This is a genomic window from Acidithrix sp. C25, from assembly GCF_904848545.2.
The window spans coordinates 115343-230685 of sequence record NZ_CAJHCI020000010.1 but is presented as its reverse complement, the minus strand read 5'-3'; the positions used below and the strand labels follow the sequence as shown (position 1 = coordinate 230685).

Here is a 115343-nt window from a genome sequence, read left to right as displayed (position 1 = left end):
TCCTTGGGCATCCGGCGTGTAGGTGGCGTGAGCTTAACATCAGGCGTTTATGTGGAACATGAGAACCCAGTCCTAGACGTTCTTGGCTAAGCCCACATGGGCTAAGCCCATAGATGAGGAAAAACCTACAAGTTGCAGATCAACAAGAGGGAAAGTACCAAATGCCTATGGATTGGGGGCGGACCATCCCGTAGTAGCTACGAAGTCCTTGTAATGAGGATGGAGCCAAGGGGATGGAGTGAACAGGAAATGCAAATGAACAACTTCTCAAGGTAAAAGTTGAGGGGGAGGGATCAAATGACAAGACCACGACAAGAAAAAGCTTTTGATATCGACAAGTACGTCGTACTTAAACCTGAATCCACAGAAATGGACCAGCTTGAGCCCCTCGGTGTGACTCTGAGTCGGTTTTTCGGAACTGATTTAGGTTTGACGGAGGGTCTATGGCTTAAATCTGGTTTCAGAGTGCCAAATATGACCTATTCGCTTTGTGATTGAGCCTTTTTGGTCATTTTTGAGATTGTGAAATCTCATTTTGGGTATAGTGACCTAATCCCTTGTCTTCTAGAGCAGTTCCTTCAAGTAATATTCAGTGTGTTAGGTAACCAGATGTTCAGGTGATGGCGATCTCAAACTTTCTGATCCGATCAAGAGCCTCTAAGAACTTATCCTTATAGTGCCAGTGTTCTTCAAGATGCAGTATTACTTTTCTAGCTGAACGAGTGATATGTCCTGCGATCTGAAAGTAACACCGTCGAAGCTTTGGTGTGGTGATAACAGTTTCTGTAATAGCACCTATTCGTGCAGTGAACCGTGCCAGGTTGTGTGCAATTGCACTGCAATTGCACCAATGGCTAACCAGACCAGAGCTAACCAGACCAGAGCCAACCAAACGGCATTAGCGTTCATGTATCTGGATGGAACATGATTCCATCTAGAACCTCCTTTGAGATCCTTGATGACTAGTTCGATCTGGGCATGTACTCGGTGATCAGCCTCAAGAAAGAGCGTTTCGCCTTGTCGATCGGTAATAAATGCGTGATAGTCATAGTCTCTAAATAGTGCCAGCTGAGACCCTGGAGTAGGCTTGACCCTTCGTACGATAAGACGAACGTCTTGTCTATCTCTTGCAAATGCGCGATATTTCACTTCTGCTACATCAGCTCCACCTTCAAGCCAGTAGGGAATTGAAGTCCAGGCATCCTCTTGGATATCGGAGATGATACCTTTTAGTCTCTTGGACATCCGTGTTGTAATGCAAATGCGAACATCACCCGCACTAGCTGCGTCTCTAACGGCTCTTGAGTAGAACCCAGAGTCAAAACGCATGGTTATTTCACCAGTTGCTCCAGCGGCTCTGGCATTGTTGATTACCTGGGTTACAAACTCCCCGGCACCACGGGCGGTATTGGCATTGCCTTCACGAGTCACTATTCCAAGAATGTCACCTGTCTTGCCAACAGCTGCTAGGTGTGGGTGATACCCCCTTACTTTGGTATAACCAAATCCAGCTCCTTCTTTTTTGTTTCCATATACCTGACATATCGTGGAATCAACATCAATGGTGAGCGGCTCATCACCTGGACCTGCTCCAGCTAGCCAGGCTCGTTCTAGCAACAAAGCTGCAACTCGTTCAACATCTGCGATGTCACTGGTCTCAAAACTACGCAAGAAGACACCAAGAGTGGATGGTGCTGGCATTATCTGACCAAGGATAACTTGTGCATTTGGGCTTTCAAGGATTGCAGTGTCATCAATGCAATCACCACCGGCCAAAATGGAGGCCACGATAGCCATAGCTTTTCTGCCAACATTTGCTCGTCCAGGACGATCCTCTAGGTCAATGTGTAAATCAAAGAGATCCCTAAGGCCAAGTCTCTCAGCAAGGGTGATAGGGAGTATTAACCCACTGTTGGAAACTGCGTTCGAATCGTCAAAGGTGACTATCAAACACTCTAAAGCACTAGCAGATGCTCGCATCTAAAAGGTGCTCCTTGAACTGATGGATTTGAAGTGTCTTCAAACATCATTCTACCAGTTCAGAGCACCTTTTCTATACCAAAATCAAAGTTGAGCGGCTAAATTTTCGGTGGATCCAGGTTAAAGCATACAAAGAGGCAAAAGCCAATCGAGGAGCACCAGGGATTGATAAGCAGTCCATCTCAGTCTTTGAGATGGATCTAAAGAACAATCTCTACCAACTCTGGAATCGAATGGCTTCTGGAAGTTATTTTCCAGCGGCAACTAGATATGTCGAGATAGACAAGTCAGATGGCGGTAAAAGAATCCTAGGTATTCCAACCGTCAAAGATCGCATCGCCCAAGGGGTAGCTAAAGCCTACATAGAGCCAAGATTGGAAGAGGTCTTCCACGAAGACTCCTATGGTTACAGGCCGAATCGCTCAGCCCATGATGCCATTGAAAAAGCACGCAAGAGATGTTGGAAGTACGATTGGGTCATTGATCTAGATATCAAGGCCTTCTTGGACACAATAGATCATGAACTGCTGCTAAAAGCTGTCTCTATGCACGTATCAGAGCCATGGATAATTCTCTACATCAAACGTTGGTTGAAAGCTCCAATGCAAAACAAAGATGGACAACTAATAGATCGAGAGCAAGGATTACCCCAAGGCGGGGTGATTTCTCCGATTTTGGCGAATCTGTTCTTACATTACGCTTTTGACAAATGGATGGTAAAGAACTTACCCTATGCCCCGTTTGAACGATACGCGGATGACCTTTTGGTACATGTGGAAACAAAGAAACGAGCCGAAGAGATCCTAGAGGCTATAGGTCAGAGAATGACGCAGGTCAAGTTGGAGTTACATCCACAAAAGACCAAAATCGTCTATTGTAAGGACTCCAACCGTAAAGGAGAGTTCGAACAAATACGCTTTGACTTTCTAGGATTTACCTTTGCACCACGCTACGCCCGCAATAAGTTCAAGCAGCAGTTTAACAACTTCCTGCCAGCGGCTTCAGATAAAGCGGTAGAAGAAATGGGCAGAGAACTTAGGCGGTTTCGTATTCACCTCCAAACAGGCCAAACCATAGCCGAACTCGCCAGGCTTTACAACCCGGTGATCTTAGGCTGGATCAACTACTATGGACGCTTCTACAAATCCAGATTAGGCCAACTCCTCCGACGTATCAATATCTATTTGATTAGATGGGCACGCAAAAAGTACAGGCGACTTAGCATACGAGCAAATGCTTGGAAATACCTATCTCAAATAGCCGAACGTGAACCCAATCTTTGGGCTCACTGGTCATTTGGGGTAATACCAAAAGTCGGTTCGCTAGGAGCCGTGTGAATTGAGAGGTTCACGCACGGTTCTGTGAGAGCGGGGAGGGGAAGTTCCTCCCCGCCACTCGACAACCACCCCATGAAAGCCCAGGTCATGACCATATTGGTGTCTGGATTTGGGCACTACAGTTGAGCAATCACCTTCTTGGTTCGAGCTAGGGTATCTACTACTCCAAGAATAGAGTAGATCTCTTTTTGGGTAGAGTTTGGAGTAGAGGAGATACGAAGGTTATGTAGACGTTTGTTATCATCTAACATCGTTACGTTCAAGCGGCTATGGGTAGACACTTGAGCAAGAATGCTGTGAACACTTCTTTTGTCACCGGCTTGAGATAAGCTAAGTGCAATTGCTCCATAGAGGTGATAAGCAACTACTGAGATAAATAGATGAGCAGCGGTACGACTAGCTAGTTGGTGATAGATCGGTCTCATCCCTAGATTGCTCTTTAGGGCTTTGAATGCATCCTCTACCTTTGTTAGGGTCATATAGAGCTTCCAGATCTCTTCTGGTTCTAGATCGTTCCTATTGGTCTCAATCACATATGCACCATAGAGAGTCTCAGCTGCTTCTTTTACTTTTGGTTTCTCAGTCAAAACCAGCTCTTTGACTTTTTGATCATCGCCAGTTATGGTATCTATCTCATAGCGACGTGCAATAGAGCGATGCTCTTGCTTTAGCTTTCCTATTCTTGAAGCCACAGTTGTGGCATTGGAATATTGACCACGCTTAACTGAGTCAGCTAGTTTGTCAAATGCACTCTGGAACTTAGTTTGCATACCTCTAGCAATTGCCTCTTCTTTATCCCTGCGACGCTCTGAGATACATAGGATCTGCTTTATCTTGTTGTCCATTGAGTCACTTGCGTATGGTTGAGCTCTATTGGAATGGTTGGCTTGGGGTTCATTGCTCTGGGAGTGCTTGGCCTGTGGACCGCCAACTTGTGGAGCAGTATCCATCGAATCGATACCGAGGGACTCGCCGCCAAGTGAATGGTTAGCTTGTGGATGAGCGCTGAGTGATCCAGCATCGATGAAATCAACACGCATCGACTCGATGCCCATCGACTCGATGCCCATCGACTCGATGCCCATCGACTCGATGCCCATCGACTCGATGCCTTGTAGATGAACAACTATTTGCTCAGAATCCACCTCAGCACCCAGGTGGCCACCCGACTCAGCAACTTCTCCCTCGGCACCCGATTCGGCAACTTCTACCTCAGCAACTTCTCCCTCGGCAACTCCCACCTTGCCATCCATCTCGGCACCCGCCTCGGCAGCTTCTCCCTTGTCATCCAGCTCAACACCCAGGTCATCACCCAGTTCTTTGATGTAGATGCTCTCATTGGAGGAGTTCTTGATCTCTAAGAAGGTATCTTTTCCTTGGCGTAGTTCAGCTAGATAGTGTCTAGCTGCATTAGCGCGTGTAATTACCAGATAGCTAAGACCATAGGACTCAATCAGTGCGATGTTGTCATAAGTTGCTATCCCTCTATCCATGATAACCGTTGGGAGATCTTCGCTAAAGAGTCCCTGTCTTAGGTGACTAGAGATACTAGATAAGACATCACCAAGGGTTTCAGGCTCTGACTGATTACCGGGATATATGTGGCTATAGATCGGTAGTCCACGATCATCCACCAAAAGGGCAAGACTTACTAAAGTACAGTCGAAGCGCTTCTCTTTGGAGTGGCCATATTGGGCTAGATCATTACCAAGTGTTCGTCCCTCAAAATAGGCATTGGTAAGATCAAATAAAAAGAGACGCTTATTAGTTGGGTAAAGCTCATTCTCGGCTTTGATAAGTGCCATCTCGATTGAGTCTTTGGCTTCGTAGATAGCATCAGCTATCTCATAAATAGCATCTTTACCGATATTGCTAAGGTCTTGGTCTACCAATTCATAGAGTGCAGAGTCCTCTTTTAGGAAGCGATGTGTTTCAAGATCAGAAGAAGGAGCAACCAAACGAGCACATATTACAGCTTTAGCAATTGCTGTCTCTTTTTCACTAAGGCCACAACGTAGTAGCTGCTCTTTGATCTTCAATCTGTCATAGAAGCTACTAGCTATTAGTTCAGGACCTAAGCGCCTAATATCAGATGCCTCTAGAGATGATGTATTGACATTTAGGAACTCGGCATCTTTTGTGATTACTTCACGATCAGAGCGAAGTGTTTGAGTAACAGAAAAGCTAGATAGAACTTTATCGGCGATTGACTTTAGTTCTAGATCACCTTCAAACAAAGACTCAGAGCCAGCTAGTCTCATCGTCAATATCTGAGCTAGCTTCTTGTAGTCCTTAGGATCAATCTCAAGTCGTCCTAGATCCATAACTATCTCTTGGCGTACTTTGTCTCCTTCGCGATAAGACCTAACTAACTGATGCTTTATATATTTAGTTCCAGTTGCCTTATTCTTAGTGGTCTTCTCGCGAATGAACATATAACAAGTATACCAGATGAATTACCTTGTAGGCCAATATTCCCAGCTAACTCTCAGCTTAGGGCACTACATTCGCCACTTGAGAAAACCGAACTTCATCTACCAGCATCTCCAAATAGGGGTTACCCCTAAATAGGGGCTAAAAGGGGGCTTAAACGGGGTCTTGGGGGGAATTCAGCCGAAACTGGGGTTAGGTCGTTTTCGAGTCGATATTCCTTTTGGCGGAGTCTTTACAACAACTCGGGTGGATTCTCCTTCACCAGCCTGTTCTGTTGGGTCAATTAAATGTTGCTGGCAATATTGGCGACCTGAACAGTTACTCTCACTTTTCTATAGGAAGTGAACTGATTGATATCGTGATCGTTGATCCTTGATCGTATCTTCATCGCAGTGCGGCGATTTTACACGTTAACGACGCAGCCAGGAACCGATGGCATAGAGTGGTACGTTTACTAAATCCTCTTGTACGCGATAATTCGACAATGAAAAGCGAGCAGCTTCTGGTGGCTGAAAGCGATCAATATAACTGCGAAGGCTCTTAGATTTCAGGTTCTCAGATGCTTTTACCTCAATCGGAACTAGTCCTGAAGGTCTTTCGATGGCAAAGTCAACTTCAGCAGTTGGCTTCTCGGGGGTCCAATACATTGGAACTTCATTTCTCGTAGCGACTATCTGTTGTAGAACGTATTGTTCCGTGAGAGCACCATGGAATTCGACAAACGTCCTCGATCGGTTGACCAAGACAGTGGGGTCCAATTTAGTGAGTGCGCCAAGTATTCCAACGTCATGAAGGAAGAGCTTGAATATCTTGGGATCCTCATAGCTCCGTGCTGGGTGAGCAGGTTTTGTAAACCGGGTTACCTTGTGGACTAGCCCCGCTCCTTGTAGCCAGCTAATCGCATCCTCGAAATCTCGAGATCTAGCTCCTTCTCGTACGTGGCCAAAGACAAAGCGTCTATTTTCGCGGGCAAGTTGGGCGGGCATCGATTCCCAAACTTGGGCGATTTGGCGACTTATTGAGGGGGTCGCATATTTGGCAAAGTCATTCTCATATCCTCGGACAATCTCTAGTTGAACTTTTCGAGCAGCCGCAACCGACCTCTCTTCTCGATAAATTGATACCGCCTCCGGCATCCCGCCCACGAAGATGTATTCATTTAGTAGTTCAACCAAATGATTATGGAACGTAGACATTAGACCGTAATCTTGTTCCAGCAAGAGGTCGGCTAGATGCTCTTCTCCAAGTCCTCTAAGGAACTCATCAAAGTCCAGGGCGTGAAGGTTAAGAATGTTTACCTTGCCTACTGGAAAAGAGTTATCTTTATGAAGCGCAACCCCAAGGAGTGAGCCGGCGGTTGCTAAATGGATATCAGGGCGTAGCTCTTGAAAGTACTTGAGAGAGGTAAGCGCTCTTGGAACATCCTGGATCTCATCGATCACGAGAAGAGTTCTAGCGGGATCGATAGTAGCCTTGGCAATAATTTGAAGGCCTTGTAATAACCTGTTTGGATCGAGGTCGCCCTCGAACAGTTGATTCACGTCTGGGTTACGCTGACAGTTGACGTACACTACCTTTTCGTAATTGCGCTTACCAAATTCTTGTATAAGCCAAGTCTTTCCGACTTGTCGTGGTCCGAGGATGACAAGGGGTTTGCGAAACTTATTGTTTTTCCAGTTCTCCAGCGATTTTAAACAATGCCGTTCCATATAACCATTATACTTCGTCGCACAAAATTCCATGGAAACAATGTCAATTCATACACATAATTCCATGGAATCAAGGTGAAAGGGCGCTGCATATCACAGGCGTATCAGTTCCATCTTGATCGTCTAGAAGTTGTAATCGATCTTCTCATTCCCCGAACTAATCCCAATCAGAGTAGATTTTTGGGATAGACATTCCCGATAGGCTCCGGGGGATGACGCATCCACTTTATGTGCTAAATTAGCTCTTCGTCCCGTTTGAACCGATTTGGATCTGGTCGTTTTACCGTATTGAAGTCGTTATAACGGGAAATGTCGTTGACGACATAAAGCTTTGGGCATCGGTGCGGATAGCAACTCAAAAGCCGATATCGCGAACATTATGATACACAACTTCAAATAGATCGCCCCGACGACTCCAAAGGCAAGTTGTCTATCGTTTATCCTTCTGAGGTGATTTAGTTTTAGGGTTACGAATTCCTCGATGCCTCGAGCCTCGCCTTTGCAACCAAATAATCGAAGATTGCAAATGAAATCGCGATCAATACATCATAAGGTGCCATGGCATGGCGGTTATACCAAGAAGCATTATCTAAGTGCAGATGATTTAGCACGACCAATTGATATCCGCCTGATAAAGTGCGCAGTCACTGTGCAATTAAGCCACCGATCGGACAATTAGCAGTTAGCGCAATTCCCATCACGAACGGTGGGATCGATAAGATCGGAGAGTTACCTTCAGAATGACTCCGCTTTCATTAGTTCAAATCTCTCTTGCTTGGTGGATTCTCATGCGTTGTACGCGGCTGCTTTGCTCAGGAAGGCATTGTCCTTCTGTAATCCTGCCATCTCACGGCGAAGTCGTACGAGATCTTGGCGTTCAGCAGCGCTCAGAGGCTCTTTGCTTGTGATTTCGCTAGCTTGGATGCATCGACGTTCGTCGCGGATCCACCTTCTAAGTGAATCCTCTTTAAGGATGAGCTCTATAGCTACTCTTTTACGCTACGGCCGTAATCAATTGCTCTATGGGCTGCTTTTGAACTCCGAGGCGAAGTTCCTCCTATTGATTGCCATAGTGGCACCTAACATTGCAACATCGTATGGGTAATTGTTAGGTGTCTACTGATTCTGGGTAACCTCAGTGATTTCGGATTTAACCTTAAAGGTTGATAGGCCACTTATGTCTATGGGCGGCATGCGCAAGGTGACAGTCTCAAGGCGATAGTTGCTATTGCAAGCAAGGTATTCGGACAGGTAATGGGAGCTGATTCAGGGTATCTAAATCTCAAAGTTTTTTCGTCGCGGCAGTTTTAGATTCTGATTGGATGTGTTGCATATAGAGTCTGGCGATCTGGATAATGGTGTTTTTGCCCAAATATCTTTAAGTCCAAATATCTTTCACTAAAGATTGAGATATCGGCTCGGAAAAGGGGCATCCCATCACATCAATCCTGAAATCGCGAGCTCTAATTATTGGACAACACTGGAGTGGATCTCCAAAGTCTTCGCTTCCGATCGGAGATTTTCATTTAGCTACAGTTTGACAATTTGCTTTGCAGTAGATGCTAGTTAGCAGCCAAGGGGTGAATGAGGACAGATATTTAACGCTGACCAAAGATAGATTCGTTGGGAAGATCAATTTCACTTAGCTCTAGGGTGTTTCGAATTGTCATATGGAGCTTTACTGGGAGATTTTCAGCGTCGTTGGTGAGAGTTGCAATTTCGTTTCGGCGATAGGGCAATTTTCTCCGATTGTCGAGAGTTCGTAATCCAACCTGCGCCCTCGATGGAACTCGTTTTCAAGTTCCGAATTTGAGGCAATCTGATTTTCGTGTTGATGTGAATCATTCTTAGAGATTCTTTTTTGTTAAATTAGATATTTGGATTGATTTATAGGAGTACATTTTGGTTATGTCTAGTCCAGAATTAATCGTAGAAGTCAAAGATTCGACACTTTTTCTAATTATTAATCGTCCTTCAAAGATGAACTCCATCACTATGGAGGTCTTAGATGCGATTCATCAAGAGTTGAAGCGTTTTGAAAATGAACACTACGTGCGCTCGGTGGTTATTCGCGGGAGTGGTAATAAGGCCTTTTCGACTGGCGTTGATCTTTCGACTATGGCCGAAGGCGCAACCTTTTACGAATTGCATCGTGCCAGAGCGGCACTTGGTGGCCTCTTTCAATATATGTGGAGCTATCCAAAGGTTATAGTGGCTGCCGTAGATGGCTACGCGCTGGCCGGAGGTTTTGGCCTTATGGCTGCTTGTGATATGGTCTTAGCAACCTCACGGTCAAAGTTTGGAGCACCTGAGATCAACGTTGGAGTTTGGCCATTCGTGATTACGGTGCCATTGCTTCGATATATTGCGCCTAGGGCACTGTTTGAATTGATGATAACAGGTGAGCGTATTGACGCCAATCGCGCTTTGGAGCTTGGCGTGATCAACAAGGTAGTTTCAGAAGAAAAGTTCGATGGAGAACTCTTTAAAGTTCTTGCAACTCTTAATTCAAAGTCTGGATCTATTACGGCACTCGGTAAGAGTTCGTTTTACAAGGCTATGGATATGACTTCCGAGCAAGCCCTTTCCTACCTTCAGTCCATGCTTTCAATTGTGACCCAAACACAGGATTCCAAAGAGGGGATTATGGCCTTTGTTGAAAAGCGAGCAGCCTCTTGGAATGATAACTAGATAGACGGACTCTGGTTCTGAGAGTGGTGCTAGCGATATTACGATTAGATTCGTATCTGTTGCAATTGGAGGTCACTAAATTTCGACCTCTGTTTTCATTCATCGATGTCATAGACTTGGAGCAGTAGTTGGGCAAAGTAGCACTAGTGACTGGTATCACCGGTCAAGACGGTTCCTATTTGGCAGAGTTTCTTTTGTCGATGGGGTATCGAGTGATAGGTATGACGCGAAGATCTTCGACTCTAAACTTTGAGCGAATCGCCCATATCCAAGATTCAATAGAACTCGTATCTGGAGACTTACTGGACCAAACTTCGCTGCAGACCGTATTGAGTGAGTCCAAGCCGGATGAGATTTACAACCTGGCAGCTCAGTCTTTCGTTCAGACCTCTTTTAGTCAGGCCGTTCTAACGGGAGAAACTACCGCTCTTGGTGTTACAAGACTGCTAGATGCGGTCAGAACCGTGGTTCCATCCGCTCGGTTTTACCAAGCATCTTCTTCGGAGATGTTTGGTAAGGTTCAAGAGGTTCCACAGCGTGAATCGACACCTTTCTATCCTCGGTCACCCTACGGGGTTGCCAAATTGTATGGCCATTGGCTCACGGTGAACTACAGAGAGAGCTATGGAATGCATACTAACTCTGGTATTTTATTCAACCATGAATCTCCACGACGTGGTCTTGAATTTGTGACCCGTAAGATTACAAATTCTGTTGCATCGATCAAGTTAGGTCTCACTAACGAACTTCGCCTCGGTAATTTGGATGCACAGAGAGATTGGGGATACGCCAAAGACTACGTTCGAGCGATGTGGCTCATGCTTCAACAAGATGAGCCCGGTGACTTTGTCGTTTCGACTGGGGAGACTCATGAAGTAAGGGAGTTCGCAAAGCTCGCCTTCGAGGTAGTGGACCTTGACTATCGAGATTATGTGGTCCTGGACGAGCGTTTTGTGAGGCCCGCAGAGGTTGATCTGTTGGTCGGCGACAGTTCTCATGGAGAGGCAAAGCTTGGATGGAAGCGCGAAGTCGATTTTCCTGAGCTTATCCGAATGATGGTCGAAAGCGATTTAGAGATTCTCAAACGCCAGATCGGATAAGTAGCAAGATTTTCGACAAAGGTCGCACTTGTACCGGATGAGATTCTCTTAGTGACCGCTTGCTAGTTGCTTTGTACTTGTTTTTGTCTTGGCTTGAGTGCGGCTAGTGGGAGAAGTCGAAGATTTTAAAGTGACTAATCCGAGGCGATGGCGAACCAATCCCGGTCGTAAATACCTTGAATGCACCATGGTCTTTGGTTTTGATGGCCTGGTCGCTTTTTTGTTGACTGTGTAATTTTCAAAGGTGTAGTTGGGTCTCTATAAAGCTTAAGTGCTCGGCGTCATTGGTTAGGTATTTTATTTTCGTAGTGGATGAGCGCCCTGTCGCCTTGATTATTCCGTTTGACGATCTCCATAAGGATGATTGCAATAAAAGAGTTCGCTGCATCGTTGAAACCCTTCGACATCAGTTTTTGAATATATCTTTCCTCAAAGGAGGCGAAGCGTCACGTTTGCTAAGAAGAAGTCCAATGAAATGTCGCTCGCCTCAGAGACAGAGGCTGCATATCTAATAGAACTGGATCACATTGGTATCCAAGTCGGCGGTTTTCCTGCTGTGTACGGTCTAACTTTGAGGGTTGAACCGGGAGATTTGCTTTTGATTTCTGGTCCTAATGGTGCTGGAAAGACTACTCTTTTTCGTGCTATAGCTGGTCTAGCTAGGATCAACTCGGGTCGAGGTTCAGTTCTTGGTTTCGACTTGTATTACCCAGATAGAGGTCTGAGGTCTCGAATAGGACTTATTAGCCACACCAGCTACCTCTATGAGGATTTGAGCGTGGATCAGAACTTGAAGATTACGACTAAGAGTCTTGGTTTGTCGCCTCAAAGAGTAGATAGCGCAAAAGAGCTACTTGGTCTCGATCGACGCCTCTGTCAAACATCGGTTTCTCAACTTTCAGCAGGTCAGAAAAAAAGAGTTACCTTGGCTAACTTGGTGATAAAAAACCCCCCTATTTGGTTGCTGGATGAGCCTCATGCCTCGTTGGATTCAAATGGTCGCAGTGTTGTCGATATGTTAATTCTCGAAGCCAAAAAGCGAGGTACTGCTGTTTTGGTATCAAGTCATGAAGGCCATGGTCCGCTTCTAGGTAGTGGTCGCTCTTTGACTTTGGTGGGTGGAAGGTTTCTCCCTAGTCCAAGGGACGATAAAGCTGCTTTTGACAAAGAGGGCTCATCGATCGATTCGACTTGGGATCCCTCGGCATGAGAGCGATGACGATCTTTAAAAAAGATCTTTTGATTGAAAGTCGTTCCAAGAGCGGCCTTGGTCAGGTGTTGCCCTTTGCCTTGATTGTGCTTTTACTATTTGGCTTCGCCTTCGATACCCAAGGGCCGCTTATGGTCAGTATCTCGCCGGGTCTATTTTGGGTTTTGATTACATTCTCTTCGATCTTGTTGGTATCACGTTCAATGCGAGTGGAGTCCGAAAATGATGCTGTGGACGGTCTACTGCTGCTTGGGTTCGATGGTATCTCAATTTTTGTAGGTAAGTTTCTAGCTCTCTTTTTGATTCTGCTGATCCTGGATATCTTGGTTGGAATTGGGGTTGTAGTCCTATTTTCGGTCCCAATTCATAGCTTTTTGCTACTGTCCCTGTCGACACTATTGGCTACTGCTGGTATAGGATCTGTAGGTCTGGTTTTTGGCGCCCTAGTTCGTGGAGCTAATTCTTCGGAGAGCTTGGTTCCCATGCTTGTCTTGCCGATATTAGCACCAGTTGTAATTTCGGCGACAAAGGCGTGGAGCGATGCATTGAATGGCCATGGTTCGATTTTTGATCCATGGTTGAAACTTTTATTGGTCTTTGCTGTTGTATTTATAGTTGGCGGCGCGGTCTCCTTTGGCGCCATTTTGGAGGACTGAACTCTTGAAATTGAAGATTGCACAGAGATATTTGGCCGCGAGTGCCCTTGTTGCCATCGCGGCAACTGTGGTGTTAGGCCTGTTTATAACTCCGCCAGATGCGGTTCAGGGAAATTTAGCCAGGTTGGTTTACGTCCATCCGGCGGTGGCTTGGGTTGCATATTTAGCTTACGGAGTCACCACTTTGGCCTCGTCTCTATACCTTTGGAGGCCAACGCGCTCGCTTAGGTGGGATCGCCTCGCATCTTCCTCGGCGGAGGTGGGAGTTGTCTTTACAGCACTGACGCTCATTACGGGATCGATTTGGGGTCGTCCCGCATGGGGTGTCTGGTGGACCTGGGATGCACGGCTCACCACCACTGCGATATTGTTAGTTCTCTACCTAGGATATCTCGCGCTACGTGCTGTTCCAATGCCGGCAGATAAACGCGCTAAGCGATCCGCAATAGCGGCTTTATTTGCCTTCATTGACGTTCCAATCGTTCATGAGTCCGTTGTTTGGTGGCGAACCCTTCACCAAGGCGCAACTGTTGCATCGTTGGGGATGAATGCCAAGATTCACGGGATTATGGCCTGGACTATGTTGCTAGGGTTTGTTGCTTTTACTCTCGCGTATTGTGCATTGGTTGTCTTTAGATACAGGATTGCTCAAGGCGAAGATTCTCTGCGAGAGAGACAAATTTCTCAATGGCAAAGCGAAAGATTGGCTCAATCACAAAGTGATGCAGATCGCGTTAGCGAACTGCTAGATAACGCTAATTCTAAAAGCAACGTTAAAATGGTTTGAGCAGGATCGGATAGATTTAAAGATGAATGGTTACGTAGAAGCAGGTTATGGATTTGTCCTAGGTGGACTTGGGGCGTATTGGGCTTGGTTAGCTAGTCGAAATTCTAGAGTAAAAAAGGCTTTGATTCCAATTCCAGTTGAAAATGAAAGAAGGCGACCGAACTCCTCTAACCCAAGACAGGGAGAGAGATAGTTTGTCGGAGCAACAAGAGGTATCGGACCTCCTCAATGATCGGGCAATCTTTGAACCGCCACTCCCAAAAAGGGCTAAACGGCGCCGAGCCTTAAAGATATGGTCTCCATTTGTAGTTTTAGCCCTAGCACTGGGATTTCTTTTAGTTCGGGGCCTCGGCAACGCCTTAGTTTATTTCAGGACGGTAGATGAGACACTCTCCATGGAGGCAACCTTGGGGACTTCTACTTTTCGCCTGGAAGGAGTTGTTGTGCCTCACAGTGTTACCACTAACAATCAGGGGGGCGTTGATTTTCAAGTTTCAGGTGTGGATGGGCGAAGGATTTCTGTAATTGACAGCGCTAATCCTCCTCAGCTTTTTCAAGCGAATCTTCCAGTTGTGCTGGTGGGTTACCTTTCTCATGGAACTTTTTACTCTAATCAGATCATGGTCAAGCACTCATCGAGTTACATAGCGGCGCACCCCTCTCGAGTTGCGTCACTTGGCGGAAAGAAACTATGAACGCGATAATTGGCACCGCAGGTCTAGTCGTGTCGATCGTTGGTTCAATCTCGGGGATTATCTCGTACCTGTTTGGCATTCGTGCTAAGGATGCTAAATCTATTCGGCGCAGTGGGGGATTTGTGGTACTGGTCTTTGCTGGTGCGCTAATTAGCACCGGTGCCATGCAGCATGGCCTTTTGACTCATGACTTTTCCCTTAGCTACGTTGCCTCGAACTCTTCACGGGAGACACCGCTTCTCTATCAAATTACCGGTATGTGGTCATCTCTTGCTGGATCCATCTTGCTATGGGCGACAATCTTGGCTCTCTATCTGGTTTTAGTCCTTTTTAAATATCGAAAGCGCGAGTTAGATGTTGCCTTTGGATGGGCGATGGTAGTGGGGTTGGTTGTAGCTGGCTTCTTCTTTATAATGATGGCCACCTCTGCTAACCCATTTCTGACTCTTGCCCATCCGCCGATTGACGGAAGCGGGCCTAATCCGCTTCTTCAGAACTATCCCTTGGTGGCCTTTCATCCACCAATGCTCTATATGGGCTATGTTGGTTTTACTGTTCCATTTGCATTCGGAATAGCGTCGCTCATCTCCAATCGTTCCGATACAACATTTGCTCGAGAGACTAGGTACTGGGCGTTGGTTGCCTGGATATTTTTGACACTTGGTATCTTCCTTGGGGCTTGGTGGTCATATCAAGTTCTTGGTTGGGGTGGCTATTGGGCTTGGGATCCAGTTGAAAATTCCGCCTTTTTACCTTGGCTTTTTGGAACCGCTTATCTTCATTCTTCCATGTCCGGCTCTCGGGGCGGAAATATGAAGATCTGGAATATTGGCCTTTTGGTGGCTACATTTTCAATGACAATTTTGGGCACCTTCTTTACCCGCAGTGGCGTACTGCAGTCGGTGCATGCCTTTTCGGGATCGACGCTAGGTCCTATCCTTATAATCTTTTTTGCCTTTGTAACTGTAGTTTCGTTCGGCCTTATCGCCTGGCGCGCCTCGTCGATGCGTGCGTCGTCGTTCTCTGCGACTGGTATAAATAGAGATGGCACCTATCTTGTGAACAACCTCTTATTTAGCGCCTTTGCCGGCATCGTCCTTTTAGGAACGACGTTTCCACTTTTGGCTCAAGCTATCAACAACTCGATCGTATCGGTGGGACCACCGTTCTTCAATGCCTTTACAGCACCACTAGGGTTGGCCCTTTTGTTTTTTATGACGGTTTCACCCTTTGTCCCTTATACCAATATTTCGATCAAGTCTCTCTTCAATGAGCTCTTTGTGCCATTGATGATGGGTCTTCTAGCGATGGCGATAGCGGTATTTTTGGGTTCTAGGGATAAGGGCTTGATAGCAGCCTATGGTTTTGGTACCTTTGCCTTGACGGGTTCGCTCAAGAAGATGATTGGGGTACTTCTCTCCCGACGAGGCCTAAAGCAGTCGTTTTCGGTTCGAGCACACCTTATGGGGGGTTTGATTGCCCATATTGGTGTTGCTGTCGTGGCTATAGCTCTAGCCACGTCTACCGCCTTTGGTGTCCGGGGAGAGGTGAAGATCTCTCCATTTCAAAGCGCATATTTTCAAGGTCACAAACTCACATATGAGGGCGTATCGACCCTGGTGACGCCAGCTAAAACCTCACTTCGAGCTGCAATTATGATCGATGGTCGGGGGCCCTTTTATCCAGCCATCTCTCAGTTTGGAACGAATTCCCAAGTTGTGGGTACCCCAAGTGTGAGTGCCGGTATTTTAAGAGATGTCTCCGTCACACTTGATTCACCACCACAGAGCGCTAAGTCGCAGGTAATCATCGGTGTAGTGGTCGAGCCACTGGTGTCTTGGCTTTGGATCGGTGGGGTACTTATGGGACTTGGTGGTGGCCTTGCTCTTTTAGGCTCGCTTCGGTTCAAATCTAAGGTTCCCCAAATAAACCAGCTAAAGGGTGAAGCAGTAGGTGTCTAACGATTTGACACATGATGACGCTGAACCTCTTGTTACGGGTCAGCCTTCTGAGCAAAGGAGAGGGGGAAGAAGACTTAGATGGGTTTTGGCTTTGGTCGCCATTCTTGTGGTGGCTTTTTCGGTCTCAGTGGCATTTCTCACGCCGACTTCAACCTCGACCGTAGCTGCCTCTAATCTGATCGGTCAGAACGCACCAGAATTGGCGGGTACTACGCTCTCTCATTTGGCTATCGCGCCACATCCGTATCGTGGCGATTACTTGATCGTGAACTTCTTTGCTAGCTGGTGTATACCATGTCGTAGCGAAACTGGAGCGATCGAGTCATTTGTGAGATCTGCTAAGAGTCGACCTTATGGCTCTAGGTTGGCGATTTTGAGCGTAACCGTAAACGATCGACGGTCTTCGGCAACAGCGTTTGTTCGACAGACGGGAATGTTTTGGCCGGTCATTTACGACGGTAATGGCGTGATCTCTTTGAATTGGGGAGTGGTGAACCCGCCCCAGACCTTTATAGTTGCACCCAATGGGAAGGTGGTCACTCGGATTGTAGGACAGGTCACAACCGCTACACTCTCTTCAGTACTTAGCCTTGCCTACTCGACCTACGGTTAGAGGAATTAATGCGAAAGAGATACTTTTAGCGGTTGGAAGCTATCAAATTGGATCCCGAAATTAGTGAAAATGGGCAACCTCGACCAAAGAGGTTCGCCTACTCTAAGACAACATGGCGCCTAAGTATTCTTATGGTGATCTTTGTCGTTACCATCTTTGGCTATCTCTTTTTGTCTCCTCACAAAGTGACGATGGCAAGTCGTATTAGCCATCTTGAAGCAGTTATAAAGTGTCCTACCTGTATTTCGGTCTCGACCAAGGATGCAAATACTTCGTCAGCTTATGCACTACGTGCCTTTATCTCTCAAATGGTTCATTCTGGCGCTAGCGACTCGGAGATTATCAATCAATTGGTTGCGACATATGGCCCGTCGATTCTTCTGACCCCTCCTAATTCAAATGGCGGTCTTTATTTGGCGGTCTTTGGTGGTTTGGTCGCCATCGCAGGTCCCATAGGTGGTTTTTTGTACTATCGACGACGCCGAAGTACCAAAATGGAGAGCTCCCTAGAGAGCCATGACGGCCAAGAGGTGGACTCAGCCGTTAGGGTCGATTATCTAGGCGTCTCTGATCTGAATTTAGTAGATGATTCGACTGCGCCAATAAGTCGTCCGGTTGTTAGTCGCCGATCATTTGAGATAATCCGTCGGGCTACATGGCCCCAGAGGATTGTAGCTGTTGTAGGGGTGGTGCTGGTTCTGAGCGGGGCGGGGCTTTTGCTTTTTAGTCTTACCACTTCTAGCGCTGCCGCGGGAGGCCTTTCAGTCTCGCAAGTTGCCCTAGATATTCAAAATGGACAAGATCTGGCTAGTGTTGGCTCTGATACTGCCGCACTTTCGCTCTTTAGCGCGGTTTTGCATAGTGAACCAAGTCAGCCTGTGGCGCTTGCTTGGAACGGTTGGCTCCTACTGCAGGCAGGAAACAAGGATAAGTCGAATGCTCTTCGAGTCCAAGGCTTAGCACAACTTAGTCGATCCGTTCAGGTTGATCCTTCCTATATATACGGAAGGTTATTTTATGGAATAGCTCTCTTTACAGATCAGGGAAACCCTAATGCGGCGGTGAGGCAGTTTGACGCATTCTTCAAACTCTCTCCGTCTGCGGCGTTGTTAAAGCAGGTTCATTCTGATATTGCGAGCGCTTATAAGGCAGCCCATCTTCTCGTACCTTCGTAGGTTGTAAAAATTTATTGAATTTTTACGGTATTTGTGCCCTCATTTATATTGATTTATTTTTTTGATGATGGAAGGCTCTCTTAAAAAGATTGATTTTGTGAAGAAATTAGAAACTATTTTGTATCTCCAATGGTTATGAACTGTGAAAGCTTTTAGCTCGGGTACTTTTTGTGGCTAGCTTTATTTGATAGAAAAGGGTTAGAAGACCAAATGGGTTTTTTTGAGCGCAATCGAAAAGATTTGGCTGCTAAGGGTGTCGATCCTTCGCGGTTGCCTCCCGGACAGTATTCTACTGATCGGTTTCCGGTATTGCACGCGGGAAGCGTACCGGTATATAAGGATCTTTCATCCTGGGACTTAAGGGTTGTTGGGGCTGTAGCCAATCCGTTGGTGATCTCTTGGGCGGAGTTCATGGCTCTTGATGCCGTTGATGTCGTTACTGATATCCATTGTGTTACCAAGTGGTCAAAGTTCGATACATCTTGGCGGGGAGTGCCACTGACGACCATCATCGAGATGGCCCAAGTAAAAGATGAGGCTACGCATGTGATGCTTCACTCGGAATTTGGATTTAGTGCCAACGTCCCGTTGACTGATATTTTGAGTGATGGGGCGATTGCTCTTTTAGCGTTCCAATTTGATGGGAAGGAACTCGAACCTGAACATGGCTACCCGCTGAGATTTTTATTTCCGAAGTTATATTTTTGGAAGTCAGCTAAATGGTTACGTGGAATTGAATTCATGTCGGCAGATAAAGCTGGATTTTGGGAAGCTAATGGCTATCACATGTATGGAGATCCATTCCAGGAGCAGCGCTATTGGGGTGATTGAGCTGGAGAAAAGTTGAGTCGTTTCCTCGCTCGACTTTGCTTGGCGCAATCTTTTTTGCTCCCACATTTACTGTCACACAGATCGAGCTGATTTGTACGCCTGTGACTAAATGGATTTGAGAGCATCATGAAGCTTCCATAAGGGATCTTTTGTGAGATTGGCATTGTGTTTTGCTCAAAGGGCTCCCAGAAGGTTTAACATATCGGATTATCGGATTGCTCTATGGTTGCAAATCTTAGGATTTACAAGCCGTATGGTCAATTGCTGATAGTTCAAACTTAATTTTGCACGAAGTGGCAATCTAGATCTTTTCTTCTAAAAGGGTGCGTTAGCGTTGTCTATTGGTCGGAGAGGGGGTCTAAGATAGCTAGCCTTTTCAGGGAAGACATTTCGCACTCCTCCTTGTGGATGTTCACTGTCACCGATGTAGCGCGGGATTAGGTGAAGATGTAGATGGAAGATAGTCTGACCGGCGGCTGATCCAGCGTTTGTACCGATGTTGTATCCGGCTGGAGAATATTGCTTGTCGAGTAGTTCTTTTACTTCGGAAACCAAAGCAAAAATATCGGCTTGTTCGCTTGGAAGTGCCTCCCACCAGTCTCGTATGAAGCGACGACTGATAATAAGGCAGTGACCCTTAGCGACCGGGAAAGAGTCGAAGATTGCAAACGCAGACCGGTTAGATGCAATCCACTCCGAACTTGGTATATCTAGGAAGGGAGATTCTTCAGTCATCGATCCCTTTCGATCCGTTTCCTTGATGACCAGTTAGATGAATGAATTGGCGTAAAGGAAGTATCTTAGGATGGTCTTCATGGACTGATGGCACTTGGTCTACCTCTTTTGAAGTGGAGCCTTTGGTTTACTCGCGGCGTTGTATCTTTTGGCTACTTAGCATGATATCAGTAGAGTCGTTTCCATTGAATCATTAGAGGTTGGCACGACAGAAATAAGATCGACAAGTGCGAGTGATTTCTTCCGGTGGATCTTTTTTTGGTTCAGCCGGAATTGACCAACGTCAACCTGGATCGATGTGGCTGCCTTGCTATCCAGCTTTTTCAAGCAAGTTGGTGAAGGTGAAATTATCGTTGCATTGTTTGTCGAATTGGCCATTGAACACTCGTTTTTCAATAGGTGGACATAAGATCGCATTCATATCGAGTTACGTTGTTAAATAGGGCTAGCGCTCTGGTTTGTCGAGACCTATCATGGATGCCGCTCTGACCACTGTAGGGTTTAAGACGGAGTGGTCAAATGCCAAGTCTATGAGTATGTGGTGCTTTGGTTCTTTGGACCTTTTCGGATATTTGTAGGTGCAACACGTGCAATACTTAGGTGGCTTTACTCGGTCGTACTGAATGTTAATTTCCGACCTGCCCATCACGCCGACAGTTCGGACGCCTGACGCCATTTCGACCCATAATAGCTGCGAGTCTCTAAGGGTAGCGATCTGTTTTCTTGCTAATTTGCCTTTGATCTACTTGGCGGCGCCTGCCTTTCTTGGAGTCTATGCAGACATGTAATAGGCGCTTTGTAGAAGTAGCTAATTGTAGAAGTGGCTAATTAATGATCTTCGCCTCGCCGTAATTCCCTTTTTCAAATCTCCACCCCAAACGCTGTTGGTTGCGTGGAACCCCAAGAGCTGGAGGCTCGTTGATGGCCATTGGTAGGCGCTTGGTTCGGAGTAGGTTCGTCGAGTGCAGTCTGGTCTATTTGTATATTTTGAGGAGTGTTCTTGTTTTGGTAAAATAGACTCCTGATAGAAAAAATATTCGCCTCTGACCGACTGGGTGCTCCCGTGCTTCCTAATTGAAGTTGTGAGTGTGAGCGAATCAAATACCTCATTACGATAAAGAACTTCAGCGCCTTCCAAATGGGTGCATCTCATAGTCATCCGTGGATCTTTGCCGCCAACACGATGGTTAGACAACTTATCTACGGTGCAATCGTAACCGTCTTGTGAATCGAAACTTCTATATCGAAATTGGATGGCGTTTCGTTGTTTTAAGCATCGTTGAGGCAAATTCAATTCATCAAGTTAGGTGAGACAAAAGTGGGTATCGGTTTTTTCTTGCTTTGGCCCAAGTTGGATCTTCGAAATTCACGAAGGTAACTTTTTGTAGACTTACTGATTTATAGACTTACTGAGCAGGAGGAGTCGCCTTTGGCTCTAGAAGTTAGAGTTATGGGTACCTTTTCTTTGATTAGCGCACCTAACATTCCTCGGACTAGACCACGATCAAGAGCACAGATTACGGGATTGGTAAGCGAAGCATCGCCGAATGGACAGTTTTCATTTACAACAGATAGCGAGCCTCGAATTTGGTTGGGTTTTGCCGCAAAGCCATGGGCACTAAGTGCATCTGCGATCGTCCTGATAGCGTATTTTATAGAACGATTTTCAAGGTGAGGGTGCATCGTCTGGGCCAATTGTGAACCATAGCGTTCACCGACACTTTCAGCCATGAGTTCAGCAGTGGTCGGATCGAGTAGTTCTAAGGCTGCGCTGAGCAGCATTGAGAGAAGTTCATCACGTTTGGATGCGACCCTGTTTGATGAGGTAACACCCGGTGCGCCCTTATAACGCTTTGATGGTCGTCCTGCGCCACCGCAGATCGGACGTTCGAGAGTTACGTCGAGGTAGCCTCCTGATACCAATTTATCTAGGTGGTGGCGGGCAACGTTTGGGTGAAGTGAAAACTTATCAGCGACTTGGTTAGCTGTAACACCTTCGTTGTCGCGCGCGAAGAGGTAGATCTCGCGACGAGTTGGGTCACCAAAAGCTGCCACCACGGCGCTGACCGTTGCTTGAAACTCTGGGTCATCTACAGAATGTGGCGCTCCAAGATCAGCGACTTTTTCTATCGTGCTCATTGAACCTACTTAGCAATCTAATAATGACTATAAATTATTCTATCTAGATAGGAGAAATCTATCCTCGATATCGGACCTTGATTCAAATAAGAAAGAAAAAGTGCCAGGATGAACACACAGGAACTCTATTCACACCTTGGCAAGGTGGTGGAACCAGATATTTTGGAGTCGCTAGCCGATTTGGAGATGATCTCACAGGTGACTAAGAAGTTGGGCGGTTATAGCGTCGAACTTCTAACATATCCGGCAAATGGTGGATACTTTGACCCAATTGCCGACCAAATGGAGCAAATCGCACAAGAATATGGTGTGCCGCTTGAAATAAAAGCTCGAGCGATGACTGACGCTGAGATAAAAAAGCTCGAGTCACATCTTCTTGATAAGACTTTGATTAAAGATGGCGAGAATCGAGTGAATCGCTTGATGGCGCCAGGATCGCGCACCCGAGTCCTGGGATTTTCTTCAGGAAAGGGTGGCGTTGGGAAATCTTCCGTCACAGTGGGTGTGGCAAGTGCGCTTGCACGCCGTGGCCACAGTGTTGGCATCTTGGACGCTGATGTCTATGGCTTTTCGATACCTAGGATGCTTGGAGCAGTTCGCCCACCATCTTTGATTGGAAAGGTAATGATACCGCCTGTGCGCTTTGGGATAAAAACTATGAGCGTCGGTTACTTCGTGGCAGATGATACTCCGGTTATTTGGCGTGGACCAATGTTGCATAAGGCCTTGAGCAGTTTCTTCTGGATGTCTTTTGGGGGGAGATCGATTACCTCTGCGTGGACCTACCACCGGGGACGGGCGACGTGACGCTTTCGTTGGCTGAATATCTGCCAAAGATCGAGACCTTTGTGGTCACTACCCCTCAAGACGCCGCTGAGAGGGTTGCACAGCGATCAGCTCTAGCTGCTCGAAAGTTGAAGTTGCCTCTTCGTGGGGTCATCGAGAATATGAGCTACTTCCGCGGCGACGATAAGAAGCGATATGACATCTTTGGCAAGGGCGGCGGAGAGAGTTTGGCGCAGTCACTTGAGTTACCTTTGATTGGAACTATACCTATCGAGATCGCTCTTAGAGAAGGTGGCGATGTGGGTAATCCAATTGTCTTTGCGTCGCCGGAGTCTGAGGTTTCGGTTGAGTTTATGCGAATAGCCCAAGTGATTGAAGCGATGGGACCTGCCAGGATCTATAAAAGTGAGCTGAAGGTCCGTTAGTGCGACGACTTTGCAACGAGGATCACATTCTCTAATCTTCTAGCTAATAGATAGCGATTTAGTGAACCTGAGATTTGTATGAGAAGTTTGAAATTATGGAACATTGAATGGACGATTTGGTTTTCATAGTTTATGGATATGAAAACCAAAACTCCTAGCTCCAATGGTGCTTCGGTGCCGCGCAGGGTCTTTGTTGGATTAAGTGTCGGTGGGGTGGGATTAGTCGTTGCTGGCTCTGGGCTAAAGAATCTTCTCGGAGGTTCTGCTTTGGCTGGTATTGCCGGTATATCTGGATATCAGATCTATACGGTTACCAATGGATTCCCGACGACGAACAATTCCTCCTTTAGATTGGAAGTAAGGGGCCAGGTCGCAAATAACTTGACTCTGTCTTTGGAGAACTTAGCGATTATGCATACTCCGGACCTAGTCGCCACCTTTCACTGTGTTACCGGTTGGAGCGTCCCGAATCAACGCTTTGGCGGCGTGACACTCTCTAAGGTTATAGAGATGGCTCAGCCCGCTAGTAGTGCGAAGTACGTTAACTTTCGCTCTTTCGATGGTGTCTATACGGAGAGTCTTCCTTTGAATCAGGCGATGAGCAATGGAACGATGCTAGTCACTCATTTAGATGGTGTGCCCTTGCCGCTAGAACATGGGGGGCCGCTGAGGTTGTTTGTCAATAAAAGCTATGGATACAAATCGATCAAGTGGCTAAAGGACGTCGAGCTATCCAATTCACCAATTACGGGATACTGGGAGAACTACGGTTACCCCGCAGATGCAAGGATTCCCCAGAGTTGAAGGCGCATCTCGGAGAAACTAAGGGGGATTTGAGATGGTATCGTGATCTTGGGCGTAAACCTGCCTTTTTGCACAACTTGGCGTCGGTGCTCTTTTTTATATCCTTGCTCTCGGCGCTTACCTTTTACGTAGGTGGCTTGCAAGCCATCTTTGGAAATAGAGAATTTTTTAGGGAAGTCCACGTAATCACAGGCATAGCATGTATAGCCGTAATGGCAGTTGGCTACTTTCCTCTGCGCGATCGACCCATTGCTAAGGCATGGAATGTCTTGACTTCTTGGACGATAGCAGACTCCAGATTTGTTCGAGGGTGGATTTCAAGCGGTCGCAGGCCAACCTATAGTAGAAGAACTCCTAATGGCGGACAGAAGATTGCGACTGCCATAATTGCTGCTTCGATGGTCGTGCTGATCATTTCAGGGTTGATTCTGAGGTTCTTTAGGTATTTCCCCTACTCCTTTCGGGTGGGTTCCACTATAGCCCATACGGTTTTTTTCTATCTAATAATGGCGGTTGTCGTTGGTCACCTCTATTTTGTGGTGGTCGACAAGTTCAATAGAGGACCCAACAAGGAATGACTTTCGGGGTCCTTGGCTCTGGCGGTTCCACTTATATCTGTCAACGTCCGCTCAGACTAAGGTCTCGATTTCGTAGCTTTTCTGGAGGCGATAGCGTCTTTGACTGAGCTTTGGCTTTCAAACCCAGACGAAATATAACAGAAGTGATTGGCTATCCTCTAGTGTTGTTATAGGCAATCACTCTAGTCAAGCGTAATAGTTTGCAATTGTTTGGTGCTATTTCGGTGAAGTCTTTGCCGGCAAGGTCTTTTGCGAAGTCGAATTAAGGAGTTACAAGTGGACATAAAAATTGGATTTTTGGATTCGAGTCGTGAGCTTGCGTTTGAGGTAGGTGACGATAAGGATCAGAATGAATTCGTTGAGACGCTGAATGCGCTCACGAAGAGTCAAGACGCTCTTCATTGGATTGAGGACAAAAAAGGGCGCAAGATCGGCGTTGCTCCAGGGAAAATCGCTTATATCGTTGTCGGTTCTCAGCAAGAAGAGCGTCGGGTAGGCTTTGGCGCCTAAGTGGTGATTTGAGGGTCCAAAATTGATGAACAACCTCGAAGGACATAGCGACTTAGGCGATGCAATTCTGTCCAAGCGCTTGGTGATTGTCACCGGAAAAGGTGGAGTTGGAAAGTCCACCATAACTGCCGGACTAGCCCGCCTGTCCAGCAAAGCAGGATTGCGAACTTTAGTCTGTGAGGTTGACGCTCGGGGTGACGTGAGCGCCGCTTTTGGCATAGAGAACGTTGAGTTCAAGCCCAAGGCGGTAGCTCCGAACCTCTATGTAATGGCCATGAATACTGAGGATGCGCTAGCTGAATATTTGCGCCTAAACCTTAGAATTCCGATTATCACCAAGCTAGGTCCTCTAGCCAAGGCATTTGACTTTGTGGCCAATGCTGCTCCGGGGGTAAAAGAGATTTTAGTTATGGGTAAGATCTGCTACGAAGTAAGAGAGCGCAATTACGATATCGTCTTTGTGGATGCATCAGCAAGTGGTCACATCGTCTCACAATTAGCATCTCCAGCGGGGATATCAGAGCTCTTCCAAATTGGTTTAGTGAAAGAGCAGACCGCCTGGATGCAGGAGATTCTGAGCAATCCATCAACTACCGCGTTGATCTTGGTGGTAACTCCAGAAGAGACACCGGTAGTCGAGTCGTTGGAGCTAATAGATCGTTTGGCTAATGAGACTTCAATGAATGTAATTGGAGCCGTGATCAACAAAGTTATGGCCGAACCATTTTCAAATAGCCAGGGAGAGATCTTTCGCTCGATTATGACTGGCGATCTTCACGACGATTTCTTAGCGATCGCGGGTGACTCCAGCGATGCATTTTTGGCAACCTCGTCGTTAGCTACTGGCCTAAGGGAGTCACGAAGCAGCCATTCCAGAGAGTTCATCTCAAAACTACCCGTAGGTATTGCCACTATCTTTATCCCATATTTCATGGGTGCAGAGGATGGCATACGTCTTTCCAGAGAGATTGCCGAAGCGCTCGATGGCGAATTGAGCGGATCGTGAACCAGCTAGTAAATTCACTTGTTACACAGAAGTCGATTCTGATTACAGGCGGCGCTGGAGGCGTTGGCAAGACAACCACGGCTGCGGCTTTGGGTACAATCGCAGCTCTTGAAACCGATCGTAAAGTATTGGTTCTGACAGTGGATCCCGCCAAACGTCTAGCTGATGCTATGGGGTTGGCTAAGTTCGGAAACGTCGTAACCAAGGTAGACCTCTCAGGCTTTGGAGAAAGATCCCCCAAGGGTGAATTGTACGCCGCGATGCTTGACACTAAAGCTTCCTGGGATGACCTTGTGATTCGATACGCTCCAAATATGAGGGTTCGGGGTGAGATCTTGGCGAATCCGATCTATAGAAATATCTCATCGCGCTTTGTCCAAAGCCACGACTATATCGCCATGGAGTCACTTTATGACCTATACAATAAGGGTGACTTTGACCTTCTGATAGTTGATACTCCTCCGAGCAGAAATGCAATGGACTTCTTAGATGCCCCCGAGAGGATGGCTGACTTTTTCTCCTCTAAACTCCTGCGGTGGATCACTGCGCCATATCGTTCTCGCCTGGTGGCCACTGCATTCAAACCATTTTATCAAGTAGCTGATCGCATTATAGGTTCAGACTTTCTGGAGCAGGTGGCGGAGTTTTTCATACTTTTTCAATCGATGTACGATGGCTTTATCGAAAGAGGTAAGTCGGTAAGTGCATTGTTGAGGAGCGATGTGACGTCATTTTTGGTAGTAACGTCGCCGGAATACCTTCCGATGCGAGAGGCTGAATTTTTTCTGGGAGCTCTTCGGGAGCGCCACCTCAATCTTGGTGCTTTGATCGTGAATAGAAGTCTTCCTTATTACCTTGGTGATCAGAATGCGATCCAGATCGCCCAAAGGCTAATCGCTGATTCAGAAATCTTGGTTAAGGACAGATTTTTAGGGGTGGACCCACGTATCATGCGTGGCGTCTTGTCTGAGATAGGTTCAACTTATTTGGATTTTTCCAATCTCTATGGACAACAGCACAATCTTTTGGCAACTTTGCTTGTGGATAAGGCCAAGGTCCTTGCGACGCCGTATCTTGAGACGGATGTCGCAGACTTAACTTCTCTCGAGCGAATAGGATCTAATCTCGACTTCGTAAAATTTTAAAGCAGATTTAGGAATTGTCGTGATAGATTACCATCTCCATCTATGGCCGCACGGACAGCGCGATGTTGACCCCACCGTTGAGTATCTAGCCCAATATTTAGAAAAAGCTCAAGCTAATGGCGTCGTTGAGATCGCTGTAACTGAACATCTCTTTCGTTTTTCTCAGACGGATAAGGTTCTAGGGGATTTCTTCAAGCGCTACCCTGATACTCCGATGCGAACTTTGATGCAGGACTACTGGAAAGACCATGCACGAGCCGATCTTGATCGTTACGTCGAGGTCTGTCTAGCTGCTAAAGCTGCAGGTCTTCCTATCGTAATGGGTCTTGAGGTGGATTATTACGAAGGATCGATGGATAAGGTTACCCAATTGTTGGCGGACTATCCATTCGACGTCTTGCTTGGTTCTATACATTGGGTTGGGGATTGGCCATTTGACCACACCACCGACCCATTTGTCCAGGGGTACTGGGCAGAACTAGGGGTCGAAAATGCTTGGGAGGGATATACCCGTGCCCTTGAGGAACTGGCAGCCACCTCGGTCGTGGATGTTTTGGCTCACCCTGATTTGATAAAGGTAACAGGAATGTTTCCAAATACGCCTAATGAATTCTACGATCGAATAGCCGAAGCTGCTCGTGATTGCAAGATGGTGGCAGAGGTGTCGAGCGCTGGATGGCGTAAACCCGTGGGCGAAGCCTATCCTTCACCCTATCTTTTGTCGAAATTCGCAAGTAATGGCGTTGAGATAACCACAGCTTCTGATGCTCACTCTCTGGGAGATGTCTCATTTAGATTCAACGATGTCGCATCAATGGTCAAAGGTGCCGGTTACGACAGCGTAACAGCCTTTTCTGCAAGGCAAAAAAGGCAGATATCCATCAACGTTAATTGATTGATCGCTGTGGCATTTGACTGACGGGTATAACGATGGAATGTAGGAAATCTATGGATAAGTCAATGACCTGCGTTACTAGCGGGGAAAATAAGTAGTGACAACTCTCGCAGGCTTAGCGCACCGAGCAGGAATTGCGCCGGAAGTTGTTGCTCATCTTCAAAAGTTGACCTCAGCTTGGGGCCTTTTGGCAGACTTGTGTTTTTCGGACTTAATTCTCTATGTTCCGACCTACTTTGATCTGAGTAACCCAGCCCAGCCTTCGGGCGAGCTCAACTATATGGTGGTCGCTCAAGTTCGACCTGCCACCTCGCGAACGCTTTACCCAAAGGACCTGGTCTCAAGTGTAATTACAGCCTCATCTGCTCCGGGAATTACTCAGTGTCTTTCTTCTGGCCATATTGCTTTTAAAGAGAGCCGGGTCCCTCATAGCGATGAGCACCGGGTCTCCTTTTGTATTCCAGTAAGACATGACGGCGTCGTTGTGGCAGCAATGGTTCGTGAATACGAACTCAATGCAAAACTTGTTCGTGGTGAGCTTGAACGGATCTATGTCTCTCTGTTTGAGCGCTTTGCAAATATGATTACCCGAGGTGAGTTTCCTTTTAGCTCGGATGATCTAGCTGAGGCGCCGAGAGTTGGCGATGGTGCCATGGTTGTAGATGAGGATGATGTAATTACCTTCATGTCGCCCAATGGAGCCTCGGCCCTGCATCGACTTGGCAGTCATGTGGCGCGAGTAGGAGATACCTTTGCCTCTCTGGGGTTGGACCTTGGGGTTATCGCTAGAGCGAGGCTAAATCTTGAGCCAGTCGTTGAAGAGATTGAGAAAAAGCCAGTCACGACTGTAATGTTTCAGGCGCTTCCTCTTTTGAATCTAGGTGAATATTCTGGCTCCTTAGTTCTTCTGCGGGATGTGAGTGAACTGCGAAGACGTGATAGGTTGCTCTTATCTAAGGATGCCACGATTCGAGAGGTTCACCATCGTGTAAAGAACAACCTCCAGACTATTTCCTCCCTGCTTAGGTTGCAGATTCGCCGACTTACCTCTGAAGATGGCAAAGAGGCCCTTCGAGAGGCTGAGAGGAGAATTCGCTCCATAGCTGTCGTCCATGAGATCTTGTCCCGTGACGTCGGGGATGTTGTCGATTTCGGGGAGGTGATCTCGGCAATCGTTGATTTAGCCCATGAGTCAGTTCCACCAGATCTTCATTTGGAGATAACTATTTCAGGTAGCCCAGGCGAATTGGATGCTACGGTTGCAACGCCGCTAGCTCTTATTTTGACCGAGTTGATCCAAAATTCCATCGAACATGCCTTTTCGTCAAGGGATGAAAGCGCCGGCGAGCGTTCAGGCCATATAAAGTTGACTTTTTCAAGGCGGCTAGCATCTTTAGTTATTGAGATAAGCGATAGTGGTGTCGGTTTTAAAGAGGGTTTTAACCCCAAGGAGATAACGTCGCTTGGCCTTTCGATAGTGGATAGCTTGGTGACGTCGCAGCTTTGTGGAGAGATATCTTACGGTTCCCAACAGGGTGCCCATATTCGGGTCAGGGTTCCGGTTCCTGATCGGATTAGCCTTTGAAGTACGTCGTTTAGGAAGGAAAAAGTGACTAACCAGAAAAGACCAATGATTCTTGGTCACAGGGGAGCTTCTTTTGGAAGAGTTGACAACTCCAGGGAAGCTTTCGAGTCAATAGCTCCAGAGGGTGGAGATGGGGCAGAACTAGATGTGCGTGCCACTTCGGATGGCGTATTGGCCGTTATACATGACCCCGTTATTCGAGGCTATGGAGCGGTTGCCGAGCATAGTTTTGAAGAGATCTCCAAAGCGATGGGTGGCGGGTTGCTTCGTCTAAGCGATGCACTCGAGATTCTAAATGGACAGTTTGTGGATATTGAAATCAAAAGCGACCCCAAGGAAGTAGGTTGGGTCCCATCGGAGCTAACTTCTCGTCTTTTGGCCAAGGAGTTATCGAATTACGGCGGTTCGTCGCGTTTGATGGTCTCTAGCTTTTCGATTCGAGCCCTTGAGGTATTTTCCAATTTAGCGCCTGATTTTGCAATTGGGCTGCTGACATCCATTGGTTCAGATGCCGTCGCACTCTGTCACGCGGCTACTGAGATGGGGGCGAACTATATTTTGCCACATCATTCTTCCTTGGATGGGCAGGTTTTGAAAGACGCCCACGAACTCGGTTTGGGTGTGATAGCTTGGACTGTTGACCTAAATGAGCGTGTCTCTACGCTCGCTAAGTTAGGGATCGACGGGATTATTACAAATAAGGTTGAGGCAGCTGTCGCTGTGCTATCAGGCGCTGCCTAGCACATTTGCAATTACTAGAGGATTAAAGGGATTATAGAGATATGAAAATTGCTGTCTGTGTAAAACAGATTCCAGATCCAGCTGCGCCCGCAAAGATGGACGCTAATTACAACCTGGCACGTGATACCAAGTTGATAATGGATGAATCAGACTCCTATGGAGTGGAGATGGCCCTTCAGCTTGTCGACAAAGCCGGCGCTGGAGAGGTCGTATTATTTTCGATGGCCCCTGGAGAAGAGGTATCGGGTCTTAGAAATGCCCTAGCCATGGGGGCTCATCGTGCGGTCCTTATCAGTGACCCGCGTCTGGCCGGTTCCGATGCTCTTTCTACAGCCAAAGTACTGGCTAAGGCGATTGGTCGAGAGTCTTTCGACCTCGTTTTAGCGGCGACTGAATCGAGTGACGGCTATACCGGAACTACTCCTGTTCAAATTGCTGAGCTTCTGGATCTACCTAGCGTAACCTTTGCCAAGGGGATCGAGGTTAAAGGCGAATCCTTGATAGTAGCTCGACAGACCGAGGCTGGCTTCGATGAGATTGAGGTTCCAACACCAGCTTTAGTTACTGTAACTGCTGGGGTGGTTGAGCCACGGTATCCGAACTTTAAAGGCATAATGGCCGCCAAATCTAAGCCAGTTGAGAAGCTGTCGATCGATGATCTAGCATTTTCTCCCGATAGCGTGGGAGCAAGCGGTGCCCGTGAGACTATAACTTCGATTCGCCCGGCTGAATCTAGAGGCGCCGGTACGGTGGTAGTGGACGAGGGCGATGGCTTTGCCAAGATTATCGAGTACCTCGAGAGCCTTAAAGTCATCTAGGTTCGTGCGCCAATCGGCATTGAATTAATAAATAAACCGCCTCAAGTCGCACCTTTGTGCGCACGGAATTATATCAGTTAGCTAACTTAATTGCCTTTGGGGAGTTGCTCGAAGGTTGAATTGATACGAAAGAGTTTGAAAATGACACTAGCAAAGATCTGGGTTTTGGCTGAGCCAGCTGGATCAACCATATCGGCGGCATCGCTAGAACTAATAAGCACAGCAGCAAGGCTAGCTGGTGAAGTTGTAGCCTATACATGGTCTGTTCCTAGCAGCGAATTCGTAGACATGGCGTCAAAATATGGTGCTGATTCGGTGGTGGGAATCTCTGATACCGGAAATCGTCTTGCCGGAACTACAGTTGGTGCGGTTATGGCCTCAGAGATTCAAGGTGGAGCAGCTCCATCGGCGATCTTTTTCGCTGCTTCATATGAGGGAAGAGATGCAGCAGGTCGACTTTCTGCCAAGATCGATGCGCCAGTTCTGACTAATGTTGTGAACCTTCTTCTCGAGGGCAGTGACTTGCTCTCAGAGCATGCAATCTTTGGTGGATCAGAGATCGTTTCCGCTCGTTTCACCTCTGAGGTGCCAGGTATTTTTGTGATCAGAGCAAAGTCCTTTGTGGCTGAGCAGAATCCAAAGACTCCGACTTTGATCACTCGAGAGGCTGGTGATATCGGTGCCGCGGGTCGCGCCAAATTACTGGAAAGCCACGTTGAAGAGAGAACTGGTCCCAAGTTGGACGAGGCGGCGATCGTTGTCTCAGGCGGCCGAGGACTTGGCAAAGCAGAGAGCTATACGATGGTTGAAGAGCTCGCCTCTTTGCTCAACGGTGCCCCTGGTGCATCTAGGGCGATTGTAGATGCCGGATGGGTGCCATATTCCTATCAGGTTGGTCAGACCGGAAAGACGGTTAAGCCAACTGTCTACATAGCCTGTGGTATCTCTGGTGCAACACAGCACATGGTTGGAATGAAGGGTGCGAAGAATATAATCGCGGTCAATAAGGACCAAGAGGCTCCAATCTTTTCTATCTCCGATCTGGGAATCGTTGGCGACGTTCATAAGGTTCTTCCTGCATTGATCGAGGCCCTCCGAGCCAGATAGTCGACCAGAGAGTCTTCTTTCATCGGATGATTGCTATCAGGTCGAATTAACTCCTCATTTTTTGTATAGGAGTTTATTGCGCTTTTTTTATGCGGTTGTGCCAAGTTCTAAGCAACTGGACCTTGATCTAGAGTGCCTCTAGGTTTGCAACCCTATGAAATGTAGGCACCGCGCGAACTGCGCAACGATAGCAGTGGCCTCGGCCTTTGGGTAATTGGTGTGTTAGATCTATTTTTTTGGCTCAGGGGTTGACTCCTGAGCCAAAGTTGTTAACGTGGCTTTGCGAATTTGATTCATCATCTCAATCGCGCCGAAAGAAGATATTCACGGAGGCTCTTTCGCGTGCGCTCAATCTCCAATAATTATGCTATCTTCCACTACCCAGCTCAAGAGATGGGGGAGTGGATACGTCTTTTGAATATGGCATCGATTTTCAATTTGAATAGCATTTATCACTTTCTACCAGGATTTTTGCTTCTGAAGGTCTGCTTTTTATTTCGCTCGTTGCTTTATAGGGTTGATGGATTTTTATTCAACGAGCAAAGTATCTATGTGCGCAGTCATCTAATTGACCAGTTGAAAAGTGCGAATGGCTTTGGAGGTAGTGATTGAGTTTGATTTTTTTGGAAGATAATTTTGATGGGCAATGTTAGTTGACGATGGCAACAAGGTTTACTTTTCATGGGAACGTCGAATGTAATCCCGGAGCTTATCGCGCATTGATTTGACTCGTCTGGTTATCACTGCGAGCGCTGCTCTTTGGGCAATGGTTGACCGCTTGGGATGGTACTTGCGTAGGCAAGATCGACACTTGCTTTGGCCATCTAAATGTGATTTTGAAGAAAGCTACCAGAGTCGATCGTTTGTCGTCTTTCGCATATGCTCCTTGGCGATGCTTTTGCTAAAGAGGTAGATTAGCGAGGGCGAAGACTCTTTGATCAGTAGCGAATAACAACTGATTGTGGTTTTTGGTTGTAGGATCGAAGTTGATCCGGATCTATTCAATTTTGATGTTTTAGGAATCGATAATATTAATGCCCCCAAATGTCGATGTAACTATGAGCTTTTAATTGAGAGTTCAAGTATAAGGATGAATGTAATCCAAGAGACTAAAAGTAGGCTACTGTCAGGGTCAGCCGAGTTGAAAAGAGGGCAACATTGAACCTATCGCAGTTGCGACTGAGCAAGGGCCTTGCTCGCTGCATGCTCGATGTTGCCAGTGGCTTTGACCTTGATGAGGTAAAAAGGGTTTCAATCTACCTGGGTTCGATAGACGACCTTGCTACCAATCACCTCTATTTGATTTTGTCGCTTTCAAAGATAGATGGTGAGATCTTTGAGATTGATCCGTCAGGTGACTTCAGCCTTAGCGATCGCGACGCATTTGTTATTCGTAAATCTACCTCCATAGAGTCGATCGATAGATGTGCTTTGGACCTTTGTGACGGTGCGATTGTGGTCCAAAGTCAAGTTCAAGGTAGATCATTCGATCAGTTATTCGTCAGGTTTGATTTTTTTCAGAATTCGTTGGCTCACTCTAGCAAGGATTATGAAGAATTTGTGGCCACCACAACGTCCGTCGTCGCTGCCATCGAGGATTACCTATCGGGGGATGAACTCAGAGCACTCGAGAAAAGGTTTGAGATCTTTGAAGCTAGTGCGTTGTCAATGCAGACGGTTTCCTCAAAGGGTGACCTGTTCTACGAATTTGCAAAGGTGCTCAACAAACTTTTTGATTGCAGTCACATAGAATTTTTTATAGAGGATGACTCCGAAGACGCTGTTTCGAATTGTCGGTCATTTAGCCGGCTTGGTAATTCTTTGGCGGAGGATTCGCTCTCACATTTGCGCGAAGTAATGAAATCCGAAGAGGTTCCATCTGAGGCGGCGATCGTCTATGACTCCCAAGAAAAGGTGGCTACTCCGAGCCTCTCCTTGGAATTCGTCGATAGGCTGGGAGCCCTAGGCGACTTCCGATCGATAGCTATAGTTCCTATTTCGCTACCTGGTCAAAGGCCGATCGGGTCGGCGGTCATAGCCAGTGCGACCAGCTTTGCTTTTTCAAGACTGGATTTGATGGCTCTTGGTGCCTTTTCCTCGCAGGTAACCTTGGCCGTTTTACGACTAGATCGCGAGTGGATGGTGGCGTGGAATTGGTCATTTGCCAGCGGAGTCACTGGCAAGACCTCGCTTCGATCTTTGTTGGATGTGACGACTAGTGCACTTGGAGTGCTTTCGTCCGGCTTGCGGCTTGCGGTCCTGTTGGATGGGGCTAAATTCATCGAACGCCCAAGAGGAATAACCGGTTACCGGCTTTTATTTATCGGTAATGGTGAGCGGATCATAGATTTAGTGGACTTCGCCTCATCTGATGCCATCTCACTTCGAATAGTTCAATTGCTTGGGGAGGACCCAGTAAGTGATGAGATCGACTTTATCATTCAAGGTCGTTCTATTTTGGGAGTGATTGGATTTGCTAAGATAGATGGTTCCAAATTTAGCGAGATCGAACGAAATGGCCTGCGTCAAGCTGTGGCACAGTTGAATCCAGCCGTTGCCTCTATCTCCTCGAGTCAACTAGAGGCCAGCACGATGATTCGTCAGCGGGAAGATGACGCACTGTTTGCAACTATTGTTCAGGCAATGTCGGAGTTGGTCTGGGCTATCTCTGATGATGGAAGGATCGTTTGGGCTTCACCTAGCCACCGTGAGGTGCTTGGACTCTCCCCCTCGCTCTTAGAAGGGCGACGCATGAGCGAGGTAATCCAATACCATGGTGGGACTGAGAAGCTGGGTTATGGTGACCTTTTGGGGGCGATGGATCAACTTCTCTTTGAAATTGAAGATCACAGAGGAAATCTCCACCTTTTAGAAGCCGTCGCCAATCGACTTCCTGTTAGACACTCATCCGGTGCGACTACGGTTGTCAGCGCTCGTGACGTGACAGAGAGACGCAAGATGGAGCGTGAGGTCGAAGAGAGCGAATCTAGATATAGATCGATCGTGGAGGCCTCTGGTCAAGGTATATGGGTTGTCTCTTTAGATGGGCGCGTAACTTATGCAAATAGGGCAATGGAGGCTCTAATTGATCGAGATGCTAGTGACATCGTTGGATGCTACGTCTCGGACTTCTTGGATCCGATGTCAGCTACCGATCCGACTCTGGAATGGGGAAGCGGGGATAGCTTCCCAGAGATGCAGCACGAACTGATACTCTTAAGAGGGGACGGCAAGACTGTTCATGGCCTTGCTAAGATATCCCCAATTCGAGACAGCTTCGGAAATGTAATCTCTCGTCTCGCTGTGGTTGCTGATATCTCGCGTCATAAGCAGAATGAATCAGAACTTGAAGCGGCCCTTGAACGTGACTCCTTGACAGGCTTGTTAAATCGCCGGGGGGCCGAGAAGGGCTATTTGGAGATCGTCTCTAATTTAGATGATGGTCGCTTGGTAGCGTTATTTTTCCTAGACCTCGATCGGTTTAAATTGATAAACGATACCAGAGGACACCTCGTTGGTGATCGTCTGCTCGTGAGTGTAGCCAAACGGATGATAAGTGCCGGGCGCGATCAAGATGTGGTTGCTCGACTTGGTGGTGACGAATTCATAGTCGTTGCGGGTGGCTTTAAAGACCAAGCGGGTGCCGAAGCTTTCGGAGTTAGGATTGCCCGAAATTTCGCGAAGCCATTTGTAATAGATGGTGAAGACTATTTTTCTTCGGCAAGTATCGGTGTGGCGACAGGATTATCTGATACACCGTGGGACGAACTTTTGCGAGATGCTGACACTGCTATGTATAAGGCTAAAGAGAGTAGAAGCTCGAAGGTAGCATTCTTTGACAAGAGCTTTAGGTCTAGCGCAGAGCGTCGAATGGTTGTTGAGGCAGCCCTTCGCCAGAGCCTATCTCGAGATGAGATATACATGGCGTATCAACCCATCTTGGATATACATAGCGGCCTGGTCGTAGGATATGAGTCGTTGATGAGGTGGAACTGTAAAAAGCTTGGCACGATTGGCCCCGATGAGTTTATACCGATTGCTGAGGATTCAGGTTTGATTCATCTCCATGGTGCCTTTGCACTTTCAGCATCAGTTTCGGCGCTTAGAACCTTTCAATCTTTTGATCCGCGTCGCAGTCCATTTATTGCCGTTAATGTTTCCATGCGTCAATTGGAGACGGGGAGTCGGAGTTCGTTCATAGATTTGATAGCATCTAAAAATCTTTCGAAAGGCGAACTGGTCTTGGAGATTACAGAGAGCGAGATGATGCGCTACCCCTCTGAGATAGCTCCCTTGCTCCGTGACCTGCAAAGCATTGGCGTATTGATCTCGATTGACGATTTCGGAACGGGCTATTCTTCGCTTGCTCAGCTCTCTTCACTCGCACCAGATATCGTAAAGATTGATAAGCAATTTGTTGCAAAATTGGAGGCGGACGATTCGCGTCAGATCGCTTCTGCAATTGTGGCCATGTGTGACGCGCTTGGAGTAAGCACGGTCGCCGAAGGTGTTGAGACCAAGATGCAGCTAGAACTTTTAGCCTCGATTGGCTGCACATTCGCGCAAGGTTATTACATTGCACCTGCATTGGAAGAGATAAGCGTTCCTATCGAAACGGAAATCATTGACGCTCGTTTTTCTGACACTTTGGGCTCTCGCACCATCTACTGATTTACCCTGAAGTTGACGATGAACTTGGGTAGCGGTTAGGTAATCAGACGAGGGGCCACGGATATGGGCGATACTCTGGATCTAGCTCGGGTAGTTTTTTCTTTGAGATGACGTACCTTATTCTCCTTGAAAGTGCCTCTAGTTCGACCTCGCTGATTAATTCTGACAATGATTCCGATATCTCACTGGAATTTTTTCTTAGAAGTTCCCGGTCTTGTTCTGGGATTTGAGCGCCACCAAATTCCCAAATCACAGTTCTCAACTTGGAATCTTCGTGAAACGTTAATCCGTTATCGATGCCCCATAGGTGATCATTTTTATCGATTAAAATGTGGCCAGATTTTCGATCCGTATTGTTGGCGATCAGGTCAAAGACACAAAAGCGGATGAAGGTCGAGGCAAGCTCGGGACGATCCATAAGTGTGAAATAGTGCTCATCAAAGCGAGCATCTATAAAAAGTTGAAGGGATCCGACTCCATAGGGAGCATCATAGCGAATTATGGTGGGCGGTATTAGATCCCATCCGAGAGATTCAGAGAGTCGATATGCTGCTACTTCACGCTGGTATAGGCCATCGGGAAAGTCCCACAGGGGCCGTTCTCCTTGGTGCGGCTTATAGATAGCCGCTATTTCGTCGCCTTCTCCCTGGATCTTTACTAAGAGCGTGGCATTAGAGCTATAGGGCATTCGACCTATAACTTCAATCGATCCAGTTCCTAGGAGATTTAGGGCGTCGGTGCCCTGTATCCATTTGTTCTCGGGCAAGGATGTCCTTCTGGTTCTATGGCAAACCCACAAAGCGGACAAGTCGGGCGACCCGCTTCAATGAGTTCGGTACCTTGAATTGCAATTGTACCGGCTAGTTCTTTTGAAATTGTCAATACGACAGACGAACCCTCTTCATCCTGGGGGCTGAGCTCGGAGAGTTCGATGATTACCTCATCTTCGGCTTCGAGATGGGCCACCCCGATCTCACCTATAGCAAATTCTGGTTCGATTGGAGGTTCGATAGGGAAGGCCTTAGGGAGGTGACCGAGTCGATCAATCTCGCCCAAGATCAAAGCAATGTACTGTATGAGCCCAGCTACCTGTGTCTTTTCGAGCTTGAGAGTGAGTTGCTCGCCAGGCTCGCGAATTTGCAGAATGAAGACTCTATTGCCAGGCTCTCCGATAGCACCTAAGGCGACTTCTATTGGCATTCTAAAGTGGCGTTCGATTGGCAATTTTAGGAGACTTTCATATTGGGTTTTGCTGTTGTATTCACATACAAAGCGTAGTTGGACGTATTGGTTATGGAGATGGCGCTAACTCCAGCTGTTGAAATTATTACCTTTTGAAAGGCGTCAAGGTGCAGACCCAAGCAATGTGCGATAAGAGCTTTTACTGGATCTGCGTGGGTGAAGGCTGCGACCGTCTTCCCGTTGTATCTTTGGTGCACAAAGTCCAAGAAGTCGATCATTCTCTCTGACATCTCTCTGAAAGATTCGCCATTGGGAAATCTGAATTTACTTGGGGCAGCCTGGACCACTCTCCACTCCGGAAGCCTTGAGAGTTCATTTAACCTTCGTCCGGTCCAATCGCCGAAGTCACACTCTATGATTCGTTGATCGACTATTGCTTCAATTTGGCGATCGAGACACAGTGGTTGAGCTGTCTCTTTGGCTCGCTCAAGTGGAGAGGTTAGGACGGCGTCTATCTCAATGGAGCGGAGCGTACCTATCAATTGATTTGCTTGTTCGGCTCCTTCTTCTGAGAGATGCAACCCAGGGGCCCGTCCGGGAAGCGTCGTTCCAGTGGTTGGCGTCTTGCCGTGGCGAATGAGAAGTAACGTGGTTGAAGTTTCTTTTGGTTCTTTGTCGCCTTGATCGGAGCTATTTGAGATCTCTGTATCTTTGGGAGAATCAACGACAATGGGTTGGTTCTCGATATGTTGGTTCTCCAAGGTGCCTCGATCTTTAGTGAGAGTCTCAAAATGTTTTGAATTTACCTGGAAACATCCTACAGGGATTGGCGATCTTAATAGAACCGCCCCCGACATATTGCGAGGGCGGTAATGGTCAAACTTCCAAGGAGACGAGAGATCCCTAGAAGTTTGACCTACTATCGATGTAGACAATAGCTAACAGATTGAATCTCCTAAGCTAATATTGCCATGTGGTCGATATCTTCTAGTTGAGTCGCTCGACAATCATTGCCATTCCTTGGCCGCCGCCAATACACATGGTTTCAAGACCGAATGTCTTGTCAAGCGTAGAAAGATCATTTAGAAGGGTGGTCATAATGCGGGCGCCTGTCATTCCAAATGGATGGCCTAGGGCGATTGCACCACCGTGAGGGTTGAGTTGATCTTCGATTGAAATGCCAACCTCACGAGCGATCGGAATTACCTGTGCAGCAAAGGCTTCATTCAATTCGACTATGTCGATATCTGAGATCTTCATGTTTGCTAGAGATAGGACCTTGGCAATCGCTTCGATCGGGCCAACACCCATTATCTCTGGAGCAAGGCCACTGACGGCAGATGCGATAATTCTAGCGAGTGGCTTGATTCCAAGTGCCTGTGCGCGCGACTTGGACATCACCATTACTGCTGCAGCCCCGTCGTTTAGGGGACATGCATTGCCAGCGGTAACTCTTCCATCTGGTCTAAATACAGGTTTGAGTGTCGAAAGTGCTTCGACTGTGGTCCCAGCGCGCGGGCCGTCGTCCTTGGAGACGATGGTCCCATTGGGAAGCGTAACCGGAGATATCTCTCTTTCGAAGAATCCGTTGTTCTGTGCCTCGACTGCGCGATCTTGTGAGAGCTTGGCGAATTCGTCCATCTCGTTTCGACTTACGCCATACTGGTCGGCGACGTTTTCAGCCGTCAACCCCATTGGTATGTACATAAGGTTTATAAAGTCGGACCGGGATGTATCGGTGAATCGGGGATTCATATCCGATGCGGAAAAGCCGACTCCGAGTGTACGCGTAACGCTTTCCACTCCGCCAGCTACGAAAGCATGCCCTTCTCCTGCCCGAATTGCATGAAAGGCCATTCTGATACTTTGGAGGGACGAGGCGCAAAATCGATTGACTGTTGTTCCGGGAACACTATCGGGCAATCCAGCTAGCATTGCTACGTTTCGGCCCAGATTCATTGATTGCTCGCCAGCGTGATTGGCAGAGCCAATTATAACGTCGTCGATCTCCGATGGGCTAAGGTTCGGCACCTTCTTCATCAATTCGCCAACGATGAATCCTGCCATATCATCCGCGCGGTAGTCGATGAGCGATCCCTTGTAAGCGCGTCCTATCGGCGTCCTAGCCGTAGCTACAATTACTGCTTCTTCCATTTTCACCAATTCCAATTCTTGAAGCGCGGACCATTCCGAACATTCAAATTGACAACTCTTAGCCATCCTATGTTACCACTAGGTAGCGGAGTTTTCTTGCGATTATCGATGACGGCCATTTTGGCTGCGTCAGCTTAGGCCAATTTGTTAAGACTCAAGATAGATAGATGCATTTATAGCTGGTAATTTAGAGGTTTGCACGATATGTCTCCTTTGAAACTTCAGCTATTCTTTGTCTTTATGGATTTGAACTAACATATTTTGATTTATATGATGAATAAATATTGAGCTCCTAGGGAAGTTATTTATTTAGGTTACTTCAAAGTGGCAATGTTTAGTAGCCTAAAGATGCTGAGTTCGCCGAATTATTTCGATGGGTATCCCTCAATTGGGTTGATTATCTAATTCCGGATGGTCGATATTATTTAGGAATGATCGCGTCCGACATCTCCTGTTCTGGTGAACACGATGGTTGATTGACTACTACTATCTCGCATCCCGATTCTTCAGCTATGTGGGCGATAAGATCGAATCCAAACCTAACGAGTCTGTCTTTATGAGCGATTATTAATCGTTCAATCTCTCCGTGCTGTATACGATCCATAAGCGCTAGGAACTTCTTGCGTTTGAAGTTCATACCTCCGCCGATTTCCTAAGTCCACTCATCTACAGCTATACCAGCGTTAAGACAGTAGATCTCCATAGCTTTAACCTGTGATACCAGGTCATCTTTTTGCCCTGAACCACTCACTCGGCGCTAGACGACAGTGACTCGACTAACAGGAGCGCCGCCCAGCATAGCTCGTACATCAGACTCATCGAAGTAGCGATGCCCGCTAGGGAGCCTTTTGGGCGTGATCTTGCCCTCTTGCTCCCATCGCCGTACTGTACTTGGACTACGCCCAATCCGTCGTGCGAACTCACCAATGCTGTAAGTATTAGCCATTACAGTTAAGTATCGCAAGTGTTGGATAGAAAAGTGTCAACTGTTGTTTGCTCCCGATACCTTTCACCGTTTAATCGATGACCCGACCGCCGCCGATGCCATATGCAATCGGATAGTTACGGGAGCCAAGATCATCAACTTACAAGGCGGGTACTAAAGGGAAAGTAGGTAAAGGTTCCGGCGTATCGATTAATCCAAACGCCGGGAACTGCTTTGCATCCAAATACCAAAGCAATTCCAGTCGATCCCCAGAGTTATTGTGGATCTACGCAGAGATAAAATTCCGACTCGCCAAGGTTATCGTTCAATATCATCAGAAATATCGGATAATTTCTCCAGAAGCTTGGAGTAAGTCAAGATTTATTAAAAAGTTTTCATCAAAAAAAATAAAGGCCGAAAAACTCCTAAAATCATCTTTTAAGCAGATGCCGAGCGCAAAATAAATAGTTAGCGTTACTACCAGTGTTCTATGACTACGGAGGCTGGCTTCGAATGTGGTGGTGGCCACGGGGATGCTTTATAGCAGAATCAATAAATCAAGGTCTTATCCACGATAGGCGAACTTGTTTAACGAGCCGTATCGACGAACGCTATCAGCATGATAGCTAATAAGCAAGAGGGGGTGTTCACAGTGGGTATTAAAGAATAACAGGAAGGATCGCAGTTGGTTTGGGGGCATTGGCTGTTAGCGCGGCCGCCATTGGCGTTAGTGCAACCACTGCATCTGCACAAAGCGCGAGTTCGGGTTCTGGATCGAGTTCAATCACTTCTGGTCGCCTTTTACCCGCCGATTGGGTGGCACAGGCTTCTCCCTATGTCGTAACCCGGGGTTACTTCGCTTATCTTTCGCCTGATTTCGCGAAAGTGAGTTCTCCGCAGGAATACAGTGCGGTTAAACAGATGATTCAGATATACGATGCTGCACCGATGGCCGCCAAGACAGTAGGGTTTCAACATCAGTGCGACTCTCTGCGAAATACCCATCAAAGGGCGGAATTATTAAGCCTGATTTGTTCGTTGGGGGCGGGTGTAGTGGCTGGGAGAGCTTCCGCTTTGAGGGGTGGGATGGGTTTCAATGGTACATGAACCAATGCTTTGCAACTGGCCTGGTTGACGAATTGAATGGAGGAGCAGCACTTTATGGAGTCATTACGGCCGCACTAGTTCCTCTCGGCGTCAGTATCGCGATCGCTGGAGTATCAGGCGCGCTCTCAGCGGCCATGTTTGGAGCAGCTGGCTACATTGGGGAGACGCAGACCATGTGCGGCAGCAGAAATATATGGGTAGGCTTGCACTATTGGGTATCGCCTTCACATGGATGTGCGTAGGAGGTTAAAGGTCTGATGTTAAATGCTGCAATAGCGCTGTCAGGCAAAGCTAAGGCCATACTTCTGACGGCGATTCCCCTGCTGGACTTCTATACGGGGCTTGCTATTTGGAGCCTCCATTCCAAGTATGGGGAGGATCGTTTCCCGGTGCTCATGCGACTGCATGCAGGAAGGGAACGCAACAGAAAAGCTAAGATCAAAATCGCTAGCTACTCCAGTTCGAAGAGACGCTTGTACGTCTTTGGTGGGGCTATTTTGGCTTCTACATCAATCTTTCTTGAGGTGTGGTTTCTAGTTAGCGTAGCACCGCACCTTTGGAATTGGAGATAGGAAGCCCGGACTTTAGCGAGGCTAAAATGTAAAAGCGGCGCTGGATACAAATATGGCACAAGCGGGCCGTGCGCCGGTTTGGTCCGTCGCTCCGCTTAGCCCGGTTCAGAAACCGGTACCGATTCCGGTTCTTGACTACGACTACTTTGACTTCTACCTGTCAAATATCCCTGTAGGTCTTGGCGGTGAGTTTCAGGACAGTTGTTGCATTTGCCTACTTTTAGATCCATTGACTCTAGAGTATGGCAGTTTGTTCCAACTTGCTTTGCAAGCCAGAAAGACCATACCCTAGGTGTCTTTTGAGGGTAATCTTCCAGGAATTTAAAGCTCAAAAGACCTCGAAATCATCTTTTGGGCAGATGTCTGGCAAAAAATAAATGGTTAGCGTTACCACCAGTGTTCTATGACTACGGATGTGGTTGCCATGGAATGATTTATAGCAGAACCAATCGATCAAGGGCTTATCCACGATAGGCGAACTCGCTTTATGAGCCATATAGACGAACGCTATCAGCATGATAGCCAATAACGGAGCGGGGGATGTTCACAGTGGGTAGTAAAAGAATATCAGGAAGGATCGGAGTTGGATCGGAGTTGGATTGGGGCATTGGCGTTATCGACTGTGGCGGTCGGAATGACTGGGTCTGCCGCATGGGCGACTACAGCGAGTCAAACCGAGCACATGAGACCTCTCTATTAGATCTATCCGACTTACCAGGTCCAAAAGACCTTTCAGGGATATCACTCAGGCGACTGGGTGCAATGTGGTTTCGCGACCGCAAGACCTAACGTTGCGCAGCAACAATGCAACTACGCGGTAACGGTCTCGGCGCAAATCGGCGGTTCCATAAACATATCAGTCTCCGACATCAGCAGTGCGGTAGGCTTCAACATCAACAATAGCCAAACCGAAGGCTACTCCTACAAAGTTACTGTCCCTCCTGGCGAGTGGGGCGTCATTGCAATGGGATCCGAATACGCACAGTATTACACAATGATAAAGCGCGCCCAGTGCAATGTATCCACAGGCATCTGTAGCTGGATGTATTCGGACGACACGGTTCAGGATCACATCGCGCCCACAGCCACGTTCTTCCCAAATCAATATGTTCTTTAAGACATCTACCAAACCTGTTATCCAACAATCTGCCATAACTATATACCAAGGAGACCAAATTGTGCTCAATCGATGTCATAGCTCGGGAAGGATGAATGACGGATACCGATACCGTTGGAAATCCAAACGTTTGGATTTCCAACGGTCGACTTCTTCTTATTTTTATAGGGTACCTTCAAGCCGGCTTGTTGCCAAAGAGACCTTACCTTTTTGATATTGACATGGTATCCCTTGTCTATGACGTAGCGATATGCTCTTTTGTAACCTTGAGCTTTGTGTTCTAGGACAAACGTTCTAAGGAATTGCGTGATCTCTTCGTCTAGATCTGCACTTTTGCGTTCAGGTGCTACGGTACGCTGCGTAGAACGATTTTGACCTGCTACTTTGCAGGCTCGTCTCTTTAGAAACCCCGAATCGTATCTGTAGTTTGTGAACTACCATACGACGACGATTCGGGGTTAGAAGTTTCTTATCGTCGCCTCCTTGGCCATTGCGACATCAAGAGTTAGGTCGACAACGATGTTCTTTAGGCGACGGTTCTTTAGATTCAAGTTCCTTGAGTAAGCTTTACTTTGGTTCCCTTCAATGCAGCGTAGGTACCCTTCCATCGGTACCAGGTCGTCTCGGTAACTGCAGCGCCTTAGGGCTTTTATGGCAAAGCGGCAACTTCACTTATGGTTGCACCGTCATTTAGCATCTTGTCCCCTTCGGCGATCTTCTTACACACCTGCGCCCTGCTTACCTTGAGGAGAACGGGTATGCCTTTTGGACTTCACATTAATTTCCTCCATCTACATTATGGATACAAAGCTGATATTGGTAGCGGATCAATTAAATGGGAGCCTTCCACGGGCATGTTGGCTTTTTCCAATTTGAAGGTGTGGTGAATTTACAATCGGGTAAATCCAAAAGCGATCTCGGTGAATTGAAAGGTAACTTCTATCTTTATGGCTATGGAGCCAGGGTTTTTAGTACTGTCGTTGTCGCTTGTCTAGGAATTTGGTTGATAGGGCGGCATTGAATCGGGATAGAGTTCTCGGTCGAGGCGTTTGGCTGAACGCTCTTCAGCGCGGGACCACTGAACAAAGATTATGCCGATAGCAGCAAATGTGAAGATTTCGCCAAAGATCCAAAGGATTGATCCACCCATGTGAGTATCGGTCAGGGTATTAGCCGCCGGGTCAATGGATCTCGAACTTTGCATAATGGCGATTCCCAAGAATGAACCGAAAGGGATTCCGGTCAATAAAAAGGCGAGCTTGGCTCCGAATGAAAGGCGATGTTTGGCTGGATCTAGACCGAGAACTACGCTCCAAAAGAAGAATCCCGCTATCAAAAAGTGAAGATGGGTGTAGTAGTGAAAAAGAGGATGCCTAATTGAGAGGCTATATAGGGGGGTCAAAAAGTAGGCATACATTGTGACCCAGTTGCTCAGCCACGCAACTATCGGAAATGACCAGAAGCTGATATATCGTGAGTTGATTATCTTTAGGATTGAAGTAGTCGTGCTTCGATTAGAAGCTTGTAGCGCTAGAGTTACCGGCGCTGACAACACAAGCATTATTGGAGCAGCGTTCATCAAAAGTAGATGTTGGATGACATGCATCCAAAATACGGAGTCGTCGTAGCTAGCGAATCCAGATCCGACAGCGAAAAAGATGGTGAAGAGGGACCCCATAAATGAGAGCGTTCTCCATTTAGACCAAATTCGGTTTCGTTTTGCGAGCCTTCTTACTCCTAATATGTAGAGTATGGCTGTTGCCACCAGGGCTGCGTCGGCAAGTATCGACAACGGGTCTAATTGAAAGCCTGTAAGTAGTTGGTTGATGGTTACAGATGGGGATAGTTGGGCTAAGAATAGGACCATTGGTTTAGGAGTCTATATCCGATGGATTTCTAATGGTACCTACTAAATCGCCTACAAGGTGTTATGCGCCAGTTTTTGTAACCGGCGGTTTCGTAAAGTACAAGTAGTGCCCACCTATCGCTGAAAATGCGGCTACATCTTTGGCGAATACCTCGTCTTTGAATTGTCTAGCCTTTGAATTAGATTCCCAGTAGTTTAGCGATGCGCGCTCCATGGCCCTTAGCCTTTACGCCATAGAGGGCATCGGTTATGTAACCTGAGGGATCTATGACAAATGTGCTTCTAATTACCCCAATTACAGTCTTTCCATAGTTTTGTTTTTCTCCGTAGGCACCCCATTGAGCCATTACTGTAGTGTCGGAGTCGCTCAATAGGTCGAAGTCGAGTGAGAATTCGGTTGCGAATTTCCGGTGTTTATCTACTGAATCTGGAGAGATGCCAATGATTTTATTCGGACCATCAACGCTGAAGACGAAGTCCCTAAAGTCGCAAGCTTCTTGGGTGCAACCAGGAGTAAAGTCTTTTGGATAAAAGTATATGATCACCCTATTGCCGCGAAAGTCATTGAGAGAGACCTCTTGGTCGAACTGATTTTTGAGCGTGAAGTTTGGTGCGAGATCACCAGGGCTTAATTTTGGAGTCATTTGGGTCCTTCTTGGGATTTTGATTAAAACTAGATTAATTGAACTGTATAAAGTTCTTGATGGCCAGCAATAATGAGAAAGAAACAATTGGAGGTACCGGTAACTTTTAGTCTAAACTTCGCTGCTACGACTACAGATGGTGCATTCCTGTTTTTTACCATTTGAAGCTAGGTCGTCTCAAATGGTGGTATCTAAAGGGCTACGAGCGCATTTCATTGAGCGCCACGAATTAAAGTTCTGGCTAAATATACTATTTCTTTTCAGATTTACCGGCAGATGTTGTAGCTTCGTTCTTCTTGGGGTATAGCTGTTGGGTCAAACATAAGAGAACTGGTTATAGGCAACTTCGCTGGCCGTGGGTGTCTTTTGTTTTGGCTATTCGGGTAACAATCGAAATGTATGATTTTCTAGTCGGGTAGGCACGACTCATTGCTGAGCCGTGCCTCCTTAAGATCCTAGCGGGCAACTTTCATCGCACTGGGATCAAGCCTTATGAAGGCCCCTTTTGGGACCCGGTCATACAGTTACCAATTTGCCTTGGATGCATAGCCTTTACGACGTAGGTTTGCAGCCTCTTGACGTTACTGTTGAGCTTCGACCAGTCGATCTTATCCCAATTGGTTTCGTCAGTAGGGCCACACGTGGCGTTAGCCATGTTCATTTGCCTTCATAGCCTATGAGGTTCTATGAATCATCTCGCAACTAAGACCATCTCGCAACTAAGACCATTTCACACCTTGGCACGGCGGGGAAGTCTGCTTGGCTCCGTGTTAGGTAATGTCTCAAGGTGTATCCGTCGCATTACAAGAGCGCGTTTCGCTTTGTATCCAATCCTTATGCTCACATCCCCATCGGCCTTCCTTGGGGGGGCTTGCCCAATTGCTTGGGCGGAGATAGCGACTTAGAAATGTTCCACCGAAATAATATACGCTGGGGTTAGGGCCTGCCTTTTCACCGGAGGGAATTGTTGTCAGCGCGCATCCAATCTCCACTGATGCGACCGTCGCAGGTAGCTTTTGGTCCAAGCCCATCAGCAACTTTGGCTTGTTTGCAATAACGATCTTTAACCAGCAGTTCACATATGTTGCTCATACCCAGCTAGGCCCACCTCCATGCTGTCTGGTCCCTTATTGTCTGGCCCCTTAGGGCCTTGTTGCTGGCAGTGTCGGCTTCACCTCACGGATTTGGCCTATGAGATTCCCCGTGGGTACTTTTCCGACAGCTCCATACCAGAGAATTACTCCTCTGGCATGTGTCGGTGGGCTTTGCCAGCTGAATGACAAGTTCCTCCTTTTCGAAGCGTTAAATTCGGCAACCTCATGTCGCACGGAGACAATTGCATAAGTAGATCTTTAGCTGTTTTGGATTTAAAGCTCCGCACTTAATGCTAGATAAGGCATAGCAACTTCATTCTGAGTCAAAAGATACCACCCGAAAGAGTCGATCTATGAATTGCGCAATAGTCTCCTAGGCTACTAGGGAGTAGCTGGATGAATTGTAGTTACCTATGGTTCGATCGAAATCGATATTCGATCTTGGAATAGCTCGGTGTGGTAACTTTTTGCCTATTCACCTAGGCTATATAGCATGGAAAGTTCAAGTTTTAAAGCAGTAGAGATTCAGGCGCCCAAGGTCGTTCTTGTGGTTGCCGCTCATCCCGACGACGCAGATTTTGGGGCGGGTGGAACTATAGCGAAGTGGATCCAAAGCGGTATCGAGATTCACTATTGCCTTGCTACCTCAGGCGAAGCCGGTGGCTTTGATAGGACGATTGATAGGTCGGAGATTCCAGGGATTCGTCAGTTGGAACAGACGCGCGCTGGTGACGTCTATGGCGTCTCCTCGATAGAGTTTCTTGGATTCATCGATGGCGAAGTCGAGCCTAGCTTGGAGCTAAGGAAGGGTATATCTCGAGCTATACGGAGAGTTCGTCCCGACACGGTTATATGCCAGTCTCCTGAAAGAAACTATGAGAGGATGCCGGCGTCCCACCCTGACCATTTGGCTACCGGTGAGGCGGCTCTAAGGGCGATCTATCCTGATTCGAGAAACCCATTTGCGTTTCCTCAATTGATCGATGAAGGTTTTGAGCCTCACAGTGTGAGCCAGATTTTGATGATGGCAAGCCCAAGGTCGAATTTTGCAGTTGATATCACAGGAACGTTTGAACTCAAGTTGAAGGCTCTGCATGAGCACAAGAGCCAACTTCCAACTCCAGAGAAGCTCGCGGATATGCTCGGTCAGTGGGGGTCGAGATCTGCATTGTATGCTGGCCTAGAGGACGGTAAGCTTGCGGAACTATTCTACGTAGCTAGCTTCTAGAGCGATTTGCCTGCTGGGATGTTTGTGTCATCTTCTATTTAGTGGGTTTGTTGTTTTGGCATAGAGACCATGGGTCTCTATGCCCTTGTCCTTAAGGTCCTGTCGTTAGTCGTGGCCTCATCGGAGTTGATCGTCGCTTTCTTTTCGAGGCGCTTTTGGACGTGGCTTCTTTGATTCTGAATTCTATTGCTAGACGGGTAGTCGCTACGTGCGCAATTGCTTAATGTGCAGTTACTGGGCACCTAGCTAGTGTCCATAGTCATAAATTCATTTAAATAAGGAATTAATCCCTATTTGTAGTGTTTTACCTATACAGAGGTACATTTCACTACACTTAGGAGAGTAATGGAAAAGAAGATCGGTCGACCGGCATACAAGGTTGTTCTTTCAGACAACGACAGAAAGTTCCTAGAGGGTGTAATCCGTGCTACAACCTCGCCACAGTCTCATGTAACTCGTGCCAAGATTGCTCTTGGCGCAGCTGATGGCCTTAGCCACGAAGAGATCGTTGAATTGTCCGGTGTCTCAAGCTTTACTGTCTCTAAGTGGAGGAAGAGGTTCTCTCTCTTTGGGGTATCAGTTCTATCTGATGCTCCACGAAGTGGAACCCCAAGAATCCATGACGATGACAAGATAGCTGAGATCATTCGTCTTACTACAACCACAGAGCCAAAGAACGCTACACAGTGGTCAACAACTGAGATGGCAAGAGTTGCTGGCGTCTCTCAATCGAGAAGTCTCTCGTATATGGAGAACCTTTGGACTAAAACCCCATCTCATTGAGTACTACAACATATCTAACGACCCTAACTTTACTTCAAAGGTTCGAGATGTAGTTGGACTCTATCTCAATCCCCCGGAAGCAGCACTTGTGCTATGTGTCGATGAGAAGACACAAATACTTGTCACTTGACCGGACACAACCAGTTCTTCCAATGACTCCCTTTGTACCGGAGCGTCAAACACATGACTACATAAGACATGGAACAACCAATCTCTATGCTGCTCTTGACACAGCATCTGGAAAGGTCATAACACAGACGACAACTGCACATCGTGCAGTTGAGTTCATCTCATTTCTAGATCTCATTGACAAAGAGGTACCAAAAGATCTAGAGGTCCATCTCATTATGGATAACTACGTCACCCATAAGACCGATACAGTGCGTAAATGGAACCTTGAGCACCCACGCTTTCACTTTCACTTTACTCCCACCTATTCATCGTGGATGAATCTTGTAGAGCGATGGTTTTCTGAACTAACTACCAAGATGTTGCAGAGGTCAACACACAAGTCAGAAAAGCAACTTATTGCAGCTATTACAAAATGGACGGAAACCTGGAATGAGAATCCTCGTCCTTTTAGATGGCATAAGACGGCTGACGAGATCTTCAAATCCATGGAAAAGTACCTCGGACCATTTACTAAGTGAATTTATGACTAGGGACACTAGCAATCATCTAAAGTAAAATCTTACCAAGGGCCCGTTTGCTTTTTCTATAAGCTCCGTGCAGAGCTTAGGTCACAGAGTTTTTACCTCATCTCTTTGAGTCGGATATTGACAAATACTAGCCAAGTGGTTGTGTCCCTAACTCGGAAGCACTTTGTCAGATACCGACTTTACGGGCTCGTCTATATTGGATAGATTTTTTCTTTTCTCCATGAGCAGCGCGATTGAGACCATGATGATTGGAAGGCCAGAGTTGAAGTCTGTTCCAGTTGGCGAAAATACTCCAAAATCCATGACTGTTGCCCACATTACTAGTGAGGCGATGATAGTTAGATAGATGGTGGCGACTGAGCTTGGCGCTACTATCAAGGCCGTCGCAATAATAAGGCCCAGTGAGATTAGAATCAGGCTGATTATGGATCCTCTGCCCTCTGTAATATTTGCCGCAGCATTGAGTAGGCTCGAAAAGACCTCGGGTTGTCGATTTTTCGCCATCGACGTGATCATCGTGAAAAATCCGTTGGGTTTAAAGTATCCCTCGGATGGAAGCGCACCAAGGAGGGTACCCACAAGGAAAAAGATTCCCAATCCCCATCCCAGTCGCTGGCTTGTTGGGAATTTGTTTTTACCATTGGAAGCCATTAGCAGCTCTACCGAGACTAAGAGGTAAATCAATATTGCTGAAGGTGCTCCACTGTACCAAGCCGCTTCCTTGTAGAAGAGTCCAAAGCCATTACCTATGCAAAAGACAATGAGCTCCCATACGATCGAGAGGTAGATTGCCAGACGCCAGGTTTTACTTGGCTTGAGAGATACGAGCGCCATGCCGATAAAGAGCTGAATCCATGCGGTAGCTAAATCAACGCGAAATGGATTGATATTCCAGGCCCAGGCACCAAGGTCCCCAAGTGGTCGCAAAAAAGACGGAGCATTCACAAATGCGGGCCTGATAATATTCGACACAAAGCCGTTTGGCATTCCGTTGCGGAGCTGGAGCATTCCGTCGATGATCCAGATGGCGCCAAATGAAATGGATAGAAAGCTAAGAGTTGTGTTGGAGCTCGTCGCGGTGGCGACGATATTTTGCGCCTCTGTCTTTTGGATATCTGTCCTTGGTTTTGATTCTGCGAATAGATATACCGCTAGGTTCAATGCCATGGCGACTGTGATGATTATGCCGACTATTAGGTATAGGTGCGAACCTAAGGTGCCAAAGGGGTGGCCGGGTGTCGAGGTCATTCCTGGCATAGGTCTTCCTCCTTATCCTTTTTAGTTATTATTTCTTGCCTGTCACCGAGCACAGTTTTTATTTTTTAGGGTTCCATCCGGCCAAGATCTCGGGATTGAGTCGAAGGAATCGTCAAGGTAACAAAGAGAAGTTCCATCCGGCCAAGATCTCGGGATTACCTCTACTTTTAGGCTAAAGATTTCCCTTTAGCGTTTTGAAGTGATGCGATGCGGTTATTGATCTCGATCGTTGTTTTTACGACATCATCTACGGTTTGTGCGATCTCGTTCGTAGATGCAACCTGGGAGTCGACCGAGACGGCAATTTCGCCTTGAAGTCTCCCGATCTCGCTCACAGTATCGGTTACCTCTAAGAACGCCGCGCTCGCCGCGCTCGTATCTGAAGTCATCGATATTGCCATGGCGCCGATATCCGCAGTAGCACGCGCTGTAGCTGCGGCAAGCGCTTTGACTTCATTGGCCACTACGGCAAATCCTTTGCCGGCTTCGCCAGCGCGCGCAGCTTCAATGGCTGCATTGAGCGCAAGGAGGTTCGTCTGCTCTGCGATTTCAGTTATGGTAACTACGATCTGGCTAATGTTGGCGGAATTTTTATCCAGTCGATCAAGGGTCATCGAGGTCTTCCCGACGATTCCAGCGGCATCATGTGCAACCTCTGCGGCACGGTTGGCACCGTGCGCTATCCCTGTTATTGTAAGCTCCATCTCTCGAATTGCACCTGCGACTGCATCGATGTTTGCCCTAATCTGGTCGGATCCTGCCAAGAGGCCGCTGGCTTGACTAGCGACCTCGATTTGGTCTCTGCGGGCTCTCTCTACCTCTTGAGAGCGTCTTTCGATCGCTTCACGGTCACTTTTTTCTTTTTCTAGCTGGAGCTCATAACGTTGCTTTTCTTCAAAGGTGCTTTTTTCTAGGAGCGCGGAGCTCTGGCTGCGTAGCGCATCTGAGAAGCTCCAGAAGACAATTTGTACAGCTACTGCTCCCGAGATGAATCCAGCATGTATAAGGGCCCATCCAATTGGGTTTGCTCTTTCATAGGAGGTATAAAAGACAGAATTGGGCCAAAAAAGGCCGAGGAGAATGTGGTGCACTAAGACGAATCCAATGGAGAGAAGATATGGTGTCCACTCTTCGTAGAGAGCCACTATAGCCAGGAGAACGAAGAAGTAAAAATGGAAATCTGGCATACCGTGTGTGATGTGTACGAGAGCGGCCCCGGCCCATAAAAGGCCGAGGCTAGTTGTGATCGTTGCAAGCCTTCGCGCCTTAATTAGAGTGGCAGCGAGGCAGAATGCAAATTGTATACCGATATCGACCAGTCGTACCTTGGTGGTGGAGTGCTCTGGTAACGAGACGATTATTAGAAATGGAACCTGAAAATATAGAGTATAGACAATAAATCGATGCCGTTTTGCCCAAGCCAGATCGTCGAGATTGGCTCCTTTTGGAAGCTTAGAAAGTATTTTCCCTATCAAATTCGGTACCTTTCATAACGATGCCCAGTGTTTCCCCTAGCGTTGGGATCACCTTGATAGTGGCTATCGGCCCATTGTTGATCGTCCTTTAAGACCATGACAACTTTGTGAGCCCACTTGACTTTTGTATTTTTTCAGCTTTGCTATTGGAGGTGGTACCGCCTCTGAAGAGGTTTTTGTGGACTTCTACGACGCATTAATGGTGCTAATTTTCCATCGAATTACTAGTGTCCCCTCTCATAATTTCCCTGAAACTGAGGAATTAATCCCTTCTAAGGTTGTTCTCCTTGGTAAGGACATAACCTTGCAAGGGAGAACGATGCTAAGTCACACCGTTTCAGAGGAGCCAAACATTGATGCCAACCAGAGCAAGCCGCCCAAGAAGAGATCTGGACGACAAGCTTCGGTGGTTCCGCTCAGTCCCAAAGAACGTAGCGAATTAGAAGCAGTGGTAAGAAAGTCCACAGCTCCCATAGGACAGGTGGCAAGGGCCAGCATTGCCCTATGGAGTAACGAAGGGGTTGGAACCAACGAGATCGCGCAAAGACTTCAGATATCTACAGAGACGGTATGCAAATGGAAGCGGCGTTTTATCAACTACGGAGTGGAACTTCTCGATGACGCACCGAGAAGTGGAAAACCGAGAAGCATTGATGACGAAAAGATCGCCGAGATTCTAAGGATCACTTTGGAAGAAGAGCCCCCGCTTGCTACCCAGTGGTCGACGTCTTCAATGTCCAAGCGGATCGGGGTATCACCAGCGAGCATCTCACGTATCTGGAGAACCTTTGGCCTCAAGCCCCATGTCTTGGGATACTTCAACATCAGTACCGATCCGGCCTTTACCGAAAAGTCCGCGACATAACTGGGATCTATCTCAATCCCCCTGATGCTGCACTGGTACTATGTATTGACGAAAAGACACAGATCCAGGCGTTGGATAGAACCCAGCCACTGCTTCCCATGAGACCTTTTGTTCCAGAGCGGCAAACACATGACTACAAACGCAACGGCACAACAAATCTCTTTGCAGCACTTGATGTTGCCTCTGGCAAGGTGATCACCAACACCACAAAGGCTCATCGGGCGATCGAGTTCATAGCCTTTTTGGATCAGGTGAAAAAAGAAGTTCCAAAAGAACTCGAAGTCCACGTCATCCTGGACAATTATGCAACGCATAAAACCGATGCTGTACGGGCCTGGCTCATAAAAAACCCCAGATTCCACTTCCATTTTACACCCACCTACTCCTCGTGGATGAACCTGGTTGAGAGATGGTTCTCGGAACTGACTACCAAAATGCTCCACAGATCCACCCATAAGTCACAAAAGCAACTCGTTGCTTCGATCAACACCTGGGCAGAGCGCTGGAACCAAGACCCAACACCATTTAGGTGGGTAAAGACAGCTGACGAGATATTCGCATCGATGGCAAAGTATCTGGGGAACTAGAACTCAGGGAACTTATGAGAGGGGACACTAGATCCAGATAGGTGTTGACCTCCAAAAAAAGATTCCGGTTTTGAAATTCATAGAAATGGGTATTTTCCAATGAGGCTTCAAGGATATGGGCGGTTGATCGATTCAAAGCAATCATGAGACTTGCTTGGTTTTATTGTTGGCCTAACAGATGGCGGCTAAAAGTTCAGGTGGCTATTGTTTTAGGACGAGTTGGGTTTCGAAGAGGTCTCGGTAGACTCCCTTTTTCTCCAGCAGTTCAGCGTGTCGTCCTTTTTCAGCGATTTTCCCGGATTTGATTACAACGATTTGATCTGCGGCGACGATCGTAGAGAGTCTGTGGGCGATCACTATCGAGGTTCGGTTGGAGAGTAGGTTAAAGAGGGCGCTCTGAACTGCTGCCTCATTTTCCGTATCTAAATGAGAGGTTGCTTCATCTAGGATTACGATTTCAGGTTTTTTTAGAAAAACGCGAGCAATTGCAAGTCTCTGTCGCTCACCTCCTGAGAGCCTATATCCACGTTCGCCGACTAATGTGTCGAACCCATCGGGCATCTCCATGATCGTTTGATAGATCTGTGCCCCTTTTGTTGCGGCTATAAGTTCTTCATTTGTCGCATCAGGACGGGCGAAACGCAGATTTGACGCTACGGTGTCGTGGAAGAGAAATGTTTCTTGTGATACTACTCCTATATGGTCGCTCAGGTCTTGAAGTGAGATTTCACGGAGATTGATACCATCGAGAGAGATCTCTCCCGCATCTGGGTCGTAGAGGCGTGAAATGAGCGAAGCAATTGTTGACTTGCCAGCACCTGAAGGCCCGACAATGGCCGTCATTGTTCCGGGTTCAACGATAAATGATATGGACTCGAGCGCTACCGTGGTTGAAGGTTGCACATCTGGCGCCTCTGAAAAGGGCGTTTCAATGTCAGGGTAGGTGAAATCGACATTTTCGAAGGCGATTTTGCCCTCTATCTCTTTGATGGCTTTGGGAAACTCTGGATCTGTGACGGTTGGTGCGACGGCGAGTACCTCTGCAACTCTATCGAAAGAGACTAAAGACTGAGAAAGGGTTACCTTGAGAGTTGCCAAGTCGGTAATTGGTGTATAGAGGTTGGTGGCAAATTGTGTCAGCGCAACCAAGGTGCCGATGGTTAGTTGGCGGTCCAAGGCGAGACGTCCACCTATAAGGTAGATACCAGTAACGCCAAGTGCCGCAATCAATGAAACTGCTGCTCCATATAGGCGACCAGCTACTGCTAATTTGATCCCTGAATCTCGAAGTTTTCCAGCTCGATAGTCGTAATTGTGAGTCTCTCTTGTCACATTGCCAAAAAGCTTTACTAAAAGAGCGCCTGAGACGTTCATTCGTTCGGTGGTTAGATTGGATAGTTGAGCATTGGCTTTCATCTGATTCCTTGCCAATGGCGCGATTCGGCGCCCCAGCTTTCGATCTACTACCACAAGGAGCGGCATGGTTACTAAGGCTATTGCAGTAGCGGACGGTGAGAGTTTTAGCATTATGAAAAGTGTGAATGTCAAAGTCAAAACGTCGGAAAAGACACTTGAAATAATCGATATTGCCTGTTGGGAGCCGAGGACGTCATTGTTGAGGCGCGACACTATCGAACCAGATTGGCTCTTTGTGTAAAAGGCAATGGGAAGTCGTTGAAGATGCGCAAAGAGTGCAGAGCGAAGGTCAAGTATTAAGCTTTCACCCATCTTTGAGCTGATCCATCTCGAAGCGACACTGATTGTCGTGGATGTGACAGTCGCGGCGAGCGCTGCTCCTACTAGAAGATATAGCAGTGAGAGTGATCTTTTGGGAATCGCTGTATCGATGATTGACTTTGTAATGAGTGGGGGTGCGAGATCGATTAGCCGCCCAAGGCCTATTAGGAGAACAAAGACGATCAGCATCCGTTTATATTTAGCTAAAAATGACCAGGCCCGAAGGATGGCTGCCTTGGAGATCGCGTCTTTGGTATTGTCCCATCGCCGCTAGTTCTCGCATAGCGCATGTATTGCATATGGTAGACCTTTACTTTTATTTATCTTATTTGTAACGTCAAAAATTGAATTTCATTCAACCTGTTGATTGTGATGATGAGTTATCAGTTGAAGAGATCTTAGAACGGAGTATTCATTTGATAGACATAGATGGTTTTTACGAAATCATTCAGATGCGGCGGGACGTGAGGAATGAGTTCATCGGTGGTCCGATGGATCAAAGCAAACTGAAACGTATTCTGAGAGCTGCGCATCAGGCACCTTCAGTCGGAATGACTCAACCGTGGGACTTTATTCTTGTGGACGACGACGCTATCCGCATCGACTTTCGAGATCACGTCTTGGTGGAGCGTTCTAAGTTTTCGGACCGGCTTATTGGAGAAGCGCAGGAGACTTTCAACCCTATCAAGATCGAAGGAATCATGGAGTCAGCCATCGGAATCGTAGTGACTTATGATCCGAGCCGGGGTGGGTCAGCAATTTTGGGCCGCAATACTATTGATGAAACAGGACTTTATTCGGTGTGCTTGGCCATTGAGAACCTTTGGCTAGCCGCTACCGCTGAAGGATATGGCGTTGGATGGGTATCGTTCTATCAAGAGTCCTTCCTCTGTGATCTGGTCGGGATCCCTTCTCCGCTACGGCCGATCGCATGGCTTTGTCTTGGACCCATTTCGACGCTTATGGAGGTTCCAGATTTGGAGCGCTTCAACTGGAGAGGGCGCCGCCCCCTTGAAGAAGCACTTTTTCAAAATCGCTACGGTGAACGCTTGAAGCTGGACCTCTGATCTATTTCATGTGCCCTCATTGGTCTTATCTTTTTTGGCCAAACTTATGCGATGTCAATCGATAGATTCAAGAAAGAGTCATATCTCGGCGAATAGGAGATAGCAAGGTGCTCTTCTTGGTAGATTTCATCAACAGCGCTAATTACAACACGTGAAGTTGGATAACTTTCGATAATCAATCGCAAAAAATTGCTTATTTATCAGAATATGAATGTAAGTTGACTAACGGTTGACTGATAGATCACAAAGGGGTGGGAATGGTTAGCTTTTCAGGGGACGGAACTGATAGTAACGGGAGTTGGTCCAAGAGGCTTGCTCAAGTAGGAGTTGAGCTGACGAAGGGACAGGAGCGCTTTGTCGATGTACTTGCCGCTTCGTTTGACGCCAGCTTCGAGAGGTTGTTTGGTGAGGGTCGCATCGTTCCTTACCTTGAAACATCTTTGGAATTAGCGATTCGGCTAGGACAAGATGAGTACGCTTTTTTGTTGGGAGATGAGGGGCAAACCTCGGCTAGCGACCATGGTGAGCATCTCTTGACCATCGATGTAGCCTCGATCGATCAGGCGCATCTAGTCGACTCATTCGTAGCAATACTCGGGAGGTTCGGCTATTTTCCCGAAGTAACACTACATCCGCTTTTAACGCTAGAGCGCGATAGCGAATTAAATATTGTAGATGCATATCGAACCGGAACCAAAGAAGCTTCTGGTCGAGTTGAGTCTTATATCCACTTTGATGTAAAAGCTAACCCAACAGAGCTGGAACTCGAGGCGCTAAATAGTGCTTTTGAGGACCTTTTTCATTTTTGAATCTGATCAATTCTTCTAACGCAGACTTTTATAGGGACCAGTCTTATAAGACTTGGACGCAAGGTGCATTTTTTGGAGATGACGAAGGATTTGTTCCATTGGGAGCAAGAATAGGGCCTTCAAATAGCGGAATTTTAGAGCGTTTGGGACCAGATGAAGCTTCTAGAATTCAAAGGTCATTTTCCAAGGACTCCAAGAGGCCACACCTGGTCAATGTGATTTCACCCGTAATGGCTACCGAGGCATTGATAGTTGGTCCTGCTCATGATGGTCAAGGTAACGAATCAGGTTACATCGTTGGACTTGGCTCCAAAGCTATGCTCGCTAGCGGGATGGACCTTGAAATCGCCTAACTAAGCTAGGCGAACTTCTCAATATTCCAGTTGAGAGCTACTCCTATCGTGAACTAAATGAACTTGTCGCAATGATTGCGCGCATCGAACTTGCGCTGATAGACCAGTCGCAACTTCAAGATATAATTTCATCTCTTTTGATTGCCCGTGAGACTAATCAAATTGCAACCTTTATTTCGTGTCTGTGCTGTGATGAAGCGTTACGGATTTACCTTTACGTCCCTACCATTAGATACAAGACCGGTATGGATGCCACAATCGCAGCTCAACTTAATGCTTTGAATAATGAGAACGTCGAATTTCACTGCGTTGAGGCGAGAATTGATGCTCGGATGGCCCGAGTGGATATCGACGTAGTTGCCCTCGACGACACAGACCTAATAGCGAACCTTTTGGAGTACTCAAACTTAATTCAATCGGTTGGCATTAGTGTCTCAAGAAGTTGGTATGACAAGCTTGAGGAAGAGTTATTCAATCGTCATGGTGACCGGCTTGGAACCACTTTGGCACATCGCTACGGAAACGTCTTTGACGGAGCTTATAGGAATGACTATAGTGCCCGCATCGGAGCTGATGATGTAGATCGAATTGAGTCGGCACTTGAGACCGACGGTATTTGGGTTGGATTTACCTCGGAGGTCGATCGTCATCCTTTGATAGAACTTCGATCTAATATTGATATTCGTCTTAGAATAATTCATCTTGGCGAGAGGCGACACCTGTCGAATCTGCTTCCTTTAGTAGAGACTTTTGGTTTGTCGGTAGTGGATGAAGTTCCATATCAGATGGTCTCACCTTCCAATGGCGCGCCAATTTGGCTTTATGATCTGGGGGTCCAGCTAGCTGGGGATGACTCTACTATAGTGCATGAACGGCTAGTTCTCTTTGCGCGCGTCTTTGGTGATGTCTTTCTCTTTGGACTTGATTCAGATCGATTGAACTCTCTCGTGCTTCGTTCTGGCCTAGATGCCACAGCAGTTGTCTTGTTGAGGACTTTGGTTTACTATCAACGCTTTACGACGAATGGATTATCTATCGACCATGCGGTCACTATCGTTGCCTCCTATCCAGGCGTTGCTCGAGGGTTAGCCAACTACTTTGCAAGTCGATTCTGGGACTTCACTAACGATGATGAATCTCTAGCCAAAAGGGCGACTGCTCTTTCTGAGATTGATCAGATTGAGATTCTCGAACACGACGTCTTCTTTAGGCTCCTTGTGGCTATCTGTGATGCGACATTGCGTACAAATCTGCACGTTCGAGAGCACCCAGGCGATGCTGGCGTTATAAAGTTTGATTCCAAGCGGGTGCCTGGCTTGATTGAGCCGGTTCCAATGATCGAGAGCTATGTATTTTCTCCGACGGTGGAAGGGATCCATCTGCGATCTTCTTTGGTGGCCCGTGGTGGAATTCGATACTCGGATCGCTTAGATGACTACCGAACTGAGATTTTGGGGTTGATGAAGGCTCAAGCGGTGAAAAATGCTGTCATCGTTCCCCATGGCGCCAAGGGTGGATTTGTCCTCCGAGGTTCAAAACGCGATGAGCACTCTGTCACTTCGGCCTATGACTCATTCATATCAGGGTTGCTTTCAATTACTGACAACATTGTAGATACGAAAGTGTTACACCCTAGAATTGGCAAGATATACGATGGCGATGACCCGTATTTGGTGGTTGCAGCCGATAAGGGTACCGCAACATTTTCGGATCGGGCAAATAAAATCGCGATGCAAAACCAATTTTGGTTAGGCGATGCCTTTGCTTCTGGTGGTTCGGCTGGATATGACCACAAGGATATGGGAATTACCGCAAAGGGAGCATGGGTGTCAGTCCGCCATCATTTTGCTCATATTGGGATTGACCCAGAGCGTGACCCGATAACTGTAGTTGGTATCGGCGATATGAGTGGCGACGTCTTTGGAAATGGCATGCTTCGATCGCGCTCCATACGACTAGTGGCGGCTTTTGACCACAGAGATATATTTCTTGATCCAAATCCCAACCCTGAAGCGAGTTTTGATGAGCGAGAGCGGCTCTTTGGAGTCCCCCGTTCCTCATGGAAGGAGTACGATCAATCGGTTATCTCCGCTGGAGGAGGCGTTTTCTCTCGAAGCCTCAAGTCAATTACCCTCTCAGAGGAGGCAGCTCGCTCATTGGGAACGGTCGGCGGGAAATATGCCCCAAACGACCTGATCAAAGTCATTCTTTCATCTCCTGTGGACCTGCTTTGGAACGGAGGAATCGGAACTTATTTCCGTTCATCAGGTGAATCAGATAGTGATATCGGCGATAAGACTAACGATTCGGTGCGAATTAGCGCAGCCAATGTCTGCGCCAAGGTCATAGGTGAGGGTGGAAATCTTGGGTTGTCTCAATTGGCAAGGATTGAGATGGCTCAAAAGGGGATTCTGATCAACACAGATGCCATCGATAACTCTGCTGGCGTGGATACATCTGATCATGAGGTAAATCTAAAGATTTTGTATCAACACACCTCTGGCTTGAAGGGCAATGAGCGAGATACTTTGCTCTCTGGTCTTACAGGAGCCATTGAGGATCTAGTTTTATCTGACAACATCTGGCAGAACTGGGCGCTATCACTGGCAAGTTCAGAGTTCGATCAGATGCGAGGCGCCTATATAGAAGCGGTGGATGCGTTAGAGCGTGATGGTGGTTTGGATCGAAGAGTTGAGTTCATTCCCGACAATGAGCAGTTGGGTAGCCGATACTCTCTGACTCGACCAGAACTGTCGGTGCTACTCGCCTACGAGAAATTGAAGATAAAGTCCCTTTTAGGGCAGGCCCACGTGGAAGCGCTGGACATATTTTCCAAGCGAGGGTTGCAATATTTTCCTGATTCTATTCGTGATGCGGTCTCTCATGACATCGAAGACCACCCCCTTTGGCCCGAGTTGGTTGCCAACCAAGTCGCGAATTTAGTTGTCAATATTGCTGGGGTTAGCTATCTAACTCGAACAGTGGAAGAGTCTCGCCGGGACGTCGTTGAGGTTGTGGCGCGATTCTTAGAGGTCGATTCGATCTTTGATACCTCTAATAAACTTTGGAGGTTGATGGGCGATACTCAACTTCGATTTGATAGCGCTCTAGTTGGATTTACCGGAGCGGTTAGATTTCAGGAGAGGGCGACAAGGTGGCTCTTGCGTGATATCGGAGAGTCTCGGATAGCCGATCTTGATCGATTTAGGTCTACTTCATCTTTTCTGATCGACAATTTTGAGGAGTTGCTTACGGAGAGGTATCGAAAGCGTTTCCCAACTTCAGCTCAATTTAAATATGCTCCAGGGAGTGCTGGTGCATTTCGACTTTGGCAGCTATCGAGCTTTGCCACTTCCATTATGGAGATCACCCATCTTTGTGGCATGTACCCAACTAACTCAATTTCAGATTTAGCTGGCATGTTTTTTGAAGTTGGAGAGACCCTTGCGGTGCCAGAGTTGCTTGATGCGGCAATGGCACTTCCGCGTCGCACAAGTTGGGAGCGACAGGTGCGAATTGCGATTCGTGATGAGATAGATTCGGTGCATATTGGGGCATTTAGGGCGATAGTTAATCTTGACAAAGCCAGCGATCGGCGGGCAAAGTTGGCAGCCTACCAAGAGCGGGGAGCCTCTGAACTTGCGAGATCAATCTATATAGACGAGCCTGGTTCTTCATTCGACAAAGATGCCGGTAGCGATCGATTGGCGATGCTAGTCGTTGGCACCAGACGCCTTAGGGCAATTGTTGGCATCTAATTACTCCTAAAGTAGTTCTCGTGAGCCAAGAGATCTCTCTTTATTTCTAGACCAAAGGCATAGCCACCGAGGGATCCGTCAGAGCGGATCACTCGGTGGCATGGCCGAAAGATGGGAATGGGGTTTGTGGAACATGCCCTGGCTGCAGCCCTGTGAGCCTTAGGGTTACCAGATCGATCGGCCAATTTTCCATAGGATATGACAGTTCCTGGAGGGATCGAATCGATAGCATTTTGAGCTATAGCGATAAAGTTGGCGGTTGTCGATGACCCTAAAGAGCGTGGAATCAGTCCAATCTCCAAGAAACTGCCTTTGTTGTAGGCATTTATCGCCTCTTGTATCCTTTCTTGAAGAGCATGCAGCTCTGTACTCTTCTGAGCGTCTTGTGGCGATACAAAATCTAGACCGCCCGGGATTGAAGCGGAATTAGGAGAGACAAAGTCGCTGGATATTATTCCACCTTCTTCAAAGACCACTCTAAAATCGCGATCTAGTAGCTTTAGCGTTGTTGTACTTATCAATTTGTTCTAACCTTTTTTCTACTTCTTTTTATTGACCATTGGATTTTTGCATCTTCTTTTCTATGAGGTTAATGTAAATGATGACAGTGTCCTCGTTTCGTGAAATGCGACAGTTGGGTTGTTGTGGCTTGGTGGGTCTATTTCAAGTAAATTTGTTCGAAGTCTAATTTGAATCTTTGCCCTTATCCTATCGACTACTCTGGGCGCAATTTTTCTGATCTGGAGGGTGGACTTTGGCGTATTAGTTCTCGATTGACTCGGCCAAGATACTCGATTGGCTCGAATTGCTGGTGATTCCTGAGAGCTTGGCTACTTAGAGCAATTTGAAATTTCGAAAGAGTTTGCTTTTTAATTTAGCCACCTAAGTCAACAATAGCATTTAGCATTTTAAGAGATGAAGGGTTCAACAGCTAAATTATTGATCAGGCCAGTTGGCACTGGAGATTTTGGGGTCGTAAGCGAATTTCTCTCGAGCGCCATCCCGCAGTGGACCAAGGAATCTCTTTTTGACCTCTATGAGGGTGGCGCAGTGGTTATGTTGCCAACCGATACAGTATATGGTCTTACCTCTCGAATCGATACTGATGGCGCCGATAGGATCTATGAGATTAAATGCAGACCGCGAAGTATGGCCCTTCCGGTTGTAGTTGGAAGCATTGAACAAGCCATTGACCTCTTTGACTTGAGCGATGAGGTGATTCGTCGCAAAGTTGAGCTTTTAGCTCAGCGCTTTTGGCCAGGGTCCCTTACGATAGTTGCCCCCAGAGATAGAGAACTTATCTTTAGAGGCGGAGATTTGTATGATCGCACTATTGGGGTCAGGGTGCCAGACGATGATATAGTAAGACAAGTTACCTGTGCTGTGGGGCCGATCTTTGCAACCTCTGCCAATTTGCATGGGATGCCTTCGATTGTGAGGTCAAAAGAGATTTTCGCCGCTGATAATTTACCTTTAAAAAATAGCATCGATGCCATCGTAGTTTGTGACGGCCTATCGAGTGGAATATCCTCAACTGTAGTCTCTTTAATCGATGGTGAGCTGGCGATATTGCGAAAGGGCTCTATAGAATTTGATGAGATTATTTCGACTCTATAGGCGGATTTGAGACGTCGACTTTGGTTGATTTGAACTTTTGACACTTTTAGTTTGGCCTCTAGAGAAGTTAAAACCTCAATTGGTTCGGGTAGAGTAGAGCTATAACTATTTAAGATCGGCGGTTGAGTTATGAATTTAGGTGTTGAAGATCTATACCCAACGATCACGGACTCTGATCCCGAATTATCTGAAATTCTTGGCCTCGAAATGCAGCGACAATCGGGTACGCTTCAGCTAATTGCTTCTGAGAACTTCACTTCGAAGGCGGTCTTAGAGGCGACCGGTTCAATTCTGACAAATAAGTATGCCGAGGGATATCCTTCGAAGCGATACTACGGCGGCAATATCTATATCGATCGCGTGGAAGACCTAGCTCGAAATAGGCTCAAGGCGCTTTTTGGCGCCGAGCACGCGAATGTACAACCACATGCCGGGGCCAACGCTAATGCGGCAGCATATCTGGCTCTTCTAAAGCCAGGAGCCACAGTGTTAGCCATGAGGCTTGACCAAGGCGGACACCTGACTCATGGTTCTCCAGTGAACTTCTCTGGTCAGTATTACAGATTTGTCTCTTATGGGGTCAGCGCGGCTGACGGTGATAGCGGTGAGCGAATTGACCTAGAACAGATGGAAGAGGCCGCTAGAACTCATCGTCCGAGTTTGATAGTCGTTGGGGCTACCGCCTATCCCAGGATTATTGATGTCGAACCTGTGCGAGCTATAGCCGATTCGATTGGGGCGACAGTACTCTTTGATGCAGCCCACGTAGCAGGTCTGATAGCTGGAGGTGTCTATCCTAATCCACTTGGATCTTCCGAAGGTGGTGCGAACAAGGGCGCTGATGTGATGACCTTCACGACCCATAAGACCTTGCGGGGTCCACGTGGCGGTGCGATTGTTTGTACCTCTCAGTTTGCCCAAGCGATCGATAAGGCCGTCTTCCCGGGCCTTCAAGGTGGACCACTTGAGCACGCGATTGCCGCTAAGGCGGTGGCATTCCAGGAGGCTTCCCTCCCGCAGTTCCAAACCTATCAGCAGAATGTCGTGCTAAATGCGAAAGTATTGGCTAGTGCCTTAGAGCAAGAGGGATTTCGCATTGTATCTGGTGGTACTGATACCCATTTGATCTTGGTTGACTTGACCCGGTTCGACCCAAATCTATCCGGCAAAGAAGCACAAGAAGCGCTGGATCTAGCGGGAATTACCTGTAATCGAAATCAGATTCCATATGATACACGTTCGCCATTTATTACCAGTGGTTTGCGATTTGGAACTCCTGCCATGACGACGACTGGTATGGGAGCCGACGAGATGAAGTTGGTGGCAACTCTAATTGGACGAAGTCTACGCCATCGCGATGACGAGAAGTACCTACAGTCGATCCGTGAAGAGGTCGGAATTCTTTGTTCCAAATTTCCACCCCCTCCTTTTGCTTGAGGAATTTGGGTTTTTAAAAAGGGTAGGATTTGTGCAAGAGGACGCTGATCTTATGTGGCGAAGGTGCGGCGCCTCCATCGAAGAATTGATGCGTTCTTGGGATGAGTAATTACGTTGTGGTATTTTTGGTCGCAGCGGTTACTACTTATTTGTTAACCTTTGTGGTTAGGCGCTATGCAAATCGAATTGGAGCGGTAGTCCTTCCGGACGCACGAATGGTCCATGAGCATCCCACTGCCACAGTGGGTGGTTTGGCCATGGTTGGCGGATTTATAGTTGCCATGGCAGTCGCCTATTTCATGGGTGGATTTTCGCTAATATTTCACGGCTCTAGTGAGGCTTTGGGTGTAGTCTTGGCGGCGTTAGTTATGGCTGGCGTAGGGCTGATTGACGATCTAAAGGATGTCTCTGCTCCGGCTAAAGTTGCAGGTCAAGTCCTGTCCGCGAGTCTGTTGACCTTCTTTGGGGCAACGATGTTTTACTTTCGGGTGCCTTTTGCTGGAGTGGTAGTTTTAGCTCCATCGTTTGTCCCGCTTCTTACAGCTCTTTGGGTCGTTGCTATGGCTAATGCAGTCAATCTTATCGACGGCCTCGATGGCTTGGCCTCTGGTATCGTGGGGATAGCCTCGTTCTCCTTTTTTATCTACGCCTATAAATTGGTGCAACTCGGATCTCTCTCATCTAATTCGATAGGACCATTGATCGCGGTTATAGTTGCCGCCGTGTGCGTCGGCTTTTTACCTCATAACTTTCATCCGGCCAAGATCTTTATGGGCGACACTGGAGCGCTTTTTTTAGGACTGTTGATGGCGGCATCAACCTCAGTCGTAGGAGGTCGTACCAGCGACGTCTCGGGAGAGACCTTCTTCTTCTTCGCTCCGTTATTTATACCATTTGTAATCCTTGGTGTTCCAATGACGGATATGGTATTTGCGATTATACGTAGAACCGCCAAACGTATGAGCGTCTCCACTCCAGATAAGGCACACCTTCATCATCGCCTTTTACAGATGGGCCATGGTCATCGTAGGAGTGTTTTGATTCTGTGGGCATGGACGGTCGTTCTCTCTGGAATGGTCCTTATCCCGCTCTTTACCAATAGAGGTAATGCGCTCATTCCTGTACTTCTAGCTGCATTGGGTATCATGTTGTATACACTCTTTCAGCCAGCTATAAGATCGCGAACGCTGGCGAAACCGTTCCCCCGTGTGAAGTTATTTCTATCTCGATTCTCGAGGTTAAATCAGGGGCGAGTTAGAGGTAATCATTTTCGGCGATAAATGATTCAGCGTTTTCTTGAGGTTAAAAGGTGCCTTGCATTGATTTTCATGAAACAAACAGGTAACTAAATGATTACCAAAGCGGCTGTTGCGGTTAGACTTTATGGTCGTTTGTCTAGAACGGATAGGATAGAGTGTCTGACCAAAAGGCTCCTTTGCCATCGCGATTTGCGAAGATGTTGATAGGTAAAAAAAAGAACCCAGCGACTCCTTCGTCTAACTCGCCTATCTCGCAGGCCCCTTCAAGTGAACGGGGGGATATCTTTACCTCGGCGATAGAGATCACCTTTATCCCCATAATCCTCTTTGGCATAGGGTTTTTTGTTGATCACGAACTCCATACCCTTCCAATTTTTTCTATCTTTGGCCTTCTTTTTGGGTCCATCGGCGTTATTTTGCGCATCTATTACGGTCTTACAGGAATCACTCCGAATCAAATTGGACTAAAGCGACCATCGTCGGCTAGCATTGTCTCTCGGTTCGATTCCGACTCTTCAACGTTGGATTTGAGCCGGAGATCACTTTTGAGTGCAGATTTGACGCTCTCTGACGATGTCCTTGACGCAGCAAAGGTGCTCGACGGTGGAGTTGATTTGAGTAAGACAAATTCTGACGGTACGAGCAAGTGATTTAGGTCAACTTCTTATCTTTTAGGTATCGGCAAGCTTTGCGCGACCTAAATAACGTTGATCAAAAATAAGAGGTTCCAAAGGGGATCTCTACGGATCTAAGGACGGAAAGTTAGATTGGCTAACAGGCAGCGCAGCAATGCAATAGAGGCGATGATGAGCCGCCACATGGTTAGGATTGCGATTCCGCTTGGGGTATTGGTCATTGTGATCGGCACCTTGATCGGTGGTTTTGACGGTTTTGTCTCAGCATTGATTGGCGTTGGGGTCGTTACATTGAACTTTGCCCTGACCGGTCTATTTATAGGTCGTGCCTCTGAGAATTCACCGATTGCCGCCATGGTAGTTGCTTTGGGCAGCTTCTTTGTGATTTTGTTAGCCCTAACTTTGTTTGTTGTTTTAGCGCATAACGCAAAATGGTTGAATCTTAGGATCTTTGGCATTAGCATGATTGCGCTACACCTGGTTGTTTCAGGCTTGGAGGCTCGAAGGGTCTCGGGTCGAATGGCCTATTCAGGAATCTTCCCATCCAAGAAGGAGACGAAATAGCTTGCAATATTCCGCGATAAATTTCCCACCGATTGGGGAGGTGTTGAACTGGAAGCCTCTTTTCTTTGGGGGCAGCTCGTTCGCATTCAACAAGGTCGGGTTGATTACGGTTTTGGCGGCGCTAATTACGCTATCGCTCTTTTGGATCGCTGGCCGCCAAAAAAAGATGGTGCCAACTGGCGTCCAAAATCTAATTGAAGCCTCTGTCGACTTTATAGATAAGTCGATTGCGCTAGATGCGATGGGTCCAGAAGGACTCAATTGGTCTCCTTTTTTGACTGCTCTCTTTTTCTTCATCTTTTTATGCAATGTCTTTGAAGTGATTCCATTTTTTCAAATGCCTGCGACTGCACGAATGGCAGTTCCGGCACCGCTGGCATTGGCGGTCTATGCGACCTTTATCGTCGTCGGAGTTAAAAAGCGGGGTTTAAAATACTTCAAGGACGCTATCGTCCCTCCCGGCGTTCCTGCAGGCGTTTTGATAATTTTGGTTCCGATTGAAATTCTTTCAACTTTTATCGTTCGACCATTTGCTCTGGCAATTCGTTTGTTCGGTAATATGTTGGCTGGCCACCTCTTGCTGATCACCTTTACAGTGCTCTCAGAAGCTCTTTTTGTTAAAGGTATCGGCCTTATACTTCTGCCTCTTCCATTTGCCATGTTGACTGCGCTTACCGGTTATGAGATCTTTGTAGCTTTGCTACAGGCTTTTATCTTTACAACCCTGACTGCTGTTTACATTGGTGACTCTTTAGCAGGTTCGCACTAGGCAAAAGGAAGAAGTTGTTTCGCAGTTGAGCTCGAAAGTGTATGGAAATAAATTGAGAGCTCAATTAAATTTAAATTGTAAGGAGGTGGCTGGGTCCAAGACACATTTGATCCACCAAAGGTGAACTTTGATTCTACTTTGAATCAGAAAATGTGACATTAGCGATGAAGTCGCTTTTCAAAGTGTTGAGATTCAATGGGAAATGCTATATCTATAGGTTGCCTATTGAAAATCTAAGTTGTCCTATGGTCAAACGTAGGAAATAGTGTTAAAAGATTCTATTCTTTACACTCGTTCGTAAATTTACGGGAAGTTCCCGTTTAGGAGGTATTCGGTTGTTTCACATGGTTTTGGCGATAAACGCCGCCATCACGCAGAATGTAAATCTGCGTAAAGGTCTGGCTGAGCTCGGATCAGGTTTAGCCTATGGTCTTGCAGCGCTAGGACCTGGTATTGGTATTGGTTTGATCTTCGGTCAAGCTGTCTCTGCGATCTCTCGTCAACCTGAGACCGCAGGCCCAGTACGTAGCCTTGCATTCGTTGGTTTCGCACTTACAGAGGCGCTCGCCCTCATCGGTTTCGTTGTCTTTATTCTTTTGAAGTACACCGGCTAAATGACCCCCACAATCTTTGCAGCCACGCAATCTTTCAACCCAATTTTGCCGGCAACAAACGAGATCATATATTCAGTACTTTCTTTCGGCTTACTTTTTGTATTGCTGGCTAAGTACGCGTATCCTCCGGTAAAGGCGATGATGGCTAATCGCACTGCCAAGATTCAAGGGGACCTAGACAGTGCTACTGCTACTCGCACCGAGGCGGAACGTCTCCTGATGGAGTACAAAGAGCAGCTGAATGAGTCCAAGAAAGAGGCGACGCGCATAATTGAGGAGGCTCGAAAGACCGCAGAAGTTTTGCGTCGCGACCTTCTGGCTCGTGCCGAAGATGAGGCTCGTGAGCTTCGGCTTCGAAATGACGAGGCTCTTCGAATCGAAAGGGATCGAGTCGTAGGCGAAATTCGCGCTGAAATGGCAACTTTAGCCTTTGATATCGCCGAGAAGGTTATCCAAGTAGAACTCGATCGCGGCGCCGCTAGTGCGTTGATCGATCAGTTTTTGAGTGAGATTGAGGCGACACAGTCTTGAGAGAACAGCTTCGAGGATATGCCCAGGGCGTAAAGTACCTGGCGCAGCGAGGCGGAGTTAGCAACCTCGACCACCAGGTCGTGGTTCTGGCTGACTTCGTTCATGAAAATGCCGAGCTTCGAGAGATTGTCTCTGACCCATCTATCACAAGTGAAGTTCGGGGCGAAATTATTGCCGACCTCTTTTCAGATAGTTTGTCAGAATTCGCCATAGCGGTTGCCAGGGCTTCCTTTGAAATAGAGGAGCCAGGTAAGGTCGTCGAAGCTCTCATTATGTTAGGTCAAGTTTTAGGTGAGCCCCTAGAAGCTGCAACTGGGGCCCTTACTACTACGAGCCGGGTTAGGGCTTATGGAAGGGCCCTTTTGGAGTCCATGGATGGGCCAGGTGCGATTGGCGCAGCCGAAGAGATGATCTTCGACTTTAGAAATTTAGTAGAAGCAAATCCGAAGTTGCGTCGAGCTCTCTCTGGGATTGGAACAAACGCGTCCCAGCGGGTAGGAATTGTTGATGATCTACTTGGACATGGAAGCGATGACACGTCACAGAAGTTCATAGAGATAATGAGATTCTGTGCGTCCGCAGGGCGTATTCGGGATATCGTGGACGTTTTGGATAAGATCATTACGATTGCGGCGCATCTTCGAAATACAAAGATTGCGCATGTGAGAGTCGCTAAAGCTCTAGATGATCAGCAGCTTTCGCTCGTGACATCGGCCCTCTCGAGACTCAGTGGCGCGGCTATTGAGGTACGCGAGGTCGTCGACGAAAGTGTCGTAGGCGGAGTAGTGGCTGTCGTTGGCGACACCATTTACGACGGAAGTATTCGCCACAGGTTAGAACAACTTAAGGGTCGCATGCAAATGGCGACTGCCACTAGATAGGATCGGAAGGCAACCAATGACGGAGTTGTCAATTAGTGCAGACCAGATTGCTGAGGTATTGCGGGCGCGTCTCCAAGGGTATGCTCCCAATGCTACCGGCGAGATGGTCGGCCGTATACTTGAGATTTTTGATGGTATTGCTCGAATTTCAGGGCTGCCACAGGTCGGCGTTAACGAACTTTTGGAGTTTGAGAACCAGACACTGGGCTTAGCACTTAACTTGGACGAAGATACCATTGGCGCAGTTATCTTAGGAACTGGCGAAGGTATCGACGAGGGCCAGATCGTACGCGCCACTGGACGTATTCTTTCAGTCCCAGTTGGCGATGGTTTGCTGGGTCGAGTCGTGAATGCACTTGGTGTTCCAATTGATGGTAAGGGCCAGATCGAGAGTGATACATCGAGGCGTCTTGAGGTCCAAGCTCCCGGTATAGTAGATCGTCAGCCGGTTACGGAACCTCTGCAAACTGGTATTAAGGCTATCGACGCGATGACGCCTATCGGGCGAGGCCAGAGAGAACTTATTATTGGGGACCGCAAGACTGGTAAGACATCAGTTGCGCTTGACACGATTATCAACCAAAAGGGCCAAGGCGTAAAGTGCATTTATGTCGCCGTGGGCCAGAAGAATTCAACTGTAGCATCTGCAGTCGCAACCCTCGAAGAGCATGGAGCGATGGATTACACGGTGGTTGTAAACGCTTCTGCCTCTGATGGGGCTCCATATAAGTTTTTGGCTCCTTATGCAGGTTGCGCAATGGGCCAGCACTGGATGGAAAATGGCGAGCATTCGCTCATTGTCTATGATGATCTTTCAAAGCAAGCTGAGGCATATCGTCAGCTTTCACTTCTGCTGCGTCGTCCACCAGGTCGTGAGGCCTATCCTGGAGACGTCTTTTATCTTCACTCTAGATTGCTAGAGAGAGCTGCAAAGCTTTCCGATGCTCGTGGAGGTGGGTCTTTGACCGCGCTGCCAATCATTGAGACCAAGGCTGGAGACGTCTCGGCCTATATTCCAACCAACGTGATCTCCATCACCGATGGTCAGGTCTATCTAGATAGCGATCTCTTTTATTCTGGCGTGCGTCCAGCTATCAACGTAGGTATTTCGGTCTCACGTGTTGGTGGAGCAGCTCAAATCAAAGCTATGCGCTCTGTCTCGGGAACGCTAAAGTTGGATCTCGCTCAATTTCGCGAATTGGAGGCTTTTGCCGCATTTGGTTCTGAACTAGATAAGGTCTCCCAAGCTCAGCTCGATCGAGGTTATCGTCTTACTCAGATCCTCAAGCAACCTCAGAATGCACCTGTTTCGGTAGAAGAGCAAGTCTTAGCTATCTTTGCTGGTACTTCTGGAAGGGTTGATGACGTTCCTGTTGAAGCGGTTTCGAAGTTCATCGAGGAGTTGGTTGAATTCTTCAACGCCAATGGTGCTGCCTTTATGGAAGAGATTCGAACTAAGGGTTCGCTTCCAGACACCAAAGCCATGGGTGAATTGATCGATCGATTCAAGGCTGGCTTTGATGCTACCAACGCGATGGCAGGCGGGGAGGCTTAACAGTGGCCGGCGGACAAGAACGGATATTACGCAGGCGTATAAAGAGCGTTCAAGCAACTAAAAAGATTACAAAAGCCATGGAACTTATTGCTGCTTCGCGAATCGTGAAGGCGATGGGTCGTATCAATGATGCGCGACCTTATTTTGTCTCAATGAGTAGCGTCATAGAGCAATTCGCTTCATCTGCTGGTCTTCCAAAGAGTAAGTACCTAGGTGATCCCAAGGTTGGTGCCCGTGGTCTTTTGGTTGTTACCTCTGACCGTGGACTTTGTGGTTCTTTTAACTCTGCCCCGTTGCGTTTTGTAGAGCGAAAGCTCCTTAGCGCCAAGGGGATAGGGGAGCAATATCGTATCCTTTGCGTAGGTAAAAAGGGAATCAACTTCTTTGGCTACCGCAATATCGATTTGGATCTTGCTTTGCTTGGAGTCTCTGAGCGCCCAACTTACGAGCATGCTCGTACGGTTGCAAAGGCGGTTCTTGACTTGTTCGATTCTGGTGCTGTAACGAGCGTGGATATCGTCACTACTCGCTTTTATTCGGCTGGATCGCAGAAGATGGAGGTAATTCCGCTTCTGCCTATCGATCCAGCCACACTTGTAGCATCAGGTGGAGGGGATTCTTCTCTATCCTTTGAGGTCGAACCAGCTCCAGAGGAGATTATCGATCCCCTTATGGCGCTGTTTATAGAAGAGAAGATCTTCGCTTATCTTTTAGAGGCCTCGGCTTCGGAGTATGCGTATAAGCAGCGAGCTATGAAGTCTGCTACAGAGAACGCCGAGGAGCTGGTTAAAAAGTACACTCGTATTATGAACCGGGCTCGCCAGGACGCGATCACAACTGAGATAATGGAGATAGTCGGTGGCGCCGAGGCACTTAGGTCATCTGATAGCGAAGCCTTAGATGTCGATTAGCCCTTCTACGGTGGCGGCTTAGAGTCATCGCATTTGTTTTTTAGAGGATTTCCAATTTTGGCGCTCATCGGTGGGCATGGTTTTTAGGAGAATGTAGTGACAATTGTTGCTCAAGATGAACACGACGGTACTGGTCATAGAAATTTAGAAGATGGCCGTGTTGTCGCTATTGTAGGTCCCGTTATTGACGTTGAGTTTCCACCGGATTCAATTCCGGAGATCAATACGGCTGTCGAGGTAGACCTCGTGTTGGATGGCGTAACCGTAACTGTTACAGGGGAGGTGGCCCAGCAGATCGGAGATGGTCGAGTTCGTTGTGTCTGTTTAAAGCAGACAGATGGACTAAAGCGTGGAGCTATAGTTCGAAATACTGGTCGAGGTATCTCGGTGCCTGTTGGCGACGGTGTATTGGGTCACGTTTTCAACGTGATTGGTGATGTCTTAGATGCAGCTGATGTCGAGAATATTGAGGATCGCTGGGAGATCCACCGCTCGGCTCCTGACTTTGATCAGTTAGAGCCAAGGGCCAAGATGTTTGAGACCGGAATTAAGGTCATTGACCTTCTGGAGCCATACGTTGAGGGTGGTAAGATTGGCCTCTTCGGAGGAGCCGGTGTCGGTAAGACTGTTTTGATTATGGAGATGATCAATCGAGTTGCTCAACAACACGGCGGTGTTTCGGTCTTTGCTGGTGTCGGTGAGAGAACTCGCGAGGGCACCGATCTTTGGATCGAGATGCAGGAATCTGGAGTTATTGAAAAGGCAGCGCTTGTCTATGGACAGATGGACGAGCCTCCGGGCGTACGTCTGCGCGTTGCCCTGTCGGCGCTTACGATGGCGGAATACTTCCGTGATGTAAAGAACCAGGACGTTCTTTTGTTTATCGACAACATCTTTCGGTTTGTCCAAGCTGGTTCCGAGGTCTCGACTCTATTGGGACGCATGCCATCAGCGGTAGGTTATCAGCCAACCTTGGCAGATGAGATGGGTGAATTGCAAGAGCGGATCACTTCGACCAAAGGTCGTTCGATCACCTCGTTGCAGGCAGTCTATGTCCCCGCGGACGACTATACCGACCCAGCGCCGTTTACAACATTTACTCACCTTGATGCCACTACAGAGCTTTCTCGAAGCATTGCGTCGATGGGTATCTACCCAGCTGTAGATCCCCTGGCTTCTACTTCGAACATTCTTGCGCCACATATCGTGGGGGATCGTCACTACAAGATCGCCACTCGAGTTCAAGAGGTTCTTCAACGTTCTAAGGAGCTTCAAGATATCATTGCCATTTTGGGAATGGATGAGTTGTCCGAAGACGATCGTATAACAGTTACTCGAGCTAGGAAGATCCAGCGCTTTTTGTCTCAGCCATTCTTTGTTGGTGAGGTCTTCACCGGTCTCAAGGGGATATATGTGCCGATTAAAGATACGATTGAGTCGTTTGAGGCCCTTGTCAGTGGCGAGCTAGATGATATTCCAGAGCAAGCATTTCTCAACGTCGGTGATGTCGAAGGTGTCCTTGCTAAAGCCAAGACGCTTCAAGGGAATTAATTATGGCACCGTCGTTTCAGGTACATCTGCTCACTCCTGAGCGTCCCCTTTACGAGGGGCAAGGAACTTCGGTCTCCTTGCGGTCAGGCGAGGGAGATATAGCCTTTTTGGCTAATCATGCGCCTTTCATTGGTACTGTAGATATCTGTGTTGTCAAGATCGAACGCGATGGCGAGCCTACACTTTATGCCGCGGTTCACGGTGGCTTTGTTAGTGTAGCTCGTAACGAGGTGCGTGTCTTGGCCGACGTAGCGGAACTCGCTAACGAGATTGATTTAGAGCGTGCCAAGGCGGCATTGGCGAAGGCCGAGGCGGCAGGGAGTCATACAAATGACTCTGTGTTGGAGGCTTCGCTACGTCGGGCTCATGTGAGGATCTCCGTCTCTTCGACGCTGGCTCACTCCACTTACGTCGCTTAGCTTTTCGAAGGCGGCTCTTTTGCACTAGCTTGTTGGTCGATTATAGTTTCATGTGTGTGACTTGTCTTGCGATTTGATCGCAAGACAAGTCACACACTTTTCTTTTTTAAGGAGGCAAGTTGTGGCAAGGAGGCGAATTGGCTTAGTCTTTAGAATTCCAGAGAGTCAAAGGGAACAGATCTTGGGAATCTCAAGGGCATTGGGTAATCCTGGAGCTGGGGTCATGGAGCCCCATATCACTATTGCCTCTCCCTCTTCTTTTTCTAAGAGCGAGATCTCGGCTCTTTTGATCGATCTGGGGCGAATGCTTTCCGATTACGAACCGTTTGCTATTCGCATTGGTGGGAGTGGTTGTTTTCGTGGCGAGAAGAATGTTCTCTTCTTGGAAGTCGATCCCGATCCAATTCTGTTTGACTTTGCGGAAGTGGTCCATAGCGGATTCGATTCGTCACCACGATCCTTTGACTATGTCCCACACGTAACTCTCTACGACTTTTGTTCTTTGGAGTTGATCGAACTTGCCAAGGTTCACCTAAGCGGATATCGGTCGCTATTTATGGCTGAGATGCTCTCATTGTTCGTCCAAAATTCCAAGGGTTCCTGGAGTAGCTATTGTGACATCTCTTTTGGTGGTGTGACTAGAGGGTCACAAGGTGGCCAACCGCTTACCTACTTGCGCCTTGGTTCGAGCGGGGCGTGGTTGGATGATCTCTTTGATGGAGGGCGCTTTGGTATGACCTTTTCAAGTTACGGCTTTGACTTACTTGTAAGTGGCCTACATAGAGGTCGTGGCCATAGCCTGGTGGCCTTTAGTCGAGAGCGACCGGTGGGGTTTATCACTGGGTATTCGAGCGGGGCGCTAATGGTGGTCGATGGGATCTATGTGGTGGAAAACGAGCGCGGTTTTGGCTTGAGCGCCGGACTGTTCGATCAACTGATCCTATTTAGTCGTCAATCAGGCGCTCGAGCTCTAGTGGGGTTTTTTGATTGTAAGTACTACGAAGCTGAGGTAGTTGCTAGCATCTTTCGAGGTCGCGGTGGTGTGGAGTGTGACCCAGCTTTACTAGGAAGTTACAGGTCAGGGATAGCTGCATACTCTCTCAATTTGGCTAATTTATGATGGCTCTCAATCTGTCTTACAGTACCGGACTTAGAGCGCATTACTATCGATTGTGTGATTGCTCCACCTGGTGTGAATCGAACACCTCTTAGCAACTCGCCATTTGTGATTCCAGTGGCCGCGAAGAAGCAGTTTTCACTTCTGACAAGGTCATCTGTGGTCAGTATCTTGTTTATGACGTAACCTGCATCTATCGCTTGTTGTTTTTCAAATTCATTGCGTGGCCATAGTCGCCCCTGGATCTCTCCGCCCATGCTCTTTAGCGCTGCCGCAGAAACTACTCCTTCAGGGGTTCCACCTATTCCTATTAGAATGTCGGCTCCTGAGTTCTCCCAGGCTGCAGAGATTGAAGCGGCGACGTCTCCGTCGCTTATTAGGTGAATTCTGGCGCCCGCGATTCGGATCTCTTCAATGAGGTTTTGATGGCGGGGTCGATCTAATATCAGCACCGTTACTTCACGTATTGGAATCCCTTTCGCTTTAGCTACTTCGCGAATGTTTTCGGTCGCTGTGAGATCTAAGCTGATGCGTCCTTTGGCCTCAGGCCCCACTGCTATCTTTTCCATATAGACGCAGGGTCCTGGATCGAACATTGTCCCCTCCTCGGAGAGGGCAATTACACTTAGTGCATTTTCTCGCCCCAAAGAGGTTGGTGTGGTGCCTTCTATTGGATCTACTGCAATGTCTACCCTGGGAGCACTTCCGTCGCCGATGTGTTCGCCATTGAAAAGCATCGGAGCTTCGTCTTTTTCTCCTTCACCAATGATTACCACGCCATCCATGGCAATTGTGCGAAGCGCCGCTCTCATAGCCTCTACGGCTGCTCCGTCGGCTCCGTTTTTGTCGCCGCGACCCATCCATCTTGAGGCGGCAATTGCGGCGGATTCTGTAACTCGGACTAATTCAAGGGCGAGGTTTCTATCTAGGGACTGAACTTGGATTTCCATGTCAAAAAGATACACCAAATTTGGGCTGACTATGTATTTAATGACTAGTCATCGCCCTTGGCTTAGTACGTTAATCGCATTGACCGAGAGTTTTGCCAGTAGCTTTCTGCTACTTATTTAGCTTTTGCAATTACTTGCCCCTGACTCCTTGGCACTTCATCGCAGTGCTTTTGGGGCCGGCTCAAGAACGGGATGGGTATGACGCCACCGAGTCCGGTAGGCACGACTCATTGCTGAGCCGTGCCTACTAAGAACCCAGCGGGCAACTTTCATCGCACTAGGCTCAAGCCTTATGAAGGCCCCTTTCGGAACCCGATCATATAGCTACCAATTCTTTGGAGTTAATATACCCGTGATAGCTTTGGTGGACTAGGACTCGGTTAGAACCGGTTAGAAAACGTGTCAGGTCTCCCGAGCGAACGGGGAGTTATGTATCGAAGCGTCCATCTTCTTTGAGATGTGATCGCTTCGTTGTTGTTTGGACAGTTTTCATCTCGTTCACGCCAATGGCGGGCTGGCTTCTTTTTCTCCGCAGGGTTTGTGGTCATTTGGCGCCCGATGCGGTCTTTGTAAACAGAGGAATTAAATTGACCCAGGATCAGCAACATTAAATTGACCCACGCTCCAGTAAGACTGGTCTGTGGAACATTCAAAACCACGGAGGAGTCATCAAATGCTGAAGGGCATGGAAACGCTCGACCACAATGGCCCCAGCACGTTTGAGTTAGTGACCCCACTCAACTTCGATTATAACGATGCGCCATGAGAGATTTGGTGGTTATTTAGAGATCCCTTTGGGATCTCTAAATTTCGGTTAGATTCAGTTGTTTGGCGCTCCTTTTGAGCTTGCCAATTGGATAGTTTCAATCCATCTAAGCGAAATTGAACTACTCCATAAAGCTGAACTTGTCGACATTGTCTTGATAATCGATAATGACTGGGCTACGGGGCCTACTGAGAGTTGAGTCCTTGTGGAGATAATCCTGATTCATTAATGGGCCTTAGAATCGATGGGAATCTGGCGGTAGTGCTATAGCTAGCCCTATAGCTTTGGATTCCTCAGGAATCGACCGACACCAGCGCAATTGTGAGATCCTCAGATATCTACGTGAAGCTCTTGGCCCAAAGCCTCAAAGGTGAGGGTCGCTGTGGCGAATATGGTAGTGGCGAATATGGTTGTGGATCGGTATTCCTCAATCTTTAGAGGTCATGGACCACTAGTTGATAATCTAGAGGTGACTCAGAGACAAAAGTAAGATATTCTCTCCGGCTGCTTTGGCTGCTTTGGCTGCTTTGGCCATAACGATTCACATCCACATTGTTATGGCCTAGGCATGGCCTTTGGCTAAAGCGATGACACTTTGAGATCGCCAAAGCCTAAAGGCTGCAAAGGGGCTATGGATTTGTGGACCAAGAATGCGGGCTAACCCAAAGCTATGGCTTTCACCCATCGATTTATCATTAGTTACTCTTGGTCAACAGGATCCACAGCCCGTCACTACTACCAATTAAACAAAAGATTCTTTATTTTTTGATACGCCCCGGGTTTAATGGAGACTCCATTATCGCAGAACCAATCGGTTCTCTTGGGTACGCATTAGCGTAGCAGAGACGGATGTCAATACCCCTAAAAGCACGATATTTGATGGAATTTGAGCTGTCTGGCGAACTGGTTGTTTAGATTAAATCTTTAAAATATGGCTGGTTCTTTACTATTTAGGACATCTCTCACTACCACCAACTTTGTAACAAACAAATCCACAATCACAACAGAAGCATTTGTGGTGATAGTTGACTTGAAATGCTGGGTACATCAAAATACCTACGGGAACTTTGATGGAGCTCTGGATTTAACTATGGAAGGTTAGTTATCGAGATCGACGTGGGCAACTGGTTCGTCACAATGAGGACAAGGACCACCCGTTCCAATACGGGTACGCAAAAGGTTTCATTCTGGGTATCTTTAAAATACCGAGGTAGCGACTCTCGCAGCGGGGACACTCATAGACGACTTGCATCCGCCACTTGGACGTTCTCAAAGATCTGTTTCTGCAGGTACACTTAGGCTCTGTGGTCAGGCAGGTCTTATAAAGCTCGGACGGATAGCTCTAGATGGCACCAAACCAAGAGCAAACGCATCCCGGAGAAAAGCAATGAGCTACGACCATATAACACCACGCATAGAACAGCTAGAAAAAGAGGTGGCTGAAATCCTTAGAGAAGCAGAAGCTATCGATGAAGCCGAAGATAAGACCTTCGGAGTCAATAACCGCGGAGACGAGGTTCCAGCTGAGCTCGCACGTAGGCAAAGCAGACTTTCCAAGCTGCGTGCAGCAAAAGAGGCCATCGAAGCAGATGCAAAGCAAAAGGCTAAAGAGCAAGCAAAAAAGAACTCTACAAAAAAGGGTAAAGACACCTCCGAGATCGAAGAAGCAGCCATAGAAGCCAAAGAGACAGCAGTAGCTGATCCCAAGGCCCAGCGAAACTTCACCGATCCAGAGTCAAGAATGATGAAGACTAACGATGGATACCACTACGCCTATAACGGCAAGGCTGTAGTGGATGAAAAGTCCCAGGTGATCATCGCAGCAGAGATAACCCAGGCAGCTAGCGCCGTAAACCAGCTCATTCCTATGATCGCCTCCACCAAGGAGAACCTCAAATCAATCGGAATCGATGACACAGCAAGAGTTCTTCTTGTAGATGCCGACTACTGCTCCAAAGAAAACTTAGAAGAGATCGCCAAAGCAGGGATAAACGCACTTATTGCAACCGGAAGGCTCAAACACAACGAACGTGTACCCGATGCCCCAAGAGGACGGATTCCCAAGAACGCAACCGACAAAGAGCGCATGGCGAGACGTCTTCGAACCCAGTCCGGACGTAAAGATTACGCCAGAAGAAAAGCGATAGTCGAGCCAGTTTTTGGCCAGATGAAACTAAGACAGCAAGCCGGGCATCTTCGCTTACGCGGAGTTGCTGGAGCCACCGGTGAGTGGACACTACATGCAATTTGTCACAACTTGAGAAAACTGGCTAATTCACGTCAAAACGGAGTGATAGCGCTGGCATAAAGAGGAAATAATCCCATAGCTGACCCAATGAGTCTGTTCTAGGAGCCATTCAGACGTTCTTAGGGGTTTGTTTGTCGTCGCTATAGCCAATAAATGGGTGAGACAGGAAAACAGACCGAAACCCGAAACTAATTCGGACTCACGCTCCTAGGCTTCAAGCGCCGTGGTTATCAACCTCGGTCATATTGACTCCACTGGGATTGGGCAGAAAAGATGTGAGAGAGAACTTGGGTCTTTTATGACAACGCGAAGTACACCTACTAGTGGGCTGCAACTTGCAGCCCACTAGTAGGTGTGGGATTCAGGTGTCGATAACCGGTTGCAATTGTTAGCCTTGTCATGGTTATTCATGGCAAAGCCTAACAATTGATTCGATGAGTCGACCTGATGGTTATAAAAAGCAGAAAAAGCTAGCTTGGCTATGCCACTTTGTTATCACAAGAGGAACTATGGTGGTTATCTTCAAACTCAACTGGTGGAATCATTCCAATTGAGCCATGGAGCCTTCGATTATTGAACCAGTCGATATAGCCAAGTGTCGCCCACTCAAGTTCATCGACGTCAAAGAAGGGCCCATGAGGATTCACCAACTCTGCCTTATAGATGCCATTTGTCGTCTCAGCCAGGGCATTGTCATAAGAATCGCCTTTGGAACCCACTGAGGCGGTAATGCCGACATCAATTAGGCGTTGGGAATATCTAACAGATAGGTACTGTACTCCGCGATCGCTATGGTGTACAAGGCCTGGCGACACCGCTCTTTGGTGAATAGCCATCTCAAGGGCATCGGTTGCCAAGTTTGCCTTAAGCGATGGCGATACCTTCCATCCTAGGATCGTCCTTGAAAATACGTCTGTAACGAAGGCAACGTAGGCCCAGCCAATCTTTGTCTTGACGTAAGTGATATCCGCCACCCACAAGTTGTTTGGCTCATTAGACGTAAAGTTCCTGTTTGCCAGGTCTTTCGGGCGTTCTACGAGCTCATTCGCGACGGTGGTTACGACGTAAGTCTTACCACGTCTCACCCCAGAAATACCGAGCTCAGCCATCAAACGCTCTGTTGTGCAGCGCGCGATGTCGATACCTTCGCGCTTAAGCGCACACCAGAGCTTCCTAAGCCCATATACGAAAGTAGTTGTCCTTGTGAATTTTACTTATCTTCGTCTTGAGAGATTTATCACGAATAGATCTCACTGAGGCAACTCGTGATTTATTAGAGTAATAAGTCGAGGAAGCGAACTGTAAGACCCTACAGATCGGCTGGACTCCCCACTTTTGCTTATTGCAATCTATAAAAGCAATTACTTGCTTCGCTTCGCGCTTTGACCGTCCAACTCGGTCGCAAAGAAAATCGAGGCCGCACGTAAAATCTCATTAGCTCTACGAAGCTCTACGACTTCTCGCTCTAGTTGACGGGTGCGCTCTCTCTCATTGAGTAGTTGTTCCTTTAGTCTCACCGACATCTATCGAAGCCTGACGTACCCAAGTACGTAGCGTCTCGGGCGTCATTTACAGCTTCTGAGCAACAGATTGAATAGCTGCCCACTGTGGGGGATACTCACCTCGATGGTCCGTGACCATTCGTATTGCTCGATCACGAACTTCGGGTGAATACTTCTTTACTCTTGCCATAATGATGACTCCTTAACTGAAAGACTAGGAGTCTCCAAGATTTCCGGGGCGTATCATTTTGATCCTTGGGATAAGGCTTCATCGTGTTCGATCAAAGTTCTCGCCCTGCATGGTTGGTATTCTATTCGAATAGATGCCAACTCCCTTGACACCTAGGGCGCGAATGAACATATAACAAGTATACCAGATGAATTACCTGTAGATCAATATTCCCAGCTAATTCTCAACTTAGGGCACTACATCGGCCACTTGAGAAAACCGAACTTCATCTACCAGCATCTCCAAATAAGGGTTACCCCCAAATAGGGGCTAAAAGGGGGCTTAAAAGGGCTCTTGGGGGGGGAATTCAGCCGACACTGGTGCTAGAAACCACCAATGGAAGAACAGAGCAACGATTTAGCCATTCTCACGCTTACCGTCACCAAAGGTACTATTTATCTCTTCTTGCTAACTAATTTCCCAGTTGATTGAGATTGCCTGCTTTAAAGTCACTCTTTGTGTTTGATTATGCGGTATAGTTACACATAGAATGTTAGTTTAAATGTTGCATAATTGAATCAAACAAGTAAGCACAGGTAAACGCAAGGATAATGAGATGGGTCACAACTTTTATGTCAAAACTTCCTAAATCGCACAGAAAGCCATTTAGCGGTTATTCAAATTCAAAGAAGGTATCTTTTGCAAGATCTACTTTCGGTGTCATCTCATTCGTAAGTAGATCATTTAAGAGAATTGCCCTATCTCTTATCTGTCTAGTAGGTGCTATTGGATTTTCAACGATATCACCAAGTGGTGCCTCTACTGGTACCACTTCCTCAAATACAATCCTTTATGCAGCGGCAAGCTCAACTGGTATAGGCAACTGTGCTGACGCAAACGATGCATGTGACCTTGCAACTGCACTAACCAAGGTAACCGCAGGTGAAACAATCGACCTCGTAACGCCAGGGAGCACCAACTCCTATGAAGGCAACTTCACCCTCAATACAAACGGTACCTCACTGACCGCACCAATCACGATACAACCTGCTCCTGGGGTAACAAACCCAACTCTTGATGGAAATAACAGCGGTACGGTCCTAACAATCAACACCAACGTATACGTCAACTTGATTGGAGTAACGATTACGGGTGGAAAAGCAGCAGGGGGCGGCATCAACAACTCCGGCACTCTCACCGCCACCAACGACACCATCTCAAATAACAAAGCTTATGGCGGCCAAGGCGGTGGCATCTACAACTCCGGTACCCTCACCGCCACCAACTCCACCATCAGCAAAAACAGTGCCCTTGGCGGCGGTTCCGGCGGTGGCATCTACAACTCCAACTCCGGTACCCTTACCGCCACCAACGACACCATCTCAAATAATTCGGCCGACTATGGCGGTGGCATCATGAACTTCGGTAGCCTAACCGCCACTAATGACACCATCTCCCATAACAGTGATGGTCTCGGCGGCGCGATCGAAAACGGTGGCTCCACCTTCACTCTCGCCGCCTCAATAGTCGCCGATCAGGTTTCCGGCCCCGATTGCGCTGGCTCTTCGCCGCACATCACCGACGCTGGCTACAACTTGACAGACGGTTCTTCATGTCAGCTATTGTCAGCTAACGGCTCAATCATCAAATCTTCAACCTTGACCCTTCAGCCACTTGCACCTAACGGTGGTCCAACTCAAACAATTGCAATCGATCAAAACTCGCCCGCCTACAACGCGATCCCAGTTGATACTGGCCTCTGTGGTCCTACGGCTACTGTTGGAAAAAGCTTGGTTCCAAATGGTATAACTGTCCCATCAACAGATCAAAGGGGATACCAAAGACCAGAATCAAGCAACCCTAATTTTTGCTCAATAGGTTCATATCAATACACCTACGCACCAATAATCACGTCGATTAGTCCAAGTGGTACATATGCCCCTGGATCAGTTGTAACAGTTACAGGAAGTAACTTCTTCAATACAAAGAACTTATCAGATATAACTGGCATCACCATCGATAACGTAGCTGTAGTTACCTACAGCGTCAACTCAAATACCTCTATAACACTGACAGTTCCAAGTGGAATTATAACTTCTACCGACTCTCCACTTGTGATATCCAATAGCGATGGACCATCACTTGCCTACAGCATCTCAACAGTTGCGAGTCCGTCAACCCTTTATGTTTCACAGAAAGGTAGCGATAAAAATAACACCACATGTATTCAAGTTACGCCGTGTCTAACAATTGCAAATGCAATTACTAATGCAAATAACGGTGACACCATCAATGTAGGTTCATCATCTGCAACTAGTCCCTTCCGGGAGGCAGTGACTGTCAGCAAAGACCTCACGATTACTGGCCAAGGTGCAACATCGACTTTCGTAGGTGGAACTTCATCAACAAACAACATGGTCTCTGGCTCAGTCTTTACAGTGGACTCCGGCATAACAGCCACGATAACTGCAATGACTGTTCAATATGGCGATGGGAGCAACGGCTATGGCGGCGGCATCTTCAACAAGGGTACCCTCACCGCCACCAACGACACCATATCAAACAACAGATCCTCCCAAGGTAGCGGCGGCGGCATCGCCAACAAGGGTACCCTTACCGCCACCAACGACACCATCTCAAACAACAGGGCCAACAGCGACGGCGGTGGCATCTACAACGCCAACTCCGGTACCCTTACCGCCACCAACGACACCATCTCAAACAACAGGGCCAACAGCGGCGGCGGTGGCATCTACAACGACAACTTCGGTACCCTTACCGCCACCAACGACACCATCTCAAACAACAGGGCCAACAACGGCGGTGGCATCTACAACTCCAACTCCGGTACCCTTACCGCCACCAACGACACCATCTCAAACAACAGGGCCAACAACAGCGGCGGTGGCATCTACAACTCCGGGACCCTCACCCTCGCCGCCGATCTAATAGCAAATACCAGTGGTGCCCCATCTGGCGGTGAGTGTGGCGGGTACGTTACCAAAATTACTGACCTCGGTTACAATGTCGCAGACGATAACACCTGTGGTTTTCCAAGCTCACCTACTGCTAATAAATCTACAAGTATTGTTTCGATCGCGTCTGAAAATCTCGGTCCTCTCCAAAACAACGGTGGTCCAACACAAACAATCTTGCCCTTGCCAGGCAACCCAGCAATAGGGCTGATACCTATTAAAACAGTTGTAACTATTGGTACTAGTGGACCTAGCATCACCCTGTGTCCAACAACAGACCAAAGAGGTATAAGTGCTAGTGGTCCATATTGCAATGCTGGCTCTGTCCAACAAACTCCTCAAGTAATCACCACTACTTTTCCATACCCAGCACCCCCGCAACTAAACAATCCAACACCTATTTCACCAACATCTATAACACTTAGCTGGAGCCAATCTACTAACCAAAGCTATCTACCAGCTACTGGCTACAACATCTTTGAAGGAACAACAAGTGGAAAAGAATCAACTACACCTATTAGCTGTACAACACCTTTAACTGCTAGTTCAACAAGCTGTACAGTTACAAACCTCAATCCATCTACTACCTATTACTTCTATATAGAAGCAACTAACACCTCAGGTAGTTCGTTACCTTCTAACGAGGTATCTATAACAACACTTACAACTAATCAAAGTCCATCAACTCAAAATCCATCTACCACCACAAAGCCTGGATATTACGTAGTTGCAAAAGACGGTGGAGTATTTAGCTATGGAAGTGCAACCTTCTATGGCTCTCTAGCCAATAAAAACCTAAATCAACCAATAGTAGGAATTGCTTCAACCCTAGATGGCAAAGGCTACTGGTTGGTTGCAGCAGATGGCGGAGTCTTTAGCTTTGGTGATGCCGCCTTCTATGGCTCATTGCCACCTAAGACACTCAACAAGCCAATAGTAGGAATTGCTTCAACCCCAGATGGCAAAGGCTACTGGTTGGTAGCTAGTGATGGAGGGGTCTTTAGCTTTGGTGATGCTGTCTTCTATGGCTCATTGCCACCTAAGACACTCAACAAGCCAATAGTAGGAATTGCTTCAACCCCAGATGGCAAAGGCTACTGGTTGGTAGCTAGTGATGGAGGGGTCTTTAGCTTTGGTGATGCTGTCTTCTATGGCTCATTGCCACCTAAGACACTCAACAAGCCAATAGTAGGAATTGCTTCAACCCCAGATGGCAAAGGCTACTGGTTGGTAGCTAGTGATGGAGGGGTCTTTAGCTTTGGTGATGCTGTCTTCTATGGCTCATTGCCACCTAAGACACTCAACAAGCCAATAGTAGGAATTGCTTCAACCCCAGATGGCAAGGGCTACTGGTTGGTAGCTAGTGATGGAGGGGTCTTCTCCTTCGGTGATGCTGCATTCTATGGCTCATTGCCACCTAAGAAGTTAAATGAGCAAATAGATGCAATTACCGTTGGCTGAGCAAGAAAGCTAATTTGGTTTGTTGAATCCAGACCTTACTTCGTCGTGTGATATAAATCAAAGAGGTCGTATACCTGCTACAAGGAGATGACAATCTCGCTGCACTGCTAAAGATAAATAGCGGAACTTAGCCCTCAAGGATCTCCTTTTTAGAGGAGATCCATGAGGGCTATAGCGATTGTGGCATGGGGCATTAACCAAAGAGTATTATCCAATCAAGACGATTGCGACGCATTAGTAGTGTCCCAACATTAGACCTTTAAGGCTACTAGCTGGGAGAATGGGTTGAATTTTGGAAAGTTTGGCTACGTTCTAGGAGACAATTGCATAATGCAATTGCCAAGGCTTCACGTTCCCTTCGGGTGCTCCAAATTGTCTATTTGGGGGTTGAAGCCTAGTCGGATAGGCACGACTCATTGCTGAGCCGTGCCTACTAAGAACCTAGCGGGCAACTTTCATCGCACTAGGCTCAAGCCTTATGAAGGCCCTTTTGGAACCCGGTCATATAGCTACCAATTCTTTGGCGTTAATATACCCGTGACAGCTTTGGTGGACTAGGACCCGGTTAGAAAACGTGTCAGGTCCCCCGAGTGAACGGGGAACTATGTATCGAAGCGTCCATCTCGTTTGAGATGTGATCGCTTCGTTGTTGTTTTGACAGTTTCCATCTCGTTCACGCCAATGGCGGGCTAGCTTCTTTTTCTCCGCAGGGTTTGTGGTCATTTGACGACCGATGCGGTCCTCAAAGTATGCATCCCACTGGGGATCGAAGGGATTGGCGTCGCCTTTGATCTTGACGTGTCGAACAATAGCCCTATCGCTGGCTTTTACCAGTGTTATTACCTTGTCGTCTTTGTCCTTTACGCTAAATACCCAATTCCGGTTGCCGATGGTCATGAAGTACTTCTTCTGGTCCATTTGGTTCCCTTGTTGGGGTGGCGTCTTTTTGCCCATTGCCATAGCATTATCCATATCTCGTGATCTAGAGAGGAAAAGGCTTCCTTGGCAAGGGCATGGCGATGATAGTTCGCCCAGCCCTAGATCACCGGGTTCAGTTGCCGTATGAGACTTTCCTGCTTAGCCGTCTTGTTAGAGGAGATGATCTGGCATATTTTAGATTTAACCGCAGCCATGTTGTCCTTAGAGGGCCTTTGCAGAAGCTTTCCCTTGTACTTTCGGAAGTTCCAACCCAGGAAGTCAAAGCCATCAGCAATATTGGTGATATTGGTCTTTTCCGGTGAGGCCATGAGACCACGCTCCGCCATAAAAGCTTCTATCACAGGTTTCACCTGGTATTCCAACAGCTCTTTAGAGATGCCGGTGACGATAAAATCATCCGCGAATCTTACCATGTTGACCTTGCGACCTCGAAATTGCTGCTTGAGCAGTGTTTTAAGACCATCTAGTGTCAAATTTGCCAATACTGCTGAAACTGGGCTCTCTTTCGGTGTCCCGAGGTCACTCAGAAAGAGCCTTCCTCTTTCTTGAGTATCCAACCTTTGGCCACTCAATCAGAATCGCTTTGTCCATAGCCCATCTTTCGCAGATTTCCCGAAAAATCGCCCTAATTGGTCCCTTTTGAGGGGATTTTGGGCGATTTTCGACTTGGGCGATTTATAGATTCCCTGGTAGATGGGTATTAGGTCTTTTTGGGTCGCGAATGTAGTGTCCTAATTTTTGAGTAGTGTTGATTATGACTTGCATTAGCTCTGACATGGTGCTATTGTCTTGTTGTGTTTATCCGTGAAACTCCAACAGTTAATAAAAAGACCGGCGTTAGCTACAGTAAGTACCAACTCGTTGAGTCCTACCGCTGTGAAAAAGGTCCCCGTCAACGTATAGTAATGACCTTGACCGAACTGGACCTGGATAAGTCATTGTGGCCAGCTCTGGCCAATGCAATTGCCCAGAGACTCTCTGGAGTAACCTCACTCTTTGAATCAGATCCTATTATTGCCAGATACGTCGATCTAGCAATCACTAAGTATGCAATTCGTTCCGAAGTTGCAGCCGCTAAAGAAACAAGAACTACTGAGGCTGACCTTGAGATGGTGGATCTCTCTAGTGCTAAGACTATCAATAGTAGAAGTATCGGTCCAGAACTCATAGGAAACTCGTTCTATGAAGCTCTTAGCTTCGATAAGATCCTAGAGAGTGCAGGTCTATCGGGTGAATCTCTTGGCATTGCCAAGGCAACGATAATAGCTCGTCTTATTCATCCTGGATCTGATCGAAAGACGTATTCGTATATCAACTCCAACTCTTCATTACCTGAGATATGTGGTATCGATCTCTCTAAGTTTCACAAGGATAAGGTCTATGCAATTGCAGATAAGCTCTATGACGCTAAAGGCGTCATAGAGCCAGCACTCTATAGAGCTAGCTCTGATCTCTTTAGGACGAATACCAGGCTCTTTCTCTTTGATCTAACTAACACCTACTTCGAAGGTTCTACTAAGGGGAACTCCCTAGCTAAACATGGACATTCCAAAGAGAAGCGTTTTGATTGCACATTAGTTTCTCTGGCACTACTTGTTGATCACAGGGGACTACCCATCTACTCAGAGATACATGAGGGCAATACCTCTGAGCCTAGAACTCTCATTAGCGTACTTGATGCCTTGGAGTCTCTATCGGATGGATCTCTCTTTGGGGATGTTGTTCCTACCATTGTGATGGATAGGGGAATTGCTACCAAGGCAAACCTAGAACTTCTCATTAAGCGCAATCTCAACTACGTAGTAATTGAGAGAGCTAACAAAAAGAGCCTCTATCGAAGCCATTTCATGGAGATGGAAGGCTTCACCGAGATCTACGATGCCCAAGGATCCCCAGTACTGGTGAAAAAGCTCCAAGTGGAACCACAAAAGCCACAAGGACAAGTGAAAACACAAGTACAAGGACAAGTGCAAACGCTAGAAGAAGACACCGGCACTGACGACAATAACAGTTACACCACCTCCGGCAACACTAGCAACAGTATCATCAAGAGCGACAGCAGCACCGACACTGACGACTATATCCGTAATGGTGCCACCGGCAACAATATCAGCGACAGCACCGACACTGATACTAACGCCACCTCCATCTCCTCCTCCTCCATCTCCTCCTCCATCTCCTCCTCCATCTCCTCCTCCATCTCCTCCTCCATCTCCTCCTCCATCTCCATCTCCTCCTCTTCCACCAACAACAACACCACAACCGTGGTGTTGTGTCGTTCTTTGGGGAGATCCAAGAAGGAATCAGCGATCTCTAGTCAAGCTAATGAGAGATTCTTAGTAGATATCACTTCGTTGAGTACCTCAATCACAAAGGGTTCTATATCTAAGACCACAGTTGTCTCAGAGCGTATCGGACGCATCAAGGCCAAGTACCCAAGTATTGCTTCCAAATACGAGATATCCCTTGAATATCATCAAGACCATGGCAAGATCATCAAAAAGAGACGCTTTGACAAAGTAATCAATCTCACTATTACAGAAAAACCCACTAAAGCCAAAGATGATAATCTCCAAGGAGCCTACGTTATAGATACCAGCCATAGCGAGCTAGATGCAGGTGAGATCTGGAATATCTATACGACTCTCACTAAAGTAGAAGATGCCTTTAGATCCCTCAAGAGTGATCTTGGACTTCGACCGGTCTATCATCAACTAGCTAGCCGAACTGCTGCTCACCTCTTCATCTCAGTACTTGCCTATCACCTCCTTAGTGCTATTGAGCTGACCTTGAGGCAAAATAACGATAAGAGAAGATGGTCAACCATCAAAGAGCAACTCAACAGTCACCGCCGAGCCACCATAGTTCTTACATCAGATAAAGGCGTCGTCTATCACATCCGCACTAGTGGTGTTTCTGAGCCGGTTCACAAAGAGATCTACCGTCTCTTAGGAGTTAGTGATCCCCTTAAACGGATAAAGACCATTGCGACGCATTTGTAGTGTCCCAACGTAAGACCACATACTCAACTAGCTGGGAGAATAGGTTGATTTTCGGAAAGATGGGATAGGGATATTGACGATTATCCAGTCGTGGCTGATATTGTCAAAGAAGCCTTTGATGTCGCCCTCAAGTATCCACTGTGCCCGGTTGCAGTTCGCCAGCACGATAAAGCACTGTCCGGCCGCATCTTGCCTTGAGCGGGCGGTACGAAATCCGCAGCAGTTCGGATCCTCCAATGTCTCTGCGATGGGATCGAGTGCCAGCTTATATAAAGCTTGGAATGCTCGATCACCCATTAGGGGAATTCCCAAGGGACTCTTCTTTGGGGTTTTTCTTGGCTATGTAGATGCGTCGAAGGGCCAAAGGCTGATAGCCCCGCTGCGTCACCTGTGTTATGGCATCTGTCTTTGATTTGGGTGTTGACCAGATTATCTTGTCTACACCCGGGGTTTTATTGCCTTTATTGGTTGTCACCCTCTTTATGGCAAGTGCCTTGCCGCTAAATGAGTGAGTAAGCAGATGTTGAAGGGCTCTCGCCTTGTTCTATTTGCCTTGGATGTCTAGCCTTTACGATGCGGGCTTGCAGCCTCTTGACGTTACTGTTGAGCTTTGAGGTTACCCATAAATAATGGACACATTGACTAGGCCGCCTTGGCGGACTCCAATAACGTTAGTTCATAACCAACCGGTGAGACGTTACCGATCTTCGAATAGCGCCTTTTATGGTTATAAAAGTCCATGTAACCCCTAATCCCAGCCTTCAACTCGGACATATTTTCAAATACATGGCGGTAGAAGTACTCGTGTTTGAAGATCGACCAGAACGATTCAGCGGTTGCATGGTCGTAGCAAGATCCAGTTTTATCCATTGACCGGATAATGCCATTCTGTTCACAGAGTTCCACGACGCGACGATCGGTGAATTGGCTCCCGCGATCGGTATTATGCCGAATTCGGCTTAATAGCGATTATGCCGAGGTTTTCATTTAGCCGAGAAATTATAGTTATACCAGCGTAGTCGTGGCTTACTGAACAATTTCTCGGCTTAATGTTTCGGTGCTATCGCAGGCTATATAAGACCTGAAGCCTTTCTTCAGTGAGGACGTTCTCGTCGACAACGTCGAATACAGGGGTGGCAGCGTCGACGGCTTGTCGCATCATATCCATAGTTGCAAAAGCGTAGAACGCTGCGGTGGTGGAGGTATTCTCGTGACCGAGCAGACGCATGATAATTGGCAGCGGAACACCTTGGCGGTAGAGGTCCATAGCTTTGGTCTTGCGCAGCATGTGGCAATGTATCGTTTTGGGGATGCTGGGACAGTTCAAGCGGCCACTTCGGGCGGATTCTTTCAAAATTGCCGCGGCGGTGTCGACCGATAGCCCCATCGATAGCCCCTGGTGGAGGCTATAAAACAGCGGTCGTGTCGTAGGTTGTCGAGCCGAGTTCGTGTGGAACTCTGCGAGATAGACCCCCAAATGATCGATTGTCTTTTCTGTTAGCGGTACGATTCGGGTTTTGTTCCCCTTTCCGGTAAGAGTAACATGCCCAGGCGGCCCAAGAGACAGGTTTCCTAGTGTCAGGGCCGTGATCTCACTCACACGAGCTGCGGTATCGTAGAGAAGGATAAGGAGCATCCGGTTTCTACGTGCTTTCGCGGTCTTGCCAGTGAAGGCACAAAGTATCGCCCGTGTCTCAGGTTCGGTTAGATACTCGATTGGTTTTTTGGGGCTGGCAGGTGTTCGAAGTGTCTTGGCTGCCTGGCTAAGCGCTACGAGGGTCAGTTCTTCTTGGGATGAGTAGGCCAGGAATGCTTTGACCGCGCTGAGCCTCAGTGCAATGGTATTGGATGCGTAGTTTTTGTCTTTCGCCATCCAGGCCAGCCACGCTTTAAGGTGAGCTCGATCGAAATGGTCGAAGCTGACCACTTCACGTTCGACATGTTCATTGGTTGCTAAATAGCTCAGAAAACATTCCAGGCTGATCCGGTAGGCTTCAATCGTCTTTGGCGAGCACTTTCTCACCGTGGACATGTAGATATGGAGGTAATCCCTAGCAAAGCTCCAGAAGTTCGGGGCGTCGGTGTTTGGATAGCGTTTCATTCGAATCCCACCTCCGGCAGTAGCGACCGGCTCTTCTGAGTGATCTGGGCGTATGATCCCATGAAGTCAGGAGAAGTGTGAATGTAGTAGTAGGTGCTATCGAAAGTCGCATGCCCCATATAGCGCGACAGATATGGCAACATAGCGGTGACGTCCTTTCCTTGAGCCATCCATTTTTCGATGTTGGCGTAGGCGAAATGATGCCGGAAGTCATATGGTCGAGGCTGCTGGCCACATGTCGGTCTCTTCAGTGCGGCCTGATCCCAGATGCGGTTGAATATTGTTCCGACCGTTGCAGCTGTCACCTTGATGCCATTACTAGAGACAAAGAATGTCTGGCGGGACGGGCCAAAGTGTTGTTTCGATATCCCTTCGCACGCGGCGAGAATCTCAATGACTTCGCCGGTCAAGGGGAGCCTCCGACTGCGGTTGCCCTCAGACCACAAGATGTCGATGTGGCCGTCATGGAGGTTGACATGCTCACTCAGAAGAGCGCGGGCTTCACCGGTTCTGATTCCACACGAGTGCATAAGCGCGAAGAACGCAACCGCTTGCCATCGCCATGGGGACTGCACCTCAAGCTGAGCCGCAGAGCTGAAGAAACCTTCGATCTCGTGGCTGGCCATCAGATAGGGGTGAGTTGGAATGAACGAGGCTTTCCATTTATCAGAGAGCACGTAGGCATCTTTGTTTCCATGCGCCACCAGCCATCGGCTAAAGTCCCTGATGTAGGACATCCATGATCGATAACAGCTCGATCGTTCCAGTTGGGCGGTCACCCACCCTTCGACAGTGGCACGCTCGAAGACCCTCAAATCATGTTCAACACAATAAGCATCAAACTTCTTTAGGTAAAATATCCGAGAGTTCCCATAGCAGCCCATATTTTCCTTGAATACAAGGTACTCCTCCAGTTCTGTAGCGAACGCACTAGTGAAACCGTGCCCGGTCATGATCGCGCACCTGTCGGAACTGGAAGTACGCACTCTCTGAGATGGTCATCATCGACACTCATATAGAGGTTGGTCGACTCCGGGTTCGCATGGCCGAGTACGGCCGATATCGTGGCGAGAGGGACATAAGCGCGCAGTAGCCTGGAAGCGGCGTTATGGCGCAGAAAGCTGGTCCCGGCCTTTATGTCGGTGACTCCGGCCTTGCGAAACGTTTCCTTCGTCACACGGTAGATCGAGGAATGATCGGACAGTTTGGTGTGCGGCGCCACACAGCGCAAGAATACGTGATCATCGTTTGAGTCGGGCCTTTCATCAAGGATGTAAGCACCGAGTTTGGAGGTCACCATTACTGTCAACGGCAGCGTCAGAGGGTTATGCGTCTTTTGTTGAATAATGCCGATGGTCCGTTCCCGCCAATTGATATCTATCAGTCGCAGAGCCACGATGTCACATGCTCTTAGTCCCGTCGTAAGTGCAAGTAGCGTGATGGCGCTATCGCGTGCACTCACTATCTTCGACATGCATGCCTGCACGAGAAGTTCTTGGTCGTGGTCGCTGAGAACGGGAAGGATCCTATGAGAACGCTTAACTCCGGTTAGATTCACCGCGTCGATTAAGTCGCCGCGGTTTATGAAAGTCAAAAATGGACGGAAGTTCGATACAACCCAGAACAGAGAGGACTTCGCCCATCTATCTAGCAAAGATTCGAGGAATTCAAGAATACTAGCGGCATCAGCTCGCTCGAGACTGACCACTCCACGGTCTTCTAGGAATACGAGAAAGCTGCGAGATATCCGACCATAGGCAGAGCGCGTCGCCAATGCCAGAGCGCGATCTGCCATATCTGCATCCCACGCTGCGATCAGCCTAGAGAACTCGCTAGTTGCCGGTTGGCGCCCACCACCGCCACGTGTACGCATTGATACGTCTACATGCCCACTCTGTACATACGAGTCAAATACGCCTACGATCCGACCGAAGTCGAACCGGCGTTGAGCACTAAAGTGGCCAGTGCGCGGACTAGTTGTCATCGAAGCAAACTCGGCCCCTAATGAGAGGGTGTAGAAACCGCCTCGTTCCTCGACGAAGTCAGCCAGACGCTTGATTGTCTTTTGGTAGTTACCAATCGTCGAATTCATGTAACCGGCCGAGCGCAGCTCTGCAACCACCACTGCGCCAATCTTTGTGACCGTCGTATCCATAACCGTCTCCTTTCTAAAGACATATAGATACGACTGATAATAACGATAATCAACCGAAACATTAAGCCGAGAAATTGTTCAGTAAGCCATGACTACGCTGGTATAACTATAATTTCTCGGCTTAATGAAAACCTCGGCTTAATCGGTATGAAAAATTGCGCCTTGGATATCGTCTCCCCTGAGGGATATTGACTGCTGGAGCGCTTCAATGACAAGGCTTGTCCTCATGTGGCGATCGACAGAATATCCAAGCACCCTGCCGGAGTGCTCATCACGAATGGCACAAAGGTAGGCAAAGCCCTCTCCAACTCGCAAGTAAGTGATATCTGAGGTAAGAACGGTATTTAGATATCCCTTGTCGAAGTCACGTTCGACGAGGTCGCTGGGATAACAAGCCTTAGGGTCAGCGGTAGTGGTCTTGACCTTGAATGACCTCGGGGAGATACCCTCTATGCCAAGATTTCTCATCCGAGTTGCAACACTATTTTTGCTTATTACCTCCCCCCGGTCGTGTAGCTCGGCGGTGATTCTTGGGGAACCATAAGTTCCATTAGATTCCCTGTGAATGGAGATAATCTTCACCTCAAGGTCATCTCTGGCTACCTTGGCATCGGCTGGGTTCTCTAACCGATGTAGCCAGGCATAGTAGCCAGATCGAGACACTTCAAGTAGTCGCGCCATCCGTGATATTTCAAAGTTGGCGCACTCCGCTTCCATCAAGGCAAATCGCCCTCGTTTGCTTGCTTGGCTGCGAAGTACGCGATTGGCTTTCCCTCAGAACTCATTATCTTTTTTGAGCTCTGCCATCTCACGACGAAGCTTTATGAGTTCTCTTCTTTCATCAGTACTTAGTGGTCCTTCACTGACACTAGATGCTGCCTCTAGACGTATTCGTTCATCTTTTACCCATCGATACAGTGCTTCTTGAAAAATAGATAGCTCACTCGCAACTTCTGGAATGAACGTGGCGGAATCTATAACTCGATGAGTGAGCTTCGTATCTTGAACTCAAGGGTGAATTTACGCCTTGTTGCTCCCATGATGACATCCTTTCTACCAACAATCTATGTTGGCTTAACAGGTGTCCACTAAATCTGGGTAACCTCACTTCGACCAATCGATCTTATCCCAATCCGTTTCGTCAGTAGGGCCACACGTGGCGTTAGCCATGTTCATTTGCCTTCCTAGTCTATGAGGTTCTATGAATTCAGGCCTCCTGACATGGTACCCAGCAAGTTTCTGTAAATTAGCCTCTGAGCTGGATAAATAATTCTGCAGGTGACCTGTTTCGGAGCTTGAATATGATATAATTGATGAGATGGAAACCACCTCAGGCAACCAGAATTCCGGGCTGATGATCGGTCAGCCACCATTGCCACTGGTTCCCAAAGAAACCCTCCCAATCGGTGATTCTGCTGGCATCTACGAAGACGAGCGTGGAGGTGCGGTCTTTATCTGGGGCAATGTCGTCTACACCTAGGGACCGGGTGACGAACCCCTTCGGCGACTTGCTGCAGTGCAACTTGTAGAAACTGGCGCTTCACGACCGATTGATGTTTCTCGTGCGTTTGAGATCAAACCCAATGCCTTGTGGCGTTGGCGCAGAGACTTCGCAGAATTCGGTCTAGCCGGCCTCATCGATGCGAAGAGAGGTCCGAAGTCACAGCGCCTAGTAACCCGAAGAAGTCTCTTCCTACATCAAGGAACTGCGGCTCGACGGAAGAACGATTCAGTCGATAACTGATGAGCTCGGTATTTCTACCTGTCCGGCCCGCCAAGCACTTGGCCGCCTTGGTCCGAAATCGAAGGTATCAGCGGTAATCGATCCGTCGGATACAGGTGATCTGGATGAAAGAGACACCGAAGGTGACGAGATAGAGCTTGCCCGTGCAATCCATCCGTCGACAGATGACATAGAGAATGACTCTTTTGCAGAAGCCGAGCTATCTTCTGAAACTGAACTATCTTCTGAGACTGAGCTATCTTCTGGTACTGAACTATCTTCTGAAACAGAGCTATCTTCTGGTACTGGACTTCTTCCGGTTCCATTGCCTGAACCACGCACCAAAGAACGAGTCCTTGCCCGCTTTGGTCTTCTTGAAAGTGCAACGCCTGTATTCACCCAAGGTGCTGGACTAGCGAGGCTGGGATCACTGTTGATCCTTCCGACATTGGCACAGACTGGACTCTTTAGCTCGGCAAAGAAGACTTATCACAGCCTGTCTGACGGTTTCTACAGCCTGAGTGCAACGATTCTCACCATGGTCTTTCTAGCGGTCTTTAGAGAGCCACTCGCAGAAGGTGCAACCCGTATCCCACCCTCAGACCTCGGTCGACTCCTCGGACTCGACCGTGCCCATGAGGTAAAGACCATCCGACGAAAGTTGAGCGAGATCGCAGGACCTAACAAAGGATCTGAATTCGTAAATGCCCTTAGTGAGTATCACGCAGAACAAGATCCCGACGTAATGGGTTACCTCTATCTCGATGGCCACGTCCGAGTCTATTCAGGGAAACGAGACCTACAAAAAGCACACGTGACCAGAACCAGGATTGCAGCACCAGCAACCGTTGAGACCTGGGCGACCGATCAGAGGGGTGACCCTGTTTTTGTCGTGACCTCTGAACTTAGCGCCTCATTGGTCTCGGAGATCAGGCGCCTACTCCCATCACTCAAAGCCTTGGCAAAGGGCCACACGATGACCGTGGTGTTCGACCGTGGCGGATGGTCACCAAATCTGTTCGCAGAAATGGTCCGAAACAAGATCGACTTTGTCACCTACGTCAAAAACAAGCGCACGAAAGAGCCAGATGATGCCTTTTTCGAAGAGTCCTTTTCTGAGGATGGCGTTTCATACCTCTATGAGCTGGCTGATCGGAGTATCTGTCTGAATCTCACAAAGGAAGTTGACGGCCAAAAGACCCTTAGCTGTCGTCAGATCACCAGACGTAGGGAAGGTGGTCGCCAAACCCAGATAGTAACCTCCCGCACCGATGCCAGTGCGTCAGAGATAGCTCATCGTATGTTTGCCCGCTGGCGTCAGGAGAACTACTTCCGTTATGCAAGAGAACACTTCGCACTCGATGCACTCGATTCCTACAGTTTTGTAGGAGACGACCCTTTTCGCATGGTCCCAAATCCTGCGAAAAAGAGAGCCCAGGCTGAATTACGCAAAGCACGTCTCGCCCTATCTCAGGCAGAAGCAGCGATAGGTATCGCACTCGAGGAGTCGAAGCGGACATCTTTGGTGAAGTTCAAGACACAAAATGCAGAACTCACAGCAATAACAGAAAAGGCACGAAGCGAAGTTGACCGCCTCGGCCAGGAGGTCCATGATATCCCCACCCGAGTACCACTTAGTAGCATTCGCCCAGAGGCGGTACTCATGGACGAGGAGAGAAAGCTCGTGACTCACGCAATCCGCATGTCTACCTACAAAGCGGAGTCGGCTTTAGCCCGCATGATCGCACCCATCTGTCCGATGGACGAGGCGAGGGCATTGCTACGTGAAGCATTCAATTGCGCTGGTGATCTCCAAATCGTCGATGGAGCACTTGAGATCCGGATCGACCCGTTATCTGCCCCTCGACGCACCAGTGTACTTGTTTCATTGTGTGAACAACTTACGTCCTCAAAAACCTGCTATCCGAAGACCAATTTGGTCATGCGATTCTCGGTCAAAGATCGACCTGGCATCTCCTGAACTTTATCCCCCATGTCAGGCGCCCTGGAGTCGGAAGCGGTGTCGGTATTTGTTTCTTGAGCACCAACTGTAAAGGAAATTAAAACGGTTTAACCTGAATCCACAGAGAAGTCTGCTTGGCTTCGCACCTGGTAATGTCTCAACAGGTAATGTCTCAAGGTGTATCTGTCTCTTTACAAGAGCGCGTTTCGCTTTGCCTCCAATTGAATATTCCACCAATCCGTATGCCCGCATTCCCATCGGCCTTCCTTGTAGTTGGCTTGCCCAATTGCTTGGGCGGAGATAGCGACTTAGAAATGTTCCACCGAAATAACATACGCTGGGGTTAGGGCCTGCCTTTTCACAGAAGGAAATTGTTGTCAGCGCGCATCTATAAGACAATGATTCGACCGTTCCAGATAGCTTTTGGTCTAAGCCCATCAGCAACTTTGGCTTGTTTGCAATAACGATCTTTAACCAGCAGTTCACATATGTTGCTCATACCCAGCTATGCCTACCTCCATGCTGCCTGGTCCTTATTGCCTGGTCCCTTATTGTCTGGCCCCTTAGGGCCTTGTTGCTGGCAGTGTCGGCTTCACCTCACGGATTTGGCCTATGAGATTCCCCGCGGGTACTTTTCCGACAGCTCCATACCAGAGAATTACTCCTCTGGCATGTGTCGGTGGGCTTTGCCAGCTGAATGACAAGCTCCTCTTTTTCGAAGCGTTAAGTTTGGCGCCCTCATGTCGCACGGAGACAATTGCACAATGCAAAATTAAGTTATTTTGTGTGGTATTTTTTGACTCGGATTGCGCTTGCTATGCCTTGTTTGGCATTACGCGGAGTTTAGAATCCCTAACGAGTAAAAATCCACTTATTCAATTGTCTCCTTGGCCATAGTCAAGATCGATTATCACCTGGTCTTGCTATGTTTGGAATGGGATTTCTAAGTTTTAGGTGGTTCGGTCACATGGTGTTGAGTAGTCCCGAGGCCAACTAAGGGCTGTTTTTGAGATGGGCGACACCAAGGGTCTATTTCGGGTACTTGTTTTAGTGGCTGTTCTTAGGGGTAAGGTGGGCTCTGTTTTGTTGGCGAAAAGCGATTTGGGGTGAATCCAGCTATTTGGAAGCTTTGGTTCGCTTGAGGAATGTGAGATGGTCAATAATGGATTTGTAGAATAACGGGCCTTTTCAGTGGTCTTTAGTATCATTGAGACCTAATTGAAATCTAGTCTTGTGCGCACTTGAGATGTAAACGCTTTCATGGCTATCTCTAAAGTGACCTGGAATTGGTTTATGCAGCTTATGTTGTAAGGCATGAAAGCATCTCATGTCTTCAACGTTGGCTCGAAACTGCCCGAGCTTTTATTGCCCCTGAATGAAATTGTTGGGAACCTCAGGTGGTCGTGGCACGTTCCGTCGGCGGAGTTGTTTCGATGGATTGACCCGGAACTTTGGGAGTCGACCAAGAGAAATCCTGCGGCGCTCTTGGATCGTGTGCCAATGGCTCGCATCGCCGAGTTGGCTTCAGACCCTCGATTTGTAGAGCAATTGAATAAGATAGCTGCCGATTTGAGGCGTCATCGAAGTTCAAGTGGATATTTTCAAATTAAGTACCCACACGAGAATCTTCAGGTGGCTTATTTTTCTCCGGAATTTGGTATTACCGAGGCTCTACCACAATATTCTGGTGGCCTTGGCGTCTTAGCGGGTGACCATTTGAAGTCAGCATCTTCGTTGGGAATCCCAATCGTAGGGGTTGGTCTATATTATCGTGATGGTTACTTCTCTCAGTCGCTTCGATCAGATGGCTGGCAACACGAGACTTATTCTCACGATCCTGACACCGATCGACTTGTATCGAGTGACCCAAGTCATCGATTTGAGTTGCCGATAGGCAATGACTCTCTGACTGTAGCTATCCGGATAGCTACAGTGGGCCGTATTACCCTTTTACTTTTAGATACTGATCTCGAGGTAAATGAGGTGCCTCTGCGCAATGTGAGCGATCGACTTTATGGAGGGGATAGAACCCACCGATTACTTCAGGAGATTCTTCTTGGGATTGGTGGAGTACGAGCACTAGACGCTCTTGGAGTACGCGCTGACGTCTTTCATATGAATGAGGGCCATGCAGGCTTTTTGACGCTAGAGCGCATTCGAAAGTTTAGAGCCAGCGGTCTCAACATGCAAGAGGCAATCGAGGCCACTCGTGCCACTACGATGTTCACCACTCATACTCCAGTTCCGGCAGGTATTGATCGGTTCGATAGAGGATTGATCGAGACCTACTTGGGGCCGTATCTAAAGAGCATGGACCTTGACCTCGATGAGTTTCTTGCACTTGGATCGGCGGGTAGGGACTTTGGGAGCGACGAGTTCAATATGGCTCATATGGGGCTGCGCCTATCAGGTAGGGCAAATGGGGTCTCGAGGGACCACGGTTTTGTCTCGAGAGAGCTGTTTAGCGACCTTTGGCCACAGCTAGATGTGAGCCAAATTCCAATCGAGCACGTGACCAATGGGGTACATGCTAGAAGTTGGACGCTGGCAAAGATAGACGAGCTGCTCTCAAAGACGCTATTGGACTCCTGGCCCGAGGCTGACGTCAAAGAGTACGATCGATTTCTGGAGGTCAATCCTCTAGAAATTGCTAGTGCGAAACGCACTGCCAAGATGGTCTTAGTGGATGCGATCGAACGGCGCCTAAAAAAGAGCGACTATAAGGTTGCGCGTGATGGTCAAAGCACTCACAGCGTCTCGATTACGCCTGACGCTTTAGTCATTGGATTTGCACGACGTTTTGCCCCCTACAAAAGAGCAACCCTCTTGCTGAGGGATAAAGATCGCTTGCTGGCAATGCTTCGAAATAGTGAACGGCCCGTTGCCTTTGTATTCGCTGGAAAAGCGCATCCCGCTGATGATCCTGGCAAGGAGATGATCGCGAGCATCTTGAGCTTTGCTAGAGATAATGGCGTCTCAGACCGCTTTATATTCGTTCCCGATTATGACATTTCGATCGCTCGATCTCTATATCAAGGCGTTGATGTCTGGCTCAATACCCCTCGTCGACCACTTGAAGCATCAGGTACCTCAGGTATGAAGGCGGCTATGAATGGAACTCTAAACTGTTCAATTCTTGATGGTTGGTGGTCTGAATGCTATGACGCCAAGAACGGCTTCGCTCCGACATCTGCCCCTGATGGCCTTGATAACAACGAGATAGATGCATATGAGACTGCCAGCATCTTTGAGACCCTTGAAGAAGAGGTTATACCCCTTTACTTCAACAAGAATGCAAATGGCGACCGGCTTGCATGGTATGAGATGGTTCGCTACTCGATGGCCAGCCTCGTACCCTATATATCTGGCGCTCGTATGGTGAAAGATTATACTGATGACTTTTATGTACCTCTAGCTCGACGTTCAGAGCGGTTGTTTGAAGATGATTTTGCTGGAATAAAGGAACTTACTCAATGGAAGGCCAAAATTCGAGCGGCTTTTGAGAATGTTCGGATTTACTCATTTGATGTGGTGCCAGGCTTGCCAGCCGAGGAATCGAATGATGACGATGGTGGCTCGAGTGATCTACGAGAATTACATATCGAGGTTAGTGCTGAGGGACTAGCTGCGCAAGATCTACGGGTCGAAGTCCTTTATGGTCCGGTTCTTCCCGGAAGTACAGAGTTTGCTCGTTACGAAACCTTAGAGGCGACTTTTACTGGTTCCTATATGACAAGCCATGAACTTTCACATGGAAAAGATGAACAGCCAACTGAGGTCAATCTATATAGGGCTGCCTTTGACGCTAAGGGGGGCGGAACCTTTGGCTATCTAATCCAAGTCTTTCCATCGAATCCCAATTTGGCTAAGGAGTTTGAGATGGGGCTGAGAATACACAGTTAGATTCTTCGGATTGTCAAAAGACGGCTCCGTAAGATTGCTTGCGAAGTCTATCTTGATGGCCATAGAGGTTGACTCGGATTCTTTGTGACTTATTTCTAACTCTGCAATAAGGAGCGATCTATCGCCTCGATGACACCTTGGGGCGATCGCTAGATCGGTTCAGGTTTTTTATTTAGCCGCTAATGAGCATCGATGTGAGGCTTGGCCCGTTGGGCTCTGTAAAAATAAAGGTGAAGACAGGGCCAGGGAGTCCGAAGGAGCCGATCGGTCATGATCGCTAGCGCCTCTTTGTCTGAAGGTATCAAGAGATAGCGCCTCTAGGGAATCTTTGATACGATTTGTGATTGCGCTGGTCCCAAAACTCCTTGGTAAGCGCTGTAGAGGGATATCGATAGAACTGCAAATGGATCCTTACCCTTAGGTGTCCAAATCGGCGGTGTCTTTTTGATTGCGGATAATCATTAGGTAACCGGTAGCTAAATTATTGTCTAGCTAGAATATGGCGGCGGGGCTTCTATCGATCTTTTCGCAGTCTCATTGGTCAGCCCCGCCGAATTCAATCGATCATTCGCCGGTAAATTGGGCCTTACCTGGACCGTTTTCTAGAAAAGATGAGACGCCAATTTCTGAATCCTTTGTGGTAAAGGATTCAGCGAATAGTCGCAATTCGAGGCTTAGGCCATGGTGTAGCGAGTCTGATAAGCCAAGGTCAATAGCACGTTTTGCCAGACCAATGGAGGCAGATGCGCCTTGGGCCAAAGATTGCGCCCACTCCATGGCAGTTTCAAGGAGGGTTTCTCTCGATGGGGCAATCCTGTCGATCAGTCCAATCGACAAAGCTTCTTGGGCATTTACCTGCCGGCCGCTAAAGATGAGGTCCTTTGCCCGGGAGGAACCGATAAGGCGAGGAAGGCGTTGTGTGCCGCCTCCGCCGGGAATTATTCCAAGGAGGATCTCAGGCTGGCCCATTTTAGCTTCAGGTGAAGCCACTCTAAAGTCACAAGCCAAAGCCAATTCGCAACCGCCTCCGAGGGCAAAGCCACTAATTGCGGCAATAGTAGGTCTGGGAATGGCCACAATTGCATCTAGTGCCTTATGGAAGAGACCTCCGATATGGAGAGCTTCGACTGGCCCTCCGAAGCGCGATATATCGGCACCAGCGGCAAAGATCTTTTCGCCGCCCCAGATAACAAGTGCCCGGGGTGGCCTTTCCCGCAACTCTTGAGCGACCTCTAGCAGTTCTTCTAGCAGTTCAGGCGAGATGGCATTTGCCTTTGGCCTATCTAATTTGATGACGCCAACCTCGCCGATGCTTTCGTACTTAATCAGTTCGTTCTTCATTGATGATCATCCTTTTATAGTAGGTCTATCGAAGTCAAAGTTTCGAGAGAGATCTTCGGTGCCAATGGGTAATGACCCTTGGGCTTACTTTATCTAGGTAGCGCGTGGTGAATTGTCAAAGTATATAGCCAAAGCTCTTGCGCAAAGGAGTCGAATAATAAATCATTTGAGGATCCCATCTCAGGTTACGGCTGCCAGAAGCAAATTAGCCAGAGTGCGAGGATCGATGGTTCCGGCATCCATTGACTCTAACATTTCAAGGGTACCCTTATTCTTTAGGAGGAGATCGACCTTGTTTGAGATCATTGCCTCTAATATTCTCGATAGTTCGTTTCTGGTTCGAGTCGAACGCCTTTTGTCTGTGAGGCCCGATCGCTTCGCATAGTCTCGATGGGAGCAGATTGCATCCCACGCCTCTTCGCATCCTTTTTTGTCAGCTGCAACGGTTTCGACTATAGGTGGGCGATAGTCGCCCAAATTGGATAGATCTAACATCCCTTCGAGGTCACGGCGAGTTTCACGAACGCCGGGCCGGTCGGCCTTGTTGATGATGAAGACATCGGCTATCTCCATCAACCCCGCTTTGTTTGCCTGAACCGCATCTCCCCACCCTGGGTTCACCACGACGACTGTGGTATCGGCTTCGCGGGCGATTTCAACTTCGACTTGACCTACCCCAACGGTTTCAATGATTACGCTTGGAAAGCCAACTGCACCCAAGAGACGGGCGGCTTCTGGTACAGCAACTGAAAGACCCCCCAGATGGCCCCTGGTCGCCATCGATCGAATGTAGACCCCAGGATCGAGCGCATGTTCTTGCATCCTTACCCGGTCCCCCAGAATTGCTCCCCCAGAAAACGGTGAAGATGGGTCGATTGCAATTACACCGATCTCTTCTCCGTGCCCTCTAATTACTTCAATTATTGAGGAGGTTAATGTAGATTTTCCGGCGCCCGGCGCACCTGTTATTCCAACCGTATAGGCATTTCTATGACTCCTAAAGGCGAATGAGGCTATCTCGTCGCCTTGTTTTTCGCCTCGTTCTATATATGAGATCGCACGCGCGAGACTGGGTCTATCGCCATGACAGGCACGGTCGAAGAGTTCTTTGGGGTCTCTTTGTCTCAAATTCTGCTACTCTCCATAACCATTAATGGAACTTTGGGGCTCTTTGGATCTTTCCATGCGAACCTTGTCCCTTGGGCTGCATTGATCTTTAGCCAGATGAAGTCGAACTGCTATGAATCAGTGCAATCTCGTTACCTTTTATAGTTTAGCCAATAGAGCTATGCGTTATAAAACCTCAAGGAATCTATCTATGCCAATGGGCTGAGACGGCTGTGCTTGGGCCCAGCAACCAAATGTTGAGAGGTAAAATGGACTTTAACCTTTGATTAGGCTGATGGATTAGGCCGACTTGCTCTCTTCGACTAGTTCGACCGATGCTCCAAGGTCAGAAAGACGTTTAGCTAGAAACTGATATCCACGTTGTATGTGAGATGCTCCAATAACCCTGGTTTCACCTTCGGCAGCGGTTGCAGCTACCAATAGCGCAGCTCCTGCTCTAATGTCTGTAGCCTTCACGGGAGCCCCAGATAGGAATGCGACACCGTGGATTGCCACGTGATGGCCTGAGGTGGTCATATTAGCCCCCAAGCGACGAAGTTCATCGACATATTTGAATCGTCCCGAAAATAAATTTTCAGTAACTATCGAATCTCCGTCGGCACATGCGAGCATTGAGACCAGCAGCGGAAGATAGTCTGTGGCAATGCCAGGGTAGGGAAGCGTCGCTATGTTTACTGCATTTAGTCGTCTCGATGCCTTTACGACAAAGCCATCATTGTCTATCTGAAAATCAAGGCCAGTATCTTTGAGCTTGCGTACCAGCATCTCCATGTGGGCTAATCGGGCTCGACGAATCATAACTTCGCCCCGGTTCATAGCTACAGCCGCAATTGCGGTAGCTGCGTCTATGCGGTCTGGTACAACTATGTGGTTTGCAGGACGAAGTTGCTCTACTCCGTCAACTGTTATCGTAGAGGTTCCCAAGCCGCTGATATGTGCCCCCATCGAATTTAGCATCATCCCTAGGTCAATTACTTCGGGTTCTCGTGCAGCATTGTTGATGATGGTGTGTCCTGGCGTTAAAACTGCAGCCATTAGAACGTTATCGGTTCCAGTATGACTTGGAAACTCTAGCGATATCTCGTTAGATGAGAGGCTCGGAGCTTCTGCTTCGATATAGCCATGGGAACTGGTGAACTTTACACCGAGTTCTGATAGCGCCTCTAAGTGCATGTCGATGGGACGATGGCCAAAGTCATCTCCTCCAGGCATGGAGATTTTGGCTTTTCCAAGACGTGCAATTAGTGGCCCAAGGACGGTTATTGAGGCTCTAATCTTTTCGACTAATTCATAGTCCGCCAATGGAAGAATGTCATCGGCGGAAGGCGTGGAGATTACTAGGTGATCGATGCTTGCCCACTCGCTTTTGATTCCCATCGAAAGAAGAAGTTCCGCCATGATCTCAACGTCAACTATGCGTGGAACGTTGTAGAAGTGATGTTCGCCTGTGGCGAGAATTGTTGCAGCCATCTCTTTGAGAACTGCGTTTTTGGCGCCTTGAACTAAAAACTCCCCAGAGAGTGATTGGCCGCCTAAAACCCTGAAATAACTTTCGTTTGCCACGATATCAAAACCAGTTGTGAGAAGTAATTGTATTGTTTCCCGGTACCCAAAGGCGCCAGGAAGGTAAATGTCAAAAGATAGTCTAGGTTGTAGTCTCGGATCGAGCAGATGCCCCTTAAGAGAAATCAGTTTGTGGGAATTAAATGTCACGTAAAGTTGTCTTGAGCGACGAATTCGAACTATCGAAGGAAGAATTCGAGGCAATCCTAACGCCAAGGCGCGGATTGGTGGCCGAATTAGAACAGGGTTATGGCTACTTTGTGGGAGATAGTGGCTTGGCAATCGACTACGAGCGTCGTCTAGAGGTTGCCATTGAGGCTGGTTCGGACCTATATCGAGTTCGACAGAAGGTCTCTTACAGGGTCTCTCTCTTGGGTTTTGGGTCGCTTGTTGCTCGTTCGATTCGTAAACCTCTAAGGTCCAAGAATCCCGATATCAAAATGCCCATTTGGCTACCTCCAGATCCAATCGATGCAGATGTAGCTAAGGGGTTGATACGCCTACTCTTTATCTCGATTACTGTTGCATATTTTGCAACTTTGCTTGGACAAACATTGACCTTCTCTGCTAAGGAGTTCGCTTCGTCGGTTCGTGTTCAGGCATCGATCTTATTCTTTTCGCGCTTTGATATAGTCTTTGGCTTTGCCTTTCTCCTTTTTGTACCAAGGGCTGGAAGGATCCGTGTCATTCGAATTGCGTTGGTCTTTGGAACTATATTTACCGTAGCTAGCGCGCTCTCTCCTTCGATTTTGTGGCTTGGAGTATTTCAGGTGCTAGCCAAGGGGACCACTGCAGCCATTGCGGTGTTGATCACTATCTTAGCGTCAGAGGCTGTGGCTAAAAGACAACGTGCCTGGGCGTTGGCGCTCCTGATAATTGGCACGGCAATTGGAGCGGGACTTTGCGATCTCTTGCTGCCCATAGCGGGCATCTCGAATTATTCCTGGAGAGTACTTTATCTGATCTCCTTGCCGCTTGGCATCTTTGGGGTGGCAGTCTCATACTCGATTGCCGATAGGTACTTCAACAGGGTCGCGAGCTCGAGTGACGAAGTAGTGGTCCGCCCAAGAGCCTCGATGTCGAGATCTAAGCTGATTCTCGCTTCGGTTGCCGCATTTTTGACCAATTTTTATCTCATCCCTACCACACAATTTAGAAATGAATACCTTCGAACTCAGCGCCACTTTAGTGCCTCTGCAATTGGCCTCTTTGTGGTTCTGACCAATATCCCCGGTTCAATTGGCTTGGCTATAGGCGGGAGGTTGGCAGAGACAAAAGGGCGACGTATAGTGGCGTCAGCTGCAATAGTGATTGGCGGTGGAGGATTAGCTCTTGGCTTTGTCTCTAGCGGAATCGGACTTTGGGTCTGGACTATTTTAGGTTCTGCTATCGTTACTGCGGTGGTTCCGAGTCTTGGGGTCTATCAGACCGAGCTTTTTTCGCCAGCCTCACGCAGCCTTGGAGGTGGTATTGTGACAGTAGCTTCAAGGGTCGGTTCGGTGCTTGGTATTGCTTTCGTTGGTTACTTTGCGACATCTATCTCAATTGGTACATCGGTTGCACTTTTGTTTTTCGGTATGGTGCTTCTGGTGCCAATTCTGTTCCTTTTCTTTCCAGAGACAAAGGGGCTTGTCTTGGACGAAATTACCCAGAATGACTAGCCTTCAACTTGGGTGGCTACCATCGTAGCCAGTCAAAATTAGAAGATGGACCCCGGTGTAAAGTAGGGTTTTCTTGCCCTGTTAGCTTCCTAATTTGCACTTTAGTGAGAGATCTATCAAGTACAATTGTATCAATTTTGATCTTTTAGGTGATTCTATCAATCACAGTACTCTGGCAGTTTGTTCTAATGGATTATTTTGAAACTGTAAATTGAGGAGTCTTGTTGTCTTCATTTACCCCCGCTATAAGTTGGTCAAGTTCCCATAGCGGGGTGTTGTATTTATAATGATTTAGTTAACATTGAGATCGTGGTCCATTGGATTTGAAAATCCACATTGTTCAAATAAGAAGTTTACTATCTCTTTCGTCTCGTTTTTGATAGTGGTTTCTTGATTGAATCCGTGGCCTTCGCCCGCAAAGATGCAGAGCGATGTATTTTTGTTGTGCATCCGAAGGCGTTTCGCATATTCAGTGGTGGTGTCGGCGTCAACGACTGAATCTTGATCCCCTTGAAGAAGTAAGACAGGAACTTTCAGCTCTTTTGTTTCGTTGATGGGGGAGCGTTTGAGGTAAATCTCTTTATCTTTGATTGGATCACCCACGATGATATTCAGGAAGTTGCGTTCAAATCGATGGGTGGTCTTCGAAAGTGCTGTTAGATCGACGACGGGATAGAGGGCGATTACCCCCTTTATAGGTAAGTTAGCGACAGTTGCAACCCTGAGTGCGACTAGCCCTCCTGCTGATCCGCCCATGAGTGCGATTGGTAGTGAGATTTTATTTGTTTCAATTAATTTGGTAATTCCCATTGTGACATCGTCGACGTCGAAGTCGCCAAATCCGTCATTGAGGGCTTTGATGAAATCGATTCCGTAGCCGGAAGTTCCTCTGGGGTCTAGGGTTACAACGTCAAAGCCGATTGAGTTGTAAAAGGCGTGTCGAAAGTCGAATCTGACGTGGTGTTGACCAATGGGGCCACCGTGAAGAGCAACGATCGTACCTATTGTATTGGCAGTGCTAGATCTAGTGATTCTTGCATTTATCACAAGCTGATCTGTCTCTTTGACTTGTAAGATGTGCAGTTCTGGCTCGGTTAGCTTTGACTTTTGGATATCTCTTGAATGAGCAAAAAATAGAGGAATCTTTTTTAGTTCATCTGGCGAGGCTCCTTTGGTGGTCTCGATTGCGACAACTTGGGTAGGGGTCTTGGCTCCTGAGCGAATTGAGATTAAGGTATTTTCAAGATGGATTGGCGAATCTAAGAAGCCTTTGGCAATTTCGCGGGGCTCTTTTTCTTCATCGATAGAGATTTCCATGAGTCTTGCAAAGCCATTTTCGTTCCTCGAAGCGTAGATGTACCTAGAGTCTTGGCTCCAACTAAAGCTTGCTTGGCCAAATCCTAGATCAACGTCACCATAGTCATGGTCTGACCATGTAATCCTTCTTGGTGTTGCAGATGGGCTGTCCATTAGATAGATACTTAGGCGGGAAGTCGCTGACGAGATGAACGCCAGTCTTTTCCCATCAGGTGAAAATCGTGGTTGTGAGTAAAGGGTATTTGGTCGATCGAGCATACCTATTACTTCGCCTTGATCGTTCACGAATATGATTCTTGATTCATACCAAGGCATGGTTGTATCGTACCAATGCCTAAAGGCCGTGACTCCCCAAGAGGAACTAGAGGTTTCATCTCCGATGAAGTGATCAGGATTTGCGGGTCGTCCCCCTCCAAAGATGACCCGATAGCCATGGCCGGGTTCGCTGGAGTGCAGGAGTGCCAACCGCCGGTTATCTAGAGTGGCTATGAATTGATTTGAATCTACTACACGTGAGATGGAAGTTACCTCCCCGGAGCGAAGGATAATCTCTTGCTCCTTTCCCTCTTCAAATCGCCTTAGATCTCCAGAGGTGTCGACGTATAGTCCAAAGTCGCCATTGAGCGACCATTGAAATCCTCCGATGGTACCTTGGTATCGCCTGGCTATGTCAAGGGGGTATGCAAGGTAATCTTGGCTTAACACTCCAATATCAAAGATGAGTAGTTCGCTTTGGTTGTTTTCTTTGGCAACAACGGAGAATTGCCCTTTGGTTGACCTAGGGACCAGATCTGTTAGGGTTGCTCTTGGAATGAAGCTGGAGATATCATACATCTTGTTAGTAGACCTCTATTTGAATTATGACATTTAGGTCATGGCGTTCAACGTCTCTTCTTCTGCCTCCTATGGGTGACCCTGGGGTACAAGGAGAGACGTTGGTGATTTTTTATGGGGTGCTCTGGATGATTACGGTCTTAGTTTGTAGGTTTTACCCCTAAGTCGATGTGGCCAAGGCCCCTAATTGCTTCGATAATTGCGCTGTGATCTAAGTCGCCGCCTCCTGAGGCTTCAACGGCAATAAGCAACTGTGTGGCGAGGGATGTGACGGGGATGGCAATACCGCGTTGGCGCGCATATTCTGCCACAATTCCAAGATCTTTGAGGTGTAGATCAACCTTGAATCCAGGTGCGTAAGAGCGCTCGAGCATCTGATTAGCCTTGGCACTAAGTAGAGCTGAGCCAGCACGCCCTCCTGAAAGAGCTCTGATGGCTTGGTCCATGTCGATGCCGCAACCCTCGATTAGCGCCAGCCCTTCAGATATGGAAGCAAGAATTCCAGCTACCATTATCTGGTTTGAGGCCTTGACGATCTGTCCGCTTCCAGGTCCACCAAGGTGCAAAGTGGAAGATCCAAGGACGCTAAATATTTCCTTAGCGCGCTCGAATGCCCTTGTCTCGCCTCCAACCATTATCGAAAGAGTGCCATTGATTGCACCGATGTCGCCTCCAGAGACGGGTGCATCCAATGCTTCAACCCCGACCTTACCAGCCGCTTTTGCTATCTCTTGGGCAAGAGATGGGCTCTCTGTTCCCATGTCGATAAAGAGCGAACCGGCAGTCATCTTTGATAAAAGACCATCGGCTCCTAGCACAACGGTTCGAGTCACATCGGGCGTTGGCAGCATGGTAATTACAACCGTTGACTCTGTGGCGAGTGCATCGTTTGTTGAGGCGCGTTTTGCTCCTAGCGCTACCACCTCATCGATTGGTGCAATAGAGCGTGAGTTGGCAATGACCACGTAGTTGGCCTTTAAAAGGTTGATAGCCATTGGTTTCCCCATTAGCCCGAGCCCAACAAAGCCGATCGTTTCTTTTTCCATATCTAACAAGGCTAGAGCCTCTTGCCATATTGATGGAACCATTTCTAAGGCTTCGATGCTTCTCTAAGGTTAGATGGAAGAAGATGAGAAGGCGATGCTTTGGTATGGGCCAACGATAGTACCGTGCGCTAGTTCATTTGATTGGTAGAACCTTGATTGACCGGTCAATGTGGTAATACCGTATTTATATTCCATTTTGCGTCCTGACACTTTCATAGTGAGCGTATGTATTTAGCCACACTGGGAGCCGTTGGTCAAATACTTACTTGCAAGCGCTACTTGCAGTGGTATATGGTTAGAACCTTGAGGCGGACGCGAGTTATATTTTCGGAGTGGCCATACCAGTGCTTGAACCATCAAATAATATTCGGAAAGTAAAATTGAGGTAATTCTCATTGAATAATTCTCGATAAGTAAAATTGAAGAACGAGTTTTCTTGAAAGACTCTTATCAGGAAGTCTTTTGTTTTTTAGTATCTTCTCGATGAAGCGATTAGTGCTTGGTCGAGATTTTTTTATTGTTACAGCTTTGATGTATCGTAATAAAGTAGTGGATTTGTCAAAATTTCAAATTCTACCCTGGCAGGTTTAGCATTGGATGAATTGATGAATGGCACCCATGCCAGTCGTATTTTACATCTTTATGGTTTGGATTTTACTATTATAATTGCCGCTAGGTAAATCTAAATATTTTCGTCAAGTGAAAGGGTTTCTAATGGTGCGTAAGGGTGAGTTAGAGCAGATGCACTCTTCGGTGGCTCAAACACTTGACATAGTGGGCGACTGGTGGTCGCTTTTGATATTGAGAGACGCCTTTCTAGGAGTTACTCGTTTTGACGATTTTCATCGCCATCTGGGCGTTGCCCGTAATATTCTGTCGGCACGAATAAAGCGCCTGGTGGAACGGGAGATATTGGAACGGCAACGATACAGCGATCGCCCTGAGCGCTTCGAGTACGTCCTAACTGAGCGGGGTGGCCAACTTTGGCTTGTAATTGCAGCACTTCGTCAGTGGGGTGATCATTGGATCTTCAACGGGGAGCCCACTCCGTTTTTAATCACTCACAAGGACTGTGGTGGTGAGCCCTATGTGGCATATATCTGTGGTGAATGCGGTAAAGAGTTAGATGGTAGTCATCAGACTCAATGGTCTCCCAATTTAGGAGAGGACGATCCCGATGCGGGTTTTTGGGAGCTTCAAAAAGGCCGCTCTAGGCCTGCTTCTTATGCTCAGCAAATGGACACGCCCGTTTTTCAACATGAATGTGGGATGGAATCGACAGCTTAGATTATGGTCGATGGCCCTTGGACTTTCTATGGTCATTTGACTTTTCAAATCTAGAGGAGTCTGTTCTGATAAATTGATGAAGCATGTCTCAAATATGCATGTCATGCAGTTTCATTTAATTCTCATAATTTATTTTGATGAATAATTTTCGACCAGAAAGATACCGTTACGCGATCCTTTTGTTCACCGTGATTATCTCAGATAAATAACAAGTATGCCAAAGGAATGGTTTTGGTTTTGGATATTATCGAACTATAAAGTTATCTCTTTTTCCTTTAGGTGTAAGTTTATAATGCGAAAAAGTAAAGAGTAATTTTCTTTTTTACGTTCTAGACGTTTTTGCTTTAAATTACCTGCTACTCGGGCTAATTATAGCTCTCGAAATCCGCTCCTAGTTTCTGTCACTTTTATATTTTCGTTTATCTCCTGAATAATTGTGATTTTTTCTTGTCGTTGTCTTGGCTTTTATTTGTCGATTGGTTTTATGGCTATGGGCTAACTTGAGCCGGAAAACCACCCATCTTCTACCTGTAAGATTCATTGATTTCAATATCTTTGCGACTTAGGAGCCTAATGACCATCGCGGCGAACTAAATTTGCGATTGTGCTTGCTCCAATCTTTATACATCAGATCTCTCCTGTCACTGTGAATAGACGTGGATATATAAAAGCCACCCAGGGAAGTGGCGTCAATTTTGACTTTGACTTAGTTGGCGAACCTAAATTGCCTAGGCGGACACTCTTTTCTCTGGTGGCAAAGGATTTGGCGGAATCGATCTCTCTTTTTGATATTGGGGCAACTCCTGAGATCTCGTTCACCAAGTTAAAGGAGCTAGGCAATGATAGATATAGCATTTGTGCAACTCCGAGCGAGTGCGGCTTTTTATCAGGAGTTGTCATCGCTTGGACAGACGAGGTTGATCGACTCTGTGACCTAGCTAGGAGAAAGCGTGCGATCGGCGATTCTTATGACCTGGAATTGGCAGACATTGCTTGGCTGTTAGATCGCCAACTCGACAACCAAGAACTTTTGGTGTGGCCAACTGGTTTAGATCAGATTGATTCAGACCCTAAGTTTTTAGTGGAACAACGCACACTTCAGAGTCGCTATCTGATCTCTAATCTTATGAATTTGGAGATTGACGCCAGTCTGCGGCTGGATCTTGTCGATTTTGAGGCGATCGCTCCCTATGTGCATATGCCAAGCCGTATCGAACTAGCGACGCTTTACGTGGGTCCTAGTCTTCGATGTGAGAGACCAAAGGCTGGATTTAGCAATTGGTACGAGCTCTTTCCTAGGTCAGTGGGCGGTTTGAGTGGTGTAGTCGATCTCCTACCACGAATAGCGAAATTAGGCTTTGACACCCTATATCTTCCCCCTATTCATCCCATTGGGGTGACAAATCGCAAGGGTAAAAACAATACTCTCGTGGCTGAGATCGACGATGTCGGCTCTCCTTGGGCTATTGGCTATCACGAAGGCGGACATAGCGCTATTGAGCCTTCACTTGGGGACTTTGGGGACTTTGAGAAATTAATCACAGTTGCTAGGGAGCTTGGCATTGAAGTCGCTTTAGATATAGCGCTTCAGGCCTCTCCGGATCATCCATGGGTCAAAGAGCATCCGGAGTGGTTTAGCATTCGCTCCAACAATGAGATCGCCTATGCCGAGAACCCTCCTAAGAAATATCAAGATATATATCCAATCAACTTCTTTAGCTTCGATGCGAACCACGCAATTGAGTTGTGGAGCGAGGTTTATTCCATCTTTGAGTTTTGGATTTCAAAAGGTGTTCATATCTTTAGAGTTGACAATCCCCATACCAAGCCCCTGCCGTTTTGGGAATACATCTGTGACCGCTTGATGTGTGAGCATCCGGAGGTAATTTTGCTAGCTGAAGCTTTTACTATGCCTAAGTTGATGTATCGATTGGGCGAGATTGGGTACTCTCAAAGTTATACCTACTTCACCTGGCGCATTACCAAGGATGAGCTGATCTCCTATGGTAATGAGCTAGCCGCTAGCGACGTCGCGGCGACGCTGAGATCTAATTTTTGGCCCAATACCCCTGATATCCTCGGTGATGTGGTTCGCTTTGGGAATCGAGCTGCCTTTAGGCTTCGGGCAACTTTGGCGGCGATGATGGGAACGTCTTGGGGAATCTACAGTGGGTATGAATTTTGCGAAAATACCCCATTTTCTATTGAGTCTGAGGAATATCTAGATTCAGAGAAGTACCAGATCAGAAGGCGCGACTATCAGCACGAAGCCGTATTGGACTTTGACATCACAAATCTCAATATCTTTCGACGTCGTCACTTTATGGCGCTTTCCAACCAAGCCGGATTTAGGGAACTTCCTTGTGACAATGGATCGATAGTGAGTTTCCTTAGATATGACGCTGAATTAAAGGATCTATTTATCGTCGTCTGTAACTTAGATACACACTCCCCGAGCGAAGGACAGATTGAGCTTTGGCCAATTAGGCAGCTTCTGGGGATATCGAAAGAGATAGTCACACATGACCATTTGAGCGGAGAGACCTACTCCTGGAGTGGAGATCGTGCCTTTGTTCGATTGGATCCGATGGCCAACGTTGCACACCTTTTAGATATCGAGATGTGACCTAGGTTAATTGGGCTGAGGTGGTTTTGGTCAAGGCCAATTATTTTGATCAAAAATTTATAATTCGGTGATTATCCGTCGAATTTTCAGTTATCTACAAGAATTTAGACCGTATGCTCAAATCTAGGAGTACGGGCGTTGTAGAACAAGGCTAAAGGTGGTTTTCAGCGATTATTTTTGTTGTTGATCAAAGTTGGATTCTCAAGATCAGGTCACAGGAGAACCGCCATTGAGACACTCGATGGCGGATGAGCCGAGACGTGGATGAACGAGAGCATATTTTTAGACCCGATCGGTATTTTACCTATCTAACAAGGCAACGCTTTAGGGACTGCGACCAAGAGACAAATGGTCCCAATGTATCGATTCGGAGGAACGTTAATGAAGGAATTCAATTTAAAGCCAAATTGGTTCAAAAATGCTATTTTTTACGAAGTGCTGGTACGAGGTTTCTTTGATT

89 protein-coding genes and 9 pseudogenes (1 of these 98 cut by a window edge) are annotated in these 115343 nt (G+C 47.6%); 62 read left to right on the top strand and 36 right to left on the bottom strand.

All coding sequences use genetic code 11. The features are described 5' to 3' along the window. The first annotated feature begins 297 nt into the window (after window positions 1-297). The gene (locus tag ACIDITHRIX25_RS76820) at window positions 298-498 is read left to right on the top strand and encodes a hypothetical protein (protein ID WP_201733065.1); all 201 of its coding nucleotides are present in this window, start codon (window positions 298-300) and stop codon (window positions 496-498) included. A gap of 297 nt (window positions 499-795) precedes the next feature. On the opposite strand, the gene ACIDITHRIX25_RS76815 is transcribed toward ACIDITHRIX25_RS76820, so the two are convergent. Next, window positions 796-1980 (bottom strand): IS1380 family transposase, encoded by a 1185-nt coding sequence (locus ACIDITHRIX25_RS76815; RefSeq protein WP_201733063.1) that lies wholly within the window; start codon window positions 1978-1980, stop codon window positions 796-798. Window positions 1981-2063: 83 nt separating this feature from the next. Here ACIDITHRIX25_RS76815 and ltrA point away from each other — a divergent pair, with 83 nt between their 5' ends. Then, window positions 2064-3317, top strand: coding sequence for a group II intron reverse transcriptase/maturase (gene ltrA, locus ACIDITHRIX25_RS76810; protein ID WP_201733581.1), 1254 nt, complete (start codon window positions 2064-2066; stop codon window positions 3315-3317). 116 nt (window positions 3318-3433) lie between these two features. On the opposite strand, the gene ACIDITHRIX25_RS76805 is transcribed toward ltrA, so the two are convergent. From ACIDITHRIX25_RS76805 to ACIDITHRIX25_RS76795, 3 genes are all read right to left on the bottom strand, one after another. Beyond that, window positions 3434-5752, bottom strand: coding sequence for an IS1634 family transposase (locus ACIDITHRIX25_RS76805; protein WP_201733062.1), 2319 nt, complete (start codon window positions 5750-5752; stop codon window positions 3434-3436). Window positions 5753-6160: 408 nt separating this feature from the next. After that, window positions 6161-7459 carry an ATP-binding protein gene (locus ACIDITHRIX25_RS76800; RefSeq protein WP_201733061.1) on the bottom strand — a complete coding sequence of 433 codons (1299 nt, stop codon included), beginning with the start codon at window positions 7457-7459 and terminating at the stop codon, window positions 6161-6163. 1598 nt (window positions 7460-9057) lie between these two features. Further along, complete coding sequence (locus tag ACIDITHRIX25_RS76795; protein WP_160291921.1) at window positions 9058-9198, bottom strand: hypothetical protein; 141 nt, start codon at window positions 9196-9198, stop codon at window positions 9058-9060. Between the two features lie 169 nt (window positions 9199-9367). Here ACIDITHRIX25_RS76795 and ACIDITHRIX25_RS76790 point away from each other — a divergent pair, with 169 nt between their 5' ends. The 11 genes from ACIDITHRIX25_RS76790 to ACIDITHRIX25_RS76740 all read left to right on the top strand — a co-directional run bounded on the left by ACIDITHRIX25_RS76790 (window position 9368) and on the right by ACIDITHRIX25_RS76740 (window position 19178). Then, window positions 9368-10150, top strand: coding sequence for an enoyl-CoA hydratase/isomerase family protein (locus tag ACIDITHRIX25_RS76790; protein WP_201733060.1), 783 nt, complete (start codon window positions 9368-9370; stop codon window positions 10148-10150). 128 nt (window positions 10151-10278) lie between these two features. Then, entirely contained in the window at window positions 10279-11250 is a 972-nt protein-coding gene (gene gmd, locus ACIDITHRIX25_RS76785) for a GDP-mannose 4,6-dehydratase (protein WP_201733059.1), read from the top strand. 475 nt (window positions 11251-11725) lie between these two features. After that, entirely contained in the window at window positions 11726-12460 is a 735-nt protein-coding gene (locus ACIDITHRIX25_RS76780; RefSeq protein WP_201733058.1) for an ABC transporter ATP-binding protein, read from the top strand. Further along, a complete protein-coding gene (locus ACIDITHRIX25_RS76775) occupies window positions 12457-13116 on the top strand; it encodes a heme exporter protein CcmB (protein ID WP_152626188.1) in 660 nt (219 codons plus the stop codon). Before ACIDITHRIX25_RS76780 ends, ACIDITHRIX25_RS76775 begins: the two co-directional genes overlap by 4 nt. A 4-nt stretch (window positions 13117-13120) precedes the next feature. Then, entirely contained in the window at window positions 13121-13903 is a 783-nt protein-coding gene (gene ccsA / locus ACIDITHRIX25_RS76770; RefSeq protein WP_052607085.1) for a cytochrome c biogenesis protein CcsA, read from the top strand. Between the two features lie 22 nt (window positions 13904-13925). After that, on the top strand, window positions 13926-14096 hold the full coding sequence (locus tag ACIDITHRIX25_RS76765; RefSeq protein WP_160291922.1) for a hypothetical protein: 171 nt from the start codon (window positions 13926-13928) through the stop codon (window positions 14094-14096). Window position 14097: 1 nt separating this feature from the next. After that, window positions 14098-14598, top strand: coding sequence for a cytochrome c maturation protein CcmE domain-containing protein (locus ACIDITHRIX25_RS76760; RefSeq protein WP_201733057.1), 501 nt, complete (start codon window positions 14098-14100; stop codon window positions 14596-14598). Then, the gene (locus ACIDITHRIX25_RS76755) at window positions 14595-16559 is read left to right on the top strand and encodes a heme lyase CcmF/NrfE family subunit (RefSeq protein WP_201733056.1); all 1965 of its coding nucleotides are present in this window, start codon (window positions 14595-14597) and stop codon (window positions 16557-16559) included. Before ACIDITHRIX25_RS76760 ends, ACIDITHRIX25_RS76755 begins: the two co-directional genes overlap by 4 nt. Further along, window positions 16552-17172 carry a TlpA family protein disulfide reductase gene (locus tag ACIDITHRIX25_RS76750; protein ID WP_201733055.1) on the top strand — a complete coding sequence of 207 codons (621 nt, stop codon included), beginning with the start codon at window positions 16552-16554 and terminating at the stop codon, window positions 17170-17172. The genes ACIDITHRIX25_RS76755 and ACIDITHRIX25_RS76750 overlap by 8 nt, the downstream gene beginning before the upstream one ends. 32 nt (window positions 17173-17204) lie before the next feature. Continuing rightward, the gene (locus ACIDITHRIX25_RS76745; RefSeq protein WP_201733054.1) at window positions 17205-18347 is read left to right on the top strand and encodes a cytochrome c-type biogenesis protein CcmH; all 1143 of its coding nucleotides are present in this window, start codon (window positions 17205-17207) and stop codon (window positions 18345-18347) included. A gap of 210 nt (window positions 18348-18557) precedes the next feature. Further along, window positions 18558-19178 (top strand): sulfite oxidase-like oxidoreductase, encoded by a 621-nt coding sequence (locus tag ACIDITHRIX25_RS76740; RefSeq protein WP_201733053.1) that lies wholly within the window; start codon window positions 18558-18560, stop codon window positions 19176-19178. A gap of 315 nt (window positions 19179-19493) precedes the next feature. Here ACIDITHRIX25_RS76740 and ACIDITHRIX25_RS76735 read toward each other — a convergent pair whose 3' ends face one another. After that, a complete protein-coding gene (locus tag ACIDITHRIX25_RS76735) occupies window positions 19494-19913 on the bottom strand; it encodes an HIT family protein (protein ID WP_201733052.1) in 420 nt (139 codons plus the stop codon). Between the two features lie 1398 nt (window positions 19914-21311). After that, a complete protein-coding gene (locus tag ACIDITHRIX25_RS76730; protein ID WP_201733051.1) occupies window positions 21312-22052 on the bottom strand; it encodes a helix-turn-helix transcriptional regulator in 741 nt (246 codons plus the stop codon). A 108-nt stretch (window positions 22053-22160) separates the two neighbouring features. On the opposite strand from ACIDITHRIX25_RS76730, the pseudogene ACIDITHRIX25_RS000000104395 reads away from it, so the two are divergent. The 12 genes and pseudogenes from ACIDITHRIX25_RS000000104395 (at window position 22161) to ACIDITHRIX25_RS76665 (ending at window position 37123) form a co-directional block, all read left to right on the top strand. Next, window positions 22161-23263: pseudogene (locus ACIDITHRIX25_RS000000104395) on the top strand (Mrp/NBP35 family ATP-binding protein). Between the two features lie 138 nt (window positions 23264-23401). After that, window positions 23402-24067, top strand: coding sequence for a molybdopterin-dependent oxidoreductase (locus ACIDITHRIX25_RS76715; RefSeq protein ID WP_160291923.1), 666 nt, complete (start codon window positions 23402-23404; stop codon window positions 24065-24067). Beyond that, on the top strand, window positions 24064-24645 hold the full coding sequence (locus tag ACIDITHRIX25_RS76710) for a cytochrome b/b6 domain-containing protein (RefSeq protein WP_052607097.1): 582 nt from the start codon (window positions 24064-24066) through the stop codon (window positions 24643-24645). Before ACIDITHRIX25_RS76715 ends, ACIDITHRIX25_RS76710 begins: the two co-directional genes overlap by 4 nt. Window positions 24646-24921: 276 nt before the next feature. Beyond that, a complete protein-coding gene (locus ACIDITHRIX25_RS76705; protein WP_052607098.1) occupies window positions 24922-25155 on the top strand; it encodes a DUF3107 domain-containing protein in 234 nt (77 codons plus the stop codon). Between the two features lie 25 nt (window positions 25156-25180). Further along, window positions 25181-26161, top strand: coding sequence for an ArsA family ATPase (locus ACIDITHRIX25_RS76700; protein ID WP_052607099.1), 981 nt, complete (start codon window positions 25181-25183; stop codon window positions 26159-26161). Next, window positions 26158-27306 carry an ArsA family ATPase gene (locus tag ACIDITHRIX25_RS76695; RefSeq protein ID WP_201733049.1) on the top strand — a complete coding sequence of 383 codons (1149 nt, stop codon included), beginning with the start codon at window positions 26158-26160 and terminating at the stop codon, window positions 27304-27306. Before ACIDITHRIX25_RS76700 ends, ACIDITHRIX25_RS76695 begins: the two co-directional genes overlap by 4 nt. A 19-nt stretch (window positions 27307-27325) precedes the next feature. Beyond that, complete coding sequence (locus ACIDITHRIX25_RS76690) at window positions 27326-28201, top strand: histidinol-phosphatase (RefSeq protein ID WP_201733048.1); 876 nt, start codon at window positions 27326-27328, stop codon at window positions 28199-28201. Between the two features lie 97 nt (window positions 28202-28298). Then, entirely contained in the window at window positions 28299-29786 is a 1488-nt protein-coding gene (locus ACIDITHRIX25_RS76685) for a sensor histidine kinase (protein WP_201733047.1), read from the top strand. 24 nt (window positions 29787-29810) lie between these two features. Further along, window positions 29811-30527 (top strand): glycerophosphodiester phosphodiesterase, encoded by a 717-nt coding sequence (locus ACIDITHRIX25_RS76680; RefSeq protein WP_201733046.1) that lies wholly within the window; start codon window positions 29811-29813, stop codon window positions 30525-30527. Window positions 30528-30568: 41 nt separating this feature from the next. Then, window positions 30569-31345, top strand: coding sequence for an electron transfer flavoprotein subunit beta/FixA family protein (locus tag ACIDITHRIX25_RS76675; RefSeq protein WP_052607104.1), 777 nt, complete (start codon window positions 30569-30571; stop codon window positions 31343-31345). Window positions 31346-31486: 141 nt separating this feature from the next. Next, window positions 31487-32452, top strand: a complete 966-nt coding sequence (locus ACIDITHRIX25_RS76670; protein WP_201733045.1) for an electron transfer flavoprotein subunit alpha/FixB family protein — start codon at window positions 31487-31489, stop codon at window positions 32450-32452. A 1158-nt stretch (window positions 32453-33610) separates the two neighbouring features. Further along, entirely contained in the window at window positions 33611-37123 is a 3513-nt protein-coding gene (locus ACIDITHRIX25_RS76665; RefSeq protein WP_201733044.1) for a putative bifunctional diguanylate cyclase/phosphodiesterase, read from the top strand. A 43-nt stretch (window positions 37124-37166) separates the two neighbouring features. Here ACIDITHRIX25_RS76665 and ACIDITHRIX25_RS76660 read toward each other — a convergent pair whose 3' ends face one another. The 5 genes and pseudogenes from ACIDITHRIX25_RS76660 to ACIDITHRIX25_RS76640 form a co-directional block, all read right to left on the bottom strand. Further along, window positions 37167-37889 carry an SCO1664 family protein gene (locus ACIDITHRIX25_RS76660; protein WP_201733043.1) on the bottom strand — a complete coding sequence of 241 codons (723 nt, stop codon included), beginning with the start codon at window positions 37887-37889 and terminating at the stop codon, window positions 37167-37169. Next, window positions 37850-38347 (bottom strand): DUF3090 family protein, encoded by a 498-nt coding sequence (locus ACIDITHRIX25_RS76655; protein WP_052605354.1) that lies wholly within the window; start codon window positions 38345-38347, stop codon window positions 37850-37852. Before ACIDITHRIX25_RS76655 ends, ACIDITHRIX25_RS76660 begins: the two co-directional genes overlap by 40 nt. Window positions 38348-38349: 2 nt before the next feature. After that, window positions 38350-39066, bottom strand: coding sequence for a histidine phosphatase family protein (locus ACIDITHRIX25_RS76650; RefSeq protein ID WP_200891221.1), 717 nt, complete (start codon window positions 39064-39066; stop codon window positions 38350-38352). 226 nt (window positions 39067-39292) lie between these two features. Further along, window positions 39293-40459: an acetyl-CoA C-acyltransferase gene (locus ACIDITHRIX25_RS76645; protein WP_052605353.1), complete on the bottom strand. Its 1167-nt coding sequence runs from the start codon at window positions 40457-40459 to the stop codon at window positions 39293-39295. A gap of 430 nt (window positions 40460-40889) precedes the next feature. Next, window positions 40890-41405, bottom strand: a pseudogene (locus ACIDITHRIX25_RS76640) (IS607 family transposase); the annotation flags it as partial. A 669-nt stretch (window positions 41406-42074) separates the two neighbouring features. On the opposite strand from ACIDITHRIX25_RS76640, the gene ACIDITHRIX25_RS76635 reads away from it, so the two are divergent. The 5 genes from ACIDITHRIX25_RS76635 to ACIDITHRIX25_RS76615 all read left to right on the top strand — a co-directional run bounded on the left by ACIDITHRIX25_RS76635 (window position 42075) and on the right by ACIDITHRIX25_RS76615 (window position 43852). After that, on the top strand, window positions 42075-42491 hold the full coding sequence (locus ACIDITHRIX25_RS76635; protein ID WP_201733042.1) for an ACP S-malonyltransferase: 417 nt from the start codon (window positions 42075-42077) through the stop codon (window positions 42489-42491). Next, entirely contained in the window at window positions 42488-42733 is a 246-nt protein-coding gene (locus ACIDITHRIX25_RS76630) for a hypothetical protein (protein WP_052605351.1), read from the top strand. The genes ACIDITHRIX25_RS76635 and ACIDITHRIX25_RS76630 overlap by 4 nt, the downstream gene beginning before the upstream one ends. Before the next feature lie 15 nt (window positions 42734-42748). Next, entirely contained in the window at window positions 42749-43063 is a 315-nt protein-coding gene (locus tag ACIDITHRIX25_RS76625) for a hypothetical protein (protein WP_052605476.1), read from the top strand. A gap of 52 nt (window positions 43064-43115) precedes the next feature. Beyond that, window positions 43116-43355, top strand: coding sequence for a hypothetical protein (locus tag ACIDITHRIX25_RS76620; protein ID WP_052605349.1), 240 nt, complete (start codon window positions 43116-43118; stop codon window positions 43353-43355). 248 nt (window positions 43356-43603) lie between these two features. Continuing rightward, window positions 43604-43852, top strand: a complete 249-nt coding sequence (locus ACIDITHRIX25_RS76615) for a hypothetical protein (protein ID WP_213333439.1) — start codon at window positions 43604-43606, stop codon at window positions 43850-43852. 67 nt (window positions 43853-43919) lie between these two features. Here ACIDITHRIX25_RS76615 and ACIDITHRIX25_RS76610 read toward each other — a convergent pair whose 3' ends face one another. The 4 genes from ACIDITHRIX25_RS76610 to ACIDITHRIX25_RS76600 all read right to left on the bottom strand — a co-directional run bounded on the left by ACIDITHRIX25_RS76610 (window position 43920) and on the right by ACIDITHRIX25_RS76600 (window position 46691). Next, complete coding sequence (locus tag ACIDITHRIX25_RS76610) at window positions 43920-44192, bottom strand: hypothetical protein (RefSeq protein ID WP_201733040.1); 273 nt, start codon at window positions 44190-44192, stop codon at window positions 43920-43922. 53 nt (window positions 44193-44245) lie between these two features. Further along, window positions 44246-44491 carry an IS3 family transposase gene (locus ACIDITHRIX25_RS000000104390; protein ID WP_201733579.1) on the bottom strand — a complete coding sequence of 82 codons (246 nt, stop codon included), beginning with the start codon at window positions 44489-44491 and terminating at the stop codon, window positions 44246-44248. 680 nt (window positions 44492-45171) lie between these two features. Further along, window positions 45172-46047: a cytochrome c oxidase assembly protein gene (locus ACIDITHRIX25_RS76605; protein WP_052605346.1), complete on the bottom strand. Its 876-nt coding sequence runs from the start codon at window positions 46045-46047 to the stop codon at window positions 45172-45174. Window positions 46048-46226: 179 nt separating this feature from the next. After that, window positions 46227-46691, bottom strand: coding sequence for a peroxiredoxin (locus ACIDITHRIX25_RS76600; RefSeq protein ID WP_052605345.1), 465 nt, complete (start codon window positions 46689-46691; stop codon window positions 46227-46229). 1587 nt (window positions 46692-48278) lie between these two features. On the opposite strand from ACIDITHRIX25_RS76600, the gene ACIDITHRIX25_RS76595 reads away from it, so the two are divergent. Next, window positions 48279-49013 (top strand): PIG-L deacetylase family protein, encoded by a 735-nt coding sequence (locus ACIDITHRIX25_RS76595; protein WP_052605344.1) that lies wholly within the window; start codon window positions 48279-48281, stop codon window positions 49011-49013. A gap of 345 nt (window positions 49014-49358) precedes the next feature. Continuing rightward, window positions 49359-50446 (top strand): annotated as a pseudogene (locus tag ACIDITHRIX25_RS76590) (IS630 family transposase). Window positions 50447-50602: 156 nt separating this feature from the next. On the opposite strand, the gene ACIDITHRIX25_RS76585 reads toward ACIDITHRIX25_RS76590, so the two are convergent. Both ACIDITHRIX25_RS76585 and ACIDITHRIX25_RS76580 read right to left on the bottom strand, forming a co-directional pair. Continuing rightward, complete coding sequence (locus ACIDITHRIX25_RS76585; RefSeq protein WP_201733039.1) at window positions 50603-51712, bottom strand: hypothetical protein; 1110 nt, start codon at window positions 51710-51712, stop codon at window positions 50603-50605. A 167-nt stretch (window positions 51713-51879) separates the two neighbouring features. Further along, window positions 51880-53187, bottom strand: a complete 1308-nt coding sequence (locus ACIDITHRIX25_RS76580) for a methyl-accepting chemotaxis protein (protein WP_283770422.1) — start codon at window positions 53185-53187, stop codon at window positions 51880-51882. Between the two features lie 352 nt (window positions 53188-53539). Here ACIDITHRIX25_RS76580 and ACIDITHRIX25_RS76575 point away from each other — a divergent pair. Next, a pseudogene (locus tag ACIDITHRIX25_RS76575) lies at window positions 53540-54639 on the top strand (IS630 family transposase). A gap of 201 nt (window positions 54640-54840) precedes the next feature. Here the strand turns inward: ACIDITHRIX25_RS76575 and ACIDITHRIX25_RS76570 are convergent. After that, the gene (locus tag ACIDITHRIX25_RS76570) at window positions 54841-56565 is read right to left on the bottom strand and encodes an ABC transporter ATP-binding protein (RefSeq protein WP_201733038.1); all 1725 of its coding nucleotides are present in this window, start codon (window positions 56563-56565) and stop codon (window positions 54841-54843) included. A 227-nt stretch (window positions 56566-56792) separates the two neighbouring features. Between ACIDITHRIX25_RS76570 and bluB the strand changes: the two genes are divergently transcribed. The 4 genes from bluB to ACIDITHRIX25_RS76550 all read left to right on the top strand — a co-directional run bounded on the left by bluB (window position 56793) and on the right by ACIDITHRIX25_RS76550 (window position 62363). Then, window positions 56793-57443 (top strand): 5,6-dimethylbenzimidazole synthase, encoded by a 651-nt coding sequence (bluB, locus tag ACIDITHRIX25_RS76565; protein WP_407071680.1) that lies wholly within the window; start codon window positions 56793-56795, stop codon window positions 57441-57443. A gap of 257 nt (window positions 57444-57700) precedes the next feature. Further along, complete coding sequence (locus ACIDITHRIX25_RS76560; protein ID WP_201733037.1) at window positions 57701-58252, top strand: NAD-glutamate dehydrogenase domain-containing protein; 552 nt, start codon at window positions 57701-57703, stop codon at window positions 58250-58252. Further along, complete coding sequence (locus ACIDITHRIX25_RS76555; RefSeq protein ID WP_201733036.1) at window positions 58249-58605, top strand: hypothetical protein; 357 nt, start codon at window positions 58249-58251, stop codon at window positions 58603-58605. Before ACIDITHRIX25_RS76560 ends, ACIDITHRIX25_RS76555 begins: the two co-directional genes overlap by 4 nt. Window positions 58606-58676: 71 nt before the next feature. Then, on the top strand, window positions 58677-62363 hold the full coding sequence (locus tag ACIDITHRIX25_RS76550) for an NAD-glutamate dehydrogenase domain-containing protein (RefSeq protein ID WP_249685726.1): 3687 nt from the start codon (window positions 58677-58679) through the stop codon (window positions 62361-62363). On the opposite strand, the gene ACIDITHRIX25_RS76545 is transcribed toward ACIDITHRIX25_RS76550, so the two are convergent. Next, window positions 62360-62884 carry a methylated-DNA--[protein]-cysteine S-methyltransferase gene (locus ACIDITHRIX25_RS76545; protein WP_052605551.1) on the bottom strand — a complete coding sequence of 175 codons (525 nt, stop codon included), beginning with the start codon at window positions 62882-62884 and terminating at the stop codon, window positions 62360-62362. The two genes, ACIDITHRIX25_RS76550 and ACIDITHRIX25_RS76545, sit on opposite strands and share 4 nt — an antisense overlap. Window positions 62885-63278: 394 nt before the next feature. On the opposite strand from ACIDITHRIX25_RS76545, the gene ACIDITHRIX25_RS76540 reads away from it, so the two are divergent. From ACIDITHRIX25_RS76540 to ACIDITHRIX25_RS76475, 14 genes are all read left to right on the top strand, one after another. Beyond that, window positions 63279-63980: an L-threonylcarbamoyladenylate synthase gene (locus ACIDITHRIX25_RS76540; RefSeq protein WP_201733035.1), complete on the top strand. Its 702-nt coding sequence runs from the start codon at window positions 63279-63281 to the stop codon at window positions 63978-63980. A 129-nt stretch (window positions 63981-64109) separates the two neighbouring features. Further along, window positions 64110-65417, top strand: a complete 1308-nt coding sequence (gene glyA, locus ACIDITHRIX25_RS76535) for a serine hydroxymethyltransferase (protein WP_052605549.1) — start codon at window positions 64110-64112, stop codon at window positions 65415-65417. A 101-nt stretch (window positions 65418-65518) separates the two neighbouring features. Continuing rightward, window positions 65519-66697, top strand: a complete 1179-nt coding sequence (locus ACIDITHRIX25_RS76530) for a glycosyltransferase family 4 protein (RefSeq protein ID WP_052605548.1) — start codon at window positions 65519-65521, stop codon at window positions 66695-66697. A gap of 134 nt (window positions 66698-66831) precedes the next feature. Then, window positions 66832-67326 carry an AtpZ/AtpI family protein gene (locus ACIDITHRIX25_RS76525; RefSeq protein ID WP_052605547.1) on the top strand — a complete coding sequence of 165 codons (495 nt, stop codon included), beginning with the start codon at window positions 66832-66834 and terminating at the stop codon, window positions 67324-67326. Between the two features lie 117 nt (window positions 67327-67443). Beyond that, a complete protein-coding gene (locus ACIDITHRIX25_RS76520) occupies window positions 67444-67875 on the top strand; it encodes a Cg1360 family ATP-synthase-associated protein (protein WP_082058617.1) in 432 nt (143 codons plus the stop codon). Window position 67876: 1 nt separating this feature from the next. Beyond that, window positions 67877-68644, top strand: coding sequence for a F0F1 ATP synthase subunit A (gene atpB, locus ACIDITHRIX25_RS76515; protein WP_052605545.1), 768 nt, complete (start codon window positions 67877-67879; stop codon window positions 68642-68644). Between the two features lie 344 nt (window positions 68645-68988). Continuing rightward, window positions 68989-69258: an ATP synthase F0 subunit C gene (gene atpE / locus ACIDITHRIX25_RS76510; protein ID WP_082058616.1), complete on the top strand. Its 270-nt coding sequence runs from the start codon at window positions 68989-68991 to the stop codon at window positions 69256-69258. Then, entirely contained in the window at window positions 69259-69789 is a 531-nt protein-coding gene (gene atpF / locus ACIDITHRIX25_RS76505; protein ID WP_052605544.1) for a F0F1 ATP synthase subunit B, read from the top strand. It begins immediately after the preceding gene. Then, on the top strand, window positions 69786-70670 hold the full coding sequence (atpH, locus tag ACIDITHRIX25_RS76500; protein WP_201733034.1) for an ATP synthase F1 subunit delta: 885 nt from the start codon (window positions 69786-69788) through the stop codon (window positions 70668-70670). Before atpF ends, atpH begins: the two co-directional genes overlap by 4 nt. 16 nt (window positions 70671-70686) lie before the next feature. Continuing rightward, window positions 70687-72225, top strand: coding sequence for a F0F1 ATP synthase subunit alpha (atpA, locus tag ACIDITHRIX25_RS76495; RefSeq protein WP_052605542.1), 1539 nt, complete (start codon window positions 70687-70689; stop codon window positions 72223-72225). Window positions 72226-72227: 2 nt separating this feature from the next. Next, the gene (gene atpG / locus ACIDITHRIX25_RS76490) at window positions 72228-73136 is read left to right on the top strand and encodes an ATP synthase F1 subunit gamma (protein WP_201733033.1); all 909 of its coding nucleotides are present in this window, start codon (window positions 72228-72230) and stop codon (window positions 73134-73136) included. Between the two features lie 96 nt (window positions 73137-73232). Next, a complete protein-coding gene (gene atpD / locus ACIDITHRIX25_RS76485; RefSeq protein ID WP_213333437.1) occupies window positions 73233-74687 on the top strand; it encodes a F0F1 ATP synthase subunit beta in 1455 nt (484 codons plus the stop codon). Between the two features lie 2 nt (window positions 74688-74689). Next, window positions 74690-75106, top strand: coding sequence for an ATP synthase F1 subunit epsilon (gene atpC, locus ACIDITHRIX25_RS76480; RefSeq protein WP_052605540.1), 417 nt, complete (start codon window positions 74690-74692; stop codon window positions 75104-75106). Window positions 75107-75227: 121 nt separating this feature from the next. Then, window positions 75228-76226, top strand: a complete 999-nt coding sequence (locus ACIDITHRIX25_RS76475; RefSeq protein WP_201733032.1) for a 2'-5' RNA ligase family protein — start codon at window positions 75228-75230, stop codon at window positions 76224-76226. Here ACIDITHRIX25_RS76475 and glpX read toward each other — a convergent pair. After that, window positions 76178-77173, bottom strand: a complete 996-nt coding sequence (glpX, locus tag ACIDITHRIX25_RS76470; protein ID WP_052605538.1) for a class II fructose-bisphosphatase — start codon at window positions 77171-77173, stop codon at window positions 76178-76180. The two genes, ACIDITHRIX25_RS76475 and glpX, sit on opposite strands and share 49 nt — an antisense overlap. 2012 nt (window positions 77174-79185) lie before the next feature. On the opposite strand from glpX, the gene ACIDITHRIX25_RS76465 reads away from it, so the two are divergent. After that, on the top strand, window positions 79186-80247 hold the full coding sequence (locus ACIDITHRIX25_RS76465) for a transposase (RefSeq protein ID WP_201733031.1): 1062 nt from the start codon (window positions 79186-79188) through the stop codon (window positions 80245-80247). Window positions 80248-80666: 419 nt separating this feature from the next. Here ACIDITHRIX25_RS76465 and ACIDITHRIX25_RS76460 read toward each other — a convergent pair. Then, window positions 80667-81879 (bottom strand): annotated as a pseudogene (locus tag ACIDITHRIX25_RS76460) (IS3 family transposase). 611 nt (window positions 81880-82490) lie between these two features. Between ACIDITHRIX25_RS76460 and ACIDITHRIX25_RS76455 the strand changes: the two are divergent. After that, complete coding sequence (locus ACIDITHRIX25_RS76455) at window positions 82491-86294, top strand: beta strand repeat-containing protein (protein ID WP_201733030.1); 3804 nt, start codon at window positions 82491-82493, stop codon at window positions 86292-86294. 501 nt (window positions 86295-86795) lie between these two features. Here ACIDITHRIX25_RS76455 and ACIDITHRIX25_RS76450 read toward each other — a convergent pair. From ACIDITHRIX25_RS76450 to ACIDITHRIX25_RS76445, 3 genes and pseudogenes are all read right to left on the bottom strand, one after another. Further along, window positions 86796-87212, bottom strand: a complete 417-nt coding sequence (locus tag ACIDITHRIX25_RS76450; RefSeq protein ID WP_201733029.1) for an HNH endonuclease signature motif containing protein — start codon at window positions 87210-87212, stop codon at window positions 86796-86798. Beyond that, window positions 87188-87271: pseudogene (locus tag ACIDITHRIX25_RS000000104385) on the bottom strand (hypothetical protein); the annotation flags it as partial. The gene ACIDITHRIX25_RS76450 and the pseudogene ACIDITHRIX25_RS000000104385, both read right to left, overlap by 25 nt. Window positions 87272-87331: 60 nt before the next feature. Further along, window positions 87332-87790 carry a reverse transcriptase domain-containing protein gene (locus ACIDITHRIX25_RS76445; RefSeq protein ID WP_201733028.1) on the bottom strand — a complete coding sequence of 153 codons (459 nt, stop codon included), beginning with the start codon at window positions 87788-87790 and terminating at the stop codon, window positions 87332-87334. 237 nt (window positions 87791-88027) lie between these two features. Here ACIDITHRIX25_RS76445 and ACIDITHRIX25_RS76440 point away from each other — a divergent pair, with 237 nt between their 5' ends. Beyond that, complete coding sequence (locus tag ACIDITHRIX25_RS76440) at window positions 88028-90235, top strand: IS1634 family transposase (protein ID WP_201733027.1); 2208 nt, start codon at window positions 88028-88030, stop codon at window positions 90233-90235. Window positions 90236-90298: 63 nt separating this feature from the next. On the opposite strand, the pseudogene ACIDITHRIX25_RS76435 reads toward ACIDITHRIX25_RS76440, so the two are convergent. From ACIDITHRIX25_RS76435 to ACIDITHRIX25_RS76410, 6 genes and pseudogenes are all read right to left on the bottom strand, one after another. Then, window positions 90299-90831 (bottom strand): annotated as a pseudogene (locus ACIDITHRIX25_RS76435) (reverse transcriptase N-terminal domain-containing protein); the annotation flags it as partial. A 46-nt stretch (window positions 90832-90877) separates the two neighbouring features. Further along, a complete protein-coding gene (locus ACIDITHRIX25_RS76430) occupies window positions 90878-91141 on the bottom strand; it encodes an integrase core domain-containing protein (protein ID WP_268749167.1) in 264 nt (87 codons plus the stop codon). A gap of 154 nt (window positions 91142-91295) precedes the next feature. Then, entirely contained in the window at window positions 91296-92336 is a 1041-nt protein-coding gene (locus tag ACIDITHRIX25_RS76425) for a tyrosine-type recombinase/integrase (protein WP_201733026.1), read from the bottom strand. Beyond that, window positions 92333-92866, bottom strand: a complete 534-nt coding sequence (locus ACIDITHRIX25_RS76420; RefSeq protein WP_349632169.1) for a tyrosine-type recombinase/integrase — start codon at window positions 92864-92866, stop codon at window positions 92333-92335. Before ACIDITHRIX25_RS76420 ends, ACIDITHRIX25_RS76425 begins: the two co-directional genes overlap by 4 nt. Window positions 92867-93285: 419 nt before the next feature. Next, a complete protein-coding gene (locus ACIDITHRIX25_RS76415) occupies window positions 93286-94491 on the bottom strand; it encodes a tyrosine-type recombinase/integrase (RefSeq protein ID WP_201733024.1) in 1206 nt (401 codons plus the stop codon). 138 nt (window positions 94492-94629) lie between these two features. After that, window positions 94630-95250, bottom strand: a pseudogene (locus tag ACIDITHRIX25_RS76410) (IS3 family transposase); the annotation flags it as partial. A gap of 559 nt (window positions 95251-95809) precedes the next feature. On the opposite strand from ACIDITHRIX25_RS76410, the gene ACIDITHRIX25_RS76405 reads away from it, so the two are divergent. Then, on the top strand, window positions 95810-95971 hold the full coding sequence (locus ACIDITHRIX25_RS76405) for a hypothetical protein (protein WP_160291920.1): 162 nt from the start codon (window positions 95810-95812) through the stop codon (window positions 95969-95971). A gap of 30 nt (window positions 95972-96001) precedes the next feature. Further along, a pseudogene (locus tag ACIDITHRIX25_RS76400) lies at window positions 96002-96235 on the top strand (helix-turn-helix domain-containing protein); the annotation flags it as partial. On the opposite strand, the gene ACIDITHRIX25_RS76395 reads toward ACIDITHRIX25_RS76400, so the two are convergent. Continuing rightward, the gene (locus ACIDITHRIX25_RS76395) at window positions 96221-96556 is read right to left on the bottom strand and encodes a hypothetical protein (protein WP_201732758.1); all 336 of its coding nucleotides are present in this window, start codon (window positions 96554-96556) and stop codon (window positions 96221-96223) included. The pseudogene ACIDITHRIX25_RS76400 and the gene ACIDITHRIX25_RS76395 sit on opposite strands and share 15 nt — an antisense overlap. Here ACIDITHRIX25_RS76395 and ACIDITHRIX25_RS76390 point away from each other — a divergent pair. Further along, on the top strand, window positions 96540-98195 hold the full coding sequence (locus ACIDITHRIX25_RS76390) for a putative transposase (protein WP_201733023.1): 1656 nt from the start codon (window positions 96540-96542) through the stop codon (window positions 98193-98195). The two genes, ACIDITHRIX25_RS76395 and ACIDITHRIX25_RS76390, sit on opposite strands and share 17 nt — an antisense overlap. 1296 nt (window positions 98196-99491) lie before the next feature. Next, the gene (gene glgP, locus ACIDITHRIX25_RS76385; RefSeq protein WP_201733022.1) at window positions 99492-102080 is read left to right on the top strand and encodes an alpha-glucan family phosphorylase; all 2589 of its coding nucleotides are present in this window, start codon (window positions 99492-99494) and stop codon (window positions 102078-102080) included. A gap of 564 nt (window positions 102081-102644) precedes the next feature. On the opposite strand, the gene ACIDITHRIX25_RS76380 is transcribed toward glgP, so the two are convergent. The 3 genes from ACIDITHRIX25_RS76380 to murA all read right to left on the bottom strand — a co-directional run bounded on the left by ACIDITHRIX25_RS76380 (window position 102645) and on the right by murA (window position 106112). Then, a complete protein-coding gene (locus ACIDITHRIX25_RS76380) occupies window positions 102645-103421 on the bottom strand; it encodes an enoyl-CoA hydratase/isomerase family protein (protein WP_052605017.1) in 777 nt (258 codons plus the stop codon). 180 nt (window positions 103422-103601) lie between these two features. Beyond that, window positions 103602-104549, bottom strand: a complete 948-nt coding sequence (meaB, locus tag ACIDITHRIX25_RS76375; protein WP_201733021.1) for a methylmalonyl Co-A mutase-associated GTPase MeaB — start codon at window positions 104547-104549, stop codon at window positions 103602-103604. A 279-nt stretch (window positions 104550-104828) separates the two neighbouring features. Then, the gene (murA, locus tag ACIDITHRIX25_RS76370) at window positions 104829-106112 is read right to left on the bottom strand and encodes a UDP-N-acetylglucosamine 1-carboxyvinyltransferase (RefSeq protein WP_052605022.1); all 1284 of its coding nucleotides are present in this window, start codon (window positions 106110-106112) and stop codon (window positions 104829-104831) included. Window positions 106113-106255: 143 nt separating this feature from the next. Here murA and ACIDITHRIX25_RS76365 point away from each other — a divergent pair, with 143 nt between their 5' ends. Continuing rightward, window positions 106256-107773 carry an MFS transporter gene (locus ACIDITHRIX25_RS76365; RefSeq protein ID WP_201733020.1) on the top strand — a complete coding sequence of 506 codons (1518 nt, stop codon included), beginning with the start codon at window positions 106256-106258 and terminating at the stop codon, window positions 107771-107773. Between the two features lie 291 nt (window positions 107774-108064). Here the strand turns inward: ACIDITHRIX25_RS76365 and ACIDITHRIX25_RS76360 are convergent, their stop codons facing one another. Together ACIDITHRIX25_RS76360 and ACIDITHRIX25_RS76355 are read right to left on the bottom strand one after the other, a co-directional pair. Beyond that, on the bottom strand, window positions 108065-109924 hold the full coding sequence (locus ACIDITHRIX25_RS76360; protein ID WP_201733019.1) for a S9 family peptidase: 1860 nt from the start codon (window positions 109922-109924) through the stop codon (window positions 108065-108067). Window positions 109925-110064: 140 nt separating this feature from the next. Further along, window positions 110065-111012 carry an NAD(P)-dependent oxidoreductase gene (locus ACIDITHRIX25_RS76355; protein WP_201733018.1) on the bottom strand — a complete coding sequence of 316 codons (948 nt, stop codon included), beginning with the start codon at window positions 111010-111012 and terminating at the stop codon, window positions 110065-110067. 672 nt (window positions 111013-111684) lie between these two features. Here ACIDITHRIX25_RS76355 and ACIDITHRIX25_RS76350 point away from each other — a divergent pair. The 3 genes from ACIDITHRIX25_RS76350 to treS all read left to right on the top strand — a co-directional run. Beyond that, window positions 111685-112257, top strand: a complete 573-nt coding sequence (locus ACIDITHRIX25_RS76350; RefSeq protein WP_200891198.1) for a winged helix-turn-helix transcriptional regulator — start codon at window positions 111685-111687, stop codon at window positions 112255-112257. 604 nt (window positions 112258-112861) lie between these two features. Beyond that, window positions 112862-114883: an alpha-amylase family glycosyl hydrolase gene (locus ACIDITHRIX25_RS76345; RefSeq protein WP_201733017.1), complete on the top strand. Its 2022-nt coding sequence runs from the start codon at window positions 112862-112864 to the stop codon at window positions 114881-114883. 381 nt (window positions 114884-115264) lie between these two features. Beyond that, window positions 115265-115343: the 5' portion of a maltose alpha-D-glucosyltransferase gene (gene treS, locus ACIDITHRIX25_RS76340; protein WP_249685722.1), read on the top strand. Its footprint extends 1643 nt past the window's final position; the window shows 79 of its 1722 coding nt (coding positions 1-79); it begins with the start codon at window positions 115265-115267; its stop codon lies off the right edge, out of view.

Excerpts from the sequence above, each read along its gene's own strand:
- ACIDITHRIX25_RS76670 (WP_201733045.1), top strand. The coding sequence starts at position 31,487 with ATGACACTAGCAAAGATCTGGGTTTTGGCTGAGCCAGCTGGATCAACC.
- ACIDITHRIX25_RS76455 (WP_201733030.1), top strand. The coding sequence starts at position 82,491 with ATGTCAAAACTTCCTAAATCGCACAGAAAGCCATTTAGCGGTTATTCA.
- atpE (WP_082058616.1), top strand. The coding sequence starts at position 68,989 with ATGGTTTTGGCGATAAACGCCGCCATCACGCAGAATGTAAATCTGCGT.
- ACIDITHRIX25_RS76595 (WP_052605344.1), top strand. The coding sequence starts at position 48,279 with ATGGAAAGTTCAAGTTTTAAAGCAGTAGAGATTCAGGCGCCCAAGGTC.
- ACIDITHRIX25_RS76425 (WP_201733026.1), bottom strand. The coding sequence starts at position 92,336 with ATGAAACGCTATCCAAACACCGACGCCCCGAACTTCTGGAGCTTTGCT.
- ACIDITHRIX25_RS76380 (WP_052605017.1), bottom strand. The coding sequence starts at position 103,421 with ATGAAGAACGAACTGATTAAGTACGAAAGCATCGGCGAGGTTGGCGTC.
- ACIDITHRIX25_RS76715 (WP_160291923.1), top strand. The coding sequence starts at position 23,402 with ATGAAAACCAAAACTCCTAGCTCCAATGGTGCTTCGGTGCCGCGCAGG.
- ACIDITHRIX25_RS76600 (WP_052605345.1), bottom strand. The coding sequence starts at position 46,691 with ATGACTCCAAAATTAAGCCCTGGTGATCTCGCACCAAACTTCACGCTC.
- ACIDITHRIX25_RS76585 (WP_201733039.1), bottom strand. The coding sequence starts at position 51,712 with ATGCCAGGAATGACCTCGACACCCGGCCACCCCTTTGGCACCTTAGGT.
- ACIDITHRIX25_RS76550 (WP_249685726.1), top strand. The coding sequence starts at position 58,677 with ATGATTGCGCGCATCGAACTTGCGCTGATAGACCAGTCGCAACTTCAA.
- glyA (WP_052605549.1), top strand. The coding sequence starts at position 64,110 with ATGAATTTAGGTGTTGAAGATCTATACCCAACGATCACGGACTCTGAT.
- ACIDITHRIX25_RS76740 (WP_201733053.1), top strand. The coding sequence starts at position 18,558 with ATGGGTTTTTTTGAGCGCAATCGAAAAGATTTGGCTGCTAAGGGTGTC.
- ACIDITHRIX25_RS76615 (WP_213333439.1), top strand. The coding sequence starts at position 43,604 with ATGTTCACAGTGGGTAGTAAAAGAATATCAGGAAGGATCGGAGTTGGA.
- atpA (WP_052605542.1), top strand. The coding sequence starts at position 70,687 with ATGACGGAGTTGTCAATTAGTGCAGACCAGATTGCTGAGGTATTGCGG.
- ACIDITHRIX25_RS76800 (WP_201733061.1), bottom strand. The coding sequence starts at position 7,459 with ATGGAACGGCATTGTTTAAAATCGCTGGAGAACTGGAAAAACAATAAG.
- ACIDITHRIX25_RS76605 (WP_052605346.1), bottom strand. The coding sequence starts at position 46,047 with ATGGTCCTATTCTTAGCCCAACTATCCCCATCTGTAACCATCAACCAA.
- ACIDITHRIX25_RS76365 (WP_201733020.1), top strand. The coding sequence starts at position 106,256 with ATGTCACGTAAAGTTGTCTTGAGCGACGAATTCGAACTATCGAAGGAA.
- ACIDITHRIX25_RS76350 (WP_200891198.1), top strand. The coding sequence starts at position 111,685 with ATGGTGCGTAAGGGTGAGTTAGAGCAGATGCACTCTTCGGTGGCTCAA.
- ACIDITHRIX25_RS76730 (WP_201733051.1), bottom strand. The coding sequence starts at position 22,052 with ATGAGCACGATAGAAAAAGTCGCTGATCTTGGAGCGCCACATTCTGTA.
- ACIDITHRIX25_RS76415 (WP_201733024.1), bottom strand. The coding sequence starts at position 94,491 with ATGGATACGACGGTCACAAAGATTGGCGCAGTGGTGGTTGCAGAGCTG.
- ACIDITHRIX25_RS76815 (WP_201733063.1), bottom strand. The coding sequence starts at position 1,980 with ATGCGAGCATCTGCTAGTGCTTTAGAGTGTTTGATAGTCACCTTTGAC.
- ACIDITHRIX25_RS76790 (WP_201733060.1), top strand. The coding sequence starts at position 9,368 with ATGTCTAGTCCAGAATTAATCGTAGAAGTCAAAGATTCGACACTTTTT.
- ACIDITHRIX25_RS76355 (WP_201733018.1), bottom strand. The coding sequence starts at position 111,012 with ATGGTTCCATCAATATGGCAAGAGGCTCTAGCCTTGTTAGATATGGAA.
- ACIDITHRIX25_RS76620 (WP_052605349.1), top strand. The coding sequence starts at position 43,116 with ATGGCACAAGCGGGCCGTGCGCCGGTTTGGTCCGTCGCTCCGCTTAGC.
- ACIDITHRIX25_RS76735 (WP_201733052.1), bottom strand. The coding sequence starts at position 19,913 with ATGACTGAAGAATCTCCCTTCCTAGATATACCAAGTTCGGAGTGGATT.
- ACIDITHRIX25_RS76560 (WP_201733037.1), top strand. The coding sequence starts at position 57,701 with ATGGTTAGCTTTTCAGGGGACGGAACTGATAGTAACGGGAGTTGGTCC.
- ACIDITHRIX25_RS76420 (WP_349632169.1), bottom strand. The coding sequence starts at position 92,866 with ATGCACTCGTGTGGAATCAGAACCGGTGAAGCCCGCGCTCTTCTGAGT.
- ACIDITHRIX25_RS76450 (WP_201733029.1), bottom strand. The coding sequence starts at position 87,212 with ATGGACCAGAAGAAGTACTTCATGACCATCGGCAACCGGAATTGGGTA.
- ACIDITHRIX25_RS76360 (WP_201733019.1), bottom strand. The coding sequence starts at position 109,924 with ATGTATGATATCTCCAGCTTCATTCCAAGAGCAACCCTAACAGATCTG.
- ACIDITHRIX25_RS76625 (WP_052605476.1), top strand. The coding sequence starts at position 42,749 with ATGTTAAATGCTGCAATAGCGCTGTCAGGCAAAGCTAAGGCCATACTT.
- glpX (WP_052605538.1), bottom strand. The coding sequence starts at position 77,173 with ATGGAAATCCAAGTTCAGTCCCTAGATAGAAACCTCGCCCTTGAATTA.
- ACIDITHRIX25_RS76805 (WP_201733062.1), bottom strand. The coding sequence starts at position 5,752 with ATGTTCATTCGCGAGAAGACCACTAAGAATAAGGCAACTGGAACTAAA.
- ACIDITHRIX25_RS76755 (WP_201733056.1), top strand. The coding sequence starts at position 14,595 with ATGAACGCGATAATTGGCACCGCAGGTCTAGTCGTGTCGATCGTTGGT.
- atpC (WP_052605540.1), top strand. The coding sequence starts at position 74,690 with ATGGCACCGTCGTTTCAGGTACATCTGCTCACTCCTGAGCGTCCCCTT.
- ACIDITHRIX25_RS76820 (WP_201733065.1), top strand. The coding sequence starts at position 298 with ATGACAAGACCACGACAAGAAAAAGCTTTTGATATCGACAAGTACGTC.
- atpF (WP_052605544.1), top strand. The coding sequence starts at position 69,259 with ATGACCCCCACAATCTTTGCAGCCACGCAATCTTTCAACCCAATTTTG.
- ACIDITHRIX25_RS76700 (WP_052607099.1), top strand. The coding sequence starts at position 25,181 with ATGAACAACCTCGAAGGACATAGCGACTTAGGCGATGCAATTCTGTCC.
- ACIDITHRIX25_RS76540 (WP_201733035.1), top strand. The coding sequence starts at position 63,279 with ATGAAGGGTTCAACAGCTAAATTATTGATCAGGCCAGTTGGCACTGGA.
- ACIDITHRIX25_RS76530 (WP_052605548.1), top strand. The coding sequence starts at position 65,519 with ATGAGTAATTACGTTGTGGTATTTTTGGTCGCAGCGGTTACTACTTAT.
- ACIDITHRIX25_RS76775 (WP_152626188.1), top strand. The coding sequence starts at position 12,457 with ATGAGAGCGATGACGATCTTTAAAAAAGATCTTTTGATTGAAAGTCGT.
- ACIDITHRIX25_RS76570 (WP_201733038.1), bottom strand. The coding sequence starts at position 56,565 with ATGCTGATCGTCTTTGTTCTCCTAATAGGCCTTGGGCGGCTAATCGAT.
- ACIDITHRIX25_RS76405 (WP_160291920.1), top strand. The coding sequence starts at position 95,810 with ATGGAAACCACCTCAGGCAACCAGAATTCCGGGCTGATGATCGGTCAG.
- ACIDITHRIX25_RS76675 (WP_052607104.1), top strand. The coding sequence starts at position 30,569 with ATGAAAATTGCTGTCTGTGTAAAACAGATTCCAGATCCAGCTGCGCCC.
- ACIDITHRIX25_RS76765 (WP_160291922.1), top strand. The coding sequence starts at position 13,926 with ATGAATGGTTACGTAGAAGCAGGTTATGGATTTGTCCTAGGTGGACTT.
- ACIDITHRIX25_RS76645 (WP_052605353.1), bottom strand. The coding sequence starts at position 40,459 with ATGGAAGAAGCAGTAATTGTAGCTACGGCTAGGACGCCGATAGGACGC.
- ACIDITHRIX25_RS76630 (WP_052605351.1), top strand. The coding sequence starts at position 42,488 with ATGAACCAATGCTTTGCAACTGGCCTGGTTGACGAATTGAATGGAGGA.
- glgP (WP_201733022.1), top strand. The coding sequence starts at position 99,492 with ATGAAAGCATCTCATGTCTTCAACGTTGGCTCGAAACTGCCCGAGCTT.
- ACIDITHRIX25_RS76780 (WP_201733058.1), top strand. The coding sequence starts at position 11,726 with ATGTCGCTCGCCTCAGAGACAGAGGCTGCATATCTAATAGAACTGGAT.